The 115,343-nt window shown below is 70.6% G+C and carries 98 protein-coding genes, 2 pseudogenes and 1 riboswitch (2 of these 101 running past the window's edge); of the genes and pseudogenes, 37 read left to right on the forward strand and 63 right to left on the reverse strand.

Features of this window, described 5'->3' with window-relative positions; all coding sequences use genetic code 11:
* The 3 genes from BM362_RS21300 to BM362_RS21310 all read right to left on the reverse strand — a co-directional run.
* Positions 1-322, reverse strand: the 5' end (the start) of a protein-coding gene (locus tag BM362_RS21300; protein ID WP_093574307.1) for an acyclic terpene utilization AtuA family protein. 1,373 nt of this gene lie to the left of the window's left edge; 322 of the gene's 1,695 nt are visible here — the first part of the coding sequence; its start codon is at positions 320-322; the stop codon falls past the left edge of the window.
* A complete protein-coding gene (locus BM362_RS21305; protein ID WP_067579102.1) occupies positions 319-1,110 on the reverse strand; it encodes a TIGR03084 family metal-binding protein in 792 nt (263 codons plus the stop codon). Before BM362_RS21305 ends, BM362_RS21300 begins: the two co-directional genes overlap by 4 nt.
* A 108-nt stretch (positions 1,111-1,218) precedes the next feature.
* The gene (locus BM362_RS21310) at positions 1,219-1,584 is read right to left on the reverse strand and encodes a VOC family protein (protein ID WP_093574308.1); all 366 of its coding nucleotides are present in this window, start codon (positions 1,582-1,584) and stop codon (positions 1,219-1,221) included.
* A gap of 59 nt (positions 1,585-1,643) precedes the next feature.
* Between BM362_RS21310 and BM362_RS21315 the strand changes: the two genes are divergently transcribed.
* The 8 genes from BM362_RS21315 to BM362_RS21350 all read left to right on the forward strand — a co-directional run bounded on the left by BM362_RS21315 (position 1,644) and on the right by BM362_RS21350 (position 14,476).
* The gene (locus BM362_RS21315; RefSeq protein ID WP_093574309.1) at positions 1,644-2,477 is read left to right on the forward strand and encodes an enoyl-CoA hydratase-related protein; all 834 of its coding nucleotides are present in this window, start codon (positions 1,644-1,646) and stop codon (positions 2,475-2,477) included.
* Positions 2,474-3,079 carry an acetoacetate decarboxylase family protein gene (locus tag BM362_RS21320; protein ID WP_067579106.1) on the forward strand — a complete coding sequence of 202 codons (606 nt, stop codon included), beginning with the start codon at positions 2,474-2,476 and terminating at the stop codon, positions 3,077-3,079. Before BM362_RS21315 ends, BM362_RS21320 begins: the two co-directional genes overlap by 4 nt.
* A gap of 217 nt (positions 3,080-3,296) precedes the next feature.
* Positions 3,297-6,257, forward strand: coding sequence for a ribonucleoside-diphosphate reductase subunit alpha (locus BM362_RS21325; RefSeq protein ID WP_093574310.1), 2,961 nt, complete (start codon positions 3,297-3,299; stop codon positions 6,255-6,257).
* Positions 6,258-6,267: 10 nt separating this feature from the next.
* Positions 6,268-7,341 carry a ribonucleotide-diphosphate reductase subunit beta gene (locus BM362_RS21330; protein ID WP_067579110.1) on the forward strand — a complete coding sequence of 358 codons (1,074 nt, stop codon included), beginning with the start codon at positions 6,268-6,270 and terminating at the stop codon, positions 7,339-7,341.
* Positions 7,342-7,618: 277 nt separating this feature from the next.
* A riboswitch (cobalamin riboswitch) is annotated at positions 7,619-7,824 on the forward strand.
* A 90-nt stretch (positions 7,825-7,914) separates the two neighbouring features.
* Complete coding sequence (gene metE / locus BM362_RS21335) at positions 7,915-10,188, forward strand: 5-methyltetrahydropteroyltriglutamate--homocysteine S-methyltransferase (RefSeq protein WP_067579112.1); 2,274 nt, start codon at positions 7,915-7,917, stop codon at positions 10,186-10,188.
* A gap of 256 nt (positions 10,189-10,444) precedes the next feature.
* Positions 10,445-11,848: a cytochrome P450 gene (locus BM362_RS21340; protein WP_093574483.1), complete on the forward strand. Its 1,404-nt coding sequence runs from the start codon at positions 10,445-10,447 to the stop codon at positions 11,846-11,848.
* A 264-nt stretch (positions 11,849-12,112) separates the two neighbouring features.
* Positions 12,113-13,948, forward strand: coding sequence for a diguanylate cyclase domain-containing protein (locus BM362_RS21345; RefSeq protein WP_167545380.1), 1,836 nt, complete (start codon positions 12,113-12,115; stop codon positions 13,946-13,948).
* 69 nt (positions 13,949-14,017) lie between these two features.
* Complete coding sequence (locus BM362_RS21350; protein ID WP_067579116.1) at positions 14,018-14,476, forward strand: peroxiredoxin; 459 nt, start codon at positions 14,018-14,020, stop codon at positions 14,474-14,476.
* Between the two features lie 400 nt (positions 14,477-14,876).
* Here BM362_RS21350 and BM362_RS21355 read toward each other — a convergent pair whose 3' ends face one another.
* The 4 genes from BM362_RS21355 to BM362_RS21370 all read right to left on the reverse strand — a co-directional run bounded on the left by BM362_RS21355 (position 14,877) and on the right by BM362_RS21370 (position 18,860).
* Positions 14,877-15,401, reverse strand: coding sequence for a GNAT family N-acetyltransferase (locus tag BM362_RS21355; RefSeq protein ID WP_208865283.1), 525 nt, complete (start codon positions 15,399-15,401; stop codon positions 14,877-14,879).
* 73 nt (positions 15,402-15,474) lie between these two features.
* Positions 15,475-16,668: an LCP family protein gene (locus BM362_RS21360; protein WP_067579120.1), complete on the reverse strand. Its 1,194-nt coding sequence runs from the start codon at positions 16,666-16,668 to the stop codon at positions 15,475-15,477.
* 108 nt (positions 16,669-16,776) lie between these two features.
* Positions 16,777-18,030 (reverse strand): SAM-dependent methyltransferase, encoded by a 1,254-nt coding sequence (locus BM362_RS21365; RefSeq protein WP_067579122.1) that lies wholly within the window; start codon positions 18,028-18,030, stop codon positions 16,777-16,779.
* Between the two features lie 89 nt (positions 18,031-18,119).
* Entirely contained in the window at positions 18,120-18,860 is a 741-nt protein-coding gene (locus BM362_RS21370; RefSeq protein WP_232791574.1) for an alpha/beta hydrolase, read from the reverse strand.
* Positions 18,861-18,926: 66 nt separating this feature from the next.
* Between BM362_RS21370 and BM362_RS21375 the strand changes: the two genes are divergently transcribed.
* Positions 18,927-19,655 (forward strand): SIS domain-containing protein, encoded by a 729-nt coding sequence (locus tag BM362_RS21375; protein WP_067579124.1) that lies wholly within the window; start codon positions 18,927-18,929, stop codon positions 19,653-19,655.
* 54 nt (positions 19,656-19,709) lie between these two features.
* On the opposite strand, the gene BM362_RS21380 is transcribed toward BM362_RS21375, so the two are convergent.
* On the reverse strand, positions 19,710-21,575 hold the full coding sequence (locus tag BM362_RS21380; protein WP_067579126.1) for an ABC transporter ATP-binding protein: 1,866 nt from the start codon (positions 21,573-21,575) through the stop codon (positions 19,710-19,712).
* A 257-nt stretch (positions 21,576-21,832) separates the two neighbouring features.
* Between BM362_RS21380 and BM362_RS21385 the strand changes: the two genes are divergently transcribed.
* Positions 21,833-23,143 carry a glycosyltransferase 87 family protein gene (locus tag BM362_RS21385; protein ID WP_208865297.1) on the forward strand — a complete coding sequence of 437 codons (1,311 nt, stop codon included), beginning with the start codon at positions 21,833-21,835 and terminating at the stop codon, positions 23,141-23,143.
* Here the strand turns inward: BM362_RS21385 and BM362_RS21390 are convergent.
* The 7 genes and pseudogenes from BM362_RS21390 to BM362_RS21410 all read right to left on the reverse strand — a co-directional run bounded on the left by BM362_RS21390 (position 23,130) and on the right by BM362_RS21410 (position 30,802).
* Positions 23,130-23,339, reverse strand: coding sequence for a helix-turn-helix domain-containing protein (locus tag BM362_RS21390; RefSeq protein ID WP_003071237.1), 210 nt, complete (start codon positions 23,337-23,339; stop codon positions 23,130-23,132). The two genes, BM362_RS21385 and BM362_RS21390, sit on opposite strands and share 14 nt — an antisense overlap.
* Before the next feature lie 179 nt (positions 23,340-23,518).
* Positions 23,519-24,493, reverse strand: coding sequence for an ABC-F family ATP-binding cassette domain-containing protein (locus BM362_RS50630; protein ID WP_425285725.1), 975 nt, complete (start codon positions 24,491-24,493; stop codon positions 23,519-23,521).
* 75 nt (positions 24,494-24,568) lie between these two features.
* Positions 24,569-25,156: pseudogene (locus BM362_RS50635) on the reverse strand (ATP-binding cassette domain-containing protein); the annotation flags it as partial.
* A 158-nt stretch (positions 25,157-25,314) separates the two neighbouring features.
* Entirely contained in the window at positions 25,315-25,455 is a 141-nt protein-coding gene (locus BM362_RS47560; protein ID WP_157904857.1) for a hypothetical protein, read from the reverse strand.
* Between the two features lie 177 nt (positions 25,456-25,632).
* On the reverse strand, positions 25,633-28,392 hold the full coding sequence (locus tag BM362_RS21400) for a S8 family serine peptidase (RefSeq protein WP_167545394.1): 2,760 nt from the start codon (positions 28,390-28,392) through the stop codon (positions 25,633-25,635).
* 318 nt (positions 28,393-28,710) lie between these two features.
* On the reverse strand, positions 28,711-29,211 hold the full coding sequence (locus BM362_RS21405; protein WP_093574316.1) for a GNAT family N-acetyltransferase: 501 nt from the start codon (positions 29,209-29,211) through the stop codon (positions 28,711-28,713).
* Positions 29,212-29,239: 28 nt separating this feature from the next.
* Positions 29,240-30,802 (reverse strand): deoxyguanosinetriphosphate triphosphohydrolase family protein, encoded by a 1,563-nt coding sequence (locus tag BM362_RS21410; protein ID WP_067579132.1) that lies wholly within the window; start codon positions 30,800-30,802, stop codon positions 29,240-29,242.
* A gap of 38 nt (positions 30,803-30,840) precedes the next feature.
* Here BM362_RS21410 and BM362_RS21415 point away from each other — a divergent pair, with 38 nt between their 5' ends.
* Complete coding sequence (locus tag BM362_RS21415) at positions 30,841-31,947, forward strand: lycopene cyclase family protein (RefSeq protein WP_093574317.1); 1,107 nt, start codon at positions 30,841-30,843, stop codon at positions 31,945-31,947.
* A gap of 144 nt (positions 31,948-32,091) precedes the next feature.
* Positions 32,092-33,771 carry a GGDEF domain-containing protein gene (locus tag BM362_RS21420; protein WP_093574318.1) on the forward strand — a complete coding sequence of 560 codons (1,680 nt, stop codon included), beginning with the start codon at positions 32,092-32,094 and terminating at the stop codon, positions 33,769-33,771.
* On the opposite strand, the gene BM362_RS21425 is transcribed toward BM362_RS21420, so the two are convergent.
* Positions 33,755-34,399 (reverse strand): response regulator, encoded by a 645-nt coding sequence (locus BM362_RS21425; protein ID WP_067580127.1) that lies wholly within the window; start codon positions 34,397-34,399, stop codon positions 33,755-33,757. The genes BM362_RS21420 and BM362_RS21425 overlap by 17 nt on opposite strands.
* Positions 34,396-35,595 (reverse strand): sensor histidine kinase, encoded by a 1,200-nt coding sequence (locus BM362_RS21430; protein ID WP_093574319.1) that lies wholly within the window; start codon positions 35,593-35,595, stop codon positions 34,396-34,398. Before BM362_RS21430 ends, BM362_RS21425 begins: the two co-directional genes overlap by 4 nt.
* Positions 35,596-35,678: 83 nt before the next feature.
* Between BM362_RS21430 and BM362_RS21435 the strand changes: the two genes are divergently transcribed.
* Positions 35,679-36,404 carry a class I SAM-dependent methyltransferase gene (locus BM362_RS21435; protein WP_067579140.1) on the forward strand — a complete coding sequence of 242 codons (726 nt, stop codon included), beginning with the start codon at positions 35,679-35,681 and terminating at the stop codon, positions 36,402-36,404.
* A 138-nt stretch (positions 36,405-36,542) separates the two neighbouring features.
* Here the strand turns inward: BM362_RS21435 and BM362_RS21440 are convergent, their stop codons facing one another.
* Positions 36,543-37,091 carry a snapalysin family zinc-dependent metalloprotease gene (locus tag BM362_RS21440; RefSeq protein WP_067579143.1) on the reverse strand — a complete coding sequence of 183 codons (549 nt, stop codon included), beginning with the start codon at positions 37,089-37,091 and terminating at the stop codon, positions 36,543-36,545.
* A 172-nt stretch (positions 37,092-37,263) separates the two neighbouring features.
* Here BM362_RS21440 and BM362_RS21445 point away from each other — a divergent pair, with 172 nt between their 5' ends.
* Positions 37,264-39,183 carry an ABC1 kinase family protein gene (locus BM362_RS21445; protein ID WP_093574484.1) on the forward strand — a complete coding sequence of 640 codons (1,920 nt, stop codon included), beginning with the start codon at positions 37,264-37,266 and terminating at the stop codon, positions 39,181-39,183.
* 337 nt (positions 39,184-39,520) lie between these two features.
* Here the strand turns inward: BM362_RS21445 and BM362_RS21450 are convergent, their stop codons facing one another.
* From BM362_RS21450 to BM362_RS21485, 8 genes are all read right to left on the reverse strand, one after another.
* Positions 39,521-39,943, reverse strand: coding sequence for a hypothetical protein (locus BM362_RS21450; protein WP_093574320.1), 423 nt, complete (start codon positions 39,941-39,943; stop codon positions 39,521-39,523).
* 127 nt (positions 39,944-40,070) lie between these two features.
* Positions 40,071-40,469, reverse strand: a complete 399-nt coding sequence (locus tag BM362_RS21455; protein WP_067579147.1) for a metal-sulfur cluster assembly factor — start codon at positions 40,467-40,469, stop codon at positions 40,071-40,073.
* Positions 40,470-40,551: 82 nt separating this feature from the next.
* Positions 40,552-41,001 (reverse strand): Fe-S cluster assembly sulfur transfer protein SufU, encoded by a 450-nt coding sequence (sufU, locus tag BM362_RS21460; protein ID WP_067579149.1) that lies wholly within the window; start codon positions 40,999-41,001, stop codon positions 40,552-40,554.
* Positions 40,998-42,299 carry a cysteine desulfurase gene (locus tag BM362_RS21465; protein WP_067579151.1) on the reverse strand — a complete coding sequence of 434 codons (1,302 nt, stop codon included), beginning with the start codon at positions 42,297-42,299 and terminating at the stop codon, positions 40,998-41,000. Before BM362_RS21465 ends, sufU begins: the two co-directional genes overlap by 4 nt.
* A gap of 50 nt (positions 42,300-42,349) precedes the next feature.
* Complete coding sequence (sufC, locus tag BM362_RS21470; protein ID WP_067579153.1) at positions 42,350-43,120, reverse strand: Fe-S cluster assembly ATPase SufC; 771 nt, start codon at positions 43,118-43,120, stop codon at positions 42,350-42,352.
* A 32-nt stretch (positions 43,121-43,152) separates the two neighbouring features.
* The gene (gene sufD / locus BM362_RS21475) at positions 43,153-44,325 is read right to left on the reverse strand and encodes a Fe-S cluster assembly protein SufD (RefSeq protein WP_067579155.1); all 1,173 of its coding nucleotides are present in this window, start codon (positions 44,323-44,325) and stop codon (positions 43,153-43,155) included.
* Positions 44,326-44,327: 2 nt separating this feature from the next.
* Positions 44,328-45,776, reverse strand: a complete 1,449-nt coding sequence (gene sufB, locus BM362_RS21480) for a Fe-S cluster assembly protein SufB (RefSeq protein ID WP_067579157.1) — start codon at positions 45,774-45,776, stop codon at positions 44,328-44,330.
* Positions 45,773-46,624 carry a helix-turn-helix transcriptional regulator gene (locus BM362_RS21485; protein ID WP_425285718.1) on the reverse strand — a complete coding sequence of 284 codons (852 nt, stop codon included), beginning with the start codon at positions 46,622-46,624 and terminating at the stop codon, positions 45,773-45,775. The genes sufB and BM362_RS21485 overlap by 4 nt, the downstream gene beginning before the upstream one ends.
* 411 nt (positions 46,625-47,035) lie before the next feature.
* Here BM362_RS21485 and mptB point away from each other — a divergent pair, with 411 nt between their 5' ends.
* The 5 genes from mptB (at position 47,036) to BM362_RS21510 (ending at position 52,640) form a co-directional block, all read left to right on the forward strand.
* Positions 47,036-48,661, forward strand: a complete 1,626-nt coding sequence (gene mptB / locus BM362_RS21490) for a polyprenol phosphomannose-dependent alpha 1,6 mannosyltransferase MptB (protein WP_093574486.1) — start codon at positions 47,036-47,038, stop codon at positions 48,659-48,661.
* Between the two features lie 6 nt (positions 48,662-48,667).
* Positions 48,668-49,594, forward strand: a complete 927-nt coding sequence (locus BM362_RS21495; RefSeq protein ID WP_067579161.1) for an ABC transporter ATP-binding protein — start codon at positions 48,668-48,670, stop codon at positions 49,592-49,594.
* A complete protein-coding gene (locus BM362_RS21500) occupies positions 49,591-50,379 on the forward strand; it encodes an ABC transporter permease (protein ID WP_167545381.1) in 789 nt (262 codons plus the stop codon). The genes BM362_RS21495 and BM362_RS21500 overlap by 4 nt, the downstream gene beginning before the upstream one ends.
* 149 nt (positions 50,380-50,528) lie before the next feature.
* Positions 50,529-51,500 carry a COX15/CtaA family protein gene (locus tag BM362_RS21505; protein WP_093574321.1) on the forward strand — a complete coding sequence of 324 codons (972 nt, stop codon included), beginning with the start codon at positions 50,529-50,531 and terminating at the stop codon, positions 51,498-51,500.
* Between the two features lie 210 nt (positions 51,501-51,710).
* A complete protein-coding gene (locus BM362_RS21510) occupies positions 51,711-52,640 on the forward strand; it encodes an acyl-CoA desaturase (protein WP_067579167.1) in 930 nt (309 codons plus the stop codon).
* On the opposite strand, the gene BM362_RS21515 is transcribed toward BM362_RS21510, so the two are convergent.
* Entirely contained in the window at positions 52,637-53,500 is an 864-nt protein-coding gene (locus tag BM362_RS21515) for an ATP-grasp domain-containing protein (protein ID WP_067579169.1), read from the reverse strand. The genes BM362_RS21510 and BM362_RS21515 overlap by 4 nt on opposite strands.
* Positions 53,497-53,814 (reverse strand): hypothetical protein, encoded by a 318-nt coding sequence (locus BM362_RS21520; RefSeq protein ID WP_093574322.1) that lies wholly within the window; start codon positions 53,812-53,814, stop codon positions 53,497-53,499. The genes BM362_RS21515 and BM362_RS21520 overlap by 4 nt, the downstream gene beginning before the upstream one ends.
* Before the next feature lie 92 nt (positions 53,815-53,906).
* On the opposite strand from BM362_RS21520, the gene BM362_RS21525 reads away from it, so the two are divergent.
* Positions 53,907-54,878 carry a quinone oxidoreductase family protein gene (locus BM362_RS21525; RefSeq protein ID WP_093574323.1) on the forward strand — a complete coding sequence of 324 codons (972 nt, stop codon included), beginning with the start codon at positions 53,907-53,909 and terminating at the stop codon, positions 54,876-54,878.
* Position 54,879: 1 nt separating this feature from the next.
* On the opposite strand, the gene BM362_RS21530 is transcribed toward BM362_RS21525, so the two are convergent.
* From BM362_RS21530 to BM362_RS21540, 3 genes are all read right to left on the reverse strand, one after another.
* Positions 54,880-55,395 carry an FKBP-type peptidyl-prolyl cis-trans isomerase gene (locus BM362_RS21530; RefSeq protein ID WP_067579175.1) on the reverse strand — a complete coding sequence of 172 codons (516 nt, stop codon included), beginning with the start codon at positions 55,393-55,395 and terminating at the stop codon, positions 54,880-54,882.
* A 9-nt stretch (positions 55,396-55,404) separates the two neighbouring features.
* Positions 55,405-57,645, reverse strand: coding sequence for a HelD family protein (locus BM362_RS21535; RefSeq protein WP_093574324.1), 2,241 nt, complete (start codon positions 57,643-57,645; stop codon positions 55,405-55,407).
* 88 nt (positions 57,646-57,733) lie between these two features.
* Complete coding sequence (locus BM362_RS21540) at positions 57,734-58,714, reverse strand: heme o synthase (RefSeq protein WP_067579179.1); 981 nt, start codon at positions 58,712-58,714, stop codon at positions 57,734-57,736.
* 440 nt (positions 58,715-59,154) lie between these two features.
* Between BM362_RS21540 and tkt the strand changes: the two genes are divergently transcribed.
* The 6 genes from tkt (at position 59,155) to pgl (ending at position 67,397) form a co-directional block, all read left to right on the forward strand.
* Positions 59,155-61,254, forward strand: a complete 2,100-nt coding sequence (gene tkt, locus BM362_RS21545) for a transketolase (RefSeq protein ID WP_067579181.1) — start codon at positions 59,155-59,157, stop codon at positions 61,252-61,254.
* A 23-nt stretch (positions 61,255-61,277) separates the two neighbouring features.
* On the forward strand, positions 61,278-62,387 hold the full coding sequence (gene tal / locus BM362_RS21550; RefSeq protein ID WP_067579183.1) for a transaldolase: 1,110 nt from the start codon (positions 61,278-61,280) through the stop codon (positions 62,385-62,387).
* 10 nt (positions 62,388-62,397) lie between these two features.
* Positions 62,398-64,017, forward strand: a complete 1,620-nt coding sequence (locus BM362_RS21555) for a glucose-6-phosphate isomerase (protein WP_093574325.1) — start codon at positions 62,398-62,400, stop codon at positions 64,015-64,017.
* Positions 64,014-65,543 carry a glucose-6-phosphate dehydrogenase gene (zwf, locus tag BM362_RS21560; protein ID WP_067579187.1) on the forward strand — a complete coding sequence of 510 codons (1,530 nt, stop codon included), beginning with the start codon at positions 64,014-64,016 and terminating at the stop codon, positions 65,541-65,543. Before BM362_RS21555 ends, zwf begins: the two co-directional genes overlap by 4 nt.
* Before the next feature lie 70 nt (positions 65,544-65,613).
* Complete coding sequence (gene opcA / locus BM362_RS21565) at positions 65,614-66,627, forward strand: glucose-6-phosphate dehydrogenase assembly protein OpcA (protein ID WP_093574326.1); 1,014 nt, start codon at positions 65,614-65,616, stop codon at positions 66,625-66,627.
* On the forward strand, positions 66,624-67,397 hold the full coding sequence (gene pgl / locus BM362_RS21570) for a 6-phosphogluconolactonase (protein ID WP_093574327.1): 774 nt from the start codon (positions 66,624-66,626) through the stop codon (positions 67,395-67,397). The genes opcA and pgl overlap by 4 nt, the downstream gene beginning before the upstream one ends.
* 88 nt (positions 67,398-67,485) lie before the next feature.
* On the opposite strand, the gene BM362_RS21575 is transcribed toward pgl, so the two are convergent.
* Positions 67,486-68,151, reverse strand: coding sequence for a GntR family transcriptional regulator (locus tag BM362_RS21575; protein ID WP_198545278.1), 666 nt, complete (start codon positions 68,149-68,151; stop codon positions 67,486-67,488).
* 90 nt (positions 68,152-68,241) lie between these two features.
* Between BM362_RS21575 and BM362_RS49985 the strand changes: the two genes are divergently transcribed.
* Positions 68,242-68,697 (forward strand): YbhB/YbcL family Raf kinase inhibitor-like protein, encoded by a 456-nt coding sequence (locus BM362_RS49985; RefSeq protein ID WP_208865284.1) that lies wholly within the window; start codon positions 68,242-68,244, stop codon positions 68,695-68,697.
* A 505-nt stretch (positions 68,698-69,202) separates the two neighbouring features.
* Entirely contained in the window at positions 69,203-70,405 is a 1,203-nt protein-coding gene (locus tag BM362_RS21585; RefSeq protein ID WP_167545382.1) for a sensor histidine kinase, read from the forward strand.
* A 197-nt stretch (positions 70,406-70,602) separates the two neighbouring features.
* On the opposite strand, the gene BM362_RS21590 is transcribed toward BM362_RS21585, so the two are convergent.
* The 7 genes from BM362_RS21590 to BM362_RS21620 form a co-directional block, all read right to left on the reverse strand.
* The gene (locus tag BM362_RS21590) at positions 70,603-70,947 is read right to left on the reverse strand and encodes an RNA polymerase-binding protein RbpA (protein ID WP_009075886.1); all 345 of its coding nucleotides are present in this window, start codon (positions 70,945-70,947) and stop codon (positions 70,603-70,605) included.
* Between the two features lie 75 nt (positions 70,948-71,022).
* Positions 71,023-71,253, reverse strand: coding sequence for a preprotein translocase subunit SecG (gene secG, locus BM362_RS21595; RefSeq protein ID WP_033292761.1), 231 nt, complete (start codon positions 71,251-71,253; stop codon positions 71,023-71,025).
* Between the two features lie 136 nt (positions 71,254-71,389).
* A complete protein-coding gene (tpiA, locus tag BM362_RS21600; protein ID WP_067579193.1) occupies positions 71,390-72,175 on the reverse strand; it encodes a triose-phosphate isomerase in 786 nt (261 codons plus the stop codon).
* The gene (locus tag BM362_RS21605) at positions 72,176-73,390 is read right to left on the reverse strand and encodes a phosphoglycerate kinase (protein ID WP_093574328.1); all 1,215 of its coding nucleotides are present in this window, start codon (positions 73,388-73,390) and stop codon (positions 72,176-72,178) included. It abuts the gene before it with no gap.
* A 5-nt stretch (positions 73,391-73,395) separates the two neighbouring features.
* Positions 73,396-74,397, reverse strand: a complete 1,002-nt coding sequence (gene gap / locus BM362_RS21610; protein WP_093574329.1) for a type I glyceraldehyde-3-phosphate dehydrogenase — start codon at positions 74,395-74,397, stop codon at positions 73,396-73,398.
* Positions 74,398-75,692: 1,295 nt separating this feature from the next.
* On the reverse strand, positions 75,693-77,066 hold the full coding sequence (locus tag BM362_RS21615; protein WP_208865285.1) for a winged helix DNA-binding domain-containing protein: 1,374 nt from the start codon (positions 77,064-77,066) through the stop codon (positions 75,693-75,695).
* Positions 77,067-77,120: 54 nt separating this feature from the next.
* A complete protein-coding gene (locus tag BM362_RS21620; RefSeq protein WP_093574330.1) occupies positions 77,121-78,017 on the reverse strand; it encodes a LysR family transcriptional regulator in 897 nt (298 codons plus the stop codon).
* Positions 78,018-78,132: 115 nt separating this feature from the next.
* Here BM362_RS21620 and BM362_RS21625 point away from each other — a divergent pair, with 115 nt between their 5' ends.
* The gene (locus tag BM362_RS21625) at positions 78,133-79,113 is read left to right on the forward strand and encodes a YncE family protein (RefSeq protein WP_208865286.1); all 981 of its coding nucleotides are present in this window, start codon (positions 78,133-78,135) and stop codon (positions 79,111-79,113) included.
* Positions 79,114-79,161: 48 nt separating this feature from the next.
* On the opposite strand, the gene BM362_RS21630 is transcribed toward BM362_RS21625, so the two are convergent.
* The 3 genes from BM362_RS21630 to BM362_RS21640 form a co-directional block, all read right to left on the reverse strand.
* Positions 79,162-83,634 (reverse strand): coiled-coil domain-containing protein, encoded by a 4,473-nt coding sequence (locus BM362_RS21630; RefSeq protein ID WP_093574331.1) that lies wholly within the window; start codon positions 83,632-83,634, stop codon positions 79,162-79,164.
* Between the two features lie 64 nt (positions 83,635-83,698).
* Positions 83,699-84,502, reverse strand: coding sequence for a hypothetical protein (locus BM362_RS21635; RefSeq protein ID WP_067579203.1), 804 nt, complete (start codon positions 84,500-84,502; stop codon positions 83,699-83,701).
* On the reverse strand, positions 84,502-85,965 hold the full coding sequence (locus BM362_RS21640) for a hypothetical protein (RefSeq protein ID WP_093574332.1): 1,464 nt from the start codon (positions 85,963-85,965) through the stop codon (positions 84,502-84,504). Before BM362_RS21640 ends, BM362_RS21635 begins: the two co-directional genes overlap by 1 nt.
* 77 nt (positions 85,966-86,042) lie before the next feature.
* Here BM362_RS21640 and BM362_RS21645 point away from each other — a divergent pair, with 77 nt between their 5' ends.
* Both BM362_RS21645 and BM362_RS21650 read left to right on the forward strand, forming a co-directional pair.
* Positions 86,043-86,483 carry a PPOX class F420-dependent oxidoreductase gene (locus BM362_RS21645; protein ID WP_067579207.1) on the forward strand — a complete coding sequence of 147 codons (441 nt, stop codon included), beginning with the start codon at positions 86,043-86,045 and terminating at the stop codon, positions 86,481-86,483.
* Positions 86,484-86,772: 289 nt separating this feature from the next.
* Positions 86,773-88,818: pseudogene (locus BM362_RS21650) on the forward strand (PQQ-dependent sugar dehydrogenase); the annotation flags it as partial.
* 51 nt (positions 88,819-88,869) lie between these two features.
* On the opposite strand, the gene BM362_RS21655 reads toward BM362_RS21650, so the two are convergent.
* The 5 genes from BM362_RS21655 to uvrC form a co-directional block, all read right to left on the reverse strand.
* A complete protein-coding gene (locus tag BM362_RS21655) occupies positions 88,870-89,844 on the reverse strand; it encodes an LLM class flavin-dependent oxidoreductase (RefSeq protein ID WP_093574334.1) in 975 nt (324 codons plus the stop codon).
* A gap of 795 nt (positions 89,845-90,639) precedes the next feature.
* Entirely contained in the window at positions 90,640-91,629 is a 990-nt protein-coding gene (gene whiA / locus BM362_RS21660; protein WP_093574335.1) for a DNA-binding protein WhiA, read from the reverse strand.
* A 36-nt stretch (positions 91,630-91,665) separates the two neighbouring features.
* Positions 91,666-92,628 (reverse strand): gluconeogenesis factor YvcK family protein, encoded by a 963-nt coding sequence (locus tag BM362_RS21665; RefSeq protein WP_067579216.1) that lies wholly within the window; start codon positions 92,626-92,628, stop codon positions 91,666-91,668.
* Between the two features lies 1 nt (position 92,629).
* Positions 92,630-93,487, reverse strand: coding sequence for an RNase adapter RapZ (rapZ, locus tag BM362_RS21670; protein ID WP_020658140.1), 858 nt, complete (start codon positions 93,485-93,487; stop codon positions 92,630-92,632).
* A gap of 52 nt (positions 93,488-93,539) precedes the next feature.
* Positions 93,540-95,570: an excinuclease ABC subunit UvrC gene (uvrC, locus tag BM362_RS21675; RefSeq protein WP_093574336.1), complete on the reverse strand. Its 2,031-nt coding sequence runs from the start codon at positions 95,568-95,570 to the stop codon at positions 93,540-93,542.
* Positions 95,571-95,739: 169 nt separating this feature from the next.
* Here uvrC and BM362_RS21680 point away from each other — a divergent pair, with 169 nt between their 5' ends.
* Both BM362_RS21680 and BM362_RS21685 read left to right on the forward strand, forming a co-directional pair.
* Positions 95,740-96,456, forward strand: a complete 717-nt coding sequence (locus BM362_RS21680; RefSeq protein WP_093574337.1) for a S1 family peptidase — start codon at positions 95,740-95,742, stop codon at positions 96,454-96,456.
* A 109-nt stretch (positions 96,457-96,565) separates the two neighbouring features.
* The gene (locus BM362_RS21685) at positions 96,566-97,351 is read left to right on the forward strand and encodes an exodeoxyribonuclease III (RefSeq protein WP_067579222.1); all 786 of its coding nucleotides are present in this window, start codon (positions 96,566-96,568) and stop codon (positions 97,349-97,351) included.
* A 7-nt stretch (positions 97,352-97,358) separates the two neighbouring features.
* Here the strand turns inward: BM362_RS21685 and BM362_RS21690 are convergent, their stop codons facing one another.
* The 6 genes from BM362_RS21690 to rpe form a co-directional block, all read right to left on the reverse strand.
* The gene (locus BM362_RS21690) at positions 97,359-97,655 is read right to left on the reverse strand and encodes a group I truncated hemoglobin (RefSeq protein WP_244287229.1); all 297 of its coding nucleotides are present in this window, start codon (positions 97,653-97,655) and stop codon (positions 97,359-97,361) included.
* A gap of 115 nt (positions 97,656-97,770) precedes the next feature.
* A complete protein-coding gene (locus BM362_RS21695; protein WP_067580137.1) occupies positions 97,771-98,217 on the reverse strand; it encodes a PH domain-containing protein in 447 nt (148 codons plus the stop codon).
* A 5-nt stretch (positions 98,218-98,222) separates the two neighbouring features.
* Positions 98,223-98,729, reverse strand: coding sequence for a 6,7-dimethyl-8-ribityllumazine synthase (gene ribH, locus BM362_RS21700; RefSeq protein ID WP_067579223.1), 507 nt, complete (start codon positions 98,727-98,729; stop codon positions 98,223-98,225).
* Positions 98,726-99,997 (reverse strand): bifunctional 3,4-dihydroxy-2-butanone-4-phosphate synthase/GTP cyclohydrolase II, encoded by a 1,272-nt coding sequence (locus BM362_RS21705; protein WP_198545279.1) that lies wholly within the window; start codon positions 99,995-99,997, stop codon positions 98,726-98,728. Before BM362_RS21705 ends, ribH begins: the two co-directional genes overlap by 4 nt.
* 93 nt (positions 99,998-100,090) lie before the next feature.
* Positions 100,091-100,696 (reverse strand): riboflavin synthase, encoded by a 606-nt coding sequence (locus tag BM362_RS21710; RefSeq protein WP_067579227.1) that lies wholly within the window; start codon positions 100,694-100,696, stop codon positions 100,091-100,093.
* Between the two features lie 85 nt (positions 100,697-100,781).
* Positions 100,782-101,468: a ribulose-phosphate 3-epimerase gene (gene rpe / locus BM362_RS21715; protein ID WP_093574338.1), complete on the reverse strand. Its 687-nt coding sequence runs from the start codon at positions 101,466-101,468 to the stop codon at positions 100,782-100,784.
* 166 nt (positions 101,469-101,634) lie between these two features.
* Here rpe and phoA point away from each other — a divergent pair, with 166 nt between their 5' ends.
* Entirely contained in the window at positions 101,635-103,038 is a 1,404-nt protein-coding gene (gene phoA, locus BM362_RS21720; RefSeq protein WP_093574339.1) for an alkaline phosphatase, read from the forward strand.
* Between the two features lie 55 nt (positions 103,039-103,093).
* On the opposite strand, the gene BM362_RS21725 is transcribed toward phoA, so the two are convergent.
* The 3 genes from BM362_RS21725 to fmt are packed head-to-tail and all read right to left on the reverse strand — an operon-like array spanning position 103,094 to position 105,944.
* On the reverse strand, positions 103,094-103,600 hold the full coding sequence (locus tag BM362_RS21725; protein WP_067579233.1) for a flavoprotein: 507 nt from the start codon (positions 103,598-103,600) through the stop codon (positions 103,094-103,096).
* On the reverse strand, positions 103,597-105,021 hold the full coding sequence (locus BM362_RS21730) for an RsmB/NOP family class I SAM-dependent RNA methyltransferase (RefSeq protein WP_093574340.1): 1,425 nt from the start codon (positions 105,019-105,021) through the stop codon (positions 103,597-103,599). Before BM362_RS21730 ends, BM362_RS21725 begins: the two co-directional genes overlap by 4 nt.
* On the reverse strand, positions 105,018-105,944 hold the full coding sequence (fmt, locus tag BM362_RS21735; RefSeq protein ID WP_093574341.1) for a methionyl-tRNA formyltransferase: 927 nt from the start codon (positions 105,942-105,944) through the stop codon (positions 105,018-105,020). The genes BM362_RS21730 and fmt overlap by 4 nt, the downstream gene beginning before the upstream one ends.
* A 125-nt stretch (positions 105,945-106,069) precedes the next feature.
* Here fmt and BM362_RS21740 point away from each other — a divergent pair, with 125 nt between their 5' ends.
* Positions 106,070-106,528 carry a GatB/YqeY domain-containing protein gene (locus tag BM362_RS21740; protein ID WP_067579238.1) on the forward strand — a complete coding sequence of 153 codons (459 nt, stop codon included), beginning with the start codon at positions 106,070-106,072 and terminating at the stop codon, positions 106,526-106,528.
* A 474-nt stretch (positions 106,529-107,002) separates the two neighbouring features.
* On the opposite strand, the gene ggt is transcribed toward BM362_RS21740, so the two are convergent.
* The 5 genes from ggt to BM362_RS21765 form a co-directional block, all read right to left on the reverse strand.
* On the reverse strand, positions 107,003-108,811 hold the full coding sequence (ggt, locus tag BM362_RS21745; RefSeq protein WP_093574342.1) for a gamma-glutamyltransferase: 1,809 nt from the start codon (positions 108,809-108,811) through the stop codon (positions 107,003-107,005).
* 39 nt (positions 108,812-108,850) lie between these two features.
* Entirely contained in the window at positions 108,851-109,081 is a 231-nt protein-coding gene (locus BM362_RS21750; protein ID WP_093574343.1) for a hypothetical protein, read from the reverse strand.
* On the reverse strand, positions 109,078-109,362 hold the full coding sequence (locus tag BM362_RS49150) for a hypothetical protein (RefSeq protein ID WP_244287230.1): 285 nt from the start codon (positions 109,360-109,362) through the stop codon (positions 109,078-109,080). Before BM362_RS49150 ends, BM362_RS21750 begins: the two co-directional genes overlap by 4 nt.
* A 120-nt stretch (positions 109,363-109,482) precedes the next feature.
* The gene (locus BM362_RS21760; protein WP_093574344.1) at positions 109,483-110,145 is read right to left on the reverse strand and encodes a Crp/Fnr family transcriptional regulator; all 663 of its coding nucleotides are present in this window, start codon (positions 110,143-110,145) and stop codon (positions 109,483-109,485) included.
* A 33-nt stretch (positions 110,146-110,178) separates the two neighbouring features.
* Positions 110,179-110,799 carry a hypothetical protein gene (locus tag BM362_RS21765; RefSeq protein WP_067579248.1) on the reverse strand — a complete coding sequence of 207 codons (621 nt, stop codon included), beginning with the start codon at positions 110,797-110,799 and terminating at the stop codon, positions 110,179-110,181.
* A 253-nt stretch (positions 110,800-111,052) separates the two neighbouring features.
* Here BM362_RS21765 and BM362_RS21770 point away from each other — a divergent pair, with 253 nt between their 5' ends.
* Together BM362_RS21770 and BM362_RS21775 are read left to right on the forward strand one after the other, a co-directional pair.
* On the forward strand, positions 111,053-112,120 hold the full coding sequence (locus tag BM362_RS21770) for a helix-turn-helix domain-containing protein (protein WP_093574345.1): 1,068 nt from the start codon (positions 111,053-111,055) through the stop codon (positions 112,118-112,120).
* The gene (locus BM362_RS21775; RefSeq protein ID WP_067579252.1) at positions 112,117-113,274 is read left to right on the forward strand and encodes a hypothetical protein; all 1,158 of its coding nucleotides are present in this window, start codon (positions 112,117-112,119) and stop codon (positions 113,272-113,274) included. The genes BM362_RS21770 and BM362_RS21775 overlap by 4 nt, the downstream gene beginning before the upstream one ends.
* 4 nt (positions 113,275-113,278) lie before the next feature.
* Here BM362_RS21775 and BM362_RS21780 read toward each other — a convergent pair whose 3' ends face one another.
* Positions 113,279-113,824: a GNAT family N-acetyltransferase gene (locus BM362_RS21780; RefSeq protein WP_093574346.1), complete on the reverse strand. Its 546-nt coding sequence runs from the start codon at positions 113,822-113,824 to the stop codon at positions 113,279-113,281.
* A gap of 407 nt (positions 113,825-114,231) precedes the next feature.
* Positions 114,232-115,343 carry the 3' portion of a primosomal protein N' gene (locus BM362_RS21785; protein ID WP_067579256.1) on the reverse strand. 991 nt of this gene lie beyond the right edge of the window, so 1,112 of the gene's 2,103 nt are visible here — the last part of the coding sequence; its start codon lies off the right edge, out of view; its stop codon occupies positions 114,232-114,234.

The raw sequence follows: 115,343 nt of genomic DNA on the forward strand, positions 1-115,343 counted from the left end.
TGACCTCGAGACCGAGCTTCGCGGCCAATTCGCGCAACGCGCCGGCCAGCCCGGCCGGGTTGAGCCCGCCCGCGTTCGCGACGATCCGGACGCCCTTGTCCTTCGCCAGGCCGAGGTTCTCCTCCATCTGCCGGAGGAACGTCTTGGCGTAGCCGCGCGCCGGATCCTTCATCCGGTCGCGGCCGAGGATGAGCATGGTCAGCTCGGCGAGGTAGTCGCCGGTCAGGACGTCGAGCGGGCCGCCGGTCAGCATTTCCCGCACGGCGGAGAACCGGTCGCCGTAAAACCCGGACGCGTTCCCGACGCGCAACGGCGCGCTCACGCGAACTGCCCCGGCTCGCGACCCGCCCCGGGCGGCCCGGCGAACGCCTGCGCGATGCCCAGCCATTCCTCGACATCCGCGCCGGTCGCGACGAGATCAGTGTCCGCCGGATGCCGCCGCTGCGTCGCTACCAGGCAGAAGTCGAGCGCGCTGCCGGTCAGCCGCTGCTCCGCGTCCTCCGGCCCGAACGCCCAGGTGCTGCCGTCCGGCGCGGTCAGCTCGACCCGGAATTCCTCGGCCGGCGGCGCGAGCGAGTGAAGCTTGTACGCGAAATCGCGCGTGCGCGTGCCGAACCGGGCGATGTGCCACAGTCGTTCGGTGGGCTCGCGCGTGATGCCGAGCGCGTCGGCGATGTCCTGGCCGTGCGCCCAGTTTTCCATCATCCGCGCGGTCGCCATGGACGCCGCGCTCATCGGCGGGCCGTACCACGGCAGCTTCTGCCCGTCCGGCACCGCCGCGAGCGCCTCAGCGAGCGCGGCCCGGCCCGCGCGCCACTGCGCCAGCAACTCGTCAGGAGGCAGCTGCGCCCCGTCCTCGGCACCCTGGTCGACGTAGTTTTCGCCGATGCTCAACAGGTTTTCGACCTCGGACTGCCAGTCCTCCGGCCGGCTCGCGGAGATCAGCGATTTGCCGTCGGTCCATGCCAGATGCGCGATCTGATGCGCGATGCTCCAGCCGGGCGCGGGCGTCGGCCGCGTCCACCCCTGCGCGGGCAACCCGGCGACCAGGTCGTCGACCGCCTGCGATTCGGCCGCGAGATCCCGGAGGATCCCCGCGAGATCAGCCATTCCTGCGCCTCCCTGCGTCCGCCGCACCACCTCGTGCGGACCCAGCGTGGCCCCTGGCGACAGAAAAATCAAGCGCGCCTGATTGTTTTTGCCCAGGACGGACCCCGGTCAGCCGCGCGAAGTGTCGATCACGCAGAACCGGTTGCCTTCCGGATCCGCCAGCACCACGAAATCCGGATCGTCCGGGTAAAGCGGCCAGTCCACCCGCCGCGCCCCCAGCTCCACCAGCCGAGAGACCTCCGCCGCCTGGTCCGTCGCGTCCCCCGCGTACAGGTCCAGATGCACCCGCGGCACCTCCTGCGCCGGCACCGAACTCCGCTGGAACGCCACCCTCGGCCCGGCGTCGTCAGCAGACTGCAGCACCACGAAGTCCGTCGCGTCGTCCCGCCGTACATACCCCAGCGCCGCGCTCCAGAACGAGACCGCGCGCTCCAGGTCCTCGGCTCCCAGCACCACCGTGCCCACCTTCAGCATCGCCCCAGCATGCTCCAGCTCTATTGACACTGCGAAAACAAGCGCCCTACCGTCCTTCCATGGACTCCTACGCGGAGATCGCCTACGAGGTCGCCGCCAAGGTCGCGACCGTCCTGCTCGACCGGCCCGAAGCCCGCAACGGCTACACGATCCGGATGGCCGGCGAACTCGCCCACGCCCTCGACCGGGCCGACCGCGACGAGGACGTCCGCGCGGTCGTGCTCGGGACCACCGGCAAGGACTTCTCCGTCGGAGCGGATCTCTCGTCCGGCGGCTTCGACTTCGGCGACCGCCCGCCGGACGACTGGCAGGAACCGGCCGGCCGCGTGTCGAAGCGGATCTTCACCATGAACAAACCGGTGCTCGCCGCCTTGCGCGGGGCGTCCGTCGGCGCGGGCATCACCATCACGCTGTCCTGCGACTACCGGTTCGCCTCCAGCGACTCCAAGTTCGGCTTCGTCTTCACCCGCCGCGGCATCTACCCCGAAGGCGCGTCCGCGTGGTTCCTCCCCCGCCTCGTCGGGATGGGCGCGGCCGTCGACTGGATGGTCAGCGGACGGCTCTTCGGACCCGGCGAAGCGCTCCAGGCCGGGCTCGTCCACCAGATCCACGACCCCGGCGACGTCCTCGCGCAAGCACAGGCCAAGGCGAAGGAGATCGCCGAGACCACCGCCCCGGTCGCGGTGGCGGTCACCCGGCAGCTGCTCTACCGGATGGCCTCGGCCCCGTCGCCCTTCGACGTCCACCAGGTGGACTCGAAGCTCATCTCCCAGCTGGGCTCGAACCCCGACGCCGTCGAAGGCATCGCCTCCTTCCTCCAGAAACGCGCACCCGAATTCCCCTTGCGCGTGGACCGGGACCTGCCGCCGTACCTGCCGTGGAGCAGCGAATGACCGAGTATCCGCCCGAACCGTGGCACCTCGCCGCCGACGCGTGCATCTCGATGTGGCGGGTCCCGGTCGACGAACTGCCCCGGCTGCCCGCCGAGCCCCTCGTTCTCGGCAACCAGGCCGCCGTCTTCACCGCCTGGATCGACTACCTGCCGTCCGGCCAGCTGAGCTACCACGAACTCCTGTCCTGCGTCGCCGTGCGCGGCCGCGGGCTCGCCGCGTCGATCACCGACATCTGGGTGGACAGCGAGATCTCGCGCGCGGGCGGGCGCGAACTGTGGGGCATCCCGAAGGAGCTGGCGGCCTTCACCTTCACCGGCGGACGCACCTTCACCGCGGCGACCTCCGACGACTGGATCGCCACCGCGGCCTTCACCCCGCGCGCCGGGCTCCCGATCGCCCTCCCGGTACGCTTCGAGATCGCTCAGGACCGCGGCGGCAGCCCGCTGCGTACCCCGGTCGAGTGGCGTTCGAAGCCCCGCGCGGCGGCCGCGGACTGGTCGGTCAACCCGGCCGGACCGCTGGCGTATCTGGCCGGAAAACGGCCTGTGGCCAGTGCGGCGCCGGCTGCGACGAGGCTCCGTTTCGGATCTTGCCCTCGGTGATCGGATAACCCGCCAGGGTGAGACCGACACGCCATACCTTGGGGCGCGTGCGTGCCCGGACCCCAAGATGTAGTCTCTGGGAACCGGCAGCCCCCAGCGACGGGGAGACCGCTTGACGAGGGCGGCCGGGCTGTTTCGACGAAACCGCAGCGCATGGCCTTGCCTGGCCTTGTGCGGCTCGAACGCGCCCATTTTCGAGGAACTGTTGGAGACACGTATGTCAGTGGAAACCGGTCAGCGGCCGCCGTCGGCGGCGGAGGGGGCCCCGAGCGCGGTCCGCGTCATCCGGCGGGACGGAAGCGTCTCGCTCTTCGACGCGGGCAAGATCTCGGTGGCGCTGACCAAGGCCTTCCTCGCGGTCGAGGGCGGCGACGCCGCCGCGTCCTCCCGCGTGCACCACGTCGTCGCCGAACTGACCGAGCAGGTCGAGGCGGCGCTGCTGCGCCACGCCGTCCCGGAGGCCGCGCTGCACATCGAGCAGATCCAGGACCAGGTCGAACTCGCCCTGATGCGCGGCGAACACCACAAGGTCGCCCGCGCCTACGTCCTCTACCGCGACGAGCGCGCGAAGGCCCGCGAGGCCGCCGCCCCGGAGTCGGCCGAGGTCACGCTGAGCGTGAAGGGGGCCGACGGCATCGTCCGCCCGCTCGACTGGGCCCGGGTGTCGCACGTCGTCGGCGAGGCCGTCGCCGGGCTCGACGACGTGTCCGCCGAGCCGGTGCTGGCCGAGGCCAAGCGCAACCTCTACGACGGCATCAGCGCCGACGAACTGGCGCTCGCGCAGGTGCTGGCCGCGCGCGTGCTCGTCGAGCAGGAGCCGAACTACTCGTTCGTGTCCGCCCGCCTGCTGCTGGACAAGCTGCGCGGCGAAGCGCTGAGCTACCTGGCGCGGAAGCCGCGTCAGGCCAGCCAGGACGAGATGGCGAGCGAGTACCCGGCGTACTTCCGCGCCTACCTGCGCCGCGCGGTCGAACTGGAACTGGTCGACGGCGAACTGCTGGGCTTCGACCTGGACAAGATCACCGCCGCCATTCACGCCGAGCGCGACCTCGACTTCGGTTTCCTCGGCCTGCAGACGCTGTACGACCGGTACTTCCAGCACCACAACGGCGTGCGGTTCGAGCTGCCGCAGGCGTTCTTCATGCGCGTCGCGATGGGCCTGGCGATCCGCGAGGACAACCGCGAAGCCCGCGCGATCGAGTTCTACGAACTCCTGTCGACGTTCCACTTCATGGCGTCCACCCCGACGCTGTTCAACAGCGGCACCAACCGCGCCCAGCTGTCGTCCTGCTTCCTGACCACTGTGGACGACGACCTGGACTCGATCTTCCAGGCGTACAAGAACAACGCGCTGCTGGCCAAGTACTCCGGCGGCCTCGGCAACGACTGGACCCCGGTCCGCGGCCTCGGCGCGCACATCAAGGGCACCAACGGCCAGTCCCAGGGCGTCGTGCCGTTCCTGAAGATCGCCAACGACACCGCGGTCGCGGTCAACCAGGGCGGCAAGCGCAAGGGCGCGGCGTGCGCGTACCTGGAGACCTGGCACGTGGACATCGAGGAATTCCTCGACCTGCGCAAGAACACCGGCGACGACCGGCGGCGCACGCACGACATGAACACCGCCAACTGGGTCCCCGACGAGTTCCTGCGCCGCGTCGAGGCGAACGCCGAGTGGACGCTGTTCTCGCCGAACGAGACGCCGGACCTGCACGACCTCTACGGCAACGCGTTCGCGCAGCGCTACCGCGAGTACGAGGCGGCCGCCGCGCGCGGCGAGATCAAGGTGTTCCGCAAGGTCCGCGCGGTCGAACTGTGGCGGCGGATGCTGACCATGCTGTTCGAGACCGGCCACCCGTGGATCACCTTCAAGGACCCGTGCAACCTGCGTTCGCCGCAGCAGCACGTCGGCGTCGTGCACTCGTCCAACCTGTGCACCGAGATCACGCTGAACACGAACGCCGAAGAGGTCGCGGTCTGCAACCTCGGCTCGGTGAACCTGCTCAAGCACGTCACCCCTGAAGGGCTCGACACCGAGCGGCTTGAGAAGACCGTGCGCACCGCGGTCCGGATGCTCGACAACGTGATCGACATCAACTTCTACACGATCCCGGAGGCGCGCCGTTCCAACCTGCGCCACCGTCCGGTCGGCCTGGGCATCATGGGCTTCCAGGACGCGCTGTTCGAGCTGGGCGTGCCGTTCGCGTCCGCCGACGCGGTGAAGTTCGCCGACGTCTCGATGGAGCACCTCTCCTACTACGCGATCTCGGCCTCGACCGATCTCGCACAGGAGCGCGGCCAGTACCAGACGTTCGAGGGTTCCTTGTGGAGCAAGGGAATCCTGCCGATCGACTCGATGCAGCTGCTCATCGACGCCCGCCAGGGCGACGGCCTCGACGTCGACACCTCCACGACGCTGGACTGGGCCCCGCTGCGCGAGCGCGTCAAGACCGTCGGCATGCGCAACTCGAACGTGATGGCGATCGCGCCGACCGCGACGATCTCCAACATCTCCGGCGTCGGCCAGTCGATCGAGCCGCTGTTCCAGAACCTCTACGTCAAGTCGAACATGTCCGGCGACTTCACCGTCGTCAACCCGCACCTGGTCAAGAGCCTCAAGGCGCGCGGCCTGTGGGACGAGGTCATGGTCAGCGACCTGAAGTACTTCGACGGCAGCCTCGGCCAGATCGACCGCGTGCCCGACGACCTCAAGGCGCTGTACGCGACCGCTTTCGAGATCGAGTCGAAGTGGATCGTGGACGCCGGTTCGGTGCGGCAGAAGTGGATCGACCAGGCGCAGTCGCTGAACCTCTACATCGCGGCTCCGAGCGGCCGCAAGCTCGACGAGCTGTACCGCTACGCCTGGCACAAGGGCCTCAAGACCACGTACTACCTGCGGGCGCAGTCCGCGACGCACGTGGAGAAGAGCACCCTGCGCGGCACCGACGGCAAGCTGAACGCCGTCTCCGCCACCCCGGCCCCGGCCGCTCCGGCCGCCGCGCCGTCCCCGGCCCCCGCCCCGGCGGCTTCGCCTTCCGCCGCGGTTCCGGCCGCCTCCCCCGCGCCGTCGCCCTCCCCGGCCGCGGAGCCGAAGGAGATGCCCGCGACCGACGTCGACTTCGTCGCGACCGAGGGCGCGGCCTGCCGGATCGACGACCCCGACTGCGAAGCCTGCCAGTAAGGAAACCCTGATGACCAACGTGGAAACGACGGACGCGACCGGTCTCGGCGAGATCGAGGTCGGCGCGGCCCGGATCAACGTCGACGACAAGCGCATGATCAACGCGCGCGCCGACGTCAACCAGCTGCTGCCGATGAAGTACCGGTGGGCCTGGGACAAGTACCTCGCGGCGTGCAACAACCACTGGATGCCGACCGAGGTCGCGATGCAGGCCGACATCGCGCTGTGGAAGTCGACCGACGGCCTCACCGAGGACGAGCGGCAGATGCTCAAGCGCAACCTCGGCTTCTTCGCCACGGCGGAGTCCTTGGTGGCCAACAACATCGTGCTCGCGGTGTACCGGCAGATCACCAACCCGGAGTGCCGCCAGTACCTGCTGCGCCAGGCCTTCGAGGAGGCCGTGCACACGCACACCTTCCAGTACATCTGCGAAAGCCTCGGCCTGGTCGAGGGCGAGCTGTTCAACATGTACCGCGAGGTCCCGTCCATTTCGGAAAAGGACGCGTGGGCGCTGAAGTACACGCAGAACCTGGAGAACCCGGACTTCGAGACCGGCACGCCGGAAGCCGACCAGGCGTTCCTGCGCGACCTCGTGGCGTTCTACGTGATCTTCGAGGGCATGTGGTTCTACACCGGTTTCGCGCAGATCCTGTCGCTGGGCAGGCGGAACAAGATGGTCGGCATCGCCGAGCAGTACCAGTACATCCTGCGCGACGAGTCGATCCACCTGAACTTCGGCATCGACTGCATCAACCAGATCAAGATCGAGAACCCGCACCTGTGGACCGAGCAGTTCCAGGCCGAGGTGCGCGGGATGCTGCAGGACGCGTGCGAACTCGAGGTCTCCTACGCCCGCGACACCATGCCGCGCGGCATGCTCGGCCTGTCGGCCGACCTGTGCGAGCAGTACATGCACTTCATCACCGACCGGCGCGCCCAGCAGATCGGCCTGTCCCCGATCTACGGCGAGAACGAGAACCCGTTCCCGTGGATGTCGGAGGCGATGGACCTGAAGAAGGAGAAGAACTTCTTCGAAACCCGCGTCATCGAATACCAGTCCGGCGGCGCCCTGGACTGGGACTGACCACACGATGAAACTCGGCCGTGCCCTGGCAACCAGCCAGGGCACGGCCGAGTTCTTTCACCCGAACAAAACCGCACAGCCCGCCCACACCCCCGTGCAGCCAGCCCCCGCCCTGCACCCCGATACGAAGCCTCCCTGCACAATCCGGCTTCGGGGTGCTCCACGCCCCCAGCGCAATGTCGCCGCCAGGCGACGAGCAGCTTCTCACCCCCCGAGACACCCACCCGCCTTGTACCAAACCCGCTAAACTCGCCCACGCCACTGGTTCGCCAGGACGCAGCCAAGCTCTCCCGACGGCCGCGTCCTGACGAGGCAACAGGGAACCCGGTGCGATTCCGGGACTGCCCCGCAGCGGTATGTGGGAACGAAAGCTGTCACCGCGAACGCGGTAAAGCACTGGGCGCCCCGCCCGGGAAGCGACAGCCGGTAGGCACGAGCGGTACGCCCACGAGTCCGAATACCTGCCACTGGCACGCACGCCGACGGCGTGCGTGAGTCCGGGCCTCGCGGGACAAGGCGCGACCGAAGCACGGTGTTTTCGCGTGCCCGGGCTCTTCCGGCGAGCACGTGAGGATGCATGCTGTGAACACGATCGGCACCACGATTCTCGGCTACCCGCGAATCGGCCCGTCCCGGGAGCTGAAACGGGCGTTGGAGTCCTACTGGGCGGGAAAGAGCGCCGAGGAAGACCTGCTGACCACCGGGCGGCAGCTGCGCGAACAGACCTGGACCACCCTGCGCGACCAGGGCCTCGACTCGATCCCGTCCGGCACTTTTTCGCTCTACGACCAGGTATTGGACACCGCCGCGCTGTTCGGCGCGCTGCCGGAGCGCTTCACCCGGCTCGGGCTGTCGCCGCTGGACACCTCCTTCGCCGCCGCGCGCGGGGTACCGGACGCGCCCGCGCTCGAAATGACGAAGTGGTTCGACACCAACTACCACTACCTCGTCCCGGAGCTGGGCCCGGATTCCCGATTCTCGCTCACCGGCACCGCGCCGGTCGACGAGGTCCGCGAGGCTCGCGCGCTCGGCATCACGCCGCGTCCGGTGCTCGTCGGACCGGTCACTTTCCTGCTGCTGTCGAAATCGACCCAGCCCGGGTTCGAACCGCTGGAACTGCTGGACGAACTGCTGCCCGCGTACGCCGGACTTCTGGGCAAGCTGGCCGACGAGGGCGTCGAGTGGGTCCAGCTGGACGAACCGGCATTCGCCGCGGACCGGACGACACCGGAGTTCAACGCGCTCACTCGCGCGTATCACGTGCTGGCCAAGGAAAAGCACCGGCCGAAGCTGCTGGTGGCCGGGTATTTCGGCGGCCTCGGCCGGGCACTGGGCGTCCTGGCCCGCTCCCCCGTCGAGGCGGTGGCCGTCGACCTGGTGACCGATGAGTCCTTTGTGGATCAAGTCGCGGCGGAAGGAGCCTTGCGAGACAAGGAGGTCCTCGCCGGTGTCGTGGACGGGCGGAATGTCTGGCGCACGGATCCAGGCGTCGCACTGTCCCGCGCGGCGCGCTTGAAGGACGCCGCGGCACACGTGAGCGTGTCGACGTCGTGCTCGCTGCTGCATGTGCCCTACGACGTGGAAGCGGAGACAGATCTCGACCCGCGGCTGAAGAGCTGGCTCGCCTTCGCGCGGCAGAAGGTCGACGAGGTCGTCCTGCTCGGCCGGGCGCTGCGCGGCGAAGACGTCGACCTCGGTCCGGCACGGGCCGCAGTCGCCGACCGGGCCGGAGCCGCCGAGCTGAGCGACGCCGACGTCCGGGCCCGCGTCGCGGCACTCCGACCAGAGGACACCGTCCGCGCACCCTACGCGGAACGGGCCGCGGCACAACAGAAATCCCTGAACCTGCCACCCCTGCCGACCACCACGATCGGCTCCTTCCCGCAAACCGGCGAGGTGCGCCGAGCCCGAGCCGCACACCGCGCGGGCAAGCTCGGCGACGGCGCGTACCGCGACGCGATGCGCACCGAGATCGAGCGCGTCGTGCGGTTGCAGGAAGACCTCGGCCTCGACGTCCTCGTGCACGGCGAGCCCGAGCGCAACGACATGGTCCAGTACTTCGCCGAACAGCTGACCGGCTTCGCGGCGACGGCCCTCGGCTGGGTCCAGTCGTACGGATCCCGGTGCGTGCGGCCGCCGATCCTGTTCGGCGATGTCTCCCGGCCGAAACCGATGACCGTGGACTGGGCGCGCTACGCGCAAAGCCGCACCGACCGTCCGGTGAAGGGCATGCTGACCGGCCCGGTCACCATCCTGGCGTGGTCGTTCGTCCGCGACGACCAGCCGCTGGCCGACACCGCACGCCAGGTCGCGCTGGCCGTCCGGGACGAGGTCGCGGACCTGGAGGAGGCCGGGATCCGCATCGTGCAGGTCGACGAACCCGCGTTGCGCGAACTGCTGCCGCTGCGCGCGGCGGACCGCGAGGCGTACTTCGGCTGGGCAGTGCCCGCGTTCCGGCTGGCCACCTCGGGCGTCGCGGAAACGACGCAGATCCACACGCACATGTGCTACTCGGAATTCGGCGACGTGCTGCCCGCGATCGACGCCCTCGACGCCGACGTCACCAGCATCGAGGCAGCCCGCTCGAAGATGGAAGTGCTCGCCGATCTGAACGAAGCGGGCTTCGGCCGCGGCGTCGGGCCCGGGGTGTACGACATCCACTCGCCGCGCGTGCCGGACCGGGACGAGGTGGCCGGCCTGGTGCGCACGGCGCTCGGCGCGGTTCCGGCGGAGCGGTTGTGGATCAACCCGGACTGCGGCCTCAAGACCCGCGGTTACGCCGAGGTCGAACCGGCGCTGCGGCATCTGGTCGGCGCGGCCCGGGAACTGCGCGCCGAACCTCGCTGACCCGCACCGGTGCCGGGCAGCGCGGCGCGCTGCCCGGCACCGGTCCGAGGATCACCCGAACGGCAGCCCGCGAGGTATTGTCATCGCGTCAATAACAGGGGACCGTGGAGGCGGCCGATACCCGTGCCGGGAGGTGGTCGCCATGGCGGACGTGACCGGAAAGACGAGACTCCCGACGGCGGGCGGCGCGCTCGGCAAGGTCGCCAACGCCGGGAGCGACGGCGTCACGCGGCTGTCGGAAAACCTGCGCGGGAAAATGCCGCCGCTGACCGCGATCCCGTTGCCGCGCAAGGTCGACGAACGCTGGCTCGGCGCGCGCTGGCCGGTCCGCGAACTCGCGGCTCCCCCGGCGGGCAGCGGCCTGGAACCGGTGCTCGGCGACGACGGGCCGCCGCTGATCGGCCACACGCTCGACGGGATGCGCTTCGGCCTCGACTTCAGCCTGCACCGCTTCGAACAGTTCGGCCCGGTGTCGTGGATGGGCGTGTTCGGCCAGCGGATCGTGACGCTCTCCGGGCCCGAGGCCACCCAGGCCGCGCTCGTCAACAAGGACAAGGCGTTTTCCCAGGAGGGCTGGAAGTTCTTCATCGAGCGGTTCTTCGAACGCGGGCTGATGCTGCTCGATTTCGGCGAGCACCGCCTGCACCGGCGGATCATGCAGGAGGCGTTCACCCGCGACCGGCTCCGCGGCTACGTCGCGCAGATGGGTCCGGCGCTGCGCGAAGGAGTCGCCGCGCTGCCGTCCGGCCGGCCCCGGCTGTACTGGGCGTTCAAACAGCTGACGCTGGACGTCGCGACGCAGGTTTTCATGGGCATGCGCTCCGCCTCCGACGCCGAGCGCATCAATCGCGCGTTCGTGGCCGCTGTGCGCGCCGGTACCGCCGTGGTGCGTTATCCGGTGCCTGGCGGTCGCTGGGCCGCGGGTTTGCGCGGCAGGCGGACGCTGGAGCGCTATTTCGGCGAGAACCTGACGGCCAAGCGCGAGGCGGACGGCGACGACCTGTTCTCCGCGCTCTGCCACGCGGTTTCCGAGGACGGCGACCGGTTCAGCGACGCCGACATCGTCAACCACATGATCTTCCTGATGATGGCCGCGCACGACACGACCACCATCACCGCCAGCGCGATGGCCTACTACCTCGCCAAACACCCCGAATGGCAGAACCGCGCCCGGGAGGAGTCGCTGCGCCTCGGCGACGACCTGCCGGACCTCGAAGCACTGGAAAGCCTCGAAACGCTGGATCTGGTGATGAAGGAGGCGCTGCGGCTGCGCGCGCCGGTGCCGTCGCTGGCGCGAAAGACCACAAAGGACACTGCCGTCCTCGGCCATTACCTGCCGGAAGGCACGATGGTCGCCGTGTCGCCGACGCTGAACCACTACTCCCCCGAGCACTGGACCGAGCCGCGGCGCTTCGACCCCGAGCGGTTCGGCCCGGACCGCCGAGAGGACAAATCGCACCGGTTCGCGTGGATGCCCTTCGGCGGCGGCGCGCACAAGTGCATCGGGCTGCAGTTCGGCGGCCTGGAGGTGAAAGCGCTCCTGCACGAGCTGCTGCGGGCGCACCGCTGGTCGGTGCCCGAGGACTACGTCGCCAAGTGGGACTACGTCTCGCTTCCGGTGCCCGCCGACGGACTGCCGGCCCGGCTGGCCTATCGTTGACGGCCGCCGAGCGGGACAGAAAGGTCGACAGCTGGAGACAAAACCGCAGTACAAGCCACCTTCGTGTACTCAAGGTGACTTGATGTCACCAGTTGTGTCGTGCCCATCACTCGTTCAGCCGGTAGACACCCTGTTTGGTCCGTGATGCCGTGGCATCACTTGCGGCCAACTCGTACCCAGTGTGGGTCTTCGGATCCTCCGCACCGGGCCTGAGCTGGTCTTTGTCCGCGTATGAAGAGGTGGAGTGTGCCGGAGCCTGGTGCCATGCCAGGGTTGGTCGACGTCGCGCGCAAGTACGCGGCGGCGCTGACCGACACCAACGGAGTAACGCTCCCTCCCGCCGAGGTGGAGCGGCTCCTGCTCGACTTCGCCGGCGAGGTCGCCGCGCGTCCCGAGGACGCGGGCGCCACGCGCCGGTTCACCGCGCTCTTCTCCTCCGCGCCGCTGGGCATCGCGCTCACCGACCCGGACGGGACCGTCGTCGAAGCGAACGGCGCGCTGGCCCGGTTGCTCGGCACGTCGACGACCGCGTTGCGGGACAAGCACATCGCGGATCTCGCCGCCGGTCCGCAGGACGCCGAACGGCTGCGCGCCGCGCTTGAGGGCCTGCCGCTCACCGCCGACGCGCGCCGGACCGTCCAGAGCGTGCAGCTCGGCCACAGCCGCGACGGCGAACTCACCACGAACGTCACGCTCGCCGCACTGCCCGGCGACCGTCCGGGCACGTACTTCCCGGTGGTCATGGCCGCCGATGACGACGACCTGCACCTGCTCGGCGAACGGCTGCGCCACCAGAACCTGCACGACCCGCTGACCGGACTGCCCAACAGCGCCGCGTTCACCGCCCAGCTGGAGCTCGCGCTCGGCTCGGGCGGCTCCGACGAGATCGCCTTGCTGTACCTGGACATCGACGGGTTCAAGGTGATCAACGACGGACTCGGCGCCGGCATGGCCGACCAGGTGCTGAAGGCGATCTCGCGGAAGCTGAAGGCGGTGTTCGCCGGCCAGCACGACGGCTACGTCGCGCGGCTGTCCGGCGACGGCTTCGCGGTGCTGCTGCGCGGCCCGGAGCTGACCGCGCAGGAGACGGTCGTGCTGGCCGACCGGGTGCTGGAGGAGTTCAGCGAGCCGGTGTACGTCGGCGAGCACGGCATCGGCGTCAGCGCGAGCATCGGGATCGTCGTGCGCCCGGCGAACGAAGGCAGCCACGGCGATCTGCTGCGCGCGGCCGAGCTGGCGCTGCACCGCGCCAAGGAGGCGGGCAAGGCGCAGTGGATGCTGTTCGACCCGCAGCTCGACGCACGGGACCGCAGCCGCTACCAGCTCGGCGCGGTGATCGCCGGTGCGCTGGAGAACGGCGAGTTCTCGCTGATCTACCAGCCGACGGTCAAACTCGCGAAGCCGGACGAGATCGCCGCGGTGAACGCCGGACTGCTCTGGAGCCACCCCGAACGCGGCGAACTCGGCCCCGAGGAGTTCTACCCGCTCGCCCAGACCACCGGAATGACCGTGCCGCTCGGCAAATGGCTGCTGCAGGAATCGCTCGGCGCGACCGCGCGCTGGCGCGAGCAGTACGGCCCCGCCGCGCCGGACGTCTGCATCCGGCTGCCGAAGCGGCTGGCCATCGACCAGGACCTGGTGCTGCTGGTCAAGGACCAGCTCGACCGGCACCGCCTGCCCGCGCGAGCGCTGCGGCTGTGCATCGACCGCGCGTCGATGTTCGACGGCGAGGGCGAGGTGCTGGACTCGTTCACCGTGCTCGCCGACCTCGGCGCGCAGCTCGTGCTCACCATCTCCGGATCGTCCGACCTTGAGCTGATCCCGCGCTACCAGCTCCCGGTCAAGCACGTCATCCTGAGCGGCCCGGTCGTCGACGCACTGGCCGGCCCCGACCCCGCCGAGACCGACGTGCGGCATCTGTCGCAGCTGGTCACGCGGGCGAAGGAACTGGGGCTGCGGATCGGCGCGGAGGGCGTGCGCGACGACGCTCATGCCGGACGCCTCCGGGAACAGGGCGTGCTGGCGGCGCGGGGTTCGTTCGTGGCGGAGTCCGCGACCGGCGACGAGGTCGACGAAATGATCGCCCGGCACGCCAGCTGACCCATCCGCCGCCTGCCCGGCTCCGAACTACTGGGCACGACGACCTTTTCCTGGAAGGACCCCTCCGCGATGCAGCCCGGCGACCTCGCCCCCGATTTCACCCTCCCCGACGACCAGGGCGCCGAACGCACCCTGTCGGCCCTGCTCGCCGACGGCCCGGTCGTGCTGTTCTTCTACCCGGCCGCGATGACGAGCGGCTGCACCGCGGAAAGCTGCCACTTCCGGGACCTGGCCGCGGAATTCGCCGAGGCGGGCGCCCAGCGGGTCGGCATCAGCCCGGACGCCGTCGGCAAGCAGCGCGAGTTCTCCGCGAAGCACGGTTTCGACTACCCGCTGCTGTCCGATGTGGACGGCACGGTGGCGAAGCAGTTCGGCGTGTGGCGCAAAATCCTGCCCCTGCACACGAAACGGCAGACGTTCGTGATCGGGACGGACCGGCGGGTGCTGGACGTGATCAAGAGCGAACTGAACTTCACGACGCATGCTGACCGGGCGTTGCAGGTGCTTCGGGAGCGCGCGGACGCCTGAGCACCCCAGCTCGCGGAGCGAAAGCCACGCGCCTGTCCGCCAGCCGGTGCTCCGCGTCGCCCTGGCGAGCGCCGCTACCGCGAACCCGCCACACACCGCGCTATCGAGAAAACCCCGATGCGGCACTGGGCGCACGCAATGCGCCCCATGCGGCAGTGGGCGCGAGCGACGCACCCAATGCGGCGTTCGGTGCGTCAGACGCATCCCAATGCGGCACTGGGCGCATTGGCCGAAGCGGCGCGCAGCGCCTCCGCGGAGAGTGGCGGAAAGTCGGCGGCACGCGGTTTCTCCTCCCAACCGCCGCGCCGGGCGCGTGAACGTCCGTGAGGGGAACCCTGAGGGAATCTGATTCCCTCAGGGTTCCCCTCACGGACTTCTGCCGGAAGCAGCGGCAGAACGCCTACCCGGCCCGCTCAAGCCGCCACACCACATTCACCCCGCTGCAGGCCGACGGAAGCCTCCCCTCGGCTTTCTCCTCCCCCGCCCGCGCGAACCCCAGCCGCTCCGGAACCGCGCCGCTGCGGACGTTCCGCGCATCGTGCTTGATCAGCACCTGCGAAGCGCCCAACCGCCAGGCCAGCGCGACCAGCAGGGCGCTCGCCCGGGTCACATACCCCTTGCCGGTCTGGCTCTTCGCCAGCCAGTACCCGATCTCCCACCCGTCCTCGCGACGCATCAGCCCGCAACTGCCCGCCAGCTCGGCATCCGGGGTATAGATCGCGTAGTTGTACTCCTCGCCGCTCTCCCACTGCGCGGCCGCGCGCGCCAAGAACTCGTCCCCCTTGGCCTGGTCGTAGCCGTCGATCGCCCAGGGCATCCAAGCGGCCAGATGGTCCAGGGATCCCACGACGGTCTCCACCTGCACGTCGCGATGGTCCGGGCGCCAGCGAACGAGGGTGACCACACCGTCGGCGAGAGTGTCCATGCGAGCCATCCTGACAGCAGAAACGGCGGCAGGCTCGCGAATTTCGCGAAGCCCGCCGCCGTCCGGCCCACTGTCAGTTCATCACGACGTCCGGCGGCACCTCAGTGTCGTTCTTCAGCGCGTCGAACAGCTGCGCGGACTTCTTCTTGTCCCAGTGCTGCGCCGAAGCGTCGGTGATCGGCATCGTCGTGGTCGTGACGCCGTCGGACGAGATGCCGCGCATCGCGATCGCCAGGCCGGCCAGGTTGTGCACGTGGTCGCCGGTGTCCATGGTCAGCGCGTCCGGCGCGGAGCCGAGCAGCGGGAAGAAGTCGAACGGGTTCAGCAGCGTCCCGGGACTCGCCACCTGGCTCACCAGCGCGCCGATGAACTTCCGCTGGTTCGCGACCCGGTCGAGGTCCGAGCGCGGCGTCGCCTCGGCGTGCCGCATCCGGACGAAGCCGAGCGCCGAGCGTCCGTCGAGCTTCTGGCAGCCCGCCTTGATGTCGATGCCGGTCATCGGGTCGTTCATGTCCTTGTCGATGCACATGTCGACCCCGCCGATCGCGTCGACGATGTTCGCGAAGCCGCCGAACCCGATCTCCGCGTAGTGGTCCATGCGCAGGCCGGTGGCCTGCTCGACCGTCTGGACCAGCAGTTTCGGCCCGCCGAGCGCGAACGCGGAGTTGATCTTGCCCGTGCTGTGGCCGGGGATCTTCACCTGCGAGTCGCGCGGCAGGCTCAGCAGCGTCGGCTTCGTCGAGTTGTCCGGCAGGTGCGCGATCATGATCGTGTCGGTGCGCTGGCCGCCCGCCTCGCCCTCGTCGCCGGTGGCCAGCCGCTCCTCGTCCTGCGCGGTCAGGCCCTGGCGGCTGTCCGAGCCGACGATCAGCCAGTTCGTGCCGGACGCGGCGGCCGGGCGCCCGGAGTAGTCGCCGATCGCGTCCACCCGGTTGATGCTGAACTCCAGATACGCCCAGATCGCGCCGACGAACAGCACGACCACGATCAGCAGCGTCATCAGGATCTTGCCGACGCTCCATCGGCGGCGACGGCGCGGCCGCGGCTGCCGGCCCCCGTACTCCGGCGGGTCCTGCCTCGGCGGGGCGGGCGGCGGAGCCGGGGCCTCGCCGCGCGAGCCCATCGGCCGGGTGCGGGCGTCGTAGGGACTCTGCCCTCTCCCCGGCAGCGGCAGCATCTGCGCCCGCTGCTGCTGGCGCGGGCGTGCGGGGGGCTGCGGTGGCCTGGGCGGCATCCGCCGCCTGCCGTCGTCGCCTCCGTACGTCATGGCCTGTCTCCCCGATCCGGTGGGTGTGGCCGCGCAGGATCCTGCACGGTCCTCCTGCGGTGGACGTGCGGGACCCTACGCGGGTTGTCCCGGCGGGGTGCGGCGGCCTCAGCGCGGGTCGGCGAACCCGAACTGGTGGACCTTCAGATGCCCCGACCGGAACCCGGCCTCGGAGTAGGCGAGGTAGAACTCCCACATCCGCCGGAACACGTCGTCGAACCCGAAGCCGCGGATGTCGTCCCAGCGCTGCTGGAAGCGGTCCCGCCACAGCTTGAGCGTGCGGGCGTAGTCCTGGCCGAACTCGCGCATCCCGGCCAGCTTCAGCCGGGTGTTGTCCCGCATCCCGTCCTCGATCGCCTGCACCGACGGGATGATGCCGCCGGGGAAGACGTACTTGTGGATCCACGTGTAGGACCTGGCCGAGGCCAGCATCCGGTCGTGGTCCATGGTGATCGCCTGGAGGCCGAACTGCCCGCCGGGGCGCAAGCGCTTGCCGATCGTGGAGAAGAACGTCGGCCAGTAGGACGCGCCGACCGCCTCGATCATCTCCACGCTGACCACCGAGTCGTACTCGCCGGTGGCCTCGCGGTAGTCGCACAGCCGCACGTCGACGCGGTCGGACAGGCCGGCTTCGGCGATCCGCGCGTCGGCGAGCGCCTTCTGCTCCTGCGAAATGGTCAGCGACGTGACCTTCGCGCCGCGCGAGGCCGCGCGGATGGACAGTTCACCCCATCCGGTGCCGATCTCCAGCACCTCGCTGCCTTGGCGCACGCCGGCGTAGTCGAGCACGCTGTCGAGCTTGCGGTGCTGCGCCCGGGTGAGCGTGTCCCCGGGCCCGAACAGCGCCGAGGAGTACATCATCGACTCGTCCAGGAACGCGCTGAACAGGTCGTTCGACAGGTCGTAGTGGCGGTGGATGTTCGACCGCGCGCCCTCGATCGTGTTCTCTTCCGCGGAGGGCTGCATGCGCTCGGCGAACCGGCGGAACCGCTGCAGGAAGGGCGGCACGAGCGTGGCGAGCCGCTCGGCGAACGGCGTGAGGACGCCTGCCAGGTCGTCCGCGGTCCAGTCGCCGACCAGGTATGCCTCGCCGAAGCCGATCTTCGCGTCGGCTCCGAGCCGGTGGAAGAACGCCGAGGGCCGGTGGATGCGCATCTCCGGCGCGTCCGGGCCGCCCGCGCCGAGCACCGTGCCGTCCGGGAACGACACCCGCACGTCCAGCGTTTTCACCGCGTGCCGGAACAGCGCCTCGGCCGCGCGCGCCCGCAACGGCGAATGCGGCGGCTCGGCGAGACCGGGCCATCGGGATTCGTCGGGCACCGGCTGCGAGACCACCGTCGGATCGACTCGTGACGTGGACAAGACACTCCCTCCGAACGGGCTTTCGAGCCCTTCCCCATGATATTCCCGCTTCGTCCCCGCTGCCCTCGCGACCGGGCCGCGCCCTCCGGTTACCCCGGAATGCGCAACCGGTCGCCGGAAGGGCGGGACCAGGCCTGACGAAGAGTCTCGTCCGTCTCGCCCACTCCGATCCGGTCCAGTGTGAAAGCACACATCAGCCGGGTCCAGACCGCGGGACGGCGGACCATCGAGTGCCCCTCGCCCGCGATCTCGAACCGCGCGACCAGGTCGGTGACCTCGCGGGCGCGCGCGGCGAAGGCGTAGGACTCGGCGGGCGAGGTCATCCGGTCGCGGGTGCCGTGCGCGATCAGCACCGCGCGGCCCGCCACGGCGTCCACCGGCTCGCCCTGCGGCGTCCACGGAGCCATCGCGCACACCCCGGTCACCGCCGGATCGTCGGCGACGCGCAGCGCGACCCGGCCGCCCATCGAATGGCCGACGAGGACCACGGGCAGCCCGGGATGGCCGGCGCGGATCTGCTCCAGGGCCCATCGGGCGTCCGGCACCGGGCTTTCCGCCCGCCCGTTCCAGCCGTACAGCCGGTTCCGCATCAGCCGGACTTCCAGGCCGTGCCGTTTTCCGGCGCGATGCAGCGAGCGGGCCAGCGGCACCATCCGCTGGTACGCCAATCGCCACGGCCGGACGGCCGCCGTGCTGCGTTCGGCCCCGCCGTGCAGCACGAGCGCCACCGCGCGGGTCTGCCCGGGGGCCCGCCACACCCGCACGGCCGGCTCCGCCCGGCCGCTTTGCCGCTTCCCGTTCACCGGAACCCCCGTTTCGATCAACTCCACGGTAATCCACCACGAAGCGTGTCCACCCGATAGATTCGGTGCCCGGACCCGTGAGGAAGGGCAGGTGTGGTGAGCGCCACGGATCTCGTGAAGAGCACTTCGGACCAGCTTGCGGCGGCCGCGGAGGCCAATGCCGCGCAGGTGTCCGCCGCCGCCGATCTGCTGCTGGGGGTGATCCGGGCCGACGCGCTGGTCTTCACCGCGGGCGCCGGGCACTCGCTCGCCGCGGTCGCCGAGACGTTCTACCGCGCGGGCGGGCTCGCCTGCGTGTATCCGGTGTACCACCCGGAACTGCTGCCGCTGCACGGCGCGCGGCAGAGCACGCGGACCGAGCGCCGTTCCGGGCTCGCCGAGGAGGTGCTGGCCGAACGCGCGCCGGGACCGGACGACGTGCTGGTCGTGTTTTCCACCTCCGGGGTGAATCCGTACCCGGTCGAACTGGCCGCCGGGGCGCGCCGCCGGGGCGCCTCGGTGATCGCCGTGACGTCGCGGGCGTGCGTGGCCGCCGCGCCGCGCCGGTCCGCCACGACGCTGGCCGAGGAAGGCACGGTGGTGCTGGATTCGCTGGTGATTCCCGGCGATGCCAGCTATCCGGCGTCCGCGCCGAGGACCGGCCCGCTGTCCACTGTGGTCAATGCGTTTCTGTGGAACTTGATCCTGGCCGAGGTGCATGACCGGGGTGCCGCCGAGGGGCTCGACGTTCCGTTGTGGCGCAGCTCCAATGTGGAGGGTGGCGACGCGGCGAACGCGGCGCTGCTGGCCAAGTACGGGCCCCGGGTGCCTGCCCTGCGCTGAGGAGCTCGGGAGTGTTGATCACGGTTCTCACCGTGATCAACACTCCCGAGCCCCCTACGCCGCGGCAGGTTCCTCCGCGAACTGCGTGTGGTACAGCTCCGCGTACCGCCCCTCCCGCTCCAGCAGTTCTTCGTGCGTCCCGCGCTCCACGATGTCCCCGTTTTCCACCACCAGGATCAGATCCGCCGCCCGCACGGTCGACAGCCGGTGCGCGATCACCAGCGACGTCCGGCCTTCCAGCGCGCCGGTGAGCGCTTCGCCCACGGCGGCCTCGGATTCCGAGTCCAGGTGCGCGGTCGCCTCGTCCAGCACCACGACCTTCGGCTGCGCCAGCAGCAATCGCGCGATGGTGAGCCGCTGCCGTTCGCCGCCGGAGAGCCGGTAGCCGCGTTCGCCGACGGTCGTGTCCAGTCCGTCCGGCAGCGAATGCACCAGCGCGCCCAGCCGCGCCTTCTCCAGCGCGGCCCAGATCTCGTCGTCGGCGACGTCCGGGCGCGCGTAGCTCAGGTTGGCGCGGATCGTGTCGTGGAACAGGTGCCCGTCCTGGGTCACCACGCCGACGGTTCCGCGCAGCGAACCGAAACTCAGGTCCTTGACGTCCACATCGGACAGCCGGACCGAGCCGGCGTCCACGTCGTAGAGCCGCGGCAGCAGCGAAGCGATCGTCGACTTGCCCGCACCGGACGAACCGACCAGCGCGACCATCTGCCCGGCTTCGGCTCGGAAGCTGATGCCGTGCAGCACCTCCTCGCCGCCCCGGCTGTCCAAAGTGGCCACGTCCTCCAGCGAGGCGAGCGAGAACTTGTCCGCCGCCGGGTACCCGAACTTCACGTCGGAGAACTCGACCGAAACCCCGCCCTCGGGCAGCTTCTCCGGCTCGGCGGGCTCCTTGATCATCGGTTCCAGGTCCAGCACCTCGAAGACCCGCTCGAACGACACCAGCGCGGTCATCACGTCCACGCGCACGTTCGCGAGCGCGGTCAGCGGCGTGTACAGCCGGGTCAGCAGCAGCGCCAGCGCCACCACGGTGCCCGGTTCGAGCTTGCCGGTGAGCGCCAGGTAGCCGCCGAGGCCGTAGACCAGCGCCTGGGCGAGCGCGGACACGAGCGTCAGGCTCGTCATGAACCAGCGCGTCAGCATCGCGGTGCGGACGCCGATGTCGCGCACCCGTCCGGCGCGCTGCCCGAAGTCGGCGACCTCCTGGCGCGGCCGCCCGAAGAGCTTCACCAGCGTGGCGCCCGGCGCGGAGAACCGTTCGGTCATCTGCGTGGTCATCCCGGCGTTGAGCTGCGCGGCCTCGCGCTGCAGTCCGGCCATGCGGCGGCCGAGCCGCCGGGCGGGCAGTACGAAAATCGGCAACAGCACCAGGGCGACGAGGGTGACCTGCCACGAGAGCGACATCATCACCACGAGCGACAGCACCAGCTGGATCACGTTGGTGACCAAACCGGACAAAGTCGCGGTGAAGGTGCGCTGCGCGCCGATCACGTCGTTGTTGAGCCTGCTGACCAGCGCACCGGTGCGGGTGCGGGTGAAGAACGCGATCGGCAGCTTCTGCACGTGCTCGAACACCGCCACGCGCAGGTCGTAGATGATCCCCTCGCCGATCCGCGCCGACTGCCTGCGTTCGGCGAGGCCGAACCCGGCGTCGAGGATCGCGAGCACCGCGATCACCACCGACAGCCAGACGACCACGTTCAGCTCGTGCCCGCCGACGATCGCGTCGACCACCTTGCCCGCGAGCACCGGCGTCGTCACCGCCAGCACCGCCGAGATCACGGTGAGCACCAGGAAGGCCAGCAGCCGCTTCCAGTGCGGCCGGGCGAACCGCGCGACCCGGCGGACCGTGCCGCGGGTCAGCGCTTTCGGCTCGTCGCCCGCCCGCATCGCGGAGCTCAGCAGCGCCCAGGTGTTGTCCATCGGAAGGTCCCCCCAGTGGTAAAAACCTCTAGATTACTTGAACTTTTTTCCGGAGATGCCCTGCACAACACCGGGGCGACCGGCATTCTTCCCGAAGTCGGTGCAGGACTCCCCGAAAGACCCGGATTCCCTCAAGGAGTCCTTCACCGGCCGGGGGGCCAGCGCGGGCCACAGGCGGTGGGATCCGGCGCGGCCCGGCTCGGTAGCCTGGCGTTTCGGGTCGGCGAGCCGGGGAGGAAACGCGGGTGCAACTGCTGATGGCCCCTGCGCGCGCCGAGGCGGCCCATCCGGTGCGCGTCGCCGCCTGGGATCTCGTCTTCTATCTCGGCTGCTTCGCCTTCGCGCTCGGCACCGCGCTCGCTTCGGAGTTCTACGGCTACCGGATCTGGGGCGATTTCGCCGTCGCCGGATACGGATTGGCCGCCGCGCACAGCGCCTGGCTGACGATTTCCGCGCGCCGCGGAAGGCAAACTAACGGCAAATTCGGCTCGCGCTGGATCGGCATCGGGGCGGTGGTCGTGCTCGCGATGTGCGCGCCGCTGCTCATGCTCGTGGTCCGGCGGCTGACCGGAACCGACTGGCTGATCACCCCGTTCTCCTGGGCCGCGCAACCCGAGGTGTGGGTGATCGAACGCAGCGCGGACCTGTTGCTGCGGAACGGAACCCCGTACATCGACATCGCCGCGCTCCACCGCGCACCGGAAGTGAACGACTACACGCCGTACGGCCCGGTGATGACCGTTTTCGGGCTGCCGCGCGCGTTGTTCGGCGGCAGTCCAGTCCTCAATGCACTGACCGACGCGCGCTGGATGTTCGCGCTGGCCGCGGCGATCTGCGCGTACGCGTCGTGGCGGCTGCTGAACCGGCCCCGGGTCCCGGTTTTCGCCGCACAGCTCGCGATCGCCTGTCCGCTGACCGCGCTGACCTGGGCGGTGGCCGGACCGGACCTCGCGATCGTGGGCCTGCTCGTGCTGACGTTCGCGCTGGCCGCCTCCGGCCGTCCAGGATGGACCGGGTTCGTGCTGGCGCTGGTGATCAGTGCGAAACTCATCGTCGCGCCTGCCGCCGCGGTGCTCGCGGTATTCGTTTACCGGCGTGCTCGCGGCGAAAATCCTTGGGCGGCACCAGGTCGCTTCGCGGGTGCGCTGGCCGCGACGACGATCGCGCTGCATCTTCCGGTGTATCTGGCGAACCCGGCGGCGTTCACCGAGCACGTGATCCGGTTCCCGCTCGGCATAGGGGCGGTCCGCTCCCCCGCGGCGAGCCCGCTGCCCGGGCATCTGATCGCACAGGCCGGGCCGGCCGGCACCGTGGTTTCCCTGGTGCTGGTGGGTCTCGCGGCGGTGGCGATGCTGATCTGGCTGGCGCGCCGGCCCCCCGCGACGGGATCCGCTGCACTGACGCGAACCGCCGTCGGACTCGGCGCGTTGATCCTGCTTACCCCGGCCACCCGGTACGGCTACCTCGTGTACCCGCTGGTACTCCTCGGCGCCGCGCTGACCTTCCGGACAACCGGTCCGACCGTGCGCCCCCCGCGCAGCGGCCGCGCTGACGCTACTTCTTCTTGACTCGCGTGGCCCCGCCGCGCCCCCGCAGCTGGACCCCGGACTCCGACAGCACCCGGTGGACGAACCCGTAGGACCGTCCAGTGGATTCGGCCAGCGCCCGGATGCTCGAGCCCTTCTCGTATTTCTTCTTCAGGTCAGCGGCCAGCTTGTCGCGCGTGTTGCCGGTGATCCGCGCGCCTTTCTTGAGATCAGCCACGTCGATCGCCTTCCCGCCGAGTGGTTGTTCCGGGCCATTCGCGGCCCCTGCCGGGGCAATGATCGAACACTACGCGCCGGATTGCCAGACGACAGCCGTAAAACGATCGAAACCGCGATCACATTGGGCCATTCCAGTGCCGTGCCCGACACGGTAAGCACCCGAACGGACGCACTCGGTCAGGCAAGCTGGACAAGTTCCAGATACTCCGCGGACCAGTGGTCCTCGGTTCCGTCCGGAAGCAGGATCACGCGCTCGGGTTCGAGCGCCTCGACCGCGCCCGGGTCGTGCGTCACCAGCACGACCGCGCCGGCGAAGCTGCGCAGCGCGTCGAGCACCTGGGCACGGCTGGCCGGGTCCAGGTTGTTCGTCGGTTCGTCCAGCAGCAGCACATTGGCTTGGCTGGACACGAGTCCAGCGAGCGCGAGCCGGGTCTTCTCGCCGCCGGACAGGGTTCCGGCGGGCTGGTCCAGCTGTTCCCCGGTGAAGAGGAACGAGCCGAGCAGGTTCCGCAGCTCCTGCGCGCCGGTGTCCGGCGCGAGATGGCGGATGTTTTCCCACACCGACGCTTCGTGGTCGAGCGTTTCGTGTTCCTGTGCGTAATAGCCCAAACGCAATCCGTGACCCGGTTCGACAGCGCCGGTGTCCGGCGTTTCCATTCCGCCGAGCAGCCGGAGCAATGTCGTCTTTCCGGCTCCGTTCAATCCGAGCACCACGACCTTCGAGCCGCGGTCGATCGCCAGATCGACGCCGGTGAAGATCTCAAGCGAACCGTACGACTTGGACAGTCCGTCGGCGGTCAGCGGCGTGCGCCCGCACGAGGCCGGGTCCGGGAACTTGATCCGGGCGACCTTGTCCGCCTGGCGCGTCTCGTCCAGCGAGGAGAGCATCTGCTCCGCACGCCGGGCCATGTTCTTGGCCGCGACGGCCTTGGTCGCCTTCGCGCCGAGCTTCGCGGCCTGCGCCTGCAGCGCGGACGCCTTCTTCTCGGCGTTCGCGCGCTCGCGGCGGCGGCGCTTCTCGTCGGTGGCGCGCGCGTCGAGGTAGCGCTGCCAGCTCATGTTGTAGATGTCGATCTCGCCGCGCGTGGCGTCGAGGAACCACACCTTGTTCACGACGTCGCCGAGCAGTTCGACGTCGTGGCTGATCACCACGAGCCCGCCGTCGTGCTGCTTGAGGAAGCCGCGCAGCCAGTTGATCGAATCGGCGTCGAGGTGGTTGGTCGGCTCGTCCAGCAGCAGGATCGTCTCGGATTTGCCGCCCGCGCCCGCCTCGGCGGCGGCGAACAGGATCCGTGCCAGCTCGACGCGGCGGCGCTGGCCGCCGGACAGCGTGCTGAGCGTCTGGGACAGGATGCGGTCGGCGAGGCCGAGGTTCGAGCAGATCCGCGCCGCCTCGCTCTCCGCGGCGTACCCGCCGAGCGAGGAGAACCGCTCTTCGAGCCGCGCGTAGCGGTTGATCGCCTTGTCCCGCTGCTTGTCGTCGACAAGCTCGGACATCGCGGTCTGCGCCTTTTCCATGTCGCGCAGCAGGGTGTCGAGCCCGCGCGCGGACAGCACGCGGTCCTTCGCGGTGACCGACAGGTCGCCCTCGCGCGGGTCCTGCGGCAGATAGCCGAGTTCGCCGCTGCGCCGGACGTCGCCGGCGTGCGGTTCGCCCTCGCCCGCGAGGACCTTCAGCGAGGTGGTCTTGCCCGCGCCGTTGCGGCCGACGAGGCCGATGCGGTCGCCGGACTGGATGCGGAGGGTGGCGCCGTTGAGCAGGATGCGCGAACCGGCGCGCAGCTCAAGGCCAGTAGCCGTGATCAAGAGAACTCCCGGAGACGGGGGTGGTCAGATGGACGTGCTGAAGCGCCCCGGCACCGCGTGCGATGCGGGGCGGGCGGCTACTCTCTCTGAATCCACACCAATGCCCGGATGACCACGAACCCAGTGTACGGGTCGGCGTCGAACGGTTTTCGCGGCCGTGTCCGGATTCACTCGCGCCCTGCTGTTCGATCCCTCACCACCAGCTCGACGGCACGCGCTCGCTGCGCGGCTTCGGCCGGCACCTGGTGCAGCGGTTCGGCCCGGTCGAACAGCTTCCCCAGCCGCCGGCCGAGCACCGCAGCGTCCACTTCGGACAGTCTGGACGGCAGGGCTTCGCGTCCCGGGCGGCTGAATGCGGTGCGGCCCGCGCCTGGCCTTCGCGGCGGCGGGCGAACGAGCCGTTCGGACGGGAGTTCCCCCGCCGGTGGCCTGCCCTGCCGGAAGCGACGCGGGGCCGCCGCGCAGTGCGGCGGCCCCGCATCGTTTCAGGCCAGCTGAGGCCGCACCGGCCCCGTGGTCACCGTCTTGTGCGCGTCCGCCGGACGCCCGGCCGGCACGTACCCGTTGACGTGCAGCGAAACGCTGCGGAGGGAACCGGTGTCGCCGCCCGCGGTGTCGACGACCTTGAACGTCCACGTGCCGTCCGCCGAAGCGCCCGGCTGACCCTGCGGCGCGACCGGCCGGTAGGCGCCGGTGTACGGCGCGTCCGCGGACCCGGCCGTGCTGAACAGCTTGGTCACGGAATCGTCGAACACCACCTGGCAGAGGTTGTTGCCGCTGCCGCCGCTCTTCTGGAACAGCGTCGCTGTCGCGCCGGACGGCGAGGTCAGCGTGCCGACCAGATCGTTGACGTAGGTGTGGTCGATGCCGACCGTGGTCGCCTTCTCCGCCGTGGTGCAGGTGGTGCCGTCGATCGAAAGCGACACCTTCGACGCGGGACCGACGCCGCTCACCACGAGCGGAACCGACGCGCCGAGCGGCGAGTTGTCCGGGATCGCGACCGCCGGACCGGCGTAGGCGAACGCCTGCGAAACCGGCGACGGCGTGCCGACCGGCAGCGAGAACGTGCTGCTGCGCGGCGAGTACGAGCCCGCGAAACTCACCTTCGCGTTGAGCACCACCGGCGAGCCGAGCTGCTGGCTGGCCGGGATCGTGACGGTGAAGTCGTTGATTCCGGTCTGTCCCGGGCTGATCGTGCCGTACGACTTCGCCCGCGGCTCGATCGTGACGCCCTGGGTCGGCGAAGTGAGCACAACGCTCGTGGACACCGCCGTGCCGTCGCCGGTGTTCTTCACCGGCAGCGTGACCGTCGCGGTGTCACCGGGGTTGAGCGTGCTGCCGCCGTTGGGGCCGCGGACCGTCGGCTGTCCCGCCTCCGCGTACGGCTGCGGGCTCGCTCCGGTATACGCAAGCACCTTGTCCGCCAGCAACACTCCGGCACCGGTGAGGTTGTCCGTGCCGGGTGCTTCGATGTCCACCGCGGTCTTGAGGAACGCCTCGCGAATGTCCGAAGAGGACAGTCCGGGGTTGCCGGACAGCACCAGGCTCGCGATCGCGGCCGCGTGCGGCGCGGCCGCCGAGGTGCCGAAGAACGGGTCGAACCCGCTCACCGACGTGTGCACGCCGTCCGCCGCGGTGATTTCCGGCTTCTGCCGGACCTCTCCCCCGGTCGACGAGACGTCGCCCGGCGTGATCGGCGTTCCGTCGGCTTCGTAGAACACGCGCCGCGGACCGTCCGAACTGAACCGTTCCGCCTTGCTGGCCGCGGAATACGCCGCCGGATACGGTCCGGCCGGGTTCGCCGGGTCGCCCGGTTCGAGCGGCCGTCCGAACGCCGCCTCGGCCGGTGCCGCGGCGACCGCGAACGCCTTGCGCGCCGCGGCGTGGCCCACGACCGCGCCGGGCGTGGAGTACGCCTTGAGCCCGTCCGCGGAATCGCGGAACCGGCTGCCGAACGCAGTCAGCGAGAGATATCGCCCGGCCCCGGAGAACTTCACCACGGCGAGCCGCAGCCCGGTGCCGCCGAAAAGCGGGGTGGCCAGCTGCTCGTACGGGTCCTGGGTGCCGTTCTGGACGTCCTGGCTGAAGCTCACGACGTTGCCGCGCGCGTCGAGGAGGTAGAGGTCGTAGTCGTCCGCGGCCGCGCCGAGCGGGTCGGACCAGTGCAGCGTCACCGGGATGCTGGCCGACGACGCGTCCGAGATCGGCTCGAACACCTGCGTTCCGGCTGCGCCCGCGAAGTTGTGCGCGGTGCCGGCGAACTTGCCGATCGAGATTCCCGAATCGACGAAGTCGCCCTCCCAGTGCGCCGCGGTGCCGTCGGCGACATTGCCTTCATTGCCCGCAGAGGAGAAATAGAGCGCGCCGTCGGCCGTCACATCGTTCACCGCTTGCGCGATGATCCAGTCCTGGAACGGGGATTCCTTGAAGTAAATGACGTCGTCGACGATGACGTCGCAATGTGCTTCGAAACGGAGCTTGCGGATGTTGTCGGCGAAACTCGCGTCGGAGGTGAACGCTGTCGCAAACCCGAGCTTGGCGTTCGGCGCGAGGTCGTGGATGATCTCCAGCATCGCGGTGCCCTCGTCGCCGCTGCCGGCTTGTCCAGTCAGGACATCGACCGCCGGAAGCTCGCCCTTGGTGCGGGAAACTTCCAGGGAGTCGACCCCATCGGACAGTGCGCACGCCTTCACGCCGGTGCCGGTCACGCCGAACTGCTGACGCGCCGTGTCCGCGTTGTGCGCCCGGTCGCCCGCGCTGACCACCTGCGTTTTGGTTCCGATCGCTTCCTTGAGCTGCCGGTCGATTCGATCGGCCTTCTGCTGCTTGGTTTCCGTGCCGTTCTTGTTTTCCCGCTGCCGCGCCGTCATCGCCTGATCCGCGGTTTCGACGTGCTTCACGTCGCCGCGTTGCGCGATCTCCGGCAATGCGGCCAACGGCACGTCGGCCCGGATGCTCGCCGCCGTGCTCGACACCGCACGCACCTCGGCCCCGGCCTTGCGCAGGTCGTTGACGAGCCCGTCGCTGACCTTCGTGACCCGGATGTCGACCAGCGCCTTGTCCGCGGTCTTGGCGATTCCCGGCAATGCGGCCGCGCTCAGGGTCCGCGTGCGCATCTTCTCCTGGACGAGCAACTTGCTGTCTATTTTGGACTCAGCCGCGGTCTGTCCTGCTTTCACCGCTTGCAATGCGGCGATCTGACTGTTCGCCGTGGAATCCACAGCAGACTCCTGCGCGGTTGCCATGGGCGGTGTCGCCAGCCCGGCGGCAAGCACCGCCGCGGCGACCACGCCCGTCCGTCTTCTCGCGGTTCTTGTCGAGGCTCCAGGTGAACGGGTACGACGCACGTGCGCCTCCGATCTCACACCGCGTGCCCCGACTCACGCTGGCCAACGCCGGTGATCACCGGCTGAATCCAGCTAAGTACCACTTCTGTCCGGGAAAAACGGCCGTTGGAGTGACGTTGGTCAGGCAATATCCGTTGCCAGCCGGACGTCGTAGGCCGTTCGGCGGAGCTGCCGCCGCCCCCGCATGTCCCGATTGGTCGTCCGTGAGGGTTCCCCTCACGACCCGTGGCTGCATCGCGTTGCGCCGCGCAACCCGACCCGCCCCTCGACCGGTTGCCGGAAAGCCCCGGGCGCGACCCCCAGCGTCACGAACCCCACACTCTCGTACAGCCGGATCGCGTGGACATTGGTCTCCACCACCGCGTTGAACTGAATCGCCGCGAAACCCGTCCGCCGGGCCCAAGCGATCAGGTCCGCCACCAGGGCCCGCCCGACGCCCGAGCCGCGTGCGTCCCGGGACACCATCAGGCTTCCCGAAGCGACATGGCTGCCCGGACCCGGCCGGTTGGCGTACATGTTCGCAGTGCCCGGCACCCGGTCGCCGTCGACCGCGACGACCACCCGCGCCGGGGCGGGAACCAGCCACTGCCGACGGGCTTCGGAATCGCTCATGGCCGGGTCGTAGGGGAACGCCCGCTGTTCGGTCACCACGTCCCGGACGATCGGCCAGATCCCTGGCCAATCGCCGGTACCGGCTTCCCGGGTCGTCAACGGCACCCGTCCCCGCAACTTATTTACAACCTATTTACAGCACAAAGGAATCCGACCAAGGCTGGCTCGACCGGCCCGACAAAGCGTCCAGCAAGGTCACCGCCTGCTTGTCCGTCAGCGAAGCCACGAAGTCCACGACCGCGCGCCCCCGGGCAAGTCCGCGCACCTCGTCCGCGCCTTCGATTCGCTCCCCCGTCGCGCCCACGAGCAGCTCCGGCGCGATCCGGGCGAGGTCCGAGTACTCGCCGTGCGCCAGTTCCATCAGGTCGTGCAGCCGGCGCGGCAAGCGGGAAGCCTCGTCGCGGTCCAGGAGCCACGCGTCCAGCGCGTCAACCAGCGTCGTGACCAGGCTGGCCTGGCCGCGCTGGTGCAGGGCGAGATCGGGGCGCAGCAACACGAACCGCCGGTGGACGAACTTCAGGACCTGCACCTCGTGCCACTGCGCGGGCCGCAGCGACACGTGGCCGGACCGCGTCGGAGGCGACGACAGGACGAAAACCCCGTCCACCAGCCGCGCCATCCAGTTCGCCGAAAACGCGGCCGTCGCTTGTTCGGCTTCGGTCGAGCCGTCGAAGCCGTCCGCGAGCAGACCGTCGACCAGTTCTCGTTGGACTCGGGCGACGGCCGCGGCGAAGGCGTCGTCGTCCACGATCCAGCTGTCCTTCAGGTGCATGCGACGGCGCATCCGCTCCAGGGAACGGCCTGGGCGGCGAATTTCCGCGGTCAGCCGGGCGTCGTCCAACGAAGCCAGCTCGACGGCGTGCGCCAGCCACTCCCCCAGTTCGGCGGCGACGGGGGCGTGTTGCAGGACGCCGATGCGGTGGAAGTCCTGCAGATCGTGAATCGCGTACGCGATGTCGTCGGCAGTGTCCATCACGGACGCTTCCACCGTCTGCTGCCAGGGCTCGATCCGTCCGGCGAACGGGGCCCGCGACTGCTCGAAGTCGTCCAGTTCCGTGACATACGCGGAAAACTTGCTCGCGCCGGTGCCGGGAGCGTCGTCCGGCTCGGCAGCACCGCGCGGAGGCAGCGGCATCGCGGTCGGATGCGGCTGCGGATAGTGCAGCCGCGCCCACGGGTACTTCAGGACCGCGGCGCGGACCGCGGTCGTCAGGTCCAGGCCGATGGCGGACGGACCGCGCACGTCCGTCGTCGTGAGGATGCGGAACGACTGCGCGTTGCCCTCGAAACCGTCGGCCAGGCCGAACCGGTGCCGCGCGATCCGGTCCAGGATCTGCTCGCCGAGATGCCCGAACGGCGGGTGCCCGAGGTCGTGCGCCAGCGCGGCGGCCTCGCACGCGTCCGGGTCGCAGCCGCCGAGTTTCGCCGCGAGTTCGGCGGACTCGCTCGATCCGGTGATCCGCTCCGCGATCCCGCGCGCGACCTGCGCGACCTTCAGGCTGTGCGTCAGCCGGTTGTGCAGCAGCCCGGCGCCGCCGGCGCTGACCACCTGGGTGACCCCGCCGAGCCGCGCGAAGAACGGCGACGCGGTGATCCGGTCGCGGTCGACGCGGAACGGGCTGGTCGCCAGATCGGTGAACCCGCCTGCCCCGTTCTCCGGGTCCCGGCGCGCTGCCCTCGGATCGGTCTCGTCCATGCGTCCCACCGTATCCGGCCGTCCGGCAGGATTGCGGGATGACCGACGTGCTGGTGGCGGGCGGCGGCCCGGCCGGACGGGCGCTGGCGGCCGCGTGCGCCCGGCGGGGGCTGGAAACGGCCGTGCTCGACCCCGATCCGCACCGGAAGTGGCCGAATACTTACGGACTGTGGGCAGACGAAGTGCCTGAGCTGCCGGGCAAAGCGATCGCCGCGGCTCCGGCGGCGACGCTGGCGTTCGGGACCCGCGAGCACCGCGTCGGCCGGGCGTACCGGGTGCTCGACAACGGCGGGCTGCGCGAGTGGCTCACCGAACCGAAAGTCCAGGTCGTCACGGGCAAGGTGACCGGCGCGGAACACGGTCCGCACGGTTCGACGGTCCTGCTCGCCGACGGTCGGCGCCTCGCGGCCGCCATGTTCGTCGATGCCTCAGGAGCGCCCAAGCTCCGCGGCCCGCGCGCCGAGCAGACCGCCTACGGGCTCGTGCTGCCCGCGGACCAGGCCGAACGGCTGGCCCCGCCCGGCACTGCTGTCTTCATGGACTGGCGCGACGGCACCGGCAGCTTCCGCTATCTGCTGCCCCTCGGCGACGGCTCCGTGCTGGTCGAAGAGACATCGCTGGCGCGCAGACCCGGGCTCCCGGTGTCCGAGCTGGCCCAGCGGCTGCACGCGCGGCTCAACGCGGCGGGAATCCGTCCGGCGGGCCGGGTCGAACAGGTGCGGATCGTGCTCGACGTCCCGCTGCCGAAGCGCGGACAGGCGGTGCCGTTCGGGGTCGCGGGCGCGCTCGTCCACCCGGCGACCGGCTACAGCCTCGCGACCGCACTGCAGCTCGCGCCTCGCGTCGCGGAGGCTCTCGCGGACGCGTTCGACGCAGGTCCGGCGGCCGCGGCCGGCGCCGCCCGGAAGGCATTGTGGCCGCCCGAAGCCCGTGCTGTGCATGCCTTGCGCCGCCACGGACTCCGTGCATTGTGCGGAATGTCACCTGGCCAGTCGGCGCAATTCTTCGACCTGTTCTTCAGCCTCCCGATCCCGGCGCAGCGCGCGTTCACCTCGGGCCGCGCCGACCTGCCCGGCACCGCCGCGACCATGGCGAACTTGTTCCGCGCGGCCCCGCCCCGCCTCCGGCGGCGGCTGCTCGGCTGACCACGTGCGGTGAATTTTCCCGCTTCCGATCGGAGGAAGGGAAAACCATTTTGTTACTCCGTTCCGGTGGCCGAAGTGCCGCGCTGGTGAACATCAGCTGACAACGGTTTCGCCGCCCCCTTCGGCGGTGCGAGTATCGCGTCCGTGACGACGCTGCGTGCGGTCCGATTCGCCTTCCAGCCGATGTACAGCTTGCACACCGGCGGGGTCGTCGCGTACGAAGCGCTGGCCCGGCCGGGCCGGGGCACGGCGCACGAACTGCTCGCCGAGGCCCGCCGCGCGGGCAGGCTCACCGAGGTCGACCTCGGGCTGGCCGCCGCCGCGGTGCGCCAGGAAGCGGAGCGGCCCAGCGCGCTTCCGCTGCACCTCAATGTCTCCGCGCGCACGCTCGCGGCGCCGCTGGAGGCGTTCGACGAGCTGGTCGCCGAACTAGGCGCGGCCGCACGGCGCACCCGCGACGTGGTGCTCGAAGTCGGACCGCCGTTCACGCACCTGCCTACCGGCCGCCTGCTCGACGGCATGCGCGCGCTCACCGAACAGGGCTTCCGGCTCGCACTCGACGGGCTCGGCCGCGGCGACCTGCCGCTGGCGCTGCTCGCGCAGTCGCCGGTGGACCTGGTGAAACTCGACCGCAGCGTGCTGCGCGGACTTCCCGGCGACCCGGCGTCGACGGCGGTGGTCGAGGCGCTGCTGCACTACACGACGCGCACGAACATCCGGCTGGTCGCGACCGGGATCGAAACCGAGTCGCAGCTCGACGCGGCGCAGCGCCTCGGCGTCCGGATCGCGCAGGGCAACCTGCTCGCGCCGCCCGCCGCACACCGGTCCGCGCCCGCCTCCGGCGCAGTCCTCCCGGAGGACCGGCGCACGCCCGCGCCGCCGCAGGCCCCGCGCGTCGGCGATTTCCTCCGCCCGGCCACGACCCTGCCGGTCGACGCCACCTGCGACGACGTCCGCGAGGTGCTCGCCGCCGCGGACGCGCCGAGCGGCGTGGTCGGCGTCGACGCGGACAACCGTCCACAATGGTCAGTCGACCGGACGCGATTCCTCGTCACCATCACCGGTCCGTACGGACACGCCTTGCACGCGAAGCGCTCCGCCGCACGGCTGGCGGACAAACCGCACCTGATCGAGGCGGGCGCGAGCGCGCTGGAATTCCTCGAACTGGTCACCGACGCCGACTGGGGCCGCACCGGCGACGACGTCGTGGTGGTCGACGCGTCGGGGCACTGTCTCGGCGTGGTGCTGGTGACCGAGGTCGTGCGCGGGGTCGCCGAGGCGAAGGTCGAGGAGGCGGTCACGCTCAGCCCGCTCACCCGCCTGCCGGGCAGTGAAGCGGCGGCCCGCGACGTCGAACGCCGGATCGCGAGCGGCGAGCAGTTCGTGGCGGCGTGGCTGGACGTCGACGCGTTCAAGTCGGTCAACGACAACGCCGGTTTCGCCGCCGGCGACGACCTGATCCGCGCCTTGGGCGAAACCCTCGCCGACCTCTCCCGGCGGCTGCCGCGGATGCGGGTGAGCCACGTGGGCGGCGACGACTTCCTGATCGTGTGCGACGTGGACGAGATCGGCACGGTCGCCGCGGCTTTGCTGGACACGCGCTGGTCCGCCGAGGGCATGCCGGTCACGGTTTCCCTGGCGACGCTCGTGTGCGGCAGCGGCACGATTCCGTCCTACCGGGACGCTTCCCGGCTGCTCGCGCCGCTCAAGAAACGCGCCAAAGCCGTTCCCGGTTCGAGCTGGGTGCTCAGCCGCCCCGGCAGCGACCGCGTCGAAGTCCTGCGCGGCATCGGCCGGGACGTCGCCGTCAGCCGGTCGGCCTGACGAACCCCGACTCGTAAGCCCGGATCACCGCCTGCGTCCGGTCCCGCGCGCCCAGCTTCGACAGCACGTTCCCGACGTGCGTTTTCACCGTTTGCAGCCCCAAAAACAGCTCCGCCGCGATCTCCCCGTTGGACAGTCCCGCCGCCATCAGCCGCAGCACGTCGCGTTCTCGTTCGGTCAGGAAGTCCAGCGCGACGGCGGCGCCCGGCGCGCGGCGAGCCGCCATGCCCCGGATCGCGGCCGGGAACAGCAGCGAATCCCCCGCCAGCACCGTGCGGATCCCGGCGACGATCTCCTCCGGGCGCGCGCGTTTCAGCAGGAATCCGCTCGCCCCGGCGAGCAGCGCGTCGTACACGTAATCGTCGTTTTCGAAAGTGGTCACCACGATCACCTTCGGCGGATCCTCCACAGTGGACAGAAGATGCTCCGTCGCGCGGATCCCGTCCACCGCGGGCATCCGCACGTCCATCAGCACGACGTCCGGGCGCAGCTGCCCGACGAGACCCGGCACCTCCGCGCCGTCGGACGCCTCGCCGACCACGGTCAGGTCCGGTTCGCTGTCGACGATCGCGCGCAGCCCGGCCCGGATCAGCCGTTCGTCGTCCACCAGCAGGACTCGCACGCTCACCGGTTCCCCCACGGCACCGTCACCACGACCTCCCAGCTTTCGCCCACCGGTCCCGCGGACAGCTTGCCACCCACCAGTTCCGCCCGCTCCGCCATGCCCCGCAGACCGCGTCCGCCGCGGCCGCGCGACGGCCGGGCCGAGCCGAGCGGATTCGCGACCGCCGCCCGCAGCTGCCCGTCCGCGACCGCCAGCGCGACGGTGACCGGCACCTTGCCCGCGTACCGCACCGCGTTGGTGAGGCATTCCTGCAAGATCCGGTACACCTCGCGGGAAACCACCGCTGGCACCTTCTCGACATCGCCTTGCACTTCGACGCGGCACTCCGTCCCTGACTGCTGCGTCACGGTGATCAGCGCGGGCAGGTCGGCGAGACCCGCGTGCGGCGTCCGGTCGCGTGCTTCGTCGCGGAGCAGGCCGAGCACGTGGTCGAGGTCGTCGAGCGCGGTGCGGGCCGATTCCTCGATCGCGGTAAGCGCTTCCTCGGTGAAACCCGGGTCGGTGTGCAACGTCCGCCGCGCCGCACCGGCTTGCAGCGTGACCACCGAAAGCGCGTGGCCGACCGAATCGTGGAGTTCGCGGGCGAGCCGGGTGCGTTCGGCGAGCTGGCCGGTACGGCGTTCGAGCTGCGCGATGCGTTCGGCGGCGGACCAGCCGAGCAACCGGGCGGCCGCGCGGCGCAGCACTGCGCCGAGGGCCCACACGAAGTAGATCAGCACGACGAAAGCCGCCACGAACGCCGCGGGCAGCCACGCCGAAGCCCAGCCGCGCGGAACCGTCAGCTGGAAATCCGGAGTGTCGACAAGCCGGCCGGTGAAGACTGCGTTGATCGCGAACCCGAATCCGGCGGGCAAGGCGAGCGTCGCGAGCCCGGTGACCAGACCGGCCATGACGTGCAGCACGAACATCGCCGCGCACCGCAGCCCTCCGCGTCCCGGCGCGGGCTGGGCGAGCAGTTCCCGCACCGCCGCCGCCTCCAGCACCCGCACCGCGGGCAGGAACGCGGTCGCGGCCAGCACGACGAGCATCACGACGAATCCGGCCAGGCTCGCCCAGCCCATCGTCGTGGCGAACGGCACCAGCGAGGGCATCGCGACCATGGCGAGCAGCAGGTACGGCACGCTGAGCGCGGCACCGAGGATCAAGTACACCCACCGGCGATAGGTGACCCCGCTGACCAGCGGACGGAAGAAACGCACCCGCCAATCCTGACAGGCCGCCCCGGCGGGCGCCTCCCTCCGGAGCGGGACCCTGGCGCCGGCTTTCTGGCACCGTGGAGCGCATGCCTCCTGAAGAGAGCACAGTCGTCAACGACTACGACCGGCTGGCCGACACCTACACCGTCAGGTCGGACACCGAGATCCAGAACGCCTACTACGAGCGACCCGCCGTGCTGGCGCTGGCCGGGGACGTGGCCGGGCGGCGAATTCTCGACGCGGGCTGCGGCGCCGGGCCGCTGACCGTGTCGCTGCGCGAACGCGGTGCCGAGGTGTCCGGATTCGATCTCAGCAGCAGCATGCTCGAAATCGCCCGCCGACGGCTGGGACCGGACGTGGACCTGCGCGTCGCCGATGTCGCCGAGCCGCTTCCCTACGCCGACAACGCGTTCGACGATGTCGTCGCCTCGCTCGTCCTGCACTACCTCGAAGACTGGGGCCCGGCGCTCGGCGAGTTCCACCGCGTCCTCAAGCCCGGCGGACGGCTGATCGTGGTGGTCGACCACCCGTTCGCGATTCACCTGTCGCAGCGCCAAGCCGGGCACCAGACCGACTATCCGGCCACTTACCAGTGGACCGAAGACTGGGAAGCCGGCGGCCGCGCCCTGCCGATGAGCTTCTGGAACCGGCCGCTGCACGCGATGACCGACGCGTTCACCGCGGCCGGATTCCGGATCTCGGCGATCAGCGAACCGAAACCGGTGCCGGAGGCGGAAAAGCTGTTCCCGGAGGACTACCGGATGCTGTGCGTCAGCCCGAGCTTCCTGTTCTTCGTGCTGCACGCCGGGTAGGGGGTCGTGAGTGCTGGCACCGGTCAGAACCGGCGCCAGCACTCATGAGGGCCGGAGTGAGCGCGGGGTACTTTCCCGAGCGCGCTGGGGGTCGTGAGTGTTTGTGCCGGTGAGAACCGGCACAAACACTCATGACCCTCAGTAGACCGTCGTGGTGACCCGCGTGCCGTCGCCCTCGGCACGGAACCCGTTGGCCCACAACTGCTGCACCTTCGCCGACTCCTGCGAGTCCGGCTTGGCGTTCGTGCACGACGTGCCCGGACCGTGCCCCGACATCAGCTCAGTGCACGGCCCCTCGTAGTGGTCCGGCAGCCCGAGATTGTGGCCGAGTTCGTGCGCGGCGATGCGGGTCGGGTCGTAGCCCTCGGCGACCTGGCTCGTGTCCAGGTAGACGTCGCCGTTGCCGTGCCCGTCGGTCTGCGTGTACGAGCCGCCGCTGTGCACCTCGTGGAGCACGACTGTCGCCTTGCCCTCGTCCTTGACCAGCCGCACGTCGCTGACCGCGGCGTTCCAGTTCGCCGCGCCCTGGTCGATCTGCGCGACGTAGTCCGGCGCGCCGGTCGAGCTGTAGTAGACGGTGGTCGCCGCGGCGGCGGACGCGGCGGGTGCGGTCGCCAGGCCGAAGCCCAGCGGAGCAGCGGTCGCCACGGCCAGTGCGGCGATCCGCCGGAACCCTCGTGCGTGCATCGTGTCCTCCGTACGTCATCGAGAAAGCAAGCAACCCTTTATCCGCTCGATGACGTTAGAAGTTCACCACGGGACCGACTACGTCCGAAAGTAGGACGCTCCCCCGCGAGAGGGAGGCCCGTCCCACCCCGGCTGGATCCGCGGGCACCGCCGGGCTGGTGTGCTCGTCGGCATGCAAACGCTGCTGCTCGGCCTGCTGGCCTACTTCCTCGTGCTGTGGCCGCTGGTCGCCGCGGCCCGCAAGGTGCTCGGGGTGCGCGTCGGTCTCGCGCGGGCGCTCGGCGCGGCGCTCACCGGCTGGCTCGTCGCGGGGACCGTCATCCGGCTGTTCCCGATCGCCGTGCTGACCAACGCCGGGGTCGCGATCGGGCTGCTGATCCCGCTGGCCGGCAGCGCGCTCGCGGTGACCCTGCTGGTCCTTTTCGTCGCCGAACTCGCGATTCCGTCCGGCGGACCGGGCCTGTTCGCCCGGATGCGTTCGCTGCGGTCCCGCGCCGCCCGCGCCCGCCGTTACTCGCGGATCATGCGCATCGCGATCCGCCACGGCCTCGGCTCGTTCCTCACCGGCCGGCGCACCGCGGGCCCCGACGGCTCGGCGAAACTCGCGCGATCGCTGCGGCTGGCGCTCGAAGAAGCGGGCGTGACGTTCGTGAAACTCGGCCAACTGCTCTCGACGCGCGCCGATCTTCTGCCGCCGGTCTACATCCGCGAACTCAGCAAGCTGCACGATCAGGTCCCGCCCGCGCCCGAAGACGAGGTGCGCGCGTTGCTGCGGGAGGAAATCGACCTCACCGCCTTCGCTCACATCGACGACGAACCCTTTGCCGCGGCGTCGATCGCGCAGGTTTACCGAGCCCGGCTGCGGTCCGGCGCCGAGGTCGTCGTGAAGGTGCAGCGGCCCGGGATCCGCGAGCAGGTGGAACGCGACATCGACATCGTCCGCCGCCTCGCCGCCGTGCTGTACGAACGCGCCGGCTGGGCACGTTCGCTCGGCGTACGGGAACTGGCCGACGGCTTCGCCGAATCCCTTGAGGACGAACTCGATTTCCGCACCGAAGCCGCGAACATCGAAGCGATCGCGGCGCATCCGGTCCCCGGCGTCACGCTTCCGACTGTTCACAAAGCACTGTCCACGGAGCGCGTCCTGGTGATGCGAAGGCTGGACGGCACACCGCTCTCCGCCGGTTCCGGGTGCTCCCGCGAGGACCTCGCGCGCACCTTCCTGCGCGGCCTGCTCGACCAGGTGCTGCTGGGCGGCGTTTTCCACGCGGACCCGCACCCTGGCAACGTTTTGCTGCTCGAAGACGGCACCCTCGGCCTGCTCGATTTCGGCTCCGTCGGCCGCCTCGACACCGGCCTGCGCGCCGGTCTGCAAGCCCTGCTGCCCGCCATCGACCGCGGCGACCCCGCCGGCGTCCGCGACGGCTTGCTGGAAATCGTCAACCGTCCCGACGATCTCGACGAACAACGCCTGGAACGCACCCTCGGCGCCCTGCTGGCCCGGCACTTCGGTCCCGGCCGGACACCAGGTCTCGACCTGTTCACCGGCCTGTTCCGCGTCGTCGCCGACTTCCGCCTCGCCGTCCCGCCGCCGATCGCCGCGGTGTTCCGCGCGCTGGCGACCATGGAAGGCACCCTCGCGACACTGGCCCCGGACTTCGACCTGGTCGCCGAATCCCGCGCGTTCGCCACCGAACGCATCGGCCTGCGCCCGGAAACCTTGCGCCGCACCGTCACCGACGAATTCACCGCCTTGCTGCCGGTGCTGCGCCGCCTCCCCCGCCGGGTGGACCGGATCGGCGCGGCATTGGAAAACGGCAGGCTGTCGGTGAACCTGCGGTTGTTCTCCGACGAACGCGACCGCGACCTGGTGACCGGCCTGGTGCACGAGGTGCTGCTGGCGCTGGTCGGCATCGCGACCGGGCTCATGGCCGTGCTGCTGCTGGGCAGCTCCAGCGGCCCGCGACTGGTGCCCGGGCTGACGCTGAACCACGTGTTCGGCTACAACCTGCTGATGATCAGCGCACTGGCGGGACTGCGACTGCTTTTCGTCGTCTTCCGGCGCTCCGGACGACGGCCCCGAACCCGATGACCCGCCCCTGCGGCCAGGCAGGGTAGGTGAGGGGGACCCTGAGAGGGTGTTTCGAAACCCGCGTGGTCAGTCGCTGGATCCGTGTGTTACGCGGAAGCTTGCACACAACCGCCCAGCGAGCGGCGCGCCACGCCGAAATCACAGTCAACGCCCGACCACGCCACCGGGTTTCGAAACACCCTCTGAGGGAATCTGATTCCCTCAGGGTCCCCCTCACCTACCACCAGAAGTACCGAGGACCCGTTGCGCGGCCGGGGATCGTCCGGGCGGATCGCGCCGCTCTGCCCACAACGGACGCGTGCGACCCTCCACCGCCGTATAGGTCGTTATACGGACTTCACCGGGTGAGAATCGAGTTGAGCGGCCGCCCGCCGTCGCCGTAGGCCGGCAGCAAGCCGGGGCTCACCGTGAACGCGATCGTCCCGGCCAGCGCCACCACCACCGTCAGCCCGCCCAGCAGCGAGCCCGTGCGGGCCAGGTCGCCGCCGGGCCGCTTTCCTCCCCCGAGCCGCCCCAGCACTACCGCCAGCACCCCGGCCAGCAGCGCCAGGAACCACAGCGCGCCGAGCACCAGGACGAACACCTCGGCCACGAGCGGGTAGACGCCGCTCACGAGGAGCCGGGGCCGGACCAGCAGCCAGGCCAGCCAGGTCAGCACCGCGAGCGCGAAGCTCACCGCGGCCACGGACACCGCTCCCACGGCCAGGGCGCGGCTGGGTCTTTCCTCGGGAGACACGGATGCGGAGTCAGGTTCGGTCATCGATCAGTAATAGCACCCAACCCCGACAGAATCCGGCGTTCCGCCCGCCTGCGGCCGAACGCACCCATCCCGGATGCGCCGAAGGCCGCCCCCGGCGAACCGGAGGCGGCCTTCGCAGCGGCAAACCTCAGACCGTGAAACCGAGCGCCCGCAACTGCTCGCGGCCGTCGTCGGTGATCTTCTCCGGACCCCACGGCGGCATCCAGACCCAGTTGATCCGGAAGTCGCTCACGAGGCCGCCGGACGTCAGCGCGGCCGACGTCTGGTCCTCGATCACGTCGGTGAGCGGGCAGGCCGCGGACGTGAGCGTCATGTCGATCGTCGCGGTGTTGTCGGTCTCGACCCGGATGTCGTAGACCAGGCCGAGGTCCACGACGTTGATGCCGAGTTCCGGGTCCACGACGTCGCGCATCGCTTCCTCGACGTCCTCGATCTTGGCGATGTCGGCGGGGACGGCGGCGGACTGCTCGGGCAGGTCCGCGGCGGTGCGCCCCTCGCGCGGGTCGGTGGCCGTCTCTTCGCTCATGCCGTCGCCTCCTTAAGGAGTTTCACGCTCGCTGCCCGGGCGGCGACGGCATGAATAACCATGATTCGCTTGCAAGCTGCGCTCATGCCTTCTCAGCTCCTGTGGTGGTGCTGGACACGGCGTCCTTGAACGCCATCCAGCCGAGCAGGGCGCACTTCACGCGCGCCGGGTACTTCGCGACGCCGGCGAACGCGACGCCGTCCTCCAGTACGTCCTCGTCCGGTTCGACTTTGCCCTTGCCCTGCATCAGTTCCACGAAGGCGTCCATGGTCGTGAACGCCTCCTCAAGGGTGTGCCCGACGACCAGGTCGGTCAGCACCGACGCGGACGCCTGGCTGATCGAGCAGCCCTGCCCGTCGTAGGACACGTCCTCGACTTTGCCGTCGCTGACCTTCACCCGCAAGGTGATCTCGTCCCCGCAGGTCGGGTTGACCTGGAACGACTCCGCGTCGAACGGATCGCGCAGGCCGCGCCCGTGCGGGTTCTTGTAGTGGTCCAGGATGATCTCCTGGTACATGCTCTCCAGGTTCACTGGTCCACCCCGAAGAACTTCTGCGCCTCGCGGATCCCGGCGACCAGAGCGTCCACTTCGGACAGCGTGTTGTACAGGTAGAAGCTCGCCCGCACCGTCGCCGGCACCGAACAGGCCCGGTGCAGCGGCCAAGCGCAGTGGTGCCCCACCCGCACCGCGATGCCGAGACTGTCGAGCACCTGGCCGGCGTCGTGCGGGTGCACGCCGTCGATCACGAACGCGACGGTGGCGCCGCGGTCTTCCAGGTCGGTCGGCCCGACGATGCGCACGCCCGGGATCGCGCTGATGCCCGCGATCGCGGCCGCGGCCAGCTCGTGCTCGTGCGCCGCGACGCGGTCCATCCCGACGGCGGACAGGTAGTCCACCGCCGCGCCGAGGCCGATCGCCTGCGACGTCATCGGCACCCCGGCCTCGAACCGCTGCGGCGGCGCGGCGAACGTGGTGCGCTCCATCGTGACCAGCTCGATCATCGAGCCGCCGGTGAGGAACGGCGGCATCGCTTCGAGCAGTTCGGTCCGGCCGTAGAGCACGCCGATCCCGGACGGGGCCAGCATCTTGTGCCCGGAGAACACCGCGAAGTCGACGCCGAGCGCGTGGAAGTCCACCGGGAAGTGCGGAACCGACTGGCAGGCGTCCAGCACGGTCAGCGCGCCGGCCTCTTTCGCCTTGGCCACCAGTTTGGCCACCGGGTTGACCGTGCCGAGCACATTGGACTGGTGCGCGAACGCGACCACCTTCGTGCGCGGCGTGATCAGACTGTCCATATCGGACAGATCGAGGCGGCCGTCGGGGGTGACCTTGAACCACTTCAGCGTCGCCCCGGTGCGCTGGCACAACTGCTGCCACGGCACCAGGTTCGCGTGGTGCTCCATCTCGGTGATGACGATTTCGTCGCCCTCGCCGAGCCGGAAGCGTTCCGCTTCCGGTCCGGCGGTGGCGGCGTTGCTCATCGCGTACGCCACGAGGTTGATGCCCTCGGTGGCGTTCTTGGTGAACACCAGCTCCTCCGGGTCCGTGCCGACGAACTCCGCGACCTTGGCGCGCGCGGATTCGTAGGCGTCGGTGGCCTCTTCCGACAGCTGGTGGGCACCGCGGTGCACGGCCGAGTTCGACGTGAACACGTACCGCCGTTCCGCGTCGAGCACCTGCACCGGCCGTTGCGAGGTCGCTCCGGAATCCAGGTACACCAAGGGTTTCCCGTCGCGCACAGTGCGCGTCAGGATCGGGAAGTCGGCACGCAGTGCCGCCACGTCAAGGGGAACAGAGTTGGTCGGGCTGTTCGAAGCCGTGGTGGTCATCGAGCCAACTCCTCTCTCGGTGTCGTCGGGAACGGGGCGCGGGAAGCGCCTCAGGCCTTGGCGGGCTCGGCGGAGCCGGCGTACTTGACGTAGCCGTTCTCCTCCAGCTCGTCGGCCAGCTCGCGGCCGCCGGACTCGACGATGCGCCCGTCGGCGAAGACGTGCACGAAGTCCGGCTGGATGTGGCGCAGGATGCGGGTGTAGTGCGTGATCAGCATGACGCCGACCTCGTTGCCCGCCGTGTACTCGTTGACGCCCTCGGACACGACGCGCAGCGCATCGACGTCCAGGCCGGAGTCGGTCTCGTCGAGGATGGCGAACTTCGGCTTGAGCAGCGCCAGCTGCAGGATCTCGTGGCGCTTCTTCTCGCCGCCGGAGAAGCCCTCGTTCACCGAGCGCTCGGCGAACTCCTGGGAGATGCCGAGCTTGCCCATCTCCTCCTTGACCTCCTTGACCCAGTGGCGCAGCTTGGGAGCCTCGCCCCGGACCGCGGTGGCCGCGGTGCGCAGGAAGTTCGACATCGAGACGCCGGGCACCTCGACCGGGTACTGCATGGCGAGGAAGAGGCCGGCGCGGGCGCGCTCGTCGACGCTCATCTCGAGCACGTTCTCGCCGTCCAGCAGCACCTCGCCGGAGGTCACCGTGTACTTCGGGTGGCCGGCGATCGCGTAGGACAGGGTGGACTTGCCGGAGCCGTTCGGGCCCATGATCGCGTGCGTCTCGCCGGACCGGATGGTCAGGTTGACGCCCTTGAGGATCTCCTTGGCGCCCTCGTCGGTGGTGACCGAGGCGTGCAGGTCCTTGATTTCCAGGGTAGCCATTCTTCGTTTCCTAAAGTCTGCGGTGGAGGGCGTCAGGCGCCGACGGCTTCGAGTTCGGCCTCGATCGCGGCTTCGAGGCGCTCGCGCACCTCGGGGACGTCGATCTTCACCAGGATCTCGTGGAAGAACCCGCGCACGACCAGACGGCGAGCGGCTTCTTCGGCGATTCCGCGCGACTGCAGGTAGAACAACTGCTCGTCGTCGAACCTTCCCGTCGCGCTCGCGTGGCCGGCGCCTTCGATCTCGCCGGTCTCGATTTCCAGGTTCGGCACCGAGTCCGCGCGCGCCCCGGGCGTGAGCACCAGGTTGCGGTTGAACTCGTAGGTGTCGGTGGATTCGGCCGCGGCCCGGATCAGCACGTCGCCGATCCACACCGCGTGCGCGCCCTCGCCCTGCAGCGCGCCCTTGTAGCCGACCCGCGACTTGCAGTTGGGCACCGCGTGGTCGACGAAGAGCCGGTGCTCCTGGTGCTGGCCGCCGTCGGCGAAGTAGACGCCGAGCATGTCGACGTCGCCGCCCTTGTCGGTGAACGTCGCCGTCGGCGAGACGCGGACCAGATCGCCGCCCAGGGTGATCACCGTGTGCCGCAGCGCGGCGTCGCGGCCCAGCTGCAGGTGCTGCTCGGAGACGTGCACCGCGTCGTCGGCCCAGTCCTGGACGCTGACCACGGTGACCTTCGCCCCCTCGCCGATGACGAACTCGACATTGTCGGCGTAGGTGCCGGAGCCGACGTGGTCGAGCACGATCACGGCCTCGGCGAACGCCTCGGCGCGCACCTGGAGGTGGCCGTAGGCGACCTTCCCCTCGCCCGGACCGTGGATCCGCAGCACGGACGGCTGGGACGCCTTGGTCTCCTTCGGCACGGTGACGATCGTGGCCTTGGCGAAGGACGAGTACGCCTGCGCCGCGATGCGGTCGCTCGGCACGCCCGCTTCGCCGAGGCGCGCGTCGTCGCGGCCGACGGTCTCGATCTTCAGCTCGGGCGCGGCCTCGGCCTCCAGCGTGATCTCGCCGGAGGCGACGGCGGACCCGTCGTGCAGGCCGCGCAGGCGCTTCATCGGAGTGAAGCGCCAGTTCTCCTCGCGACCGCCCGGGACCTCGAAGGCCGCGACGTCGTAGGAGGTGAACCGCTCCGCGCGGGAGGCCGCCGGAATGACGGCGCCCTCCCGCAGCGACTCGGCGACGTTGTTCTCGGTAACCGACATGACTAGCCGACGGACCCTTCCATCTGGAGCTCGATCAGGCGGTTCAGCTCGAGCGCGTATTCCATCGGCAGCTCGCGCGCGATGGGCTCGACGAACCCGCGCACGATCATCGCCATCGCCTCGGCCTCGTCGAGGCCGCGCGACATCAGGTAGAACAGCTGCTCTTCGCTGACCTTGGACACGGTGGCCTCGTGGCCCATGGACACCTCGTCGTTGCGGATGTCCACGTACGGGTACGTGTCCGACCGCGAGATCGTGTCCACCAGCAGGGCGTCGCAGACCACGCTGGAGCGCGAGTGGTGCGCCCGCTTCGCGACCTTGACCAGGCCGCGGTAGGAGGTCCGGCCGCCGCCGCGGGCGACCGACTTCGACACGATGGTCGAGGAGGTGTGCGGCGCGAGGTGCTCCATCTTGGCCCCGGCGTCCTGGTGCTGGCCCTCGCCCGCGAACGCGACCGAGAGGACCTCGCCCTTGGCGTGCTCGCCCATGAGGAAGACCGACGGGTACTTCATGGTCACCTTGGAGCCGATGTTGCCGTCGACCCACTCCATGGTCGCGCCCTCTTCGCACTTGGCGCGCTTGGTGACCAGGTTGTAGACGTTGTTCGACCAGTTCTGGATCGTCGTGTAGCGGCAGCGGGCGCCCTTCTTCACGATGATCTCGACGACCGCGGAGTGCAGCGAGTCCGACTGGTAGATCGGCGCGGTGCAACCCTCGACGTAGTGGACGTAGGCGTCCTCGTCGACGATGATCAGCGTCCGCTCGAACTGGCCCATGTTCTCGGTGTTGATCCGGAAGTAGGCCTGCAGCGGGATCTCGACGTGCACGCCCTTCGGCACGTAGATGAACGAGCCGCCGGACCACACCGCGGTGTTCAGCGCGGAGAACTTGTTGTCGCCGGCCGGGATCACGGAGCCGAAGTACTCCTGGAAGATCTCCGGGTGCTCCCGGAGCGCGGAGTCGGTGTCCAGGAAGAGAACGCCCTGCTCCTCCAGGTCCTCGCGGATCTGGTGGTAGACGACCTCGGACTCGTACTGCGCGGCGACGCCGGCCACGAGGCGCTGCTTCTCCGCCTCGGGGATGCCCAGCTTGTCGTAGGTGTTCTTGATGTCCTCGGGCAGGTCTTCCCAGCTGGCCGCCTGCTTCTCGGTGGACCGCACGAAGTACTTGATGTTGTCGAAGTCGATCCCCGAGAGGTCGGCGCCCCAGTTCGGCATCGGCTTGAGGTCGAACAGCTTGAGCGCCTTCAAACGGGCGTCGCGCATCCACTCGGGCTCGGACTTCTTCGCGGAGATGTCGCGGACGACATCCTCGTTCAGGCCGCGGCGGGCGGTGGAGCCAGCCTCGTCGGAGTCCGCCCAGCCGAAGGCGTAGTTGCCAAGGGACGCGATGGTCTCTTCCTGGCTCAACGGCTCGGTGGTGGGAGTGCGCTGCTCGGCAGCGGCAGTCATGCGGGTTTCCCTCCATTCGGGATCCGTGGTGCGTGCCCGTCGGGCGGCGCGGCCGCGGCTCCGGGCGTCGTGCGGTCCGGCTCGGGATGGGCCGGGATACCCGCCGGTCCGGCGGGTACGTGTGTGGTGCACGCGTTGTCTCCGCGCGCGATGGTCGCCAGCCGCTGGACGTGGGTGCCCAGCAGCTTCGCGAACGCTTCCGTCTCGGCCTCGCACAGCTGCGGGAATTCCGCGGCGACATGCGCGACCGGGCAGTGGTGCTGGCACAGCTGCGCACCGACGTTCGAGGCTGGGGCTCCCGCGCCGATCTGGCGGGTCGAGGCAGCGTAGCCCTCCCTGCTCAGCGCGGTGGCGAGGGCCTCGGCGCGCTCGACCGGATCAGCCGACCCGGTGATCGCCTGCCGGTGCGGCCCGACGAGTCCTTCGACCCGGCGCTCGGCGAACGCGCGCACCGCGTCCGGGCCGGCGTGCTCGGCGAGGAAGCGGATGGCCGAGGACGCGAGGTCGTCGTAGGCGTGCCCGAACCGGGCGCGGCCCGCTTCGGTGAGCAGGAACAGCTTGGCCGGGCGGCCGCGTCCGCGCGGGCCCCTGCGCGGGGCGTCACGGGTCTCGGCCTCGCCGTCGGCCTGCAGCGCGTCGAGGTGCCGCCGGATCGCCGTGGGGCTGATCCCGAGCTGCTCGGCGACCACCACGGCGGTCATCGGGCCCTGCTCCAGCAGCAGCCGGGCGACCTCGTGCCGCGTGCGGCCCTCGGCCACGTTCGCGGTGCTGACCTGCACGGGAACGCCGACAGACCCGGTGCGCGGCTGCTCGCCGCGCCCCTCGCCGGTGGTCCCGTTCTTTTTCACAACACAAGTGTGTCTTATTTCCGCCCGGCAGGCAAAGGCGGGGTGTCGCCCAGTGACCCGGCTCACCCCGGATCCGGCTCGCCGCGGCAGCACCCGCCCCAGGTCCGTGCGGGAATCCGATTCCCGCAGGCAGGCCCTCACGGGCGACAATCCGGCCCGGGAGCCAAGTCCGGCAGGAGCCGCGCCGACCCGGCCCGGCACTCCTCGGCCGCACCCGCGGCACGCCCCGAGTCCCGGAAGGGACCCTTCACCGGCCGACGGAGCAGCCTGCCCGGAGCCGGGGACCGCACGGCTCGATGCTCCGCGCGAACCGGACTCGATACGCTTCCGGGCGTGGCAGTCGGCGAACACCCGGACCAGCGGGCACCGGAACCGGACTTATCCGGCGGCTCCGACAGTGCCGCCGGCGCCGTGGCCGCTCCGCCGGCCCCCGCGCCGTCCCCGGTCGGCCCGCGCCGCACCGAACCGCTGAACGCCGCCGAGACCCGCGGCCTCGACGTGGTCCGCCGCTTCGGCACGGTCGGCTCGTTGTTCCTCGCGCTCGGCTCGCTCGGGGCCGGGGCCGCGCCGGTGATCAACCCGGTGCAGGACCTGCCGGTGCTGCGGCTGTTCATCCGGATCCCGACCGTCTCGCTCGCGATCGCCTTCTCCGGGATGGGCATCCTGGTGCTGAGCTGGCTCCTGCTCGCCCGGTTCGCCCGCCCGGCCAGCGCGCGGCTGGCCACCAGCGGCCAGCTGGCCCGCACCGTCGCGATGTGGGTCGCGCCGCTGCTGCTGATCCCGCCGCTGTTCTCCCGCGACGTCTACAGCTATCTCGCGCAGAGCGAGATCGTGCACCGCGGCATGGACCCCTACCAGCTGGGCCCGGCGCAGGCGCTCGGCGTCGCGGACCCGCTCACCGCGGGCGTCACCAACATCTGGCGCGAGACGCCCGCCCCGTACGGCCCGCTGCTGCTGCGGCTCGGCGGCTGGCTGGCCCCGGTCGGCGGCAACAACATCGTCGTCGGCGTGCTGCTGCAGCGCGGTCTCGCGATGGTGGGCGTGCTGCTGATCGTGTGGGCGGTGCCGCGGCTGGCCCGGCGGTTCGGCGTGCAGCCGGCCACCGCGCTGTGGCTCGGCGCGGCGAACCCGTTGCTGATCTTCCATTTCGTCGCGGGCGCGCACAACGATTCGCTGGCCATCGGGCTCATGGTGGCCGGACTGGAGATCGGCATCCGGCGGCTGCCGGTGCGGGTGAAGGGAGACAGTCCGCCGCCGTTGGCGAAGGGCGAATTGCTCTTCATCGCGCTCGGCGTCGCCATCATCACCGTCGGCGCCACCGTGAAGATCCCGGCGGTGCTGGCGCTGCCGTTCCTGTCGGTGATGGTCGCGCGCAGATGGCACGGGCGGCTGAAGGACCTGGTGTGGGCGGGCGCGCCGATGGCGGTGCTGTTCGGCGTGGTGCTCGCCGCGATCTGCGCCGGCACCGGGCTGGGCTTCGGCTGGATCGGCGCGACGGCGAGCACGCCGGGGCTGGTGCGGTCGTTCATCTCCCCCACCGCGGAGATCGCGAACCTCAGCGGCGTCCTCGGCATCACGCTCGGGCTCGGCAACCACACCGACGCGCTGGTGCCGATCCTCGGCACGCTCGGCAACGTGATCACCGCGGCCGTCACGATCAAATTCCTGTGGGCCAGCTTCAAATGGCGGTACCGGCCGATCATCGGGCTCGGCGTTTCGCTGGGCGCGGCGATGATCCTGCAGATCAACCTCCAGCCCTGGTACCTGCTGTGGGCGGTGATCCCGCTCGCCGCCGCGGCCGGGACGTCGCGGTTCCGGGTGGCCGCCACGGTCGTCAGCGCCGGGCTGCCGTTCCTGCTGCCGCCCACCGGCGGCACCTTCGACGGCCGCTCGTACGTCCTGCCGTGGGCCTACGGCGCGGCCGCTCTGGTGACGCTGGCCGGCCTCGCGATCGTGTACCGGGTTTCGCCGCTGCTGTTGTCCAGGACACCTCCAGCGTCCCCGGCACCGCGCGCGCCCGCCGACGTCGTATCGTGATTCGTTGTGGACAACCCCGCCGTCGAGATCTCCGGCTTGGCGAAAAGCTACGGCTCCACCACCGCGGTCGACGGCGTCGACCTGCGCATGGAGCGTGGTTCCCTGCTGGCCCTGCTCGGGCCGAACGGTGCCGGGAAAACGACCACTGTCGAGATTTGCGAGGGTTTCCGCAGACCTGACGCGGGCCAGGTGCGCGTGCTCGGCCTCGACCCCGTCGCGGACAGCTCCCGGCTCCGCCCCCGCGTCGGCATCATGCCTCAGGGCGGCGGCGCGTACCCGGGCGTGCGCGCGGAGGAAATGCTGCGGCTAGTGGCTTCCTGCGCGGCGAACCCGCACGATCCGGCGTGGCTGCTCGACGTGCTCGGGCTCGCCGGCGCGAAGCGGACCCCGTTCAAACGGCTCTCCGGCGGGCAGCAGCAACGGCTTTCCCTGGCGTGCGCGCTGGTCGGCCGTCCGGAGCTGGTGTTCCTGGACGAGCCCACCGCGGGCATGGACCCGCAGGCGCGGCGGCTGGTCTGGGACCTGCTCGCGGCCCTGCGCACCGACGGCGTGAGCGTCCTGCTCACCACCCACCTGATGGAGGAAGCGGAAACGCTGGCCGACCAGGTGGTGATCGTCGACCACGGCAAGGTGGTCGTCGAAGGCACCCCGCATTCGCTGACGCTGGAGGCGGGCGAGGCGGCGCAGCTGCGGTTCCGCGCCCGCACGAAACTCGACACGACGCTGCTCGAAGCGGCCCTGCCGGAGGGGTACCGGGTCAGCGAAACCGCGCCCGGTTCGTACCTGGTGGAGGGCGCGGTCGACCCGCAGGTGGTCTCCGCCGTGACCGCTTGGTGCGCGCAACAGGGCGTACTGCCCGAACAACTGCAAGTCGGACGGCGGACGCTCGAAGAAGTGTTCCTCGAACTCACCGGACGGGAGCTGCGCGCATGAGTTCTCCGTTCCCCGCAGGCACTTTCGCCCCCGCGCCCGGCCGCGGTTCGCTCGGCAGGATGCTGCGCACCCACGCGCGGGTCGAAGCCGGTCTGACCCTGCGGCACGGCGAACAGCTGCTGCTCACCCTCATCATCCCGCTCGCGCTGCTGATCGGGCTGAGCCTGCTGGACATCCTGCCCGCGAGCCAGCTCGGTTCGACGTCCAAAGTGGACTGGATGACGCCGAGGATCCTCGCGCTGGCGGTGATGTCGTCGGCGTTCACCGGCCAGGCGATCGCGCTCGGCTTCGACCGCCGCTACGGCGTGCTGAAGCGGCTTTCGGCGACGGCGCTGCCGCGCTGGCTGCTGGTGGCCGGACGGGTCGTGGCGGCGCTCGTCGTGGTGGCGCTGCAGTCCGTGGTGCTCGGCGTGGTGGCGGCTTTCCTGGGCTGGTCCCCTTCGGCCGCCGGCATCGGTTCCGCGGTGGTGCTGCTGGTGCTCGGAACGCTGGCTTTCGGCGCTTTGGGCGTGCTGCTGGGCGGTGCGTTGCGCGCGGAAGCCGTGCTGGCGCTGGCGAACATCGTGTGGTTCGTGCTGCTGCTGGCGGGCGGGATTCTGCTGGCCCCGTCGGCACTGCCGTCCGGGGTCGGTGGGGTGGTGTCGCTGCTGCCGTCCGGCGCGCTGGCCGAAGGGATGCGCGCGGCGCTGGTGGACGGCCAGTTCCCGCTCGGCCCGGCGGCGGTGCTCGTGGTGTGGGCCGCGGTGGCCGGAGTGCTGGCGACGCGGACTACGAAACTCACCTGAATCCCACACCCGATTTCCGGATCACCGCACGGAAATCGCGGGCCGAATGTGACGGCCGCCGCACCCGATTCCTTGCGCACGCTGGCAAATCCGTGCGGAGCAATACCGCCGCGTGAAGGCGGGAAAACGCGCGCGAGTATTCTTTCCGCGTGTCCCTTCGCAGTTTGATCGCCCGCCTGCCGTATCCGTCCGCCGCGGTCCAGCGCGGGGTCGGGATCGCCGCGGTGGTCGCGCAGGCAGGCATCGGCGTCACCGGCTCCGTGGTGCGCGTGACCGGGTCCGGGCTGGGCTGCCCGACCTGGCCGCAGTGCGTCGCGGGCAGCCTGGTGCCGGTGCGGCACCCCGGCATCGACGCGGTCACGCAGTGGATCGAGTTCTCGAACCGGATGCTGACCGGCGTCGTGATCGTGGTGGCCGCGCTCGCCGTGCTCACCGCGTGGCGGATCCAGATCGACCACCCGGAGCGCAAGCGGCTGGTGAAGCTCGCCTGGACGATGCCCGGCGGCGTCGTGCTGCAGGCGGTCCTGGGCGGGCTGACCGTGCTGGCGAAACTGGAATGGTGGACGGTCGCGATCCACTTCCTGGCTTCCACGCCGCTCGTCTGGCTGGCGGTCCTGCTGCTGAAGGCGTTCCGCGAAGGAGACGAACCCGCGCGCCCGCTGGTCCCGAAGCTGGGACGGCAGATGCTGGTCCTGCTGACGGTCCTGATGTGGGCGGTCCTCGTCGCCGGCACGACGGTCACCGGCGCGGGCCCGCACGGCGGCGACGCGAACACGCATCGCCTCGCCGCCCCGATCGAGCAGCTGGCGCGGATCCACAGCGGCCTGCTCATCGCGTACCTGGTCGTGCTGGGCGTCTTCGGGCTCACGCTGATGCGGGCCGGTGCGCCGAAGAGCGTGTGGCAGCGATATGCGTGGGCGTGGATTGTCGCGCTGCTGCAGGGCGTTCTGGGGACGGTGCAGTACGCGCTGGGCGTGCCCGAGGCGATGGTGTCGTTCCACGTGCTCGGCTCGGCGCTCGTGATCGTCGTGACGGCGGTGCTGTGGACGGGAACTCGCGACCGCGGGCCGGTGACGTCGCTGGAGCCCGCGCAGACGCGGGAACTCGCCACCGCGAACTGACGGCCTCGCGCCGCAGGGTCTCGGCCTGGGAATCACCGGGGCGAAAGGGCCCGCCCCTGCGTGCGGCCTGACCTCCTGGCAACGGACCGGAGGCCAACCCGCCACCGCGAACTGACGGTCATCCGGGCGTAACTGCGCGTCGGCCCGGCGGACAGGTCGGCGGCTTACCGTCGTCGCCGTCCGGCTTTCCGAAAAGCCCGAGGTGCCGCCATGCCGACCGCCCCTGCCCGCGCCGCCAAACCCCTTCTCTCCGGCCGGCGCGGAACCGCCGAGATGCTCGTGCTCAAGACGTTCCTGCTCGTGCCGTTCGCCGCGCTGATCGCCGCCGTGCCGCTGGTGTGGGGGTGGGGCATCGGCTGGACCGACCTGATCCTCGCGACCGTCTTCTACGTGCTCGCCACGCTCGGCGTGACCGTCGGGTACCACCGCTACTTCACCCACGGCGCCTTCAAAGCGAGCCGCCCGCTGCGGATCGCGCTCGCGATCGCGGGCAGCATGGCAGTGCAGGGTTCGGTGATTTTCTGGGTCGCGAGCCACCGTCGCCACCACGCGTTCTCCGACCGCGAGGGCGATCCGCATTCGCCGTGGCTCTTCGGCACCTCGCCCGCGGCGCTGCTGCGCGGGTTCTGGCACGCGCACATGGGCTGGATGTTCCAGCGCGAGGTCACCAACGCCGACCGCTTCGCCCCGGATCTCGTCAGCGACCGCGACCTGCGCCTGGTGAACCGGTTCTTCTGGCTGTGGATCACGCTCAGTCTCGCCCTGCCCGCCGCGCTCGGCTGGGCCTTCAGCGGCACCTGGCCGGGCGCGCTGACGGCGTTCTTCTGGGCCGGACTGGTGCGGATCGCGTTCCTGCACCACGTGACCTGGTCGGTGAACTCGGTGTGCCACCTGATCGGCGACCGCCCGTTCGCGAGCCGCGACCGCGCCGCGAACTTCTGGCCGCTGGCGCTGCTGTCCATGGGAGAGTCCTGGCACAACTCCCATCACGCCGACCCGACCTGCGCCCGGCACGGCGTGCTGCGCGGGCAGGTGGACGTCTCGGCGCGGGTGATCTGGGCGTTCGAGAGGTTCGGCTGGGCCAGCGACGTCCGGTGGCCCCGAGCGGAACGGCTGGCGGCGAAACGGCGTCCGGGCTAGGCCAGCTGCTGCCGCACCGCGGACGCGAACCGCAGCGGCGCACCCGCGTCCGCATGCCGGAACCCGAGCGACGGTTCAGTCAGCTCCAGCTCCAGCACCAGCGGACGACCGTCGTCCCCGCGAACCAGATCCACCCGCGCATACAGGAGTTCCGCCCGCAAAATCCCGAGCAGCCCGCACGCGGCGTCCAGCGCGTCCTCCGCCACCGCACGCACCTCCGGCGCCGGGACGGCAGCCGCCAGCCGCTCCTCGCGATACAACCCGGAAGTGTCCATTGAGGACTCCAGCGGCGCGAATTTCGTGAAGGCGTGCGAATAAACGCCGCCGAAGTACGTCACCGCGATCTCGCCCTGAGTGTCCACACTGGACTGATACGGCTGAACAAGACCCGTGCGGCCCTCGTCGTGCAAAGCGCGCAGATGCTGCTCCGCGTCCGCACCGGCAGAGGAGAACCGGGCAGCGCCGCGACCTCCCGCGCCCACCGAGGGCTTCACCACGAACGGCTTCTTCGGCCAGCGCGGCTTCTCCCCCGGCGGCACGATCTCGACCGGCACTGCCGGCACGCCCGCGTCGAGCAGCTCGCCGAGATAAGCCTTGTCCGTGTTCCACCGCACGACCGCGGCCGGATTGCTCAGCCCGGGCACGTCCTCGCACCAGCTGAGGAATTCTTCGCGGCGCTCCGGGTAGTCCCAGGCGGCGCGCAGCACGACGATGTCCGCCGAAGCGAAGTCGGCGGCCGAATCCCAGGCCGCCCAGCTCACGGTGAATCCGAGGTCCGCGAGCGCGGGCAGCACCGCGGCTTCGTCGCCGTCGCCCTCGGGCAACGCGGCGCAGCCGACGAAAATCGCCGAGCGGGTCACCGGCCCGCTCGCGGCCCGGCCATCTTGCGCCGGTGCGCGGCACCGATTTTGACCGTCTTCACCGTTTCGCTGTCCCACTCCGCGGCCTCCAGGTCGTCGACCTGCTCGACCAGCGCGTTCCCGGTCTCGACCCCGGCGACCAGCACGTCGCCCATCGCCCCGTCCGGGCCCACGAGCACGACCCGCGCGCCGGCCAGGCCGATGTTCTCGACCACGGCGCGCGACGGTTTGCCGTGCTTGGCCACGAACTCGCGGGCGGACGCCAGCTGGCGGGCAGTCGGCGCGGTCGGCGGGTTTTCGGTCTCCTCAGCCACGTCCGGAGCTTAACCCGAGACCCCCGCCCCCGCGGCCCGACCGTGTTCTCGGCCATAGTGGACGCCAGACGCGCCCATCTTGAGGAGGAACGATGCCGACCGCAGTGCAGGTGACCCGGACCGGCGGCCCGGAAGTGCTGGAACTGGCCGAGATCGAGCCCGGCCCGCCCGGCGCGGGCGAGTTGCTGGTCGACCTCGCCGCCGCGGGCGTCAACTACATCGACACCTACCAGCGCCAGGGCATCTATCCGATCGACCTGCCGTTCGTCCTCGGCTCCGAGGGCGCCGGGACGGTCGTGGAGACCGGCGAGGGCGTCACCGGATTCGCCCCCGGCGACCGCGTGACCTGGCAGGGTGTGCTCGGCAGCTACGCCCAGCGCGCAGTGGTCCCGGCCAGCGCCTCGGTAAAGGTGCCGGACGACGTGTCCGACGAGATCGCGGCCGCCACGATGCTGCAGGGCATGACCGCGCACTACCTGGTGCGTTCGACCTACGAAGTGCGGGCAGGCGACGACATCCTCGTCCACGCGGCGGCCGGCGGCGTCGGTCTGCTGCTGGTGCAGCTGGCCAAGGCGCGCGGCGCCCGAGTCCTGTGCACCGTGTCCACCGACGAGAAAGCCGAGCTGGCCCGCGGTGCCGGCGCGGACCACGTCATCCGCTACGACCGGGAAGACTTCGCCGCCGCGACCCGCGAGCTGACCGACGGCGAAGGCGTCGCCGCGGTCTACGACGGCGTCGGCAAGAGCACCGTCGACGGCAGCCTCGCGAGCCTGAAGATCCGCGGCACGCTGGCGCTGTTCGGCGCGGCCAGCGGCGCGGTGCCGCCGATCGACCCGCAGCGGCTCAACTCCGGCGGCTCGCTCTTCCTGACCCGCCCGACGCTCGGCCACTACCTGCGCACCCGCGAGGAACTCGACTGGCGCGCCGGCGAACTGTTCGCCGGTGTGCGGAACGGTTCGCTGAACGTCCGCATCGGCGGCCGCTACCCGCTCGCCGACGCCCGCAAGGCCCACGAGGACCTCCAGGGGCGCCGGACGACCGGGAAGCTGCTGCTGATCCCTTAGGTCAGGAAACCGAGAGGGCGTCGGTCACGAACACCAGCGTTTCGTTGGGCGCGATGCCGCGTCCGCCGTCCTTGTAGGCGAGGGCGGGCGGGATGATCATCAGCCGCCGCCCGCCCTGTTTGACGCCGACGAGGCCCTGGTCCCAGCCCTCGATCACCTGGCCGGCACCGAGGTCGAGGCCGAACGGCTCGCCGCGGTCGAACGAGCTGTCCAGCTTCTTCTTGTTCGACCAGGTGACGACCAGGTAGTTCATGGACAGCTTCGACCCGGCGGCCGCAGCCTTCCCGGCGCCCGCCGAAAGGTCCTTGGTGAGCAGCTTCTTCGGCGGGGCGCAGTCGTCCGGGATGGTGATCGCCGGCGCCTGGCCGAAGTTCCCGGTGGTCTTGATGTCGTCCGCGGTGCACTCGCGGCTCGGGGCCGCCGGGGCCGCGCCGCTGTCGCCGCCGCAGGCCGTGAGGCCGAACGCGGCGACTGCCGCGACCGCGCCGATGACGGCCGTCCTGCCGATTTTCTGCATGCCGGAAGATTAGCCAAGCCCGCCGAGAGCGGGCACCGCCGGACCAGTCCGCACCACGCCGAGCCGCTGCGTAGCCCGGGTCAACGCCACGTACAGGTCGTTGAGCCCGCGCGGCGAGCCCGCCACGATCTCGTCCGGCGACACCAGCACGACCCCGTCGAACTCCAGTCCCTTGGACCGGTCGACGGTCAGCACGCTCAGCCGCTCGTCCTCCGGAAGCAGCTTCCGCACCTCGTCGATCCGGCCGCCCGGCACCAGCACCGCGACCGTCCCACCGTCCACAGCGGACAGTTCCGCGGCCACCAGCGACGGCAGTTCCTCCTCCAGCGAAGCGGCCTCCACGCCCCACGGCGGCACCCCGGTCTCCCGCACCGACGCGGGCGCGGCCAGGTCCACGTCCAGTTCGGCGAGCACGCCCGCCGCGACCGCCATGATCTCCGCCGGGGTCCGGTAGTTCACCGTCAGCTGCTCCAGCCGCCAGCGGTCCGCGACGTACGGCGACAGCACCTCGTCCCAGGTCCGCGCTCCCCCGGCGGCCCCGGTCTGCGCGACGTCGCCGACCAGCGTCATCGACCGGTTCGGCGTGCGGCGCATCAGCAGCCGCCAGTCCATCGCGGACAGTTCCTGCGCCTCGTCCACGATCACGTGCCCGAACGTCCACGTCCGGTCCTGCGCCGCCCGCTGCGCCGCGGTCAGTTCGCTGCGCGCCTGCTGGCGTTCGGCGAACAACTCCGCGTCCAGGACGTCGGACACCCGCAGGATCTCCTCGTCCTGGATTTCCTCGTCCTGCTCAAGGATGTCCAGCACGCCCTCGGCGTAGGCCCGCTCGACGCGTTCGCGGCGCTTCTCCTCGGCCGCTTCTTCGGAGTCGTCAGTGCCGAGCAGCTCGGCCAGTTCGTCGAGCAGCGGCACGTCGGCGGGCGTCCACTTCGCGTCGCGGCCGCTCTCCAAATGCTTCCGGTCCTCTTCGGACAGCAGCTCGCCCGCCGCCCGGCCGAGGTGTTCGCGGTCGGCGAACAGGTCGTCCAGCAGGCCCGACGGCGTGAGTTTCGGCCACAGCGAGTTCAGCGCGGCGGCCACCGCGGGGCTCGACGCCAGCTCGGCGCGGATGTCCTGGACATCCTGCGCGTCCAGCAGGTCCTCGCCCAAAGCGCGAGCGGCCTGCCGGGTGAGCGCGTCGAGGACGTCGGAGACGAACAGCCGCCGCGCGAGGTTGTGCGGGCGCCGCGAACGGCGGGCCCGGGCGCGCGCCTGCGTGCAGGTCTTCCGGTCGAGCTTGAGGATCTCGCGTTCGTGCTCGATCTCGATCACCGGATCGGGTACACCTTGCCGGTCGCGGACGGCCTTGGCGAGCACCTCGGCCATCACCAGCCTGCCCTTCACCTCGGCCGCTTCCGGCGACTCGGCGCCGTCCGCGTCCAGGCCCGGCCACAGCTGGCCAATGGTCGACAGCAGCACACCGGTCTCGCCGAGCGACGGCAGCACCTGGCCGATGTAGCGCAGGAAGGTCGAGTTCGGGCCGACGACGAGCACGCCGCGCGTGGTCAGCTGCTGGCGGTGCGTGTAGAGCAGGTACGCCGCGCGATGCAGCGCGACGGCGGTCTTGCCCGTGCCCGGCGCGCCCTGCACCACCATGACCCCGCCGAGCGGCGCGCGGATGATCCGGTCCTGCTCGGCCTGGATGGTGGCGACGATGTCGGCCATCTCGCCGGTCCGGCGGCGCTCCAGCGCGGCCAGCAACGCGGCTTCGCCGGCCAGCCCGAGGTCCTGGCCCTGGTCGGCGGCGGTCAGGTCGAGGATCTCGTCGTCGAACCCGGTGACGCGGCGGCTCAGCGACCGCAGATGGCGACGGCGGCGCACGCCGTCGGGCGAAGCGGCGGTGGCGAGGTAGAACGGCCGCGCGACCGGCGCGCGCCAGTCGATCAGCAGCGGCCGGTAGTCGTCGTCCTCGTCGAACAGCCCGAGCCGTCCGATGTAGGCGGTTTCCTCGTCGCTGCCGCCGGGCACGAAATCCAGCCGCCCGAAGCACAATCCCTGCTCGACCGACCCGAGCTGGGCGAGCCGGTCGCTGTGCAGGTTCGTGGCGGCTTCGCGTTCGGTCCGCGCCTGCGGGGTCCCGCCGGTCTGGCGCAGGGTCTCGTCCAGCCGGCGCTGGGTCTGGGCGCGTTCGGCGTCGAGCTTCGCGAACAGGGCGTCGGTGTAGGCCTGCTCGCGGCGCAGCTCGGCTTCGTAGGCCGGTTCCTCGGGCAAGGAAAGGTCCTGCTTTCAGGTCGGGATCGGGGCCGCAAGAGTGCAACCGGCGAGGATCCCGGGCCATTCCTGCCCGGTCCGAAACGGATCAGAACGGGAGGCCGAGGACCGGCAAGCCGATCGCCGAGTCGACCGCCAGCGCGACGAACACGATCATCAGGTACGTGTTCGACCGGTGGAACAGCGCCATCGGCTTGGTTTCCTCGCCGCGGTGCACGGCGGCCTGCAGCCGGTGCGCGTAGAAGAGGAACCAGCCGCCGGCCAGTATCGCGAAGGTCGCGTACAGCCAGCTGGTGACCGGGAGCAGCAGCAACGTCCAGGCGACCATCACCCACGAGTAGATGACGATCTGCCGGGCCACGTGCTCGGCGGTCGCGACGACCGGCAGCATCGGCACGCCGGCCCGCTCGTAGTCGTCGCGGTACTTCATGCCCAGCGCCCAGGTGTGCGGCGGGGTCCAGAAGAAGATCACGCCGAACATCACGAACGCCGGCCACTGCACGGTGCCGGTGACCGCGACCCAGCCGATCAGCACCGGCATGCAGCCCGCGGCTCCGCCCCAGACCACGTTCTGCGACGTCCGCCGCTTGAGGCCGAGGGTGTAGACGAAGATGTAGAACAGGATGGTCGCGATCGCGAGGACCGCCGCCAGCAGGTTCACCGTGAAGTACAGGACGGCGAACGAGGCGACGCCCAGGACGAGGCCGAAGACCAGCGCGTTGCGCCGCGGCACCGCGTCCTTCACCAGCGGCCGCCGCTTGGTGCGGTTCATGACCTTGTCGATGTCGCTGTCGATCACGCAGTTGAGCGCGTTCGCGCTGCCCGCGGCCATGGTGCCGCCGACCAGCGTCGCGATCACCAGCCACGGGTTCGGCACCTCGCGCCCGGCGAGGAACATCGCGGGGATCGTGGTGACGAGGAGAAGCTCGATCACGCGCGGCTTCGCCAGCGCGGCGTACGCGCCGGCCACCTGGCGGAAGCTTCGCCGGGCCCCGCTCGGCCGTCCGCCGTCCGGGGGTACGGCGCTGGTGTCTTCACTGCGTCCGTGCGCAGCGTTCACCAACGACATTTCTCTCCCTGAGTCAGTCCTGGGCCGGGCGGCCCGGAAGAAAGAGGTGGTGCTCCTGGAGAACTCCCGTGCCTGGCCCGCGATCGATGTTAGACGTGACGGACCGGCCCGACGCCCGCGGGTCCGGGACACGCCCGGCGGTGTTCTCTCCGTCACGTCCGCCGCGCCGGGCCGCGATGAGTCGGGACGGCCCGCGGCGGGTAGCCGGGTACGGACAGGCGGGCAGGATCACCTCACCCGCAGGGTGCGCGCCCGCGCTCGCGCGCACGCGTACGCACTAGGGTGACAGCGACGGGCCGCTCGCTCCGCCTGCACAGCGCCGCCAGCAGGAATATCGTCTCTTCGGGATCGATTGAGATAACTGAGGGCGCACACCGCAGCACCTGAGCGGCACGCACGGAATACAGCCACCACTTCACCGACGCAGGAGTTCGAGTTCAGTGTCCGAAACCTCTAGCAGCGAGACCAACCCCTTGCTCCGGCGCACCGTGCCGGCCGACTGGACCGAGACCGACACCCGCGCCGTGGACACCGCCCGTGTGCTGGCCGCGGACGCCGTCGAGAACTGCGGCAGCGGACACCCGGGCACCGCGATGAGCCTGGCCCCGCTGGCGTACACGCTGTTCCAGCGCACCATGCGGCACGACCCGGCCGACCCGGAGTGGCCCGCCCGCGACCGGTTCGTCCTCTCCGCCGGGCACTCCAGCCTGACCCTCTACATCCAGCTGTACCTGGCCGGGTTCGGCCTGGAGCTGGAAGACCTCGAACAGCTGCGCCGCTGGGGCTCCAAGACCCCGGGCCACCCGGAGTACCGGCACACCAAGGGCGTCGAGACCACCACCGGCCCGCTGGGCCAGGGCCTGGCGAACGGCGTCGGCATGGCGATGGCGGCGCGGCGCGAGCGCGGCCTGCTGGACCCGGACGCCGCTCCCGGCGAGAGCATCTTCGACCACCGCATCTACGTGATCGCCTCCGACGGCGACATCGAAGAGGGCGTCACCTCCGAGGCCTCGTCCATCGCGGGCCGCCAGCAGCTGGGCAACCTGATCGTCTTCTACGACGACAACAAGATCTCCATCGAGGACGACACCAACATCGCGCTGTCCGAGGACGTCGCGAAGCGGTACGAGGCCTACGGCTGGCACGTGCAGACCGTCGAGGGCGGCGAGGACGTCGTCGCGATCGAGGCGGCCATCAAGGCGGCGCAGGCCGAGACCGAGCGGCCGTCGTTCATCCAGCTGCGCACGATCATCGGCTACCCGGCCCCGACGAAGATGAACACCGGCAAGGCGCACGGCGCGGCGCTGGGCGCGGAAGAGGTCGCGGGCGTCAAGAAGGCGCTGGGCTTCGACCCGGAGAAGAACTTCGCCGTCGAGGACGCCGTGCTCGCGCACACCCGCCAGGCGATCGAGCGCGGCGAGAAGGAGCGCGCCGAGTGGCAGGAGCGCTTCGAAGCGTGGGCCGCGGCGAACCCGGAGCGCAAGAAGCTGGCCGACCGGCTGTCGACCCGCACGCTGCCCGAGGGCTTCGCGGACAACCTGCCCTCCTGGGAGCCCGACGCCAAGGGCATCGCCACCCGCAAGGCCTCCGGCGAGGTGCTCACCGCGCTGGCCGAGCCGCTGCCCGAGCTGTGGGGCGGTTCCGCGGACCTCGCGGAGAGCAACAACACCACCATGAAGGGCGCCGACTCGTTCGGCCCGGCCGCGGCCGGCACCGACATGTGGAAGACCAACCCGTACGGCCGCACGCTGCACTTCGGCATCCGCGAGCACGCGATGGGCTCGATCCTCAACGGCATCGCGCTGCACGGCGGCACCCGCCCGTACGGCGCGACCTTCCTCACCTTCTCCGACTACATGCGCCCGCCGGTCCGGCTCGCCGCGCTGATGAAGGCCCCGGTCATCTACGTGTGGACGCACGACTCGATCGGCCTCGGCGAGGACGGCCCGACGCACCAGCCGATCGAGCAGGTCGCCGCGTTGCGCGCCATCCCGGGCCTCAACGTCGTCCGCCCGGCGGACGCCAACGAGACCGCGTACGCGTGGAAGGCCGTGCTGGAGGACGTGCACCACCCGTCCGGCTTCGCGCTGACCCGGCAGAACGTGCCGGTGCTGGAGGGCACGAACGCCGAGGGCGTCAAGAAGGGCGGCTACGTGCTGGCCGAGGCGTCCAACGGCACCCCGGAGGTCGTGCTGATCGCGACCGGTTCCGAGGTCCAGCTGGCCGTCGAGGCGCGCAAGACCCTTGAGGCCGACGGCGTCCCCACCAGCGTCGTGTCGATGCCGTGTGTCGAGTGGTTCGACGCGCAGGACCAGGACTACAAGGACGCCGTCCTGCCGCCGGCGGTCAAGGCCCGCGTTTCGGTCGAGGCCGGGATCGCGATGCCGTGGCAGCGCTTCACCGGCGACGCCGGCGAGAACGTGTCGATCGAGCACTACGGAGCCTCGGCCGACGCCGCGACGCTCTTCCGCGAGTTCGGCTTCACCGCCGAAGCCGTGGTCGACGCCGCCCGCCGCTCGATCGCCAACACCAAGAACTGAACTGAACTGAAGGGAGTGCACTCATGACTGACCGACTCGCGCAGCTCTCCGAAGCAGGCGTCTCGATCTGGCTGGACGACCTCTCGCGGGAACGCCTGAACTCGGGCAACCTCGCCGGGCTCATCCGCGACAAGCACGTCGTCGGCGTGACCACCAACCCGACCATCTTCGCGAACGCGCTGTCGAAGGGCGCCGCCTACGACGAGCAGGTCAACGACCTCGCCGCACGCGGTGCGGATCTCGACGGCACCGTCCGGGAACTGACCACCACCGACGTGCGCAACGCCGCGGACCTGTTCCGCGACGTGTACCAGGCCACCAACGGCGTCGACGGCCGCGTGTCCATCGAGGTGGACCCGCGCCTGGCGAAGGACACCGAGAAGACGGTGGCCGAGGCCAAGGACCTGTGGAAGACCGTCGACCGGCCGAACGTGCTGATCAAAATCCCGGCGACCGAAGAGGGCCTGCCCGCGATCACCGCGGTGCTCGCCGAGGGCATCAGCGTCAACGTCACGCTGATCTTCTCCGTCGAGCGCTACGAGGCGGTCATCAACGCCTTCTTCGCCGGTCTGGAGCAGGCGAAGGCCAACGGCCACGACCTCAAGGGCATCCACTCGGTCGCGTCGTTCTTCGTGTCCCGCGTGGACAGCGAGGTCGACAAGCGGCTGAACGCGATCGGCACCGACGAGGCCAAGGCGCTGCTGGGCGAGGCGGCCATCGCCAACGCCCTGCTCGCGTACGCGGCCTTCGAGAAGCTGTTCGCCACCGATCGCTGGAAAGCGCTCGCCGCGGACGGCGCGAACGCGCAGCGTCCGCTGTGGGCCTCCACTGGCGTGAAGGACCCGGCCTACTCCGACACCCGGTACGTCGACCAGCTGGTGGTCAAGGACGTCGTCAACACGATGCCCGAGAAGACCATGGACTCGGTCGCCGACCACGCCGAGATCACCGGCGACACGGTTTCCGGAAAAGGCGAGCAGGCGCGGGCGATCTTCGACAAGCTGTCGGCGGCGGGCATCGACGTCCCGGACGTGTTCCTGACGCTGGAGACCGAGGGCGTCGAGAAGTTCGAGAAGTCCTGGCAGGAACTGCTGGACACGGTGACCGGGCAGCTGAACAAAGCGAAGGGCTGAACCAGAGACCATGAGCGGGGACGAAACCGGCGTCGTGATCGTCGACGCCGAACTGGCAGAAAAGGCGGCGCCGCTGGCGCAGCGGCTGGCCGCCGACGGCGCCGCTGCCAAGCTCGCCGCCAAGGACTCCACGCTGTGGGGTCCAGACGCCGAGTCCGAAGCGTCGATCCGATTGTCCTGGACGACGTTGCACAAGTCGTCGCGTCCGTTGATCGGGGAAATCGAAGCGCTGCGCGCGGAACTGCACAGCGAGGGCGTGGACCGCGTGGTGCTCGCCGGCATGGGCGGCTCGTCGCTCGCGCCGGAGGTCATCACCGCCACCGCCGGCGTCCCGCTCACGGTGCTCGACACGACCGACCCCGGCCAGGTGGCCGACGCGCTCGCGGGCGACCTCGAGCGCACGGTCATCGTGGTGTCGTCGAAATCCGGCGGCACGGTCGAGACCGACAGCCACCGCCGGATCTTCGCCAAGGCGTTCGCGGATGCCGGGATCGACGCGGCGAGGCGCATCGTCGTCGTCACCGATCCCGGCTCCCCGTTCTCCGAACTGGCGGAGAAAGAGGGCTACCGCAAGACCTTCCTGGCCGACCCGCACGTCGGTGGCCGCTATTCCGCGCTGACCGCGTTCGGCCTCGTGCCGGCCGGTCTCGCGGGCGCGGACGTCGCGCGGCTGCTCGACCAGGCCGCGTCGGTGGCGGAAACGCTCGCCGAGGACACCGCTGAGAACCCGGCCGTGCAGCTGGCGGCGGCCTGGGGCGCGGCGCACGAAGCCGGTGCGGAGAAGGTCGTGCTGGCCGACACCGGTTCGGGGATCAAGGGCTTCCCGGACTGGGCCGAGCAGCTGATCGCCGAGTCCACCGGCAAGCTCGGGACCGGGTTGCTGCCGGTGGCCGTCGAGGGCCCGGACGCACCCGGGTTCGCCGACCACGGCAAGGACGCGACCGCGGTCGCGATCGGTGCCCCGGAAGGCGCGGCGCAGATCTCGGTGACCGGCCCGCTCGGCGCGCAGTTCCTGGTGTGGGAGTTCGCGACCGCGCTCGCCGGACGGCTGCTGGAGATCAACCCGTTCGACCAGCCGGACGTCGAGGCGGCCAAGAAGGCGGCGCGGGCGCTGCTGGACGACCCGGAGAAGCTCAAGGGCGGCGAGACACCGGCCACTGTGGACGGTGCGGTCGAGGTCTTCGGCAGCGAAGGTGTTGTCACTGAAGGGAAACTCGCCGACATCCTGCGCGCGTTCTTCGGTTCGGTGGCCGACGGCGGGTACATCGCGGTGCAGGCGTACCTCGACCGGCTGGACGACGCGTCGACTTCGCTGCTGCGCGGCGAAATCGCCAAGCGGACCGGCGTGCAGACCACGTTCGGCTGGGGCCCGCGGTTCCTGCACTCCACCGGGCAGTACCACAAGGGCGGCCACCAGAACGGCAGCTTCCTGCAGATCACCGGAGCCGTCGAGGACGACCTCCCGGTGCCGGACCGCCCGTACACGCTGGGGCAGCTCCAGCACGCGCAGGCGCTCGGCGACGGCCAGGTGCTCGCCGAGCACGGGCGTCCGGTGCTGCGGCTGCACCTGACCGACCGCGCCGCCGGGCTCGCCGAGCTCGTGCGGGCAGTGCAGGAGGCCGCTCAGTGACCACCTGGCGCAACCCGCTGCGGGATCCCCGCGACAAGCGGCTGCCGCGGATCGCCGGGCCGTCGAGCCTGGTGATCTTCGGCGTCACCGGCGACCTGGCGCGCAAGAAGCTCATGCCCGCCATCTACGACCTCGCCCACCGCGGGCTGCTGCCCGCCGGGTTCTCGCTGATCGGCTTCGCCCGCCGGGACTGGGAACACCAGGACTTCGGCGAGCTGGTGCACGACTCGGTGAAGGAGCACGCGCGGACGCCGTTCAAGGAGTCGGTGTGGAACCGGCTCGCCGAAGGAATCCGGTTCGTCCAGGGCACTTTCGACGACGACGACGCCTTCGACCGGCTCGCGCAGACCGTGCGCGAGCTGGACGAGGAACGCGGCACCGGCGGCAACACCGCGTTCTACCTGTCGATCCCGCCGGGCGCGTTCCCGGTGGTGACCAAGCAGCTGGCGCGTTCGGGCCTCGCGCAGGCCGACGAGAACACCTGGCGGCGCGTGGTCATCGAGAAGCCGTTCGGCCACGATCTCCGCAGCGCCAAGGAGCTCAACGCGATCGTGAACGACGTCTTCCCCGAGGAGTCGGTGTTCCGCATCGACCACTACCTCGGCAAGGAGACGGTGCAGAACATCCTGGCGCTGCGCTTCGCGAACCAGCTGTTCGAGCCGATCTGGAACGCGAACTTCATCGACCACGTGCAGATCACCATGGCCGAGGACATCGGCCTCGGCGGGCGCGCGGGGTACTACGACGGGATCGGCGCCGCGCGCGACGTCATCCAGAACCACCTGCTGCAGTTGCTCGCTTTCACCGCGATGGACGAACCGCTGTCGTTCGAGCCGAAGGCGCTGCGCTCGGAGAAGGCCAAGGTGCTGGCGGCGGCCAAGCCGATGCTGCCGCTGGACGAGACCACCGCGCGCGGGCAGTACGCGGGCGGCTGGCAGGGCGGCACCAAGGTGCCGGGGCTGTTGCAGGAAGCCGGGTTCGCGAAGGACTCGACGACCGAGACCTACGCCGCGGTGACGCTGGAGGTGCAGAACCGCCGCTGGGCGGGCGTGCCGTTCTACCTGCGCACCGGCAAGCGGCTCGGCCGTCGCGTCACCGAGATCGCGGTCGTGTTCAAGCGCGCGCCGCACCTGCCGTTCGACTCCACGCAGACCGAGGAGCTGGGGCAGAACGCGCTGGTCATCCGCGTGCAGCCGGACGAGGGCATCACGCTGCGGTTCGGCTCGAAGGTGCCGGGGACCACGATGGAGGTCCGCGACGTCACGATGGACTTCGGCTACGGCCACGCGTTCACCGAATCGTCGCCGGAGGCCTACGAGCGGCTGATCCTCGACGTGCTGCTGGGCGAGCCGTCGCTGTTCCCGGTGAACGAGGAAGTCGAGCTGTCCTGGGAAATTCTCGACCCGGTGCTGGACCACTGGGCGAAGCTCGGCACCGCGCCGGAGCAGTACCCGCCGGGCAGCTGGGGACCGAAGTCCGCTGACGAGATGCTGGAGCGTACCGGCAGGCACTGGAGGCGTCCGTGAGTCACAATCGCGAAGCGGACCACGGGCGCCGGCTGGGTGCGGGTATCCCGCAAAAACACTGGAGGCGTCCGTGATCATCGACCTGCCGTCGACCACGACGTCGGCGCTGAACAAGAAACTGGTGGAGATCCGCGAGCAGGGCGGCCAGGTCGCGCTCGGCCGGGTGCTGACGCTGGTGATCGTCGCGGACGACGACGCCAAGCTCGAGGACGCCATCGAGGCCGCGAACGACGCCAGCCGCGAGCACCCGTCGCGGGTGATCGTCGTGGCGAAGGGCGCGCGCACGGCCGCGCCGCGCATAGACGGCCAGATCCGCGTGGGCGGCGACGCCGGCGCGAGCGAGGTCATCGTGCTGCGGCTGTACGGCCCGCTGGCCGCGCAGGGGCAGAGCGCCGTGGTGCCGCTGCTGCTGCCGGACGCGCCGATCGTCACCTGGTGGCCGGGCGCCGGCCCGAAGGCTCCGGCGGAGGACCCGCTCGGCCAGCTGGCGCAGCGGCGGATCACCGACTCCGCCGCGGAAAAGAGCCCGATAAGGTCTCTCAGCACGCGCGCGAAGTCCTATGTGGAGGGTGACACCGACCTGGCGTGGACCCGGCTGACCCGCTGGCGGGCGCAGCTGGTGTCGGCGCTGGACCTGCCGCCGTACGAGAAGATCACGAGCGCGACGGTGACCGGCGAGGCCGATTCGCCGTCCACCGAACTGCTCGCGGGCTGGCTCGCCGAGTACCTCAAGGCTCCGGTGCACCGGGTCAAGAGTTCGAGCGCGCAGGGCATTATTTCGGTGAAGCTGGAGCGGAAATCGGGTGCGGTGGAGCTGACGCGGCCGGACGGGCGGGTCGGCACGCTGACCCAGCCGGGCCAGCCGACGCGGCGGATCGCGTTGCAGCGGCGCAGCAACCCGGAATGCCTCGTGGAGGAACTGCGGCGGCTCGACCCGGACGAGATCTACGAGGCGGCGCTGCACGGGCTGCACAAGATCGCCGCGTCCAACGGGGCGAAACCCACCGCCGCCAAGGCTTCCGCCAAGCCCGCCGCCGCGAAGCCGAAGACGACCCGCAAGACCGCGGAAAAGAGCGGCTCATGAGCCGCACCGAGGTCGTCGTCTACGAAAACCCGGACCTGCTCGCCGCGGCCGCCGCGGCCCGGCTGGTGACGCGGATCGTCGACGTGCAGGCAGCTCGCGGTGCGGCGTCGGTGGTGCTCACCGGCGGCGGCACCGGCATCGCCGTGCTGCGGGAACTGCGGGAATCGAGCGCACGGGACGCGATCGACTGGTCGCGGCTGGACATCTACTGGGGCGACGAACGGTTCGTCCCGGCGGATTCGGACGAGCGCAACGAGAAGGGCGCCCGTGAGGCGCTGCTCGACCACGTGCCGCTGGCCCCCGAGCGGGTGCACGCGATGGCCCCGTCGGACGGCGAATTCGGCGACGACGTCGACGCTGCCGCCGAGGCCTACGCAAAGGTCCTCTCCGACGCGGCGGGCTCCGGCGCGGACGTGCCGGAGTTCGACATCATGCTGCTCGGCTTGGGCGGCGAGGGCCACACGGCGTCGCTGTTCCCGGAAACCGCCGAGGTGCGCGAAACACAGCGCTCGGTGGTGCCGGTCCGCGACTGCCCGAAGCCTCCGCCGACGCGCGTGTCGCTGACTCTGCCCGCCATCCGCCGTGCCCGCGAGGTGTGGCTGATGACAGCAGGAACCGCCAAGGCGGACGCGGTCGCGCAGGCGCTGGCGGGTGCGCCGGAAACGCAGATCCCGGTCTCCGGTGCCCGCGGGTACCGGCGGACGCTGTGGCTCCTGGACCGCGAGGCCGCAGGGAAGCTGACGAAGGTGTATCAACCGCCGGCTGAGTAAGGCGGCATCGGGAAGGGCTCCTCGCGCGAAGGTGCGGGGAGCCTTTCGGGTTGCACGGTAGGGGGCGTGTCGTGAGTGCGTATCGCGGTTAGAACCGGGATACGCACTCACGACTCCCCGTCAGCACCGCTGCCGTCGCCGCCAAGTGATCCGTCAGCAACCCGGCCGCCTCCTCCGGATCCCGGCTCAGCGCGGCCCGCTCCAGCTCCTCGTGCTGGGCGAGCACGTCCTCCACCGGCAGCCGGTACCCGGGGGCCACCGTCCACCGCCGGGCCAGTTCGCTCGCCGTCCACATCCGGTCGAAATTCTCCAGCAGCACCGCGTTCCCGCAGCCGTCGAGCAGCGTGCGGTGGAACAAGCGGTGCGCCTCCGCCCAAGCAGCGGAGTAGTAGCGGCCTTCGTCCGGCACATACATCGGCGTCCGGGCGAGCCGGTGCCCCGCCGCGCGCACCCGCGTCTCCCACTCCAGATCTCCGCGCGCGACCGACAACCGCAGCATCGCGGGCTCGACCGTCTGACGCGCCTCGACGATCTCCTGCCACCGCCGATCGGCCAGCGCGGGCACGGCGAACCCGCGGTTCGTGAGCCGTTCCGCCAGGCCCTCCCCGACCAGCCGCACCAGCGCCTCCCGCACCACGGCCAGGCTGACCTCGTACCGTGCCGCCAGTTCCTGCGGTTTCAGCGCCTGCCCCGGCTCGACCTCGCCGCGCATGATCGCGTCGCGGACCTGGTCGTAGATCTGCTCGGACAGCATCTGCTTCATGCGTCCAGGATAGACGATCTGCAAAGTCATCGATTATTAGACTTATCGTCGATGGAATACTGCTTCCGGCGAGAGGAGCGCATGTCCGCCACCTCCCCGTTCGCACGCCTTCCCGAGGTGCCGAGCTTCACCATCACCAGCACGACCGTCGCCGACGGCGCGGCCTGGTCCGCCGAGCGGTTCTCCGGGATCTTCGGCATGCCCGGCGGCGAGGACATTTCGCCGCAGCTGTCCTGGTCCGGCGCTCCGGAAGGCACGAAGAGCTACGCCGTCACGGTGTACGACGCCGACGCGCCGACCGGCTCCGGCTTCTGGCACTGGGCCGTCGCCGACCTCCCCGCCACCGGCACCGACCTGCCGGAAGGCGCGGGTGACGACATCAGATCCGGACTCCCCGAGGACGCTCTCCAACTGCGCGGCGACGCGGGCGTCGCGCGCTTCATCGGCGCGGCCCCGCCCGCCGGCCACGGCGAGCACCGCCACTTCGTCGTCGTACACGCCTGGATGTCGAATCGATCGGCGTCTCGGCCGACGTGACGCCCGCCGTCCTCGGGTTCACCGTGCTCGGCCGCGCGGTTCTGGTCGCTATCGCGGAGACGCCCGCCTAAGCCTCAGTCGTTTATCCGGCCTGGCCGCCGCTTCGCGCTCGCTGCGCCGCGGCGGTCTTCGACTGCGCAGAGGCACTTTCCACCCACCCGCACGGGTGATCTCCCCCCTGTACGCGTGAAGCGGGCCCGGCGTCGACCTGGGCGGCAAACGGAGTAACTGACACTGCGCCAAAAAGCGGCTCACCAGTATGTGGGAACCGCCGTATGGTGAACATAAGGTGATGTGATCGACACTTGGTGATGTCGACCTCGCTTCGTTCATCCTGTTGGAGCAGTTGTGGAGATTACAACACCACAAGAACCACTCTGGGTGAAACTTACTGGCAACACACACGTTCCCGTTAGCATCCGCACATTTGTTCACCGCCGCGCGTCCCGATCGGGTGGCCGGAGCATCTCATCACTAAGTCCACAAGACGAATGGGGTCGCCGCGATGAGCACTGAGGGACTCTCGATTCCTGGCATCTCGATGAGCAGCTCCGCCGCGGGAGCCGCCCGGGGGGACAGGCGCGTCAGCCTGACCGGGGCGTTCGCCGCGTTCCGGAAGCCCCTCGTCGCGACGATCGCCGTCGAAGCGGTGGTCGTGCTGCTGGCGGTGCTCGACGTCTGGCTCGTCGTGCCGCCCAAAGCACAGCCCTATTCGCTCTATCTGTCGGCCGCCGCGTGCCTCGCGGTCGTGGTGCGGCGGCGGTTCCCGTTCCTCGCGGTGCTCGCCGCGGTGCCGGGATTCTTCGCCGGATGGGCACAGCTCGCGTCGATGCTCAACCTCGGCATGCTCGCGACGCGGCGGCAACTGCACTGGCAGACCTGGGTCGGCGCGGGACTGGTGTTCACCTGCCGGTTCGTGCGGTGGCCGCTGCCGGAGTTCGCGGAACTGAGCTGGCGCGAACACGTCCTCGACGGGATCTACGGCGTGCTGGTGGCCGGAATGCCGATCGCGATCGGCCTGCTGATCGGGGCGCGCGCGGAGATCTCGGCGAAACTGCGCGAGCTGGCGAAGAGCCGCGACCGCGAACGCCGCTTCCACGCCGACGCGGTGCGCGCCGAGGAACGCGCCCGGCTGGCCCGCGAGATGCACGACGTGGTTTCCCACCAGATCACGCTGATCGCCATGCAGGCCGGCGCGCTGCAGGCGCAGGCGAAGGAGGGCCCGGCGCTGGAGACGGCGCAGGTCATCCGCCAGCTGTCGACCCGGACGCTTGAGGAACTGCGCTCGCTGGTGAGCGTGCTGCGCTCCAGCTCCGGGAACGACGGCCCGCGACCCGGGATCGGGGAGCTGGACCACCTGATCCGCGAGTGCGACGTCCCCGTGCAGCTGACCGTCGAGCAGCTCCCGGACACCCTGCCGAGCCAGGTCTCGGCGGCGGCGTACCGGACGGTGCAGGAATGCCTGACGAACGTCCACAAACACGCCCCCGGCGCGACGGCCACAATCCGCATCCACGCGGCGAGCGGCGCGCTGGACATCGAGGTGGAGAACGCCCGCGCCTGCCGTGCGGGCGAGGCTTTCCCGTCCGGCGGCCACGGGCTGACCGGGCTCGCCGAACGCGCCCGGCTGCTGGGCGGAAGCTTCGAAACGTCCGGGACCGAGGACGGCGGGTTCCGGGTGCGGGCGCGGTATCCGCTGGATCGCTGAGGTTGTGGTGAGTGGTTATGCCGGTTCTCACCGGCATAACCACTCACGACACGCCGCCACTGCCGGGCCTGGCCGCGCCCGCGCACCAGTGGTCCAGACCGCTAGGGCTCCAGTCTTTCTCCGCTGCCCGGGAACTAAAAAACCACCGGCCCTCGCCCTCGCGGACGGGAAGCCGGTGGTCCCGGAGAAACCGTGCCTCAGATCAATTCGCGGCGCTGGCGGAGGCGCTCGAGCGCCTCGGCGAGGATGGCCTCGCCGTCGGCGTCGCTGCGGCGTTCCTTCACGTAAGCCAGATGCGTCTTGTACGGCTCGGTACGAGGCGCGGCGGGCGGATTCTGCTCGTCCTGACCGCCCGGGAGCCCGCAGCGCGGGCAGTCCCATTCGTCGGGGATTTCCGCGTCCATCGCGAACGACGGGCGAGCCTCATGCCCGTTCGCGCACCAATACGACACCCGGCGCCGTGGCGCCGATTCACCCCGCTCCGATTCGCCCGAAGGACCGGCACCCACGCGGGTGCCGCGAATCGCGTTACCGCCAACCATGAATCCTCACCCGTTGGAATCGGCGGCGCGCCCCCCAATAGGCACGCCGATCGCAGTCCCCTTCCGGGGACCCGGTCAGACCTTGAGCAGGAGGCCGAGACCCACGATGCTGATCAGCCAGATGGCCCCGAGCAGCAGCGTGATCCGGTCGAGGTTCTTCTCGGCGACGCTGGACCCCGCGAGACTCGACTGCATCCCGCCGCCGAACAGGGACGACAGGCCGCCGCCCCGGCCGCGGTGCAGCAGCACGGCCACCACCAGCAGGACGCTGGAGGCGATCAACAGGATTTGCAGGAACAGCTTCATGTCATCCTCTGTGCTTGTCGGAGCATGCAGGGGTACGGCCGGACCCGCACAGCGTGCGGATCTTCACCGTACCCCTGGACTCGTCCACTGCTCTAGTGACGGACCGAACACACAGGCTACCCGGTAGTGCCCACGATCAGGGCAGCGGGCCACCGGCGGCGAGCGCGCAGAGCTTGGTGAACTCCTCGCCGTCGAGGCTCGCGCCGCCGACCAGCGCACCGTCGATGTTGTCCGCGGCCACCAGCTCGGAGACGTTCCCGGACTTCACCGAGCCGCCGTAGAGCACCCGGACCGCGGTGGCGACCTCGTCGCCGTACTTCTCCGAGAGCGTCCCGCGCAGGGATTTGCAGACCTCTTCGGCGTCGGCGGCGGTCGCGACCTTGCCGGTGCCGATGGCCCACACCGGCTCGTACGCGATCACGACGGCCTGCACCTGCTCGGTTTTGAGCCCCTTGAGGCCCTCGATCAGCTGGTCCCGGGTGTGGGCGAGGTGCTCGCCCGCTTCGCGGACCGCGAGCTCCTCGCCCACGCACAGGATCGGCGTGATGCCGTGCTTGAGCGCGGCCTTGACCTTCTTGTTGACCAGCTCGTCGGTCTCGCCGTGGATCGCGCGCCGCTCCGAGTGCCCGACGGTGACGAAGCTGCAGCCCAGCTTCGCCAGCATCGGGCCGGAGATGTCGCCGGTGAACGCGCCCGAGTCCTGCGGCGACAGGTCCTGCGCGCCGTAGGCGAGGGAGAGCTTGTCGGCGTCGACGAGCGTCTGCACGCTGCGGATGTCGGTGAACGGCGGCAGCACGGCCACGTCCACCTTCGCGTAGTACTTCTCCGGCAGCGCGAAGGCGATCTTCTGCACCAGGGCGATGGCCTCAAGGTGGTTGAGGTTCATCTTCCAGTTGCCTGCCACCAGGGGCTTGCGTGCCACTTAGTTCTTCCCCTCCAGCGCCGCCACGCCGGGCAGCTCCTTGCCTTCCAGGTACTCCAGCGAGGCGCCGCCGCCGGTGGAGATGTGCGAGAAGCCGTCCTCGGGCAGGCCCAGCTGCCGCACCGCGGCGGCCGAATCGCCGCCGCCGACCACGGTGAACGCGTCGCTGTTCACGAGCGCCTCGGCCACCGCGCGGGTGCCGCCCGCGAACGCCTCGAATTCGAAGACGCCCATCGGCCCGTTCCAGAAGACGGTCGCCGCGTCGGCGAGCTTCCGCGCGAACAGTTCGGCGCTGCGCGGGCCGATGTCGAGGCCCATGCGGTCGGCCGGGATGGCGGTGACATCGACGGCCTCGTGCGCCGCGTCGGCGGCGAAGCCTTCGGCCGCGAGCACGTCGACCGGCAGCACCAGTTCGACGCCGCGCTTCTGCGCCTCGGCGAGGAAGCCCTTGACCTGGTCGAGCTGGTCTTCCTGCAGCAGCGACGTGCCGACCTCGTAGCCCTTGGCCTTGAGGAACGTGTACGCCATGCCGCCGCCGATGAGCAGCCGGTCGACCTTGGTGAGCAGGTTCGCGATGACGCCGAGCTTGTCGGACACCTTCGAGCCGCCGAGCGCGACCACGTACGGCCGCTTGACGTCGTCAGTGAGCTTCTTCAGCACGTCCAGCTCGGCCAGCACGAGGCCGCCCGCGTACGCCGGGAGCACCGCGGCGATCTCGTAGACCGAGGCTTGCTTGCGGTGCACGACGCCGAAGCCGTCGGACACGAACGCCCCGCCCGGCGTCAGCGCGGCCAGCTCGGCCGCCAGCTCAGAGCGGTCCACAGCGTCCTTGCTGGTCTCGCGCGCGTCAAAGCGGACGTTCTCCAGCAGGACGACCTTGCCCTCGGCCAGTCCGGCGGTCAGCGCCTTCGCCGACTCGCCGACGAGGTCGCCGGCCAGCGAGACCTCGGTGCCGAGCAGCTCGCTGAGCCGCTTCGCGACCGGCGCGAGCGTGAACTTCGGGTCCGGCTCGCCCTTGGGGCGGCCGAGGTGCGCGGCGACGACGACCTTCGCGCCCGCCTCAGCGAGCTTCTTGATCGTCGGCAGCGCGGCGCGGACCCGGCCGTCGTCGGTGATGGCCGACCCGTCGAGCGGGACGTTCAGGTCGGAACGCACGAGCACGTACCGGCCCTGAACGCCCTCGCCCAGCAGGTCGTCGAGGTTCTTGACGCTCATCAGGTTCAGAGCTTCGAGCCGACGAGCTTGATCAGGTCGGCGAGGCGGTTGGAGTAGCCCCACTCGTTGTCGTACCAGCCGACGACCTTGACCTGGTCGCCGATCACCTTGGTGAGCGGCGAGTCGTAGATGCAGGACGCCGGGTCGGTGACGATGTCCGAGGACACGATCGGGTCGACCGAGTACTTCAGGATGCCGGCCAGCGGGCCCTCGGCGGCGGCCTGGTAGGCGGCGTTGATCTCCTCGACCGTGGCGGACTTCTTCAGGGTGACGGTGAGGTCGGTGGCCGAGCCGGTCGGGACCGGGACGCGCAGCGCGTAGCCGTCCAGCTTGCCGAGCAGCTCCGGCAGCACGAGGCCGATCGCCTTGGCCGCGCCGGTGGAGGCCGGGACGACGTTCAGCGCGGCGGCGCGGGCGCGGCGCAGGTCCTTGTGCGGGCCGTCCTGGAGGTTCTGGTCCTGGGTGTAGGCGTGGATCGTGGTCATCAGGCCCTGCTCGATGCCGAAGGCGTCGTTGAGGACCTTGGCCAGCGGGCCGAGGCAGTTGGTGGTGCAGGACGCGTTCGAGATGATCGTCTGCGAGCCGTCGTACTTGTCGTCGTTGACGCCGAGGACGACGGTCAGGTCCTCGCCCTTGGCGGGCGCGGAGATGATGACCTTCTTCGCGCCGCCGGCAATGTGCGCCTTGGCGGCGTCGGCGTTGGTGAAGAAGCCGGTCGACTCGACGACGACGTCCACGCCGAGGTCGCCCCAGGGCAGGTTCGCCGGGTCGCGCTCGGCGAGGGCCTTGATGGTCTTGCCGTCGACGACGATGCCCTCGTCGCTGACGCTGACCTCGCCCGGGAAGCGGCCCAGGATCGAGTCGTACTTGAGCAGGTGGGCCATGGTGGCGACGTCGCCGAGGTCGTTGAACGCGACGACCTCGATGTCGTGACCGCTCGCCTTCACGGCACGGAAGAAGTTGCGGCCGATCCGGCCGAAGCCGTTGACACCTACGCGAACGGTCACTGCTGCCACTCCTCTGGTGTTGATCACGGCGACGGCGCGCCGGCCGCCGGCCGCTGAAGTTGGTCACTGCGGAAGTTCCCCGGGGCGCCCGCCCCGGGCGGCTTCCGCGACTTCTGCGAATCGCTGCAACCCTAGCGTGCGGGCCCCGTTGCCCCGGACTGCCCTGACGAGACTTCCACCACTGCCGGGAGACGTCAAGAATCGATTAAGAACCCAGCTCAGCCGGGTGAGGGGCGCAAACGGGGCGAGCGCTCCCTCGGGGCCAGGGGGCGGGAGCGGACCAGTGGCTTGATCGGTCTTGGTGCCCCGGTTCACGCTGTCGGGCCAGTTTCGCCGGGCAGGTTTCGCCGGGACGGTTTCGCCGGGCCAGTTTCGCCGGGACGGTTTCGCCGGGACGGTTTCGCCGGGGCGGCGAGGGGCGGCGCGAGGTGCGGGCGGAGGAGGGGTGCGGCGGACGGGTTCGACGAGACCGGGACGGCGGAGGCCCGGGGCAGGCTCGGCAGGAGCGGGACAGCCGGGGGTCAGGACGCCGGGCTCGTCGGGACCGGCACAGCGGGGGCTAGGACAACCTGGCAGGAGCAGCACAGCAGGAGCAGCACAGCAGGAGCATGCTTCGCGTGCGCGAGGAGCACGACAGCAGCACGACGACCGCACTCGGCAAGACCCGCACAGCAACACGGCAGCCGAACTCGGCACCAGCACAGCAAACACGCTCCGCGTGCAGGACAAGCACGGCAGGGCGAGCTCAACGGACCGGCACAGCAGGAGCATGCTTCGCGTGCGGGACAAGCACGGCTGGGCGAGCTCAACGGGACCGGCACGGCGGGAACTCGGCACGAGGCCCGTCGCGCGAACCTCGGTGCGATTCGCGGCCGGACTCCCCCGAATCGCACCGCGCGCTCGACCCGGCCGTCACACCGCGCGCTCGACCCGGCCGCCGCGTTCCCCGCTGTGCCGGTCCGGGCCGCCTCGGGCGATTTGGGCTGTCGTGGCCCATCCGCCGGACCTCGCGGAGCGTGCTTGAGGAAACGCTTCGTTCCGCGCTCTCTCCAACGACTTGGCAACCGCGCGGTGCGGGTGTCCGGCAGGACCGGCTGCCAGGCGTCCCGAGAGCTGGGCAGCCTGGTCGCGCGGTGGGCGGGCCGCCGGGGTCGTCCGGCTCTCCCCTGTTCCGCCACCGCCTCTCGCGCGCGGAGCGTGCGGTCAGTCCGGCACAGTTCGGTTCGGCACAGTGCGCAGCGTCATTCAGTTCGGCACAGTGCGCCGCGTTATCCAGCTCCGCACAGCGCGCAGCGTCATCCAGCCAGCTCCTTCTCCGCCGGGGTCCGGAACTTCGGCACCACTCGCGCCTCCCCCAGCCATTCGCCCAGCCGGGCGGCCTCGGCGTCCACCGCGGCGGTCTTGTCCGCGCCGATGTCCTCCAGCAGGCGGACCGCGACTTCTCCCGACGGGCGGTGGCACCAGGCTCCGACGATCCGGCCGTCGCTCCAGACCGTCGGGCCGATGTTGCCGCTGCGGTCGAACAGGGCCGGGCGGTGCGGGCCGACGTACCAGTCCCGGGACTGCCAGCCCATCGCGGTCGGGTCGAGGGCCGGGAGCAGCGCGATCCACGGGCCGGGGGCGGCGACCGGGGCCAGGTCGCCGGGCAGGACGATCGCCGGTTCGCCGTCCAGGTCGACCTCGGCGGGGGCGACGGCGGCCAGGGCCTTTTTCGTCTGGCCTGCCGTCCAGCCGGTCCACCAGCGGAGGTCGGCGACCGGTGCGGGGCCGAAGGCGTGCAGCCATCGCCGGGCCAGTGCGGCTCGGGCTTCGGCTTCGGAGAGGCCTGGCCAGTCGGCGGGGACGGGGTCGGAGAGGCCGGACCCAGCGCTGGTACCGGATCCACGGCCAGCGCCGGGGCCAGCACCGGTTTCGACTCCAGAGCCGGGACCAGCACCAGCTTCGACCCCAAAGCCAGAGCCTGGACCAGCTTCGGCCCCACAGCCAGAGCCGGCACCAGCACCGGCCTCGGCCCCACGGCCAGAGTCAGGGACAACCGCCCCCGCCAGCCAATCGGTCAGCGGAGACCAGTGGTACTGCGTGCTCTGCCAGCTCCCCCGCGGACGCCCTCGCACGATGTGTCCCTCGGCGGCCAGCTGGAACAGCACCCGGCTGGTGACGTTGCCGATCGACTCGTACGGTTTTCCCTTCGCCATCAGCAGTTGCTGCCGCAGGCGCGGTTCGTCGTCCGCCAGCTGCTGCGCGGTCGCCGATCCCCTGGCGCGCAAGGCTTTTTCGACGCTCGCCATGACCTCGTCCAGCCATGCGCCGGGACGCGGGACATTCTCCGGATGCCCCAGGGTGCCCAGCTGCTTTTCCAGCAGGCGCCGTTGCCGGGCGGCGACGTCGTACGAGCACGCGGCTTGCACCGAACCGGCAGTGGCGATGTCGGTGACGAAAACGGTGCGCCGCATGCCGAGGACGCGCAGCAGGGTGCGCCGGGAGTACAGCGCGTCCTCGACGTCGGCGACCGAGACGTCGCGCACGCGCGACCAGGCGGACAGGTACACCGAAGCGGGATCGGTGGCGTGCAGCGCGACGACGCCGTCGACTGCTTCCTCGACGGTCGTCGCCCGAGCCGCTAGGTGGTGGCGTACGCCGAGGCGGGCCCGGCGTTGGGCGAGGGTCATCTTCACGACTCGATTCCTACCAGCAAGGTCCGACAGAAAACGCCTCTGCGCTGGTCAGCGGCCAGAACAGGCGAGCATGGCGGTGCGCACGCGGTTCCGGAACCAGCGCTGAGCCGGATCGGCGGCGGTCCGGGGGTGCCAGGCCAGGCCGAGTTCGACGGGCGGCAGGTCGAGCGGGACGGGGAAGGTTCGCAGGTCCAGAGCGGTCAGGAACGGATCCAGCCAGCCTGCGATGCCGATGGTGACCAGGTCGCTTTCGCTCGCCAGGATCAGGGCGCTCGGGTGGCCGGGGACGACCGCGGCGACCCGGCGGCGCAAGCCCAGCTGAGCCAGGGCGGCGTCGATCGGGCCTTGCTGCTTGCCTCGGCGGGAGACGCCGATGTGCTCAGCGGCGGCGAAGCCGGCCGGATCGATCGGCGCGGAGAAGAGCGGATTCCCTTGCCGCGCAATGCCCAGCACGGTCGAGTGCACCAACGGCTCCGTGCGGGTTTCCGGGTCGTGATGACCGGCGGCGCCGATTTCGAGGTCTACCCGGCCGTCGCGCAAAGCCCCGCTGTCCTCCGTGGACTCCGGGACGAAGATGACCTCGACGTGCGGGGCTTCGGCGCGGATGCGGGCGGTCAACGAACCAGCCAGGCCGCTCACCACCAGGTCGGCGGCTTGGACGGTGAAGGTGCGGCGGAGGTCGGAAGGAGTGAAGCCGGGGCCCGGGCCGAGGAGGCGGTCGGCCCGGTGCACCAGTGCGGCGACTTCGTCCTTCAACTCCAGGGCGCGCGGGGTCGGGACCAGGCCTTGACCCGCACGCACCAGCAGCGGGTCGCCGGCGGCGCGGCGCAGTTTGGCGAGGGTGCGGCTCACCGCGGCGGGCGAGCTGCCCAGTCTGGCCGCTGCGCGCGTCACGCTGCCTTCCTGGAGCAGGACGTCCAGCACGCGCAAGAGGTTCAGGTCCATGGCCGCCCCGAAAGGTTTGCGTTCAGCGGAAGAATTCCGTGCCGATTCTTGCATCGACGCGCAATCCGCGGCCGCCCAGAGTGGATCAGGTAGCCGAACGAAAGGAAGAACACCCATGCGAGAAGCGATCCTCGCGGTCGCGGGAGCGAAGGGGCCGGCGGTCGCCTTCTTCGACGTCGGGTCCGGGAAGCATCTCGGCACCGTCGAAGTGCCCGCTCAGCCGCACGACCTCTGCTTCGACCCGGTCCACCGCCTCGTCTGGACCGCGAGCGCGTACCGCCGCGGCGCCTACCACAGCCACGGCGAACGAGCGACCGAGCTGACCGCGATCGATCCGGATTCGCGCGAGGTCCTGGAGGTCGTCGATCTCTCGCCGGATCACGCGCCGCACGGTCTGGCGATCGATCCGGTGCGCGGGCTGCTGTACGCGACCGTCGAGGCCGGTCCGGGAAGCGAGGGCGGCCTGGTGGTCGTCGACACCGCGACGCGGCGGCCGGTCCGGCATCTCGCGGCCGGCGCGCCGGGGCCGCATTGGGTCGCGATCAGCCCGGACGGGCGGCGCGGGTTCGTGACCAACAAGGAAGCGCCGTTCGTGTCCTTTGTGGACCTTGACAGTGGCGAGGTCGAAAAGGTCTCTGTGCCGGGCAGCGAGGGGCTGGCGGTTTCCCGGGACGGCAAGCGGCTCTATGTCGCGGCTCCGTACCTGGAGAACGGAACCGAGCCGGTCCGCGCGGCGCCCGGGATCCGCGTGTTCGACGCGGTCACCGGGTCGCTCGAAACCCTGCTGCCGACGGAACGCCCGGTGCTGCCGATCCATTGCCCGACGTCCGGCGAGGTGCTGGCCGCCGAGCTGGGCGGGCGGTTGCTGGCGTTTTCGGCGACCAGCCACGAACTCCTCTGGTCGAGGGAGCTGCGGACGGAGTTCCCGCTGGCCATCCTGACCGATCCGGACGGCCGGCTCGCGTTCGTGTCCGGGGCGGCGGCGACCGAGGTGGAGGTCATCGATCTTGAGACCCGCACCCTGGTGACCACATTGGACACCGAGGCGGCCGGGGCGGCAGGCGGCCACGGGCTGGCGTACGTGCCCGTCGGCTGACGGGGTCCGGCGCGCGGTGTGCCGTCCGGGCAGACCGCGCGCCAGCCGTCAGGCCGGTTGTTCCTCTTCCGCCGATGCCGAATCCACCGACGGAGAAGAAGCACCGCGGCTGAACATCCGCGTCGCCGAAAGCCGCGCCACCCCGTCCGGATCCCCGAGGTCGTCGAGGGAATTCCGGATCGTCGCGTCCACCGACAGGTACTTCCGCCCGGCCCGCAGGTCCGCGTCGTTGCGCAGCCGCACGATCAGCGGGAATTCCGCCAGCGCGCCCGCGTCGAACAGGCCCGTCGTGTAGATCAGCTGCACGCCCAGCGCCTCCGCCACGGCCCGCTGCAGTTCCAGCAGATACCCGGCGGACGCCCGGCCGATCGGATTGTCCAGGAACAGCACGCCCGAATGCCGGTTCCGTGCCTTCCCCCGGTTGTTGGCCCGGAGCGCGGCGAGCGTGCAGTACAGGATGATCGCCGCGGTCAGCTGCTGGCCGCCGGAGAACACGTCGCGGATTTCCGACACCCGCTGGCGTTCGGTGCGCAGCACGGAGTCCGGCTTGAGCATGTCGACCCGGTACCCCTTGGGCGCGGCGACGTGCACCCCGCGCAGCACCAGCGACAGCCCGTCGCGCTTCACGTCGCGGCCGTCGGCGGTCTTGCCCGCGGCCGCCTCGTCGACGACCTCGCCCAGTTTTTCCGCCAGCACATGGTCTTCCAGCTCGGTGAACCGGATCCGCAGGAATTCCTGGCCGGACCAGTCGCCGAGCCCGTCCGGCAGCCGCGACACCCGCTGCGCCGACCGCAGGGTGCGCAACGCGCCTTCGACCATCCCCTGCAACCGCGTGATGATGCCGCCGCGGTGCCGGTCGATCTGCGCGAGGTCGTCGGCGAGCGTCCGCAGCCGGGGCCGCAGCGCCTCGCCCCATTCCGCCGCGTGCGCGGGAAGCTGGTCTCGCTTCACGGAAATCACCTGCTGCCGCACCGGCGTGCTGAGCTTCTCGAACCGTTTCTCGGTCGCGTACTGCGCCAGCTGGTCCGCCGCCGCGCGCACTCGCCGGTCGCCGGAGTCGGCCGCCGACTGCGCGTCGTTCAGGACGGTGTTGAGCTGGTTGTACCGGGTCCGCGCGGACTCGACATCGCCGTCGTAGGCGTCCGCGGGTTCCTCGGAACGCAAGTGCGCCAACGATTCCGACAGCAGCCCGAATCCCGAAGCCGAAGCCTTGCCCGCCTCCAGCGTCGCTTCCGCTGCCGCCCGGCGTTCCTGCAGCTCTTCCCACTTGCGGGCCGCCGTGGACACTTCCAGCGAAGCCGCGTCGATCAGTTCAAGGCCGTGTTCGATGTCGCGCGGTCGCTCGGCCGGAGGAGCGACGCCGGTCTGCAACGGCAGCACGTCCAGCTCGGCTCGACGCGTCGACACCTGCCCGATCGCCTCGGTGCGTTCTTCCTCCAGCGCGTCGACGGCTCGCCGCGCCCGCGCCAATGCCGCCGCCCGCGTGGAAGCGTCCGAACCGTCCGGCGTCTCAAGCAACGCCGCTGCGCGCGCCCGGACCTCTTCGTCCAGCGACTCCAACGCCGACGAAGCTGCCGCCTCGGCGGATTCCGCCTGCTCCAGCTCGGCCCGGAGATCGCTGCCGACCTCGACCTTCGCGTACGACTCGGAAGCCGACACGAAGGTGCGCCGCAATGCGTCCACCGGTTCCGAAGGCGCTTCGACGTCCTCCGGCAGCTCGGCCGCGCCCGGCACCTCGGCCAGCTCCGACCGTGCGGTGGTGACCGTGCGACGGTGTCCGTCAGCAGTCCGCTGCTCCTCCGCCGACTGCTCGCGCAACCGCGCTGCCCGGGACGACGCTTCGGCCGCCGAGGTCTCCGCGCGTTCCGCGATTTCCGTCGCCCGCTCGACTTCTTCGGTCCACTCCGCGACGCGCGCGGCCCTAGTGGACAGCTCGCCGAGCCGACGCGCCTTCTCCTCGGCTTCCGCTGAAGCGGTGCGCAACGCGGGAACTCGCTCCCGCAGGGCGGTGATTTTTTCGCTCAACCGGGCGAATTCCGCCTCGGCCTGCGCGAGCGCGGCCTGCGCGGTCTCCCGTGCGACGCGCGCGCTTTCGGCCTGCTCAGCGAGCGTCCCGATGGCACCGGCCGGATAGTCCTCGCGCCAGGTGGTGAGCTTCCAGGTCAACGCGCCGTCGGCCGCCAGCGACTCCGACAGCTGTTCCAGCCGACGCTGCCGTTCAGCGTGCCGCTGCGCCACGGCTTCCCGCTCGGTGTCGGCGGCTTCCTCGTCGTACATCGCCGGGTTCGGCGGCACGAGGAACTCGACGCCCGCCGCGGCCGGACCGTCCTGGTGGAACGCATCCGTGGTTCCGACCGCGATCACCGCGCTCGGCAACAGCCGGGAAGCCGCCAGCACTTCGCGTGCCCGCTTCACCTGCGCCGCGTCGTTCAGCAGCACGCCAGCGACGAGCTGCGGCATCCGCTCCAGCACTTCGCCGCGCCGCACCGAGTCCAGTTTGGACAGATAACGCCATCCCGACCACGCGGTGATCCCGGCCTGCTCCAACGCGTCCAGCGCGGCCTGGACATCCTCCGGCGGCGGCAGCAGTCCGCCCGACCCGAGTGCGGCCAGCGCCCGTTCGTCGGCCGACTCCTCCATCCGCAGCGCGGTCTGTTCCTTCTCCACCGTCGCGCTCGCGTCCCGCAAACGCTGCAGCAGCACCGGAAGATCGCTCTCCGGCTTGACGTCGTCCGCGCCGAGCAGCTCCATCAACCGCGGTTCGGCGGCCAGCGCGTCGGTCCGCCGGTGCGCGCGTTCGAGGTCTTCGGCTGCCCGGACGAGACGGTCCTGAGTGGACCCGGCTAGCTGGTGCGCCTCGTTCACCGAACGCTGCGCCGCTTGCAGATCCTCGCCGACCCGGTCGAGTTCCTGTTCCCGGCGAACGGATTCCGCCGCCGTGGCCTCGGCTTCCGCCCGCGCGGACCGGGCCGCTTCCGCGACATCCGCCCCGGAGGTCAGCAGCCCGCTCCGGACGGATTCAGAGATTTCCTCGCGCAGCTCGGCAATCCGCGACGACAGTCCGCGCGCCTCAGCCCGGCGGCCAGCCGCCAGGTTCGCCGCCTCGTCCCGCTCGGTCTGCGCCTTCTCCGCTTCGGCGCGCAACGCGTCCGCGTGCGCCTCGGCTTTGTCCGCCTGGCGCTGCGCATCCCGCGCCAGCGAAAGCAAACCGCGCCCCAACGCGACCGCCGCCGCGTCCCGCGCGGCCAACGCCGGCTTCGCCTTCTCCTCGCGGTTTCCGACCAGCTCGCGCAGGTCTTTCGCCTTGCGCGCAGCGTTCAGCCGGTTCAGCACGGTCGCGGTTTCGCGCCACGATTCCGCTTGCGTCTTCGCCTCGGCCAGCTCGCCGTCGACGCGCTCGCGTTCGATCTGCGCTTCTTCCAGCCGCAGCACCGCGACCAGCCGGCGCAGCTCGGTGACGCCCGCGGTCAGCCGCCGATGGTCGCCCTCGGCGAGCTTTTCCGCGCTCCGCACTTCCTCGACGTGCTCGTCCAGCCCCGACAGCCGCGCGTTCTCCAGCTCGTTGCGCGCGTGGATGCGCCCGGCCAGCTCGCCGAGATCCTCGCGTGCCGATTCGGCGATCCGGCGCGACGCCGCGGCCACGCCTTCCTCCTCGGCCAGCGGACCGAGCAGTTCCAGCGCGCCCTCGACGAATTCCTTCTCCGCCATCAGATCGCCGCGCTGCGCGAGGTTGTTCGCGTACGTGGACACGACCTCGGCGAGGTCCTTCGGCTCGTCCTCCGACAGCACCGCGCGCAGCAGGAACTCCACGAACGCCTCGTCGGTGGAGAACTGGAACGCGTCGGCCGCCTCGCCCTCGCCCGCGTTCATCGCGCGCTGGTAGCGGAACAGCTCGGTGTCGAGGCCGAGCTGGTCGAGCCGCCCGGTCCACTCGTGGTGCCGGCGCGTCCAGAACAGCTCCAGCTCCGGTTCGGCCATCGCCGCGCCCGCGATCCGGTCGTGGAACCCGGACATGGTGAGCAGCCTGCCGTCCTCGGTCAGCGGCAGCGAATCGAGGGCGACGTCGGCGGTCGGGCGGAAACAGTACCAGGAGTCGACCAGGTTCTCCGAGTCCGCGGACGTCACGTGCCCGCGCCACTCCGACACCTTGCCGGTGATCACCCGCTGGCCGGTCTCGACGTGCAGCCACTCCAGCACCACGTGCGCGACGTCCTTGGCCGTCACGAACTTCTCCAGCACCTTCGTGCTCGTGGTGCCGACGACCTGGCGCCGCCCGGGCAGCATCACCGAGAAGATCAGCTTGATCAGCACGGACTTGCCGCCGCCGTTCTCCAGGAACAGCACACTCGCCGGCGACGGGCGGCGCACCGGGCCGCCGGCGTGGATGCCCGCGGAGAACAGCGCGTCCTGCTTCGGCGCGGTGATCGTGGCCCCGACGCCGCTGAAGTCCAGCACCACGTCCTGGTACCGGGCGCCCGCCGGGCCCACCGAATGCAGGCGGACCCGCGAAAGCTCGTACATCCGTTTCCCCTCTACCGAGCCTGATCCACGGCGGACCGCGCCATCCGGTCCGAGCAGCTCGCCCTCACGACAGCGTGTCCGAGGCGGCCGCGCGCAGCGTGCCCCCGGCGCCGGCGACCGCAACCACATCGAGCGCGAGCAGATCGTCGAACGCGGCGTCCGCGGCCAGCTCGCGCACCTGGATCTGATACCGCGGCGTCGTCCGGTAAGTGCCGCCCTGCTCGTCGCTCACCGGCACCAAAAAACCTTGGTCGGCAAGGAATCGCAGCGCCCGCGACACCATGCCGCGCGTGGTGTCGGCCGCCATCCGGCCGTCCTTCGTCGCCGCAGCCGCCGGGCGACGGGCATACGCGCGCCACGCCTGCTCCAGCTCTGGCGCGTCCGCCAGCGGGTCGTTGTTCGCCTCCGCCAGCTGCGCCCGCTCGTCGAGCACGCGCGCCGCCTCGCGGACCATCGCGTCGACCTGCTCGACGCTCACCCGGCCGATGTAAGTGTCATTGGCCAGGTCGTCCGGCCGCGGGTAGCCGAGCGCGGCCGTCGCGAGGTGAATCAGGCCGTGCAGCACCTTTTCCGTTTCGCGCCGCTCGCGGATCTTGGCCTGCCGGGCGTAGCTGTCCATCTTGATCTCGAAGACGGACTCGTCGGTGGCCGCCAGCACGCACCCGGCCTGCTGCGTCACCTCCAGGACCATCAGCCCGAGCCCGGACGCGACCGCGTGGGTGAGCGCCTTGAACGCGTTGTCCTCGCCGTAACGGCGCACCAGCTCGCCGTACACGACGTCGCGCGCGGGCAGCTGCTTCGGGCGCATCCCGAACGCGACGAGGCGCGCGGCGGCCTCGGCGTCGACGCTCGTGTGCGTCACGGGCATCAGGCGACCTCCTCGGTCTCGTCGTCAGCTCGTTCGACCTCAGCGGTGGACAGCAGCAGATCGGCCCCGCCGAAGTCCGGGTCGTCGAGCAGGGTGCCGTCGTCGACGGCGAGCAGCACGTGGCGTTCCCCCTGCCGGCGCGCCGCGCCGACCTCGGGACTGTAAGCGTGCAGCGCACGCAGCGCGACCAGGGACGCCAGGTTCGGCTGCCCGGAGCGGCGCGCGTCCTCCAATAGCCCGGACAGCCGGCGCGGCACGTCGGGCAGGTCGAGCAGTTCGTCGGCGAGCCGCCACACGTCGTCCCCGAACCGGTCGGTCACCTCGGCGGGCACCAGCTCCGGTTCCGGCACCTCGCCGACCAGCTGGTCGCGTTCCGGGGCGGGCCGCAGCAGCAGCGACACCAGCGAGGACAACGACGGCACGACCGGCGTCGTGATTCCCGCGACGGCGTGGAAGAAGTGCTCGGCGGGCGCGGTGGCGTCGGCGAGCGGCAGGCCGAGCGTCGGCATCAGGAGCTGGCCGAACAGGTCGATCGTGGCCCGCTGCGGCGGTCCGGAGAACTGCTGGCGGTCCTGTTCGGCGCGGAAGACCGCCCCGGCGTCGGCCAGCCGCGACTGGAGCCGGGTGTGCCGCCGGATGCAGTCGGCGACGATGTCGACCAGCTCGGCCGCGCGGCGCTTGTGGTCGGCATCCTCGGACTCGTCGCGCGCGGTGGTGATGTTCTTCAGGATCGCGTTCTCGGCGCGGAACCGGGACTCGATGTGCCCGAGCGCCGACTCGATCAGCTCCGGCACCTCGCTCTCCCAGTCGACCGCACGCACGTCGCGGCGGGTCGCGTCGAGCTTCGCGCGCAGCGTCTCGCCGTACTGCACGGTGCGGTAGCGCGCCTGTTCCGCGGCGAGCTTCGCGTCGGCGAGGCGGCCGCGGTTGATCAGGTTCTCCAGCTTCACCTCGGCGGCGATCTGCGCCGACTCGACGTCCGTGTCCAGCGCGCCGACCAGCACGTTGATCGCCTCGTCGGTGGCGCGCAGGTACACCTCGCCGTCGGGAGCGGCCAGCTCGACCAGGAGTTTGAAGTCGAACTGACGGCGCTGGTAGCCGCCGGGGCCGAGCGAGCCGTACACGCGCCGGAAGCCGCGGTCGGTGGTGCCGACGTTGATCAGGTTGTCCAGCACCCATTTGGCGACGCGCACGTGCTCGTCCGGCATCCGTGAGGGCGCCTGCAGCGAGATGAACGGCAGCAGCCGGTCGATGACCTGGTCGTGGCCCGCCCCGGTGTCGAAGTCCATCGCGATGGTGACCTGGTCGATCGTGTGCAGCGCGATCTCGGCCATCTGGTACACCGTGGCGTCGGCCCAGTCGAGCTTCGCCTTGCGCGCGTCGAGGTCGTGCAACGGCGCGGTGCAGGCGAGCGCCTTCAGCCGACGGGTCAACCCCTCGTCGGCGAGCCCGGCCGCACCCATCTCGTCGTATCGCACAGCAGGTCAGGCTAGTCGGCCTGCCCGGGCGCCCGCACACGCGGACGGCTAGCGTGGGCGGCATGCGGGAGATGAGCAGGGCGGAGTGGTGGAAGTTCGCGAGCGAGGGCACGCGGACCGGGATGCTGGGGATCGTGCGGGCCAGCGGAGCCCCGGTCGTCACGCCGGTGTGGTTCCTGCTGAACGAGGGGCCCGGCGGCGACGAACTGATCTTCACCACCGGCACGGACACGCTCAAAGGCAAGGCCCTGCGCCGCGACGCGCGAATCTCGCTCGCCGTGGACGACCAGCGGCCGCCGTTCTCGTACGTCCAGTTCACCGCCGAGGCGGAGCTGCACCACGACCTCGGCGAAATGCTGGAGTGGGCGACCCGGCTCGGCACGCGGTACATGGGCGAGGAGAACGGCCCGGCCTACGGCGAGCGCAACGCCGTTCCCGAAGAATCCCTCGTCCGGGCGAGGATCACGAAGGTGATCGCGCGGGCGGACATCGCCGGCTTCTGACCCGCCGGTTCTTCCGGCGCGCGCTCCGCGGCTGTGCCGGGCTGTGCCGGGCTGTGCCGGGCTGTGCCGGGCTGTGCCGGGCTGTGCCGGGCTGTGCCGGGCTGTGCCGGGCTGTGCCGGGCTGTGCCGGGCTGCGGAGCGTAATGCCGCGATCGCACTATTGACACCGCACCTGCCGAGGGTGTGTGATCTGTCCCAATAAATAGGAAACTTTCCTAACGAAGACGTTCCTCCCGCCGCCGCCCCGATCCCCCTCAAGCAGGAGGCCCCCGTGGCACGACGCTCGACGTTGAGCGCGCTGTTCGCCGGCACCGCGCTCGGCTGCGCACTGCTGACCCCCGTGACCGCGACCGCGGCGACCGGGGATTACGAGTCCGAGGACGCGACGCTGTCGGCGGCCAAGATCGCCACGAACCACTCCGGCTACTCCGGCAAGGGATTCGTGGACTTCGGCAACCTCGTCGGCAGCTACGCCGACTACTCGGTCAACGCGGCCCAGGCCGGCACGCACACGCTGACTTTCCGCTATGCCAACGGAACCGCCGACGACCGGCCGATGAAGCTCGTGGTCGACGGCGGCGACAAGGGCACGGTTTCCTTCCCTGGCACCGGTTCCTGGACGACGTGGAAGACCGTCACTGCGACCGTGCAGCTCACCGCGGGCATCAACCACGTGCGCACCGTGTCGGCGTCCGCGAACGGCGGGCCCAACACCGACAAGCTCACCGACAGCTTCTCCGCCCCGTCCGACACCGAGCCGCCGACGCCGCCGAAGAACTTCCAGGCGTCGAACATCCGGCCCACCGCGGCCGATTTCCGCTGGGAAGCGGCGACGGACAACGTCGGCGTCACGCGGTACGAGATCAACCGAGGCGGCAACACGCTGAAGGTCGTGGACGGCAAGACCACCTCGGCGACCGTCGACCAGCTGACGCCGAACACGTCGTACGACATCTCGGTGATCGCCTACGACGCGGCGGGAAACCCGTCCCAGCCGAGCAACGTCGTCGGTGTGAAGACCCCGCCCAGCGACGACAAAACCCCGCCGAGCGTGCCCGGTTCGCTCAAGGCGACCGGCAGCACCTCGGACAGTATTTCGCTGTCCTGGAAGCCTTCCACCGACGACAGCGGCTCGATCGCGGGCTACGACGTGTACCAGGGCGGCACCGTCGTCTCGACCACGTCGCAGACTTCGGCGACAGTCACCGACCTCAAGCCGAACACGTCCTACACGTTCACCGTGAAGGCGCGTGACCCCAACGGAAACGCCTCCGCGGCGAGCAACTCGGTCACCGCGAAGACCGCCAGCGACAGCGGTACCGGCGGCGGAATCCCGTCGTACGACAAGGACATCGCGAAGGTCGACCTCGGCTGGGCGGTCGGATTCCTGCCGAACGGCAACGCCCTGGCAACCGAGCGAGACCGGTTCGAACTGCTGCAGATCACCCCGGACGGCAAGAAGAAAACACTCGGCAAGATCCCCGGCGTAGTCACCACGAACGGCGAGGGCGGGCTGCTCGGGCTGGCGATTTCGCCGCGGTGGAACACCGACCACGCGGTGTACCTGTACCACACGTCGTCCAGCGACAACCGGGTCGTGAAGGTCACCTACGACGGCACCACGCTGTCGAAGACCACCACGCCGGTGCTGACCGGCATGTCGAAGAACCAGTACCACAACGGCGGCCGGATCGCGTTCGGCCCGGACGGGAAGCTGTACGCCACCGTCGGCGACGCGAAGGTCAAGGCCAACGCGCAGAACAAGAGCTCGCTCAACGGCAAGATCCTGCGGCTCAACCCGGACGGTTCCGCGCCGAGCGACAACCCGTTCTACGCCACCGGCGGCAACGCGCGCTACGTCTGGAGCTACGGGCACCGCAACCCGCAGGGGCTCGCCTGGGATTCGCACGGGCGGCTGTGGTCGTCGGAGTTCGGCGAAAGCAGCCAGGACGAGCTGAACCTGATCCAGAAGGGCGGCAACTACGGCTGGTCGGCCTGCGAGGGCACGATCGGCGACTGCAAGGGGACGATCGCGCCGAAGAAGACGTGGCCGACCTCGCAGGCCGGGCCGTCGGGCATCGAAATCGTGAACGACTGGATCTACGTCGCGGCGGTGACCGGCAAGCAGTTGTTCGCGACGCAGATCAAGGGCGACAGCATCGGCACCGTGTCAGCGGTGTTCTCCGGCCGCTGGGGCCGGCTGCGCTCGGTGACCAAGACGCCGGACGGGCACCTCTGGGTGACCTCGACGAACAACGACAAGCTCGGCGGCACGCCGGACACCATCGACAACGTGGTGGTGCAGCTCAAGTTCCCCGGCGCGGCGCTCGCCGGATAAAGCCGCGGCGGGGGTGACCGGAGCGGCGCCGGTCACCCCTGCCGCACCTTATTCTTTCACCAGTTCGTAGCAGCGGATGCGCGCCTTCGCGTCGAAGACGGGGACCGTGATCATGATTTCGTCCGCGCCGGTTTGCTTCGCCAACTCCGCGAGCCGCGCTTGGACCTGCTCCCGCTCCCCGTATGCCTGCGCCGCGCGGAAGTGTTCGAGCTGCGGTGCCATCTCCGGCGCGAACTCGTACCCGGCTGCCTCTTCCGGCGTGAGCATCGGCTGGTCTCCCCCGCTGCCGGTGAGCAGGTGGGATTTGAGGACGTTCATCGGGCCGGACAGATACTCGGCCTCAGCCTCGGTGTCCGCGCAGATCGTCTCGACGCACAACAGCACGTACGGCGTGGAACGCCACTTCGACGGCTGGAACTTCTCCCGGTAACGCTCCAGCGAGGGCGCGGTGTTGTCCGGCCGGATGTGATGCGCGAACGCGATCGGCAACCCGCGCTCGGCCGCCACCTCCGCGCCCGCCGGGCTGGAACTGAGCAGCCACGGCTCCGGCACGGTCACTCCGCCCGGGAGCACCTTGTCACTGCCGAGATACTTCAGAAGCTCGTCGACGTCCGCGTGATAGTCGGCTTCCTGGGCCGGCTCGGCTCCGCGGCGCAACGCCCGGATGATGTCCGGATCGAGCGCGCCAGGCCCGCGGCCCACGCCGAGATCGACCCGGCCGCCGTTGAGCGCGGACAAGGTGCCGAACTGCTCAGCCAACGCGAACGGCGCGTGATTCGGCGCGAGAACCCCGCCGGACCCGACCCGGATCCGGGACGTCACCGCGCCCGCGTGCGCCGCGAGCACCTGCGGGGAGGCACTGGCGATGGCCGGGGAACCGTGATGCTCGGCAAACCAGAGCCTGCGGTAGCCGAGTTCGTCGACCCTGCGCGCGACCGCGGAGAGCGGTTCGAGCGCCGCGGTGGCCGACTGCCCGGCCTCGACCAGCGCGAGTTCAAGTGCGGAGAGCGGCAGATCGATCATGCCCCCTACGGTAGCGAACGCGGCGGTGTGGCGGGGGTGATTTGTCCACTGTGGACGAAGTCTTTGACGGCGAGGCCCGGAGCCGGGAGCGGGTCGGTTGGCGGGGTGCGGACACAGCGCGGCGCGGCGCGGAAAACGCAGTGCGGAGCGGTGGGTACTGCGGAAGACGCAGCGGAACGTTCGCGGAGCAAGGGATGACACAGGGCTTGGCCAGTGCGACGGGGTTCTTCGGCAGGCGCACCCTCGTGAGACTCCCGCCACCGCTGAACGCGACTCCTCGCCCAGCCTCGCAGTTGGCGTCTCGGCGGGCGCTTCTCCCGCTCAGCCGCCGCAGCTGGTCCCGGCGGACCGGTGAGCTGCAGCGCTCCGCCTGGCAACCTGAATCGTCGTGAGTGTGCATACCGGTTAGAACCGGCACGAACACTCACGAGACTCCCGCCACCGCTCGGCCATGCCCCTGCGAGACCGCTGGCCCAGCGGCCGACTGGCAATCCACCGCGAAGGCATGAGGCAGGCCGCCCTTCCCCGCGCAGGCCGCCCTTCCCCGCGCAGGCCGCCCTTCCCACGCAAGCCGCCCCTTCCCGCGCAAGCCGCCCCTTCCCGCGCAAGCCGCCCCTTCCCGCGCAAGCCGCCCCTTCCCGCGCAAGCCGCCCCTTCTCGCGCAGGTCGCCGCGACCGGGCGAAGCGGGCTGCCCGCTGAGGACGCCGCAGACCGGGACAGGCCGGCCGCCTCTCCCGCACATCACCGCGGCGGGGCTCAGCAATACCCTGGCCAGAACCCCGCCGACAGCCGCGTCAGGCTTCTTCTTCCAGCATTTCCGGGGTGACCGCCGATTCGGTGTCCGGGATGCTCAGCTCCTTCGCCCGCTTGTCCGCCATCGCGAGCAAACGCCGGATCCGCCCGGCCACTGCGTCTTTCGTCATCTGCGGGTCGGACAGCTGGCCCAGTTCCTCAAGCGACGCCTGGCGGTTCGACAAGCGCAGGCGGCCGGCGGCGAGCAGGTGGTCCGGGGCGGTGTCGCCCAGGATCTCCAAGGCGCGTTCCACCCGGGCGGCGGCGGCGACGGCGGCGCGGGCCGAGCGGCGCAGGTTCGCGTCGTCGAAGTTGGCGAGGCGGTTGGCGGTCGCCCGCACTTCGCGGCGCATCCGGCGTTCTTCCCACTGCAGCACGCTCGTGTGCGCGCCCAGACGGGTCAGCAGGGCACCGATGGCGTCACCGTCTCGGACTACGACCCGGTCCGCGCCCCGTACCTCCCGGGACTTCGCCTGGATGCCCATCCGCCGGGCCGCGCCGACCAGGGCCAAGGCCGCTTCCGGGCCGGGGCAGGTCACTTCCAGGGAGGACGAGCGGCCCGGTTCGGTCAGCGAGCCGTGGGCCAGGAAGGCGCCGCGCCAGGCTGCTTCGGCGTCGGCCACTCCGCCGGACACCACGGCGGCGGGCAGGCCTCGCACGGGGCGGCCGCGCTGGTCGATCAAGCCAGTCTGGCGCGCCAGGCCTTCGCCGTCCTTCACCACGCGCACGACGTACCGCGTCCCCTTGCGCAGGCCGCCGCTCGCGGTGATCACGTGCACGTCCGAATGATGTCCGTACAGCTCGTGGATCTCCTTGCGCAGCCGCCGCGCGACCGATCCCGTGTCCAGCTCCGCTTCGACCACCACCCGGCCGGCCACGATGTGCAGCCCGCCCGCGAAGCGAAGCAGCGACGCGACCTCCGCCCGGCGCGGCCCGATCTTCGTGATCTCGAGCCGGCTCAGTTCGTCTTTCACCGCGGCGGTCATCGCCATGTACTGCCCCTCCTGCCTTTCGCTGCGCGCCCGCCGTCACCCACAGTGCTCCCCGCCGAGGCCGAGTGCCTCTCGCATGCACTGGGCGAGCGCACCAGGATCATGCCGTCCCGCCACGACCGGGTCGGCCACCGCCCCCAGGCAGGCCCTGGCTCCGAGGCGTTCGGCCGCGCGGCGCAGGCTTGCCGGGTCAGGGACGGAATCACGGTCCGCGACGACGGCGTCGACCCGCAGCGCGGGCGCGTGCTCGAAGAGTACGTCCAGATGCCGCTCCGGGGAGAATCCGCCGGTTTCCCCCGGTTGGGGGACAAGATTCAGCACGACGACCTTCGTCGCCGTCGTGCGCACGAGCGCGTCGTGCAGATCCGGGACCAGCACGTGCGGCAGCACGCTGGTGAACCACGAGCCGGGGCCGAGGAACACGACGTCCGCCTCCAGCACCGCCTCGATCGCCTCCGCGCAGCCGCGCGGCGGGCGTTCCTGGCGTCCGGCCGGGTGCAGCGTGATGCGGTGCACCTGGCCGGGCGTGCTGGCGACCGCGACCTGGCCGCGGATGCGCCGGATCGCGTCCGGGTCCTCGCTGTCCAGGCCGCTGACCTCGCCCTCGATCTCCAGCGGCTCCGGCGACATCGGCAGCACCCGGCCGGAGATGCCCATCAGCCCGCTCGCCTCGTCGAGCGCGGCCACCGGGTCGCCGAGCACCTCGAACAGCCCGGCGAGCAGCAGGTTGCCGACCGCGTGCCCGGCGAGCGCGCCGTCGCCGCCGAAACGGTGCTGGAACACCTCCGCCCACAGCCGCCCGCCGTCCTCGGCGGCGAAGGCGGCGAAGGCCTGGCGCAGGTCGCCCGGCGGCAGCAGCCCCAATTCGCGGCGCAGCCTGCCGGACGACCCGCCGTCGTCGGCCACCGTCACCACCGCCGTGACGGCGCGGGTGATCCGCCGGAGCGCGGTCAGCGTCGCATGAAGCCCGTGTCCTCCGCCCAGCGCCACCGCGCGCACGTCACTCCCGGCCAAGATCCCGGTGCACCACCTTTACTGCCATGCCGTCCTCATTGGACAGTCGCTGGGCGAGTTCCTCGGAGATCGCGACGCTGCGGTGCTTGCCGCCGGTGCAGCCGACCGCGAGCGTCAGGTACCGCTTGCCCTCGCGCTTGTAGCCCGCGCCGATGAGCCGCAGCAGCTGGTGGTAGCGGTCGAGGAATTCCTCGGCGCCTTCCTGCGACAGCACGTAATTGCGCACCTCGCCGTCGAGGCCGGTGTGCTCGCGCAGCTCCGGGATCCAGAACGGGTTCGGCAGGAACCGCACGTCCATCACCAGGTCGGCGTCCATCGGCAAACCGTACTTGTAGCCGAAGGACAGCACGGTGACACGGGTCTGCGTGCTGGCCTCGGAACCGAACGCGTCCTCGATCTTCGCGCGCAGGTCGTGCACCGACAGCGCGGACGTGTCGAGCACCAGGTCGGCCTCCTCGCGCAGCGGCGAAAGCAGCTTGCGCTCGGCGGTGATGCCGTCGGCGAGCCTGCCGTCGCCCTGCATCGGGTGGCCGCGGCGGACCGATTCGAAGCGGCGCACCAGCACCGCGTCGGTAGCCTCCAGGAACAGCACGCGCGGCTTGTACCCGCGCGCGTCCAGGTCCTTGATGACCGAGGCCAGGTCGTCGGTGAACGCGCGGGAACGCACGTCCATCACCACCGCCACCTTCGTGATCGCCCCCCGCGCCTGCGCGCCGAGCTCGACCATGGTGGCGATCAGCTCCGGCGGCAGGTTGTCGACCACGAACCAGCCGAGGTCCTCCAGGCATTTGGCCGCCGTGGAGCGGCCCGCGCCGGACAGGCCGGACACGACCGCGACCTCCATCCCGCTGCCCCGTTTTTCCTCTTCCGCACTCACGTCTGCGCTTCCTTCCCGATCACGACCCCTGGTCCCCTCCCGGCACTGCCTGCGGCGCGGCGCCGGTCTCCCCGGCCAGCGCCGCCACCACGGCCTCGGCAGTGCGCCTGCCGAAACCGGGCACCGCTTCGATTTCCTCGACCCGGGCCTGTTTGAGCTTCTTCACCGAGCCGAAGTGCTTGATCAGCGCGGTGCGCCGAGCCTGCCCGAGTCCGGGCACACTGTCCAATTCGGACGTCTGCATGCGCTTGGCGCGCTTTTCGCGGTGGTAGCGAATGGCGAACCGGTGCGCCTCGTCGCGCAGCCGCTGCAGCAGATACAGCGCGTCGGACGTGCGCGGGAGGATCATCGGGTCCGGTTCCGCCGGCAGCCACACCTCTTCGAGCCGCTTCGCGAGCCCGACGACGGCGATGTCGGTGATGCCCAGTTCGGCGAGCACGTCTGCGGCCGCGGTGGCCTGCGGGCCCGCGCCGTCGACGACCAGCAGGTTCGGCGGGTACGCGAACTTGCGCGGGCGGCCGGTCTCCGGGTCGATCCCGGCGCGCACCGGCCGGACTGCCTCCTCCCCTGCTTCCTCGACGGTCTCGTCAGCGGTTTCCGTTGTCTCAGCCGCGTTTTCGGCCGTTTCCTTGAGATAGCGGTGGAATCGCCGCCGCACGACCTCGGCGATGGACGCGACGTCGCCCTCGGTCGCCGCCTCCCGCAGCGCGAACTTGCGGTACTCGGACTTGCGCGGCAGCCCGTCCTCGAACACCACCAGCGACGCCACGACGTCGCTGCCCTGGATGTGGCTGATGTCGATGCATTCGATGCGCAGCGGCGCGCTGTCGAGCGCGAGGTAGTCCTGAAGCTCCTGCAGCGCCGCCGACCGCGCGGTGAGATCGCCCGCGCGGCGCAGTTTGTGCTGGGTGAACGCTTCCTTGGCGTTGCGCTCCACCGTTTCCGCGAGCGCCTTCTTGTCGCCGCGCTGCGCCACCCGCAGCCGCACCCGCGACCCGCGCAGGCCGGACAGCCACTCGGCGACCGCGTCGGCGTCGGCGGGCAGCTCCGGCACCAGCACCTCGCGCGGGACGACCGGACCGGCCTCGACGTCGTCGCGGCCCACGCGGTCGGATTCCTCGCCGTAGAACTGGGTGAGGAAGTGGTCGACCAGCGCCGGGACGTCCATTTCCTCGGCCTTGTCGATCACCCAGCCGCGCTGCCCGCGCACGCGCCCGCCGCGCACGTGGAACACCTGGACGGCGGCCTCCAGTTCGTCGTGCGCGAAGGCGACGAGATCGGCGTCCGTGCCGTCGCCGAAGACCACGGCTTGCTTCTCCATCGCACGCCGCAACGCGCCCAGATCGTCCCGCAGCCGTGCGGCTCGCTCGAACTCCAGCTCCTCGGAAGCGGCGGCCATCTCGCGTTCGAGCCGCTTCATCATCGCGTCCGTGCGGCCGGCGAGGAAGTCGCAGAAGTCCTCGACGATCGCCCGGTGCTCGTCCGCCGACACCCGGCCGACGCACGGAGCCGAGCACTTGTCGATGTAGCCGAGCAGGCACGGCCGCCCGATCTGCCCGTGCCTGCGGAAGACTCCGGCGGAACAGGTGCGAGCGGGGAAAACGCGCAGGAGAAGATCGAGCGTCTCGCGGATCGCCCACGCGTGCGCGTACGGCCCGAAGTAGCGGACGCCCTTCTTGCGCGCGCCGCGGTAGACGTGCAGCCGGGGGTACTCCTCGTTCATCGTGACCGCGAGGACCGGATAGCTCTTGTCGTCCCGGTAGCGGACGTTGAACCGCGGGTCGAATTCCTTGATCCAGTTGTACTCCAGCTGGAGCGCCTCGACCTCGGTCCCGACGACGGTCCATTCGACGCTCGCCGCGGTGGTGACCATCTGCCGCGTGCGCGGATGAAGGCCGGACAGGTCGGCGAAGTACGAGTTCAGCCTGCTGCGCAGGCTCTTCGCTTTGCCGACGTAGATGACCCGCTTGGCGTCGTCGCGGAACTTGTACACGCCAGGCGAGTCCGGGATGCTCCCCGGCTGAGGTCGGTAGGTGGTCGGATCAGCCACGTGCCCCACTGTATGGCGAGGGCCCGACAGTTTCGGTGAGACCCCTGGGCAGAGCCGCCTGCCGCCGATCCGAATGTTCAGGACGTTTCCGACGTTCGTCGGTTCCTGGCCGGTGAGTGCGCGATTACGTTCGGTTTTCCCGAGATCCCCTCCCCGAAGGAAACCCGCCATGCGTACCCGTTTCGCCGCCGCAGCCCTCACCGCTGCCGCGGCGCTCTCGTTCGCCGTTCCCAGCGCCGCCACCGCGGCCGAACCGAGCATCATCGGCGGCAGCACCGCGCCGTCGGTCAGCTGGGGCGCGCAGGTCTACGTCAACACGCCCGGCCGTGACTTCCAGGGCTTCAACTGCTCCGGCACGGTCATCGCCCCGGACTGGGTGATGACCGCGGTGCACTGCCTCGACCAGGACGGCTCCGGCATGTTCGTCCGAGTCGGCACGAACACCCTCTACGGCGGCACCAAGATCGCCGTCGACCGCGAAGAGCAGTCCCCCAACGGCGACATCGCGCTGCTGCACCTCGCGCAGTCCACGTCGGCGGGCCCGATCTCGCTCGGCAGCTCCGACCCGTCCAACGGCAGCACCAACCAGCTCTACGGCTGGGGCCGCACCACGCCGAGCGGACCGCCCGCGTCGGCGCTGAAGGTGGCGAACGTCAAGGTGACCGGCCGGTCGACGGATGCCTACGGCGGCCGCGCGATCCAGAGCGTCGGCATCGACGGCTCAGCGTGGAAGGGCGACTCCGGCGGACCGGAACTGTCCGGCGGCGCGCAGGTCGGCGTCGCGTCGACGGTGCAGAACCAGAGCGGTTCGAACACCCGCGGCACCAACAACTACGCGAGCGTCGCTTCGAGCCGCTCGTGGATCCGGAGCACCGCGGGCGTGTGACGTTCCCGGTCCGGGCGGGTCGTTCGCGGACCCGCCCGGACCGCCGCGGAACCGCGCTGCCGTACCGTGGTTTGGCCCGCCCGCCGACCGCTCAGGGAGCGCACCCGCCATGTCTGTCCGCGTCGCCACCTGGAACGTCAACTCGATCGTTCCCCGCCTGCCCCGCGTGCTCGACTGGCTCGACAGCACCGCGCCGGACGTGCTGTGCCTGCAGGAACTCAAGAACACCACCGAAGCCTTCCCCGCCGAGGAGATCGCCGCGCGCGGGTACGAGATCGCGGCCTACGGGCTCGGCCGGTGGAACGGGGTCGCGATCCTTTCGAAAATCGGACTGGACGACGTGGTGCGCGGCCTGCCCGGCGAGCCCGGCTTCGACGGGCGGGCCGAAGCCCGTGCGATCGGCGCGACGTGCGGCGGGATCCGGATCTGGTCGGTGTACGTGCCGAACGGGCGCGAGCCGGAAAACCCGCACTACGCCTACAAACTGACGTGGCTGGAGAAGCTGCGCGTCCTGGTCGCCGAGGAGCTGGCGCGGGACCGGCCGTTCGCGGTGCTCGGCGATTTCAACGTGGCGCCCGCCGACGAAGACGTCTGGGACATCTCGGTGTTCGCCGATTCCACGCACGTCACCGAACCGGAACGGGCCGCGCTGAAGAAACTGCGCGACGAGGGGCTTTCGGACGTCTTCCCCCGCCCGCTGAAGTACGAGCACCCGTTCACCTACTGGGACTACCGCGGCGGAAACTTCCCCAACAACAGGGGAATGCGGATCGACCTGGTGTACGCGAACGACGCGTTCGCCAAGGCGGTCACGGATTCCTATGTGGACCGCAATGCCCGCAAGGGCAAGGGTCCCTCGGACCACGCGCCGATCGTGGTGGATCTGGAGCGCTGAGCGCGGGTCACGCGGGCGCGACGACATCGTCGGCCAGCGGAGCGACCGCGCCGACGATCGCGTCCACGGCGGGCTGCGGCACGCCCGCCGCGAGCAGCGCTTCGATCAGGTATTTCGCGACCAGGTCGAAGTGCCGCCGCTCGATGCCGCGGCCGCGATGGACCTCTTTCATCGTGCGACCGCGGTGCTCGTGCGGGCCGCCGAGCGCGGCGGCGAAGAACTCCACCTGCCCTTGAGCCGCGGCAGGCTCGTGCCGAGGAAGAACGGCGCGAGGTCCGGGCCCGCGAGGGGAGAAGTCGTCCACTGACGAGACCGTCCTCGCCGCCGATCTGCTCGTAAATGCGCGTCATGGCGCACCAGCGAAGCGGCACCGCATTTCGGCGCGTGTCGCGGCCGTCACCAGCGAGCTGGCAAGAACTTCACGCTCCGGTGGCGGCCCGGTGCAGCTTCCGCAGCGCGCGCACCGCGGTCACCGCGCGTTCGCGGTCCACCGCCTGCACCGCCATCACCGAGAAGTACTCGTCGTCCGGCAGTTCCAGCCGCGCCCACGAGGCACCGTCCGGGAAGCTGATCGACAGCACCTGATCCCAGGTGAACACCCGCCGCGCCAGCACGTTGCGGACCTCGATGCCGGTGGCGTCCGCGCGGACGCGGGCGTTGCCGAACAGCATCGTGCCCGCCGACAGCGCGACGCCGATGCCGATCATCGCGATCTGGTCCGACGCCTCGAACACGACGCCGGTGTGCGAGCTGCGCAGCAGGACCGCCACCACGACGAACGCCGCGAGCAGCGCCACCGCCAGCACGCTGCACATGACCAGCGCCCGGCGCGGCCGGATCACGAGGGTGGTCTGCTGCTCGGTCATCACGCTCACACGAATCCCCGCTCGGTCCACGGCTTGCCAAGGCCGCGCAGCACGTGCGCGGTGTCGAGCGCCGCCACAGCCGCCTCGTAGCCCTTGTCCTCCACGGAGCCGGGCATGCCGGAGCGGTCCAGCGCCTGCTGTTCGGTGTCGCAGGTCAAAACGCCGTTGCCGACCGGGGTGCTCTCGTCGAGCGCGACCCGGGTGAGGCCGGCGGTGACCGCGTCGCACACGTACTCGAAGTGCGGGGTGCCGCCGCGGATCACGACGCCCAGCGCGACGACCGCGTCGTGGTTGCGCGCGAGCGCCTGCGCCGCGACCGGAAGCTCCACCGCGCCCGCGACGCGGACGACCGTGGGCTCTTCCTCCAGCTCAGCGTCCTTCGCCGCGGCGAGCGCGCGCTCCAGCAGCACGTCGGTGATCTTCGCGTTCCACCGCGTCGCGACGACCGCCAGCCGCAGGGACTTGCAGTCGCGCAGGTCGAGCGCGGCTTCCGGCCGCCCCTCGCCGCTCATCGCGTGGTGTCCTCCTCGGTGCCCTGATCGGTCGCGCCGACCTGGTCGTAATGCTCCAGCTGGCTGAGGTCGTGCCCCATCCGGTCGCGCTTGGTGCGCAGGTACCGCAGGTTTTCCGGGTTCGGCGAGATCGGCAGCGCGACCCGGCCGGTGACGCGCAGGCCGTAGCCCTCAAGACCGACCCGCTTCGCCGGGTTGTTCGTGAGCAGCCGCATCGACCGGACGCCGAGGTCGCACAGGATCTGCGCGCCGGTGCCGTAGTCGCGCGCGTCCGCCGGGACGCCCAGCGCCAGGTTCGCGTCGACGGTGTCCGCGCCCGCGTCCTGCAGCTGGTAGGCCTGCAGCTTGTGCAGCAGGCCGATGCCGCGGCCCTCGTGCCCGCGGATGTACAGCACGACCCCGCGGCCCTCGTCGGCCACCTTCTGCAGCGCGGCGTCCAGCTGCGGGCCGCAATCGCAGCGCAGCGAGCCGAAAACGTCGCCGGTGAGGCATTCGGAGTGCACCCGGACCAGGATGTCCTCGCCGTCGCCGACCTCGCCGTACACGAAGGCGACGTGCTCGATCCCGTCGAGCAGACTGTCGTACCCGACCGCGCGGAACTCGCCCGCGGACAGCGGGATCCGCGCCTCGGCGACCCGCTCCACCTGCTTCTCGGTGCGCCGCCGGTAAGCGATCAGATCCGCGATGGAGATCATCTTGAGGTCGTGGTCGGCGGCGAACACTTCCAGCTCGTCGCGGCGGGCCATGTCGCCCTCGTCCTTCTGCGACACGATCTCGCAGAGCACGCCCGCCGGGTGCAGCCCGGCCAGCCGGGCCAGGTCGATCGCCGCCTCGGTGTGGCCGGGACGGCGCAGCACGCCGCCCTCCTTGGCGCGCAACGGCACCACGTGCCCGGGGCGGCGGAAGTCCTTCGCGGTGGCTGCGGGGTCGGCCAGCAGCCGGATGGTGTGCGCCCGGTCCACCGCCGAGATGCCGGTGCTGATGCCCTCGGCCGCGTCCACGGTCACGCTGTAGGCGGTGCCGCGGGCGTCCTGGTTCGTGTGGAACATCGGCGGCAGGTCCAGCCGGTCCGCCTCGGACTCGGTCAACGGCACGCAGATGTAGCCCGAGGTGTAGCGCACCATGAAGGCGAGCAGCTCCGGCGTCGCCTTCTCGGCGGCGAAGATGAGGTCGCCCTCGTTCTCGCGGTCCTCGTCGTCGACGACGACCACCGCGCGCCCGGCGGCGATGTCCGCGATCGCGGCTTCGATGGCGTCGACGTCTACCACCGCGCCTGCCCCGCACGGGGTCCAACCGGTCTGCGGCTCGGCCGCCTTCGTCTCGCTCACGGGTGCTCCTTCGCTGCCGCCGCCGGGTGGATGTCACACATTGTGCGCGTTCGCCGCCACGTGTGGCGCAGTGAGCTTCTCCACGTACTTCGCGACGACGTCCACTTCGAGGTTCACGTGGTCGCCTTCTTCCCGCCTGCCGAGCGTCGTCGCTTCGAGCGTGGTGGGGATCAAAGCGACCGAAAACCGGTCCTCGGCGATGCTCGCGACGGTGAGCGAAACGCCGTCGACGGCGATCGAACCCTTCTCCACCACGTACCGCGACAAGGCCGGGGGCAGGGAGAACGTCGTCACCCCGCGCTCGTCGCGGGAGACGAAGACGCCGGTGCCGTCCACGTGGCCCTGCATGATGTGCCCGCCGAGCCGCCCGCCGGCCGGGGTCGCGCGTTCGAGGTTCACCGCGTCGCCGACGGCCACCTTCGCGAGGCTCGAACGCTGAAGTGTTTCGTTCACCACATCGACGGTGAACTCGCCGCCGGAGACCGTGACCACGGTCAGGCAGACGCCGCTGACCGCGATCGAATCGCCGTGGCCGGCGTCCGAGGTGACCAGCGGGCCGCGCACGGTGAGCCGAGCCGCGTCGGTGAGCTGCTCGACCGCGGTGACCTCGCCGACCTCTTCGACAATTCCCGTGAACACTGCTGCCTCCCTCGCCCGGCCACCGTCTTCGGTGGCCCCTCCATCCAACACCCGCCCGGCCCCGGGAGCTTCCCGGGCCGGAGCGTCAGCTGACGCGGACGCGGGCGGCCTGTTCGCGCAGGGCGGCGACGGCGCGGCCCGGGTCTTCGGCCCCGTAGACGGCCGAGCCCGCGACGAAGCAGTCGACGCCCGCTTCGGCGGCCTGTTCGATGGTGTCGGAGTTGATCCCGCCGTCGATCTCGACGATCAGCTTGAGGTGCCCGGTGTCGGCCAGCCGGCGCGCGGTGCGCACCTTCTCCAGCACGTCGGCGATGAACGACTGCCCGCCGAAGCCCGGTTCGACCGACATGACCAGCAGCGTGTCGTAGTGCTTCAGCGTTTCCAGATGCGGTTCGAGCGGCGTGCCCGGCTTGACCGACAGACCGGCCTTCGCGCCCGCGGCACGCAGGTTCTTCGCCAGCATGACCGGGTCCGCGGCGGCTTCCACGTGCACCGTGACGTTGTAGGCGCCGGCCTCGGCGTACCCGATCGCCCAGCGGTCCGGGTCGTCGATCATCAGGTGGCAGTCGATCGGGACGTCGGTGGACTTCAGCAGCGACTGGACCACCGGCAGGCCGAGGGTCAGGTTGGGCACGAAGTGCGCGTCCATGACGTCCACGTGCACCCAGTCGGCCCGGGTCGGCCCGGGGTGCGCGACGGCCGCGATCTCCTCGCCGAGCTTGGCGAAGTCGGCGGACAGGATGCTGGGTGCGATGAGAGGTGAAGCCACGATCCGAGTGTAGGAGGACCCGGTTCCCGGCTGTTCACCGGCCGTGACCGCACGGGAGTTCGCGTTCCGGACACCGGGTGCTCATCCGGATTCTCCGCGTCGAACACATCGGCGAGCACTAATGGGTCACTACCGGAAGTTCCGGACGAGAAGCACCCCGAGGAGAATCATGAGAACCGTCTTGGCAGGCCGCCGCAAGTGGCTGGCCGCGGGCGCGCTGGGCGTCGCGATGGTCGCCGCCGCCCCGGTCGCGATCGCCGCGCAGGGCAACCAGGACGACCAGGGCGCGCGCGCCGCTTCGGCCGGCGCGGGCGACCGCACGCAGGAGGTCCGCCAGGCGATCCAGGGCGGGCACGCGCGCAACGTCATCCTGTTCATCGGCGACGGCATGGGCCAGTCCGAGATCACCTCGGCGCGCAACTACGAGCGCGGCGCGGCGGGCCGGCTCGCGATGGACGAGTTCCCGCTGACCGGCGACTACACCACGTACGCGGTCGAGAAGGGCAACCCGGCGAAGCCGGACTACGTCACCGACTCCGCGGCGTCGGGCACGGGCTGGGCGACGGGCACGAAGACCTACAACGGCGCGATCTCCGTGGATGCCTACGGCAACCCGGTCCCGACTCTGCTCGAGCTCGCCAAGCGCGGCGGCCTGCGCACCGGCGACGTGACCACCGCCGAGGTCCAGGACGCGACCCCGGCGGTGCTCGGCGCGCACGTGGTCGACCGCGACTGCAAGGGCCCGGACGAGACGACCAAGAAGTGCGCGCAGAACGCCAAGGAGAACGGCGGCGCGGGCTCGATCTCCGAGCAGCTCGTGCAGACCCGCCCGGACGTGCTCCTCGGCGGCGGCGCGAAGTACTTCGCCCAGTTGGCGACCGCCGGGAAGTTCCAGGGCAAGCCGGTGCTGGAGCAGGCCAAGGCCGCCGGATACACGGTGGCCAGTACCGCCGACGACCTGGCCAAGGCCCGTCCCGGCCAGCCGCTGCTCGGCCTGTTCGCGCCGGGCAACCTGCCGGTGAACTGGACCGGCCCGGGGGCCAGGCAGGGCGGCACCGCGCCGACCCGCTGCGCTCCGAACCCGGCTCTGCCGAAAACGCAGCCGAAGCTGGTCGCGCAGACGCAGAAGGCGTTGCAGCTGCTGGAGGACCGGCGCAGCAACAAGGGGTTCTTCCTCCAGGTGGAGGGCGCGTCGATCGACAAACAGGACCACGCTGCCGACCCGTGCGGGCAGATCGGCGAGACGATCGACTTCGACGCCGCTGTCGCGGCCGGGCTCGCGTATGCGCGCAGCCACACCGACACGCTCGTCGTGGTGACCGCGGATCACGGGCACACCAGCCAGATCGTGTCCAACGACGCCAAGACGCCCGGGCAGACCGCCACACTGATCACCAATGAGGGGGCGAACATGACCCTCAACTACGGGACCGCGCTGCCGGGTTCTTCGATGGAGCACACCGGGACGCAGGTCCGCATCGCGGCTTACGGGCCGCAGGCGGCGAACGTCGTCGGGCTGACCAACCAGACCGACCTGTTCGGCACGGTGAAGCACGCTCTTCGCCTGCGCTGAGCCTGAAAGTCCGTGAGGGGAACTCTGCGGGACGCTGAGTCCCGCTCACGGCTTTTTACGCGGGCGAGGGCAGCAGATCGAGAGATTCCGACCAGGGGCGGCGCGGGTCGAGCCGGTGCAGCCGGACGCCAGCTTCGGTCAGGGTGTCCAGATGCCGCCGCCAGGCCGGATGGTGCTCCCGGGTCGGCTGGATCTGGTAGGCCAGCACGATGGTGATCCCTGGTGCGCCAAGGACATCGCCGAGCAGCGTGAGCGCCTGGTTGTCGGCGATCCCCAGCGCCAGCTTCGCCACCGAGTTCGCCGACGCGGGCGCGAAGAGGAACACCTTCGGGTCCGGATGCGGACGCGGTTCGCCGGGAAGCCGGGACGTGCTGCGCACCGGAAGGTCCGTGGTGGCTTCCAGCTCGCCCAGACCGCCGGTCGCTTTCAGCCAGCCCCAGGCCGTGGGCGTGAGGGTGACGGCGAGCCGCCAGCCTCGGGCGACCGCGGGTTTCGCCAGCTCGTCGGTGAACCGGGTGTCCAGTCCGCCGCACGAGCTGGCGACCAAACCTAGATCTGTCACGGTTTGCGCAGCACCGCGCAGAACATCGCGTCGGTGCCGTGCCGGTGGGGCCACAGCTGGACGTACGGGCCGTCGCCGAGCTGCGGGACGCCGGGGAAGAACTCCCGGGCGTCGACGATCCCGGACTTGGTCCGGCGGGCGGTTTCGCCTACCACGCCTTCGGTTTCGGCCAGGTGCGGCGAGCACACGACGTAGGTGACGATGCCGCCCGGACGCACCAGGTCCAGCGCGGCCATCAGCAGTTGGCCTTGCAGCTTGGTGAGGTCCGCGACGTCCGACGGCTTGCGGCGCCACCGGGCCTCGGGGCGTCGGCGCAGTGCGCCAAGGCCGCTGCACGGCGCGTCGACCAGGATCCGGTCGTAACCCGGTTCGAGACCGGACTCGCGGCCGTCGGCGACGTGCACGGCGACCGGCAGGCCCTCGGTCGCGTTCTCGATCAGCCGGGCTCGGTGCGGGGCCTTCTCGACGGCGTCCACGTGCGCGCCGCTGATCTTGGCCAGCGCGCCGAGCAGGGCCGCTTTGCCGCCGGGGCCCGCGCACAGGTCCAGCCAGCGCTCGTCGGAGCCCTCCAACGGGGCCTTCGTGACGGCGATGGCGCACAGCTGGCTGCCTTCGTCCTGCACCGCGGCGAGGCGTTCGCGGATCGGTTCGGCATCGGCCGGGTCGCCCGCGCCCGCGGGCAGGTGGACGCCGTAGGGCGAGTACGGCGCGGGGTCGCCGCCGGTGACGGCGGCCAGTTCGCCGGCGCTGATCTCGCCGGGACGGGCGACCAGGTGCACCTCGGGGCGGGCGTCGTCCGCTTCGAGGGCGGCCTTCAGCTCAGCTCCCTTGTCCCCCAGTGCTTCCGCGAACGACCGGGCGACCCAGCGCGGGTGCGCGGTGCGGAGCGCGTACGCGCCGATCGGGTCGGCGGCCTCGTCCGGCGTCAGTTCGTCGAGCCACTGCGCTTCGTCCTTTGTGGACACCGCGCGCAGGATGGCGTTCGTGAACCCTGTTGCCCACGAACCGGCTTCGGCGCGCACGAGGTCCACAGTGGACCCGACAGCGGCGTGCTCCGGGATCCGGGTGCGCAGCAGCTGGTAGACGCCGAGCCGCAGCGCGTCGAGGACCACCGGGTCGGTCTTCTCGATCGGCCGGTCGGCGCACGCGGCGATCACCGCGTCGAGCAGGCCCTGCGCGCGGGCGGAACCGTAGGTCAGTTCGGTGGCCAGCGCGGCGTCGCGGCCGCTCACCCGGCGTTCCCGCAGCAGCTGCGGGAGGACGAGGTTGGCGTACGCGTCCTTCTCGCGGACAGCGCGCAGCACGTCGAACGCGACCTGGCGGGCCGGGTCGATCTCCGGCGGACGCCGCGGTCCCTGTTTGCGCGGAGCCGGACGGCCCCGCTGCGGCCGTGACGGCCGCCGTTCTCCACGCTCGTTCACTGGAGGCGCTCTCCTTCGTCGATCCTCGTGCCGCGCGCCCAGTCGGTGGCCGCCATCCGTTTCTTGCCCGCCGCCTGGACCTCGCCCAGCCGCACCGGTTTCGTCGCCGTGCCCACGAGCACGCGCTTGCGCTCGACCACCAGCTCGCCCGGCCGCGGACCGGGTTCGTCGAGCACGGTGACCGGCCCCAGCTTGAACCGCTCGCCGCGGAACTCCGCCCACGCGCCGGGATCCGGCGTCACCGAACGGATGTGCCGGTCGACCGCCGAAGCCGGGTCGGCGAACGACACGCGCGCGTCCTCGACGGTCACCTTCGGCGCGTAGCTCATGCCCTCGCCCGGCTGCTCGACCGCGCGGAGCGTGCCGTCCTCGATCCCGTCCACGGTGGACACCAGCAGGTGCGCCCCGGACTCGGCGAGCCTGCCCAGCAGCGCGCCGGACGTGTCGTCCGGCCCGATCGGCTCGGTCACCACGCCGAACACCGGCCCCGCGTCGAGTTCCTTCACGATCCGGAAGGTGGACGCGCCGGTCATCTCGTCCCCCGCCCGGATCGCCGCCTGCACCGGAGCCGCGCCGCGCCACGCGGGCAGCAGCGAGAAGTGCAGGTTGACCCAGCCGTGCGCGGGGATGTCGAGCGCGGACTGCGGCAGCAACGCCCCGTACGCGACGACCGGGCAGACGTCCGGCGCCAGCTCGCGCAACCGGGCGAGAAACGCCGGATCGCCGGCGCGCGAGGGCGTGAGCACCTCGATGCCGTGCTCGTCGGCGAGCGTGCCCACCGGGGACCGCAGCACCTTGCGCCCGCGCCCGGCCTGGGCGTCCGGCCGCGTGACGACCGCGACGACCTCGTGCCGCTCGGACTCGATCAGCGCGCGCAACGACGGCACGGCAGGCTCCGGGGTGCCGGCGAAAACGATACGCATCACCGCGCCTCCGGAAGGGAAAAGGGGATTTCAGGCTGGTCGGACATCGGAAGCGAGTCTAGAAGACCCCCGCATCGACGGCGCGGCGCGGGCAGCCCGCCGCGGCGGGCGCCAGGATCGGGTACATGACCACGCTGAAGGCGACCCTGCACGACGACCTGACGACCGCGATCAAAGCCAGGGACCAGCTGCGCTCGGCGACGCTGCGGCTGACCCTCTCGGCGATCGGCTACGAAGAAACCGCGGGCGACAGCGCTCGCGAACTCTCCGACGACGAGGTGCGGAAAATCATCACCCGAGAGGTGAAGAAACGCCGCGACGCCGCCGAGGCCTTCGAGAAGGCAGGCCGCGCGGAGTCCGCGGAACGCGAACGAGCCGAGGCAGAGGTCCTCACCGCGTACCTGCCCGCCCAGCTCTCGGACGACGAGCTGCGCACCCTGGTCACCGAGGCAGTGACGGAAACCGGCGCTTCCGGGATGGCCGGAATGGGCGCGGTGATGAAGGCTGTGCAGCCGAAGATCGCCGGCCGCGCCGAAGGCTCTCGCGTCGCCGCCGAGGTGAAACGCCAGCTCTCCGCCAGCTGACCCCCGCCCGCGGCCGTTCTTGGCCTGACCCTCCGGCCGCACCCGCCCGCTGTCCGTGAGGCCACCCTCATTGACTCTGATTCCCGCCGGGTTCCCCTCACGACCCTCCACCGGTCCGTGAGGGGAACCTTCACGGACCGCCCTCCCGCCCGGTGCCCCCGCCGTGATGCGCCTCCATGCACCCAACGCCGCATCGGGGCGCTACCCGCACCCCGCCACCCCGCACCGTCACCAGCCCGCTCCGCGCACGAGAACCCGCGCACACCCCTCGCACCCACCGCAACCGACGCACCCCACCATCGAGGCACCCAGCCCCTCCCCCGCACCCCGATACGAAGCCTCCCTGCGGGCGGCGGGTGCTTGTCAAGGCATCTTTCCCGCCTTGACAAGCACCCGCCGCCCGTCAGCACAATCGGGCTTCGGGGTGCCCCACGCCAAGACCACGGCAATGTCGCCCCCAGGCGACGAGCCGACTCACCCCTCCCCAGGCCACCGCCGAGGCACCACGACCTGAGCCGCCCCCTGCCCCCGCCTCACCGGCTCGGCGGCGGCGACCCACCACCCGTCCCGCAAATGCTCAACCCCGGTAGCGGCCCCGATCTCCGCGGGAGAAGCCGAAAACACCTGTCCCCGCCGCTGCAGATCCGCAGTCTCGGGCTGAGCCAAGAACCCGGCCTCGACATCGGCCTTGGCGGAATTCCGCTGAGAAGCCCGAGGCGCGGCAATCGCGTCCTCCAACGACAAGCCGCGATCAACCCGCCCCAAAACGACCTGCAGCACCGTCGTGATAATCGACGCGCCCCCAGGCGACCCGGCCGCGAAGAACGGCTTCCCGTGCCGCAGAACCACGGTGGGAGCCATCGACGACCGCGGCCGCTTCCCAGGCCCGGGCAGATTGGGATCCGGAACCCCGGGCGTGACCGGCACGAACGAAAAGTCGGTCAACTCGTTGTTGAGCAGGAATCCGCGCCCGGGAACAACGATCCCGCTGCCGCCCTCCTGCTCGATAGTCAGCGTGTAAGCGACGACATTCCCCCACCGGTCGGCCACAGTCAGGTGAGTGGTGTTCTCCCCCTCATACGGCGTGGGCGCACCGGTCGAACCCGCCGCGCACGGCTGCGGATGCCGAGGGTCGGCAGGCGCGACCGGACTGGTCGCGGCGTGATCCCGGGAGATCAAACAAGCCCGGCTGTCCGCGAACCCCTGGCTGAGCAACTCCCGGGCAGGCACGTCGACAAAAGCAGGATCCCCGATCCACCGATTCCGATCAGCGAACGCATACCGCGACGCCTCCAGGAAATACTGCAGATAATCAGCCTTGCTGGCCCCGCGAAGATCGTAATTCTCCAGAATATTCAAAGCCTCGCCAACAGTGAGCCCGCCGGACGAAGGAGCGGGCATCCCGTAAACGTCCAACCCGCGGTACTGCGTGTGCGTCGGCACCCGCTCGACAGCCTGATATGCCGCGAGATCGGAAACAGAAAGCTTCCCCGGCCGCACCTTCAGCGAAGAAGCCGGATCGACCGGCGGCCGCTGCACAGTCCGGGCGATATCCGCCCCGATCTCCCCTCGGTACAGCACATCGGTCCCCCGCCGTGCCACCTGCCCGTAAGTAGCGGCCAGATCCGGATTCCGGAACACCGTCCCCGGGGCCGGCGGCTGTCCGCCGGGCAGGTACAACGACCGGGTAGCAGGAAACGCGGCGAACCGATCAGCGTTGTGCGCGACCTGATCATGGAATGTCTGGTCAACCACGAACCCCTCGTCCGCCAGCCGCGCCGCCGGAGCGATCGACTGCGCCAGCGAACGCGTCCCCCACTTGCGCAACGCGTCGCGCCAGGTAGCCGGAGTGCCGGGCACACCCACGCTCAATCCGCTGGTCACCGCGTCCGCGAACGGCAGCGGTTTGCCGTTCTCCACGAACAGGTTCTCGTCCGCGGTCTTGGGCGCGGTTTCGCGGCCGTCGAGCGTGTGGACCTTGCCGGTTTTCGCGTCGTAGTACACGAAGAACCCGCCCCCGCCGATGCCGGCCGAGAACGGGTCCGTGACGCCGAGTGCGGCCGCGACGGCGACCGCCGCGTCGACGGCGTTTCCGCCACCGCGCAGCACCTGCGTGCCGATGGCCGTGGCGTCGGCGTCGATGCTCGACACCGCGCCGAGGTAGCCGGTCGCGACCGGCGATTTAGGAGTGGGAACGGCGGCCGAGGCGGTGGCCGCCCCGGCCGTGGACACCAGCGCGGCCGCGGAGAGCACCGCGAAGATTCGCTTTCCGGTCGTGGGCATGCGGGCGAGTCTGCCCCGCGGCGGAACCGGTGTCCACACTCACTTCGAGGCCGCCATCGCCACCGCGGTCAGGGTCGCCAGCCCGCCGACGCCCGCCGCCCCGACGACCAGTCCGGCGATCGCCGCGGCCGAGGCGGCCAGCCGCACCGCCAGCCCGGCGATCCAGCGCAGCACCCGGACCACCGCGATCAGCACGACCAGAGCGAGCACGAGCACCGCCGCCGGCACGCCTTGCCCGCCGCTCTGCGCGGCGGCCAGCACGGTGGTCATGTCCGCGCCGCTATCCGCGGTTCGCGCAGGTTCTCCCGCCCGAATTCGCGCGTGTTCTCGTACGCCCGCCTGCGCATCTCCTCGCGCGCCCGCACCCGCTTGCGTTCCGAACCCAGCCGCCATACCCACCGCCATCCGATCGCCGTCGCGACGACGGAGCCGGCGAGGGTCACCAGGAAGGCCTGTCCGACGAGACCGTGGAGCGATCCGAGGCTCAGCAACACCAGCAGCGCCCACACCTGAGCGACGGTGAACGGGACGACCAGAGCTGCCGCGTACACCCCCCGACGCCAGCGAACCGGCTGAGGAGCGGGAAGAAACGGTTCCATGACTGCCTCCCTCGGTGGTGTGCTTCCAGAAAACCCCGGCGGCACCGGGAAATCTGTGTCAGCTGACACGTTTCAGCGGGCGAGCCTGCGCAATTCCGCGAGCCGGTGAACGGTCACCTGGCCGCGCGCGGTGCTGATCACCCCCTGGCGGCGGAGTTCCCGCGTCACCCTTGCCCACGATTCGCGCGAAATCGCCGCTGTCATAGCGAGTTCCGCTTGCGTTCCGGGCACCGCGACTTCGATGTCCGTACCTCGCCGCACGCCGTGCTGCACCGCCAGCTGCATCAGCTGCGCGGCGACGCGGCGGGTGGTCGTCCCGCCGCCGATGTCCAGCCATTGCCGTCCGACGTCGCGCATCCGGTCGGCCAGGACTTGCAGCAGCGCCCAGGAAATCGCCGCCTCGCGCCGGCACAGCGCGACGAACCGCGCGGCCGGCACGACCAGGACGTCCAGTTCGTCGAGCGCTTGCACTGTCGCCGACCTCCGTCCGCCGTCGATCACGGCCAGTTCGCCGATCACCTCGCCCGCGCCGCGGACGCCGATCACGACCTCGCGCCCGTCCGGCGTCGCGTTGGTGATCCGGACGTGCCCGGCAAGGAGGAGAAGCACCACCGAGGCCCGCTCGCCTTCGCGGCAGAGGACGTCCCCGCGCCGGTAAGCCTTGCGGACGGACAGCTCTTCGAACTTCGCGCGGTCCGCGTCGCCCAGCGCCGGCCAGAACCCGATCGCTTCCACGGCGGTCCCCCTCCTCGTCGTCGGCCGGACCGGTCAGGCGATCAGTCCCGCTCCCGGCCGGACGGCGTCGGTGGTGCGGACCCAGCCGCGGGTCCGCTGCCCGCCGACGCGCACGTGGAAGGCGTGTGCGAAGGAGCTGCGGTCGATCCCGGCGTAGCCGTGCCGGACGACCGACCGGTGGATCGCGTTCGAGACGACGAGCGCGAGCGGCCCCGAGGAGCTGCGCAGCCTGCGTCTCAGGTCAGGGGCGTCGAGGAGACGGCAGGCGATGTCGATGTCCTCGCCGTACGGCCCGTGCGCGTCGTAGTGCACCTCGCCGGCGTGCACCGACACGCGCAGCCGGAAGGCCAGTTCGGGGTCCTGGTCGCCGTGCCGGGCGAGCAGTTCGGTCAGCGCGGGCACCACGCGGGCGAGCAGGACCGTCTTCGGTACCTCGTCGACGGGCCGGACGAGGCACAGCGCGCCGTCGCCCCGGTCCACGAACGGATCCCGGAACTGCTCGGTGATGCCGCCGGCCCGGAACGCCTCGTCGAGCAGGGCGAACAGGACCGAACGGAGCCCGGCCCGAGCCGGGTTCGTGCGGGTGGTCGACCCTTCGATGTCGACGACCACGATGGCTCGGTGTACTGGTGCCTGTACTGCTGAGGTGTCCATGACCGCCCCCCTATTTCAGGAAGCTACTGAAATCTAGTAGACTTTCACAGTAGCTACTATAAGGGTGGGCCCGTACTGAAACAATGGTGTCGCGCACCCGACATCTTCGGTTCAGGCGCGGGTCTAGTCCGCGATTGGCCACCCCTGAACGCTCGCTGACACTCGACCCCGGCCCGTCCGGCCATCCCGGCGTCCCGGGTGTAGAATCCCCGCCATTCACGCCTGACTGAACTTCACTGAAGGGTCTGAAGTCGTGTCTCAGCCCAACCCGGCGCTCGCCGCTCGCCTGCGTACCCTGCGCAAGGAGAGCTGGTCCGACGTGGTGCTCACCCAGAAGCAGCTCGCCGAGGCCTTCGGCGTGAGCACCGGCCTGCTGTCGTCGTGGGAGAACGTGGCGAAACCGGTGACGCCCCCGCCTCCGCGCCTCGAGGCGTACGCGACCTTCTTCGCCACCCGCCGTTCGGTGCAGGGCCCCAAACTCCACCTCCTCGGCATCGAGAACCTGACCGACGACGAGCACACCGTCCGCAAGGAGCTGCTCGCGGAGCTCCAGGCGCTGCGCGGCGACCTCGACGACCCGCCCGCCCAGCCGGTCTTCGCCCCGTCGAGCCTGTGGCACTTCCCGCCGAACCAGGACATCGTGATCGTCTGCGCGCAGCTGCCGGAGAAGTACCGGATCTCCTACACCGACCCGTCCAGCCCGGACTTCGTGAACCTCTACACCTACGCCGACCCGGACGCGCTGGTCGAGCTCTACGGCCACATCCGCGCGTGCAACCCGGCGAGCAACGTCACCTTCCGCACCACCGACCAGAACACGACCCTGTCGGCGGACGAGTACACCGCGCACCTGGTGCTGCTCGGCGGCGTCGACTGGAACCCGCAGACGCGCGCGCTGCTCGACCGGGTCGACGTGCCGGTCCGCCAGATCAGCCGCAAGGGCGACGAGGACCAGCTGGACAGCGGGTTCGAAGTGACCCGCCCGGACGGCACGTCCCAGATGTTCAGCGCCAAACTGCGCAACGGCGTCCTGCTTGAGGACGTCGCGCATTTTTACCACGGCGTCAGCCCGCTCAACCGCAAGCGCACCGTGACCGTGTGCAACGGAATGTACAGCCGCGGCACCCTCGGGGCCGTACGAGCGCTGACCGACCGCCGCTTCCGCGACCGCAACCAGGCCTACCTCGACCGGCGCTTCGCGGGCGCGGATTCCTTCAGCATCATCAGCCGGGTCCCGGTCTTCGACAACCAGGGGCTCACCCCTGACTGGACCCTGCCAGAAAACCGGCTGCACGAGTGGCCAGAATCGAGCCTCACATGACCGCGACCGTCGCAGCGCCGGCACAGCACACGACGCATCAGCGGCTGCTGCATCACGTCGCCGCCGAAGACGCGCCGCAGGCCAGGCTGGACGCGATCGTCGTGCCCAACGGCCGCCCCGCCGCCTATCTCAAGGACGCTTTCCGCGCCGCCCGCGAAGTCGACGCCACGCTTCTGCTGCTGTGCAGCAAGAACGCGCGCGCGACCGACGCGGTGCTCGCCGCGAAGCGCGCCGGGGTGCGAGTCCGCGCGATCGACACCGACGAGGCCGCCGGTCTCGGCGCCGTCCCGCCGTTCGCGACGAGCAAGCTGCTGCAGGCGAAGCGCCTGCTGCGCCGAACCGACACGAGCTTCAAGCGCAACCTCGGCGTGCTCGTCGCCGACCTGGCGGGCTGGCAGCGCATCCTGTTCCTCGACGACGACATCCGGCTGTACCCGCACAAGGACATCCCGCTTCCGCGGCCGAGCAACCTGCGCGCCGCCGCGGGCCTGCTCGACGAGTACGCGGCGGCGGGCCTCGCCAACATCGGCATGCCGGACAACTCCGTGGTGTGCCACGCCTACCGCGAGTCCGGCGGAAAACAGGACACGTTCGTCGGCGGCGGCGCGCTGGCGCTCGGGCGCGACGCGTTCTCCTCGTTCTTCCCGGACATCTACAACGAGGACTGGTTTTTCCTCCTCAGCGGAACCGGTTTGCGCGCCACCGCGGTCACCAGCTTCGCCTACCAGCACGACTACGACCCCTATCGCAACACCGTGCGCGCCCGGTCGGAGGAACTGGGCGACACGCTCGCCGAGGGCATCTACTGCCTGCTGGACAACGGTCGCGGCATCGCCGACGCGAACGCCGCGTACTGGGCGGACTTCCTGGAAAGCCGCCGGGCGTTCATCCGCACCACGCTGCGCCAGGTCCAGGACGCGCCCTACCTGACCGGCGGGTACGAGGACCGGATGCGCGCGGCGCTGAAGGCCGCGCACGGCCGCAGCCTGCTGATCGAGCCGGACTTGTGCGTCCGGTACCTGCGCGCTTGGCAGCGGGACCGGGACACGTGGCAGACGCATCTGCTGTCGCTGCGCGCGCGGCACGCTTCGGCGGGCGATCCCGACGCCGCTTTCGACACGCTGGGGATCTCGGAGATCGTGCACAAGTCCTGAAGGTTCAGCGTTCGCCGCGGGTGCGGCCGGCGAGCGGCGCGGGACGGTCGTCCGGCAGCCGCTTCACCAGCACGTGGCAGCGCTCAGCTTCGGAAGTCGTGCGCCCGTCCGGCGAAACGCGCTCGGCGTAGCAGACGACCGTGCCGTGGCCCCAGTCGTGGTAGCCGAGGCGGCGGTACAGCCGGGCGGCGCGAGTGTTGTCCGTGCGGACCGCGAGCGCGCCCAACGCGTGCCCGTGGCCGACCAGGTAGTCCTCGACCGCGCGCACGAGAGCCGCGCCGATGCCGCGGTTGCGCGCCTCCGGGGCCACTTCCAGGTGAGTCAGCAGCGGGACGCCCGGCAGATGGCCGCGGATCGGCGGCTCCTCGGCGTCTTCGAGCCAGAGGTACACGTCGCCGACCGGCCGCGCGGAGCACCACGCGGCGAACAGGACGCCGAGCCCTTTCGCCTGCCGGGTGAACCGGTCCTCGAAAAACCCCTGGTCGCCGAGGACCTCCGCCAGCGCCGCGAGGTCCGCCTGCTCAGCCGGCCGGATCGAGACCTCGCCCATCAACGCCGACTCCTGTCCGCGGGACCGGGGCACGCGAGCGGCAGGCCCTGGCCGCGGTCCTGATCTTGGCCGCCCGGCCTCAAGAGTATGTGTGCGCCCGGGAGCCGCGAAGACGGCGAATGCCGCAGCGCGATCCGGCGAACGGAGCAACCGGCCGCCCCGCGCCGCCGCGCCCCTCCCCCGGTTTTCACGTTTCCCATACACCCCGGGACGAGCCGGTTCAAACGGAAACCGCGCAGTAGTGCGGAAAACCGCTTCTGTCGCGAGGTTCGGCGCGGGAATGAGCGGTCGGCTGGGCGGGGTTCAGCGGATCCAGTCGTGTTCGCGGGTGTGCGCGGCGGCGGAAGCCAGGTGCACGACCGCGTCCCGGCCGCACTGGGTCAGCGCGCTGCCGAACGTCCCCGTTCCTAGATCAGGTCCAGCGGATCCAGCTGCACCCGCACCGGCTCGACCGCTTTCCGGGCGTCCCGGCGGGCCACCGCGTCGCGCACCACCGTCGCCAGGGCGCGGCCGTCCGGGCGGGCCACCCGCACCAGCGCCCGTTCTCGTTCCGCGTTGCCCTCGTCGTCGTAATCGCCCAGCGGGACCGGACCCAGCACCTCGCCGCTGCCCGGCAGCGGAAGGTCGTCGAGCACGCTCGCCACCGCGGCCGGGCTGCCCTCGACGCTCGCCATCCGCATCGCGGGCGGGAAACCGAGTTCCCGGCGCTGGTCCAATTCCTGGCTCGCGTGCCAGGCCGGGTCCCAGCGCACCAGAGCCTGCACCACCGCCAGCCCGCCTTCCGCGCCGACGATCACCCGGCCCCCGCCCGACGCCGGGCGGACCAGCGAGCCTGCGGCCATCCAGCGGCGGAGAGTTTCTTCCGCGGCACGCAGATCCTGACGTCCCAGCAACGCCCAGCCGTCCAGCAGCAGCGCCGCGCCGTACCCGCCTTCGGCGACCGGCTCCGCGCCTGGCGTGCAGACCACCAGCGCCGGGCGACCCGGGACGGTCGCCAGCACTTCGGTCGCGCCGGAGGTCCGGACCGGAACCCCGGGGAAGGCCCGGCCCAGTTCTTCGGCGGTGCGTTTCGCGCCGACCACCACCGCCCGCAACCGGACGGAACCGCAAGCGGGGCAACGGAAAGCGGTCTCCGGGACACCGCACCACCGGCAGGCGGGCGGGCGCGGGGCGCCGTCCGCCGACCCGCCGGGCAACGCGAGCGGACCGGCGCAGCGACGGCAGTGGGCGGGCGTCCGGCAGTGGCCGCACGACAATCCGGGAACGTAACCGCGGCGCGGAACCTGGACCAAAGCCGGCAGTCCGGCGGCGAAAGCTTGGCGCGCGGCTTCGAACGCGACCGCGGGCAGCCGGGCGACCCGGGCGGCTTCGTCGCGCGCCACGTCGAAGTCCTCGCCGACCGGGGTCACCCGCGGGGCGGCGGCGCGGAGTTCGGCGCGACCGGCCTGGATCTGTTGCGCCCAGCCGGATTCCACCAGCAGCTGCGCCTCGGCGGTCCGGGCGAATCCGCCGGCCAGGA

This window comes from Amycolatopsis rubida, from assembly GCF_900115345.1.
Lineage (GTDB): Bacteria > Actinomycetota > Actinomycetes > Mycobacteriales > Pseudonocardiaceae > Amycolatopsis > Amycolatopsis rubida.

Excerpts from the sequence above, each read along its gene's own strand:
- sufB (WP_067579157.1), bottom strand. The coding sequence starts at position 45,776 with ATGACTGCCGCTGCCGAGCAGCGCACTCCCACCACCGAGCCGTTGAGC.
- BM362_RS21775 (WP_067579252.1), top strand. The coding sequence starts at position 112,117 with ATGACCGCGACCGTCGCAGCGCCGGCACAGCACACGACGCATCAGCGG.
- BM362_RS21435 (WP_067579140.1), top strand. The coding sequence starts at position 35,679 with ATGCCTCCTGAAGAGAGCACAGTCGTCAACGACTACGACCGGCTGGCC.
- BM362_RS21320 (WP_067579106.1), top strand. The coding sequence starts at position 2,474 with ATGACCGAGTATCCGCCCGAACCGTGGCACCTCGCCGCCGACGCGTGC.
- BM362_RS49985 (WP_208865284.1), top strand. The coding sequence starts at position 68,242 with ATGTCCGCCACCTCCCCGTTCGCACGCCTTCCCGAGGTGCCGAGCTTC.
- BM362_RS21540 (WP_067579179.1), bottom strand. The coding sequence starts at position 58,714 with ATGTCGTTGGTGAACGCTGCGCACGGACGCAGTGAAGACACCAGCGCC.
- tal (WP_067579183.1), top strand. The coding sequence starts at position 61,278 with ATGACTGACCGACTCGCGCAGCTCTCCGAAGCAGGCGTCTCGATCTGG.
- BM362_RS21640 (WP_093574332.1), bottom strand. The coding sequence starts at position 85,965 with ATGGGTGCGGCCGGGCTCGCCGACGAGGGGTTGACCCGTCGGCTGAAG.
- BM362_RS21680 (WP_093574337.1), top strand. The coding sequence starts at position 95,740 with ATGCGTACCCGTTTCGCCGCCGCAGCCCTCACCGCTGCCGCGGCGCTC.
- BM362_RS21330 (WP_067579110.1), top strand. The coding sequence starts at position 6,268 with ATGACCAACGTGGAAACGACGGACGCGACCGGTCTCGGCGAGATCGAG.
- BM362_RS21455 (WP_067579147.1), bottom strand. The coding sequence starts at position 40,469 with ATGAGCGAAGAGACGGCCACCGACCCGCGCGAGGGGCGCACCGCCGCG.
- fmt (WP_093574341.1), bottom strand. The coding sequence starts at position 105,944 with ATGCGTATCGTTTTCGCCGGCACCCCGGAGCCTGCCGTGCCGTCGTTG.
- BM362_RS21510 (WP_067579167.1), top strand. The coding sequence starts at position 51,711 with ATGCCGACCGCCCCTGCCCGCGCCGCCAAACCCCTTCTCTCCGGCCGG.
- BM362_RS21645 (WP_067579207.1), top strand. The coding sequence starts at position 86,043 with ATGCGGGAGATGAGCAGGGCGGAGTGGTGGAAGTTCGCGAGCGAGGGC.
- secG (WP_033292761.1), bottom strand. The coding sequence starts at position 71,253 with ATGAAGCTGTTCCTGCAAATCCTGTTGATCGCCTCCAGCGTCCTGCTG.
- whiA (WP_093574335.1), bottom strand. The coding sequence starts at position 91,629 with ATGGCGATGACCGCCGCGGTGAAAGACGAACTGAGCCGGCTCGAGATC.
- BM362_RS21355 (WP_208865283.1), bottom strand. The coding sequence starts at position 15,401 with ATGGACACTCTCGCCGACGGTGTGGTCACCCTCGTTCGCTGGCGCCCG.
- BM362_RS21695 (WP_067580137.1), bottom strand. The coding sequence starts at position 98,217 with ATGACCGAGCAGCAGACCACCCTCGTGATCCGGCCGCGCCGGGCGCTG.
- BM362_RS21440 (WP_067579143.1), bottom strand. The coding sequence starts at position 37,091 with ATGCACGCACGAGGGTTCCGGCGGATCGCCGCACTGGCCGTGGCGACC.
- BM362_RS21655 (WP_093574334.1), bottom strand. The coding sequence starts at position 89,844 with ATGATCGATCTGCCGCTCTCCGCACTTGAACTCGCGCTGGTCGAGGCC.
- BM362_RS21315 (WP_093574309.1), top strand. The coding sequence starts at position 1,644 with ATGGACTCCTACGCGGAGATCGCCTACGAGGTCGCCGCCAAGGTCGCG.
- BM362_RS21620 (WP_093574330.1), bottom strand. The coding sequence starts at position 78,017 with ATGGACCTGAACCTCTTGCGCGTGCTGGACGTCCTGCTCCAGGAAGGC.
- BM362_RS21305 (WP_067579102.1), bottom strand. The coding sequence starts at position 1,110 with ATGGCTGATCTCGCGGGGATCCTCCGGGATCTCGCGGCCGAATCGCAG.
- ribH (WP_067579223.1), bottom strand. The coding sequence starts at position 98,729 with ATGAGCGGCGAGGGGCGGCCGGAAGCCGCGCTCGACCTGCGCGACTGC.
- BM362_RS21605 (WP_093574328.1), bottom strand. The coding sequence starts at position 73,390 with ATGAGCGTCAAGAACCTCGACGACCTGCTGGGCGAGGGCGTTCAGGGC.
- BM362_RS21350 (WP_067579116.1), top strand. The coding sequence starts at position 14,018 with ATGCAGCCCGGCGACCTCGCCCCCGATTTCACCCTCCCCGACGACCAG.
- BM362_RS21530 (WP_067579175.1), bottom strand. The coding sequence starts at position 55,395 with ATGCAGAAAATCGGCAGGACGGCCGTCATCGGCGCGGTCGCGGCAGTC.
- BM362_RS21465 (WP_067579151.1), bottom strand. The coding sequence starts at position 42,299 with ATGACCACCACGGCTTCGAACAGCCCGACCAACTCTGTTCCCCTTGAC.
- BM362_RS21525 (WP_093574323.1), top strand. The coding sequence starts at position 53,907 with ATGCCGACCGCAGTGCAGGTGACCCGGACCGGCGGCCCGGAAGTGCTG.
- BM362_RS21500 (WP_167545381.1), top strand. The coding sequence starts at position 49,591 with ATGAGTTCTCCGTTCCCCGCAGGCACTTTCGCCCCCGCGCCCGGCCGC.
- sufD (WP_067579155.1), bottom strand. The coding sequence starts at position 44,325 with ATGTCGGTTACCGAGAACAACGTCGCCGAGTCGCTGCGGGAGGGCGCC.
- ggt (WP_093574342.1), bottom strand. The coding sequence starts at position 108,811 with ATGCCCACGACCGGAAAGCGAATCTTCGCGGTGCTCTCCGCGGCCGCG.
- BM362_RS21445 (WP_093574484.1), top strand. The coding sequence starts at position 37,264 with ATGCAAACGCTGCTGCTCGGCCTGCTGGCCTACTTCCTCGTGCTGTGG.
- BM362_RS21415 (WP_093574317.1), top strand. The coding sequence starts at position 30,841 with ATGACCGACGTGCTGGTGGCGGGCGGCGGCCCGGCCGGACGGGCGCTG.
- BM362_RS21615 (WP_208865285.1), bottom strand. The coding sequence starts at position 77,066 with ATGACCCTCGCCCAACGCCGGGCCCGCCTCGGCGTACGCCACCACCTA.
- BM362_RS21345 (WP_167545380.1), top strand. The coding sequence starts at position 12,113 with ATGCCAGGGTTGGTCGACGTCGCGCGCAAGTACGCGGCGGCGCTGACC.
- BM362_RS21590 (WP_009075886.1), bottom strand. The coding sequence starts at position 70,947 with ATGGTTGGCGGTAACGCGATTCGCGGCACCCGCGTGGGTGCCGGTCCT.
- BM362_RS21325 (WP_093574310.1), top strand. The coding sequence starts at position 3,297 with ATGTCAGTGGAAACCGGTCAGCGGCCGCCGTCGGCGGCGGAGGGGGCC.
- BM362_RS21310 (WP_093574308.1), bottom strand. The coding sequence starts at position 1,584 with ATGCTGAAGGTGGGCACGGTGGTGCTGGGAGCCGAGGACCTGGAGCGC.
- BM362_RS21740 (WP_067579238.1), top strand. The coding sequence starts at position 106,070 with ATGACCACGCTGAAGGCGACCCTGCACGACGACCTGACGACCGCGATC.
- BM362_RS21585 (WP_167545382.1), top strand. The coding sequence starts at position 69,203 with ATGAGCACTGAGGGACTCTCGATTCCTGGCATCTCGATGAGCAGCTCC.
- phoA (WP_093574339.1), top strand. The coding sequence starts at position 101,635 with ATGAGAACCGTCTTGGCAGGCCGCCGCAAGTGGCTGGCCGCGGGCGCG.
- BM362_RS21400 (WP_167545394.1), bottom strand. The coding sequence starts at position 28,392 with ATGGCAACCGCGCAGGAGTCTGCTGTGGATTCCACGGCGAACAGTCAG.
- BM362_RS21750 (WP_093574343.1), bottom strand. The coding sequence starts at position 109,081 with ATGACCACCGTGCTGGCCGCCGCGCAGAGCGGCGGGCAAGGCGTGCCG.
- BM362_RS21635 (WP_067579203.1), bottom strand. The coding sequence starts at position 84,502 with ATGCCCGTGACGCACACGAGCGTCGACGCCGAGGCCGCCGCGCGCCTC.
- BM362_RS21555 (WP_093574325.1), top strand. The coding sequence starts at position 62,398 with ATGAGCGGGGACGAAACCGGCGTCGTGATCGTCGACGCCGAACTGGCA.
- BM362_RS21410 (WP_067579132.1), bottom strand. The coding sequence starts at position 30,802 with ATGGACGAGACCGATCCGAGGGCAGCGCGCCGGGACCCGGAGAACGGG.
- BM362_RS21625 (WP_208865286.1), top strand. The coding sequence starts at position 78,133 with ATGCGAGAAGCGATCCTCGCGGTCGCGGGAGCGAAGGGGCCGGCGGTC.
- pgl (WP_093574327.1), top strand. The coding sequence starts at position 66,624 with ATGAGCCGCACCGAGGTCGTCGTCTACGAAAACCCGGACCTGCTCGCC.
- BM362_RS21685 (WP_067579222.1), top strand. The coding sequence starts at position 96,566 with ATGTCTGTCCGCGTCGCCACCTGGAACGTCAACTCGATCGTTCCCCGC.
- BM362_RS21765 (WP_067579248.1), bottom strand. The coding sequence starts at position 110,799 with ATGGACACCTCAGCAGTACAGGCACCAGTACACCGAGCCATCGTGGTC.
- BM362_RS21450 (WP_093574320.1), bottom strand. The coding sequence starts at position 39,943 with ATGACCGAACCTGACTCCGCATCCGTGTCTCCCGAGGAAAGACCCAGC.
- metE (WP_067579112.1), top strand. The coding sequence starts at position 7,915 with ATGCATGCTGTGAACACGATCGGCACCACGATTCTCGGCTACCCGCGA.
- BM362_RS21380 (WP_067579126.1), bottom strand. The coding sequence starts at position 21,575 with ATGGACAACACCTGGGCGCTGCTGAGCTCCGCGATGCGGGCGGGCGAC.
- BM362_RS21575 (WP_198545278.1), bottom strand. The coding sequence starts at position 68,151 with ATGCTGTCCGAGCAGATCTACGACCAGGTCCGCGACGCGATCATGCGC.
- BM362_RS21360 (WP_067579120.1), bottom strand. The coding sequence starts at position 16,668 with ATGACGTACGGAGGCGACGACGGCAGGCGGCGGATGCCGCCCAGGCCA.
- BM362_RS21630 (WP_093574331.1), bottom strand. The coding sequence starts at position 83,634 with ATGTACGAGCTTTCGCGGGTCCGCCTGCATTCGGTGGGCCCGGCGGGC.
- BM362_RS21385 (WP_208865297.1), top strand. The coding sequence starts at position 21,833 with ATGGCCCCTGCGCGCGCCGAGGCGGCCCATCCGGTGCGCGTCGCCGCC.
- sufC (WP_067579153.1), bottom strand. The coding sequence starts at position 43,120 with ATGGCTACCCTGGAAATCAAGGACCTGCACGCCTCGGTCACCACCGAC.
- BM362_RS21780 (WP_093574346.1), bottom strand. The coding sequence starts at position 113,824 with ATGGGCGAGGTCTCGATCCGGCCGGCTGAGCAGGCGGACCTCGCGGCG.
- rapZ (WP_020658140.1), bottom strand. The coding sequence starts at position 93,487 with ATGGAGGTCGCGGTCGTGTCCGGCCTGTCCGGCGCGGGCCGCTCCACG.
- BM362_RS21340 (WP_093574483.1), top strand. The coding sequence starts at position 10,445 with ATGCCGCCGCTGACCGCGATCCCGTTGCCGCGCAAGGTCGACGAACGC.